Origin of the sequence: Flavobacterium rhamnosiphilum, from assembly GCF_004349195.1 — a bacterium.
Lineage (GTDB): Bacteria > Bacteroidota > Bacteroidia > Flavobacteriales > Flavobacteriaceae > Flavobacterium > Flavobacterium rhamnosiphilum.
In genome coordinates this window covers 173015-260719 of the sequence record NZ_SMLG01000006.1, presented here as the reverse complement: position 1 = coordinate 260719, position 87705 = coordinate 173015, and the positions used below count along the sequence as shown (strand labels likewise).

At 33.8% G+C, this 87705-nt stretch carries 84 protein-coding genes and 1 CRISPR repeat array (1 of these 85 running past the window's edge); of the genes, 55 read left to right on the top strand and 29 right to left on the bottom strand.

Translation table 11 applies throughout. The features are described 5' to 3' along the window. Positions 1-315: 315 nt before the first annotated feature. Both E0I26_RS10260 and E0I26_RS10255 read left to right on the top strand, forming a co-directional pair. Complete coding sequence (locus E0I26_RS10260) at positions 316-612, top strand: type II toxin-antitoxin system RelE/ParE family toxin (protein ID WP_317126123.1); 297 nt, start codon at positions 316-318, stop codon at positions 610-612. A gap of 4 nt (positions 613-616) precedes the next feature. Then, positions 617-943: a helix-turn-helix domain-containing protein gene (locus tag E0I26_RS10255; RefSeq protein ID WP_131916385.1), complete on the top strand. Its 327-nt coding sequence runs from the start codon at positions 617-619 to the stop codon at positions 941-943. Between the two features lie 68 nt (positions 944-1011). Here E0I26_RS10255 and E0I26_RS10250 read toward each other — a convergent pair whose 3' ends face one another. Both E0I26_RS10250 and E0I26_RS10245 read right to left on the bottom strand, forming a co-directional pair. Beyond that, positions 1012-2055, bottom strand: coding sequence for an RluA family pseudouridine synthase (locus E0I26_RS10250; protein ID WP_131916384.1), 1044 nt, complete (start codon positions 2053-2055; stop codon positions 1012-1014). Beyond that, positions 2045-2668 carry a PASTA domain-containing protein gene (locus tag E0I26_RS10245; protein ID WP_131916383.1) on the bottom strand — a complete coding sequence of 208 codons (624 nt, stop codon included), beginning with the start codon at positions 2666-2668 and terminating at the stop codon, positions 2045-2047. Before E0I26_RS10245 ends, E0I26_RS10250 begins: the two co-directional genes overlap by 11 nt. Before the next feature lie 338 nt (positions 2669-3006). Between E0I26_RS10245 and E0I26_RS10240 the strand changes: the two genes are divergently transcribed. The 5 genes from E0I26_RS10240 to E0I26_RS10220 all read left to right on the top strand — a co-directional run bounded on the left by E0I26_RS10240 (position 3007) and on the right by E0I26_RS10220 (position 6040). After that, positions 3007-3981, top strand: a complete 975-nt coding sequence (locus tag E0I26_RS10240) for a D-alanine--D-alanine ligase (RefSeq protein WP_131916382.1) — start codon at positions 3007-3009, stop codon at positions 3979-3981. A 37-nt stretch (positions 3982-4018) separates the two neighbouring features. Continuing rightward, the gene (locus tag E0I26_RS10235) at positions 4019-4243 is read left to right on the top strand and encodes a DUF433 domain-containing protein (RefSeq protein WP_131916381.1); all 225 of its coding nucleotides are present in this window, start codon (positions 4019-4021) and stop codon (positions 4241-4243) included. After that, entirely contained in the window at positions 4240-4581 is a 342-nt protein-coding gene (locus tag E0I26_RS10230; protein WP_131916380.1) for a DUF5615 family PIN-like protein, read from the top strand. Before E0I26_RS10235 ends, E0I26_RS10230 begins: the two co-directional genes overlap by 4 nt. 115 nt (positions 4582-4696) lie before the next feature. Further along, positions 4697-5152: a pantetheine-phosphate adenylyltransferase gene (gene coaD, locus E0I26_RS10225; RefSeq protein ID WP_131916379.1), complete on the top strand. Its 456-nt coding sequence runs from the start codon at positions 4697-4699 to the stop codon at positions 5150-5152. Positions 5153-5461: 309 nt separating this feature from the next. Continuing rightward, positions 5462-6040, top strand: a complete 579-nt coding sequence (locus tag E0I26_RS10220; protein WP_131916378.1) for a PhnA domain-containing protein — start codon at positions 5462-5464, stop codon at positions 6038-6040. Between the two features lie 202 nt (positions 6041-6242). On the opposite strand, the gene E0I26_RS10215 is transcribed toward E0I26_RS10220, so the two are convergent. Beyond that, positions 6243-7589: a DEAD/DEAH box helicase gene (locus tag E0I26_RS10215; RefSeq protein WP_131916377.1), complete on the bottom strand. Its 1347-nt coding sequence runs from the start codon at positions 7587-7589 to the stop codon at positions 6243-6245. Between the two features lie 145 nt (positions 7590-7734). Between E0I26_RS10215 and E0I26_RS10210 the strand changes: the two genes are divergently transcribed. Continuing rightward, on the top strand, positions 7735-9465 hold the full coding sequence (locus E0I26_RS10210) for a M14 family metallopeptidase (RefSeq protein ID WP_131916376.1): 1731 nt from the start codon (positions 7735-7737) through the stop codon (positions 9463-9465). Positions 9466-9475: 10 nt separating this feature from the next. Here E0I26_RS10210 and E0I26_RS10205 read toward each other — a convergent pair whose 3' ends face one another. Beyond that, on the bottom strand, positions 9476-10078 hold the full coding sequence (locus tag E0I26_RS10205) for an NUDIX hydrolase (RefSeq protein WP_131916375.1): 603 nt from the start codon (positions 10076-10078) through the stop codon (positions 9476-9478). 7 nt (positions 10079-10085) lie between these two features. On the opposite strand from E0I26_RS10205, the gene pyrE reads away from it, so the two are divergent. Together pyrE and E0I26_RS10195 are read left to right on the top strand one after the other, a co-directional pair. Then, positions 10086-10733 carry an orotate phosphoribosyltransferase gene (pyrE, locus tag E0I26_RS10200; protein ID WP_131916374.1) on the top strand — a complete coding sequence of 216 codons (648 nt, stop codon included), beginning with the start codon at positions 10086-10088 and terminating at the stop codon, positions 10731-10733. A 27-nt stretch (positions 10734-10760) separates the two neighbouring features. Continuing rightward, the gene (locus E0I26_RS10195; RefSeq protein WP_131916373.1) at positions 10761-11153 is read left to right on the top strand and encodes an SRPBCC family protein; all 393 of its coding nucleotides are present in this window, start codon (positions 10761-10763) and stop codon (positions 11151-11153) included. A 77-nt stretch (positions 11154-11230) separates the two neighbouring features. On the opposite strand, the gene E0I26_RS10190 is transcribed toward E0I26_RS10195, so the two are convergent. Beyond that, complete coding sequence (locus E0I26_RS10190) at positions 11231-11959, bottom strand: biotin--[acetyl-CoA-carboxylase] ligase (protein ID WP_131916372.1); 729 nt, start codon at positions 11957-11959, stop codon at positions 11231-11233. A gap of 97 nt (positions 11960-12056) precedes the next feature. Here E0I26_RS10190 and rsfS point away from each other — a divergent pair, with 97 nt between their 5' ends. The 7 genes from rsfS (at position 12057) to E0I26_RS10155 (ending at position 17681) form a co-directional block, all read left to right on the top strand. Continuing rightward, positions 12057-12428 carry a ribosome silencing factor gene (rsfS, locus tag E0I26_RS10185; RefSeq protein WP_039109645.1) on the top strand — a complete coding sequence of 124 codons (372 nt, stop codon included), beginning with the start codon at positions 12057-12059 and terminating at the stop codon, positions 12426-12428. A 19-nt stretch (positions 12429-12447) separates the two neighbouring features. Continuing rightward, positions 12448-14376, top strand: coding sequence for an ATP-dependent zinc metalloprotease FtsH (gene ftsH / locus E0I26_RS10180; protein WP_131916371.1), 1929 nt, complete (start codon positions 12448-12450; stop codon positions 14374-14376). Between the two features lie 116 nt (positions 14377-14492). Then, entirely contained in the window at positions 14493-15095 is a 603-nt protein-coding gene (locus tag E0I26_RS10175; RefSeq protein WP_131916370.1) for an LUD domain-containing protein, read from the top strand. Between the two features lies 1 nt (position 15096). After that, entirely contained in the window at positions 15097-15987 is an 891-nt protein-coding gene (locus E0I26_RS10170; protein WP_131916369.1) for a phosphatidate cytidylyltransferase, read from the top strand. After that, positions 15977-16627, top strand: coding sequence for a phosphatidylserine decarboxylase family protein (locus E0I26_RS10165; RefSeq protein ID WP_131916368.1), 651 nt, complete (start codon positions 15977-15979; stop codon positions 16625-16627). Before E0I26_RS10170 ends, E0I26_RS10165 begins: the two co-directional genes overlap by 11 nt. Positions 16628-16629: 2 nt before the next feature. Then, entirely contained in the window at positions 16630-16899 is a 270-nt protein-coding gene (locus E0I26_RS10160) for an acyl-CoA-binding protein (protein ID WP_131916367.1), read from the top strand. A gap of 8 nt (positions 16900-16907) precedes the next feature. Next, positions 16908-17681: a superoxide dismutase gene (locus tag E0I26_RS10155; protein ID WP_131916366.1), complete on the top strand. Its 774-nt coding sequence runs from the start codon at positions 16908-16910 to the stop codon at positions 17679-17681. A gap of 90 nt (positions 17682-17771) precedes the next feature. On the opposite strand, the gene E0I26_RS10150 is transcribed toward E0I26_RS10155, so the two are convergent. Then, positions 17772-19637, bottom strand: a complete 1866-nt coding sequence (locus E0I26_RS10150) for an alpha-amylase family glycosyl hydrolase (RefSeq protein ID WP_131916365.1) — start codon at positions 19635-19637, stop codon at positions 17772-17774. Positions 19638-19915: 278 nt separating this feature from the next. Between E0I26_RS10150 and E0I26_RS10145 the strand changes: the two genes are divergently transcribed. The 11 genes from E0I26_RS10145 (at position 19916) to hemN (ending at position 39800) form a co-directional block, all read left to right on the top strand. Then, on the top strand, positions 19916-21547 hold the full coding sequence (locus E0I26_RS10145) for an OstA-like protein (RefSeq protein ID WP_131916364.1): 1632 nt from the start codon (positions 19916-19918) through the stop codon (positions 21545-21547). A gap of 74 nt (positions 21548-21621) precedes the next feature. Beyond that, complete coding sequence (locus E0I26_RS10140; protein ID WP_131916363.1) at positions 21622-22809, top strand: aspartate aminotransferase family protein; 1188 nt, start codon at positions 21622-21624, stop codon at positions 22807-22809. A 209-nt stretch (positions 22810-23018) separates the two neighbouring features. Continuing rightward, entirely contained in the window at positions 23019-24416 is a 1398-nt protein-coding gene (locus E0I26_RS10135; RefSeq protein ID WP_131916362.1) for a tetratricopeptide repeat protein, read from the top strand. Next, complete coding sequence (locus E0I26_RS10130; RefSeq protein ID WP_131916361.1) at positions 24416-25165, top strand: shikimate dehydrogenase family protein; 750 nt, start codon at positions 24416-24418, stop codon at positions 25163-25165. Before E0I26_RS10135 ends, E0I26_RS10130 begins: the two co-directional genes overlap by 1 nt. A gap of 311 nt (positions 25166-25476) precedes the next feature. Next, positions 25477-30078 carry a type II CRISPR RNA-guided endonuclease Cas9 gene (cas9, locus tag E0I26_RS10125; RefSeq protein ID WP_131916360.1) on the top strand — a complete coding sequence of 1534 codons (4602 nt, stop codon included), beginning with the start codon at positions 25477-25479 and terminating at the stop codon, positions 30076-30078. A 284-nt stretch (positions 30079-30362) separates the two neighbouring features. Further along, positions 30363-30794, top strand: a complete 432-nt coding sequence (tnpA, locus tag E0I26_RS10115; protein ID WP_131916359.1) for an IS200/IS605 family transposase — start codon at positions 30363-30365, stop codon at positions 30792-30794. Between the two features lie 201 nt (positions 30795-30995). Continuing rightward, positions 30996-31892, top strand: a complete 897-nt coding sequence (gene cas1, locus E0I26_RS10110; protein WP_131916358.1) for a type II CRISPR-associated endonuclease Cas1 — start codon at positions 30996-30998, stop codon at positions 31890-31892. Next, positions 31885-32232: a CRISPR-associated endonuclease Cas2 gene (gene cas2 / locus E0I26_RS10105; protein ID WP_131916357.1), complete on the top strand. Its 348-nt coding sequence runs from the start codon at positions 31885-31887 to the stop codon at positions 32230-32232. The genes cas1 and cas2 overlap by 8 nt, the downstream gene beginning before the upstream one ends. Before the next feature lie 117 nt (positions 32233-32349). Beyond that, a CRISPR array of direct repeats spans positions 32350-34746; the repeat unit is 46 nt; unit sequence GTTGGGAATTATAAGCTAAAATACAATTTTGAAAGCAATTCACAAC. A gap of 463 nt (positions 34747-35209) precedes the next feature. Further along, positions 35210-37234, top strand: a complete 2025-nt coding sequence (locus E0I26_RS10100; RefSeq protein ID WP_131916356.1) for a DUF349 domain-containing protein — start codon at positions 35210-35212, stop codon at positions 37232-37234. Between the two features lie 591 nt (positions 37235-37825). Next, positions 37826-38302, top strand: coding sequence for a hypothetical protein (locus E0I26_RS10095; RefSeq protein WP_131916355.1), 477 nt, complete (start codon positions 37826-37828; stop codon positions 38300-38302). A gap of 133 nt (positions 38303-38435) precedes the next feature. Further along, positions 38436-39800: an oxygen-independent coproporphyrinogen III oxidase gene (hemN, locus tag E0I26_RS10090; RefSeq protein WP_131916354.1), complete on the top strand. Its 1365-nt coding sequence runs from the start codon at positions 38436-38438 to the stop codon at positions 39798-39800. Positions 39801-39872: 72 nt separating this feature from the next. On the opposite strand, the gene E0I26_RS10085 is transcribed toward hemN, so the two are convergent. From E0I26_RS10085 to E0I26_RS10050, 8 genes are all read right to left on the bottom strand, one after another. After that, positions 39873-40574 carry a sulfite exporter TauE/SafE family protein gene (locus E0I26_RS10085; protein WP_131916353.1) on the bottom strand — a complete coding sequence of 234 codons (702 nt, stop codon included), beginning with the start codon at positions 40572-40574 and terminating at the stop codon, positions 39873-39875. Positions 40575-40647: 73 nt separating this feature from the next. Beyond that, positions 40648-41100, bottom strand: coding sequence for a FixH family protein (locus E0I26_RS10080; protein WP_131916352.1), 453 nt, complete (start codon positions 41098-41100; stop codon positions 40648-40650). 42 nt (positions 41101-41142) lie between these two features. Beyond that, positions 41143-42561, bottom strand: a complete 1419-nt coding sequence (gene ccoG / locus E0I26_RS10075) for a cytochrome c oxidase accessory protein CcoG (RefSeq protein ID WP_131916351.1) — start codon at positions 42559-42561, stop codon at positions 41143-41145. 76 nt (positions 42562-42637) lie between these two features. Further along, the gene (locus E0I26_RS10070) at positions 42638-43537 is read right to left on the bottom strand and encodes a cbb3-type cytochrome c oxidase N-terminal domain-containing protein (RefSeq protein WP_131916350.1); all 900 of its coding nucleotides are present in this window, start codon (positions 43535-43537) and stop codon (positions 42638-42640) included. A gap of 27 nt (positions 43538-43564) precedes the next feature. Continuing rightward, entirely contained in the window at positions 43565-43735 is a 171-nt protein-coding gene (locus E0I26_RS10065; protein ID WP_131916349.1) for a cbb3-type cytochrome oxidase subunit 3, read from the bottom strand. Positions 43736-43740: 5 nt separating this feature from the next. After that, a complete protein-coding gene (gene ccoN, locus E0I26_RS10060; RefSeq protein ID WP_131916348.1) occupies positions 43741-45930 on the bottom strand; it encodes a cytochrome-c oxidase, cbb3-type subunit I in 2190 nt (729 codons plus the stop codon). Positions 45931-45975: 45 nt separating this feature from the next. Further along, entirely contained in the window at positions 45976-46167 is a 192-nt protein-coding gene (gene ccoS, locus E0I26_RS10055; RefSeq protein WP_131916347.1) for a cbb3-type cytochrome oxidase assembly protein CcoS, read from the bottom strand. Between the two features lie 107 nt (positions 46168-46274). Next, positions 46275-48683, bottom strand: coding sequence for a heavy metal translocating P-type ATPase (locus E0I26_RS10050; protein ID WP_131916346.1), 2409 nt, complete (start codon positions 48681-48683; stop codon positions 46275-46277). A 109-nt stretch (positions 48684-48792) separates the two neighbouring features. Here E0I26_RS10050 and E0I26_RS10045 point away from each other — a divergent pair, with 109 nt between their 5' ends. After that, positions 48793-49473 carry a Crp/Fnr family transcriptional regulator gene (locus tag E0I26_RS10045; protein ID WP_131916345.1) on the top strand — a complete coding sequence of 227 codons (681 nt, stop codon included), beginning with the start codon at positions 48793-48795 and terminating at the stop codon, positions 49471-49473. 243 nt (positions 49474-49716) lie between these two features. Here E0I26_RS10045 and mazG read toward each other — a convergent pair whose 3' ends face one another. The 3 genes from mazG to def form a co-directional block, all read right to left on the bottom strand. After that, positions 49717-50499: a nucleoside triphosphate pyrophosphohydrolase gene (mazG, locus tag E0I26_RS10040; RefSeq protein WP_131916344.1), complete on the bottom strand. Its 783-nt coding sequence runs from the start codon at positions 50497-50499 to the stop codon at positions 49717-49719. A gap of 81 nt (positions 50500-50580) precedes the next feature. Continuing rightward, positions 50581-51060 carry a DUF5606 family protein gene (locus tag E0I26_RS10035; RefSeq protein ID WP_131916343.1) on the bottom strand — a complete coding sequence of 160 codons (480 nt, stop codon included), beginning with the start codon at positions 51058-51060 and terminating at the stop codon, positions 50581-50583. A gap of 89 nt (positions 51061-51149) precedes the next feature. Then, on the bottom strand, positions 51150-51737 hold the full coding sequence (gene def, locus E0I26_RS10030; protein WP_131916342.1) for a peptide deformylase: 588 nt from the start codon (positions 51735-51737) through the stop codon (positions 51150-51152). 196 nt (positions 51738-51933) lie between these two features. Here def and E0I26_RS10025 point away from each other — a divergent pair, with 196 nt between their 5' ends. Continuing rightward, the gene (locus E0I26_RS10025) at positions 51934-54147 is read left to right on the top strand and encodes an FUSC family protein (RefSeq protein ID WP_131916341.1); all 2214 of its coding nucleotides are present in this window, start codon (positions 51934-51936) and stop codon (positions 54145-54147) included. Positions 54148-54212: 65 nt separating this feature from the next. Here the strand turns inward: E0I26_RS10025 and E0I26_RS10020 are convergent, their stop codons facing one another. The 3 genes from E0I26_RS10020 to E0I26_RS10010 all read right to left on the bottom strand — a co-directional run bounded on the left by E0I26_RS10020 (position 54213) and on the right by E0I26_RS10010 (position 57003). Further along, positions 54213-55709 (bottom strand): malate:quinone oxidoreductase, encoded by a 1497-nt coding sequence (locus tag E0I26_RS10020; RefSeq protein ID WP_131916340.1) that lies wholly within the window; start codon positions 55707-55709, stop codon positions 54213-54215. A gap of 119 nt (positions 55710-55828) precedes the next feature. Continuing rightward, positions 55829-56245 carry a Holliday junction resolvase RuvX gene (gene ruvX, locus E0I26_RS10015; RefSeq protein WP_131916339.1) on the bottom strand — a complete coding sequence of 139 codons (417 nt, stop codon included), beginning with the start codon at positions 56243-56245 and terminating at the stop codon, positions 55829-55831. Positions 56246-56268: 23 nt separating this feature from the next. Further along, positions 56269-57003, bottom strand: coding sequence for a class I SAM-dependent methyltransferase (locus E0I26_RS10010; protein WP_131916338.1), 735 nt, complete (start codon positions 57001-57003; stop codon positions 56269-56271). A 137-nt stretch (positions 57004-57140) separates the two neighbouring features. On the opposite strand from E0I26_RS10010, the gene E0I26_RS10005 reads away from it, so the two are divergent. Further along, positions 57141-59048: an acyltransferase family protein gene (locus E0I26_RS10005; RefSeq protein ID WP_165929435.1), complete on the top strand. Its 1908-nt coding sequence runs from the start codon at positions 57141-57143 to the stop codon at positions 59046-59048. 17 nt (positions 59049-59065) lie between these two features. Further along, the gene (locus E0I26_RS10000) at positions 59066-59881 is read left to right on the top strand and encodes a 2,3,4,5-tetrahydropyridine-2,6-dicarboxylate N-succinyltransferase (RefSeq protein ID WP_131916336.1); all 816 of its coding nucleotides are present in this window, start codon (positions 59066-59068) and stop codon (positions 59879-59881) included. Between the two features lie 112 nt (positions 59882-59993). On the opposite strand, the gene E0I26_RS09995 is transcribed toward E0I26_RS10000, so the two are convergent. Then, complete coding sequence (locus E0I26_RS09995; RefSeq protein WP_131916335.1) at positions 59994-60752, bottom strand: lipopolysaccharide kinase InaA family protein; 759 nt, start codon at positions 60750-60752, stop codon at positions 59994-59996. 155 nt (positions 60753-60907) lie between these two features. Between E0I26_RS09995 and E0I26_RS09990 the strand changes: the two genes are divergently transcribed. Next, complete coding sequence (locus E0I26_RS09990; RefSeq protein ID WP_131916334.1) at positions 60908-61966, top strand: glycosyltransferase family 9 protein; 1059 nt, start codon at positions 60908-60910, stop codon at positions 61964-61966. Between the two features lie 30 nt (positions 61967-61996). On the opposite strand, the gene E0I26_RS09985 is transcribed toward E0I26_RS09990, so the two are convergent. After that, entirely contained in the window at positions 61997-62815 is an 819-nt protein-coding gene (locus E0I26_RS09985; RefSeq protein ID WP_131916333.1) for a glycosyltransferase family 2 protein, read from the bottom strand. Positions 62816-62869: 54 nt separating this feature from the next. On the opposite strand from E0I26_RS09985, the gene E0I26_RS09980 reads away from it, so the two are divergent. Beyond that, positions 62870-63607 (top strand): glycosyltransferase family 2 protein, encoded by a 738-nt coding sequence (locus tag E0I26_RS09980; RefSeq protein WP_131916332.1) that lies wholly within the window; start codon positions 62870-62872, stop codon positions 63605-63607. Positions 63608-63706: 99 nt separating this feature from the next. On the opposite strand, the gene E0I26_RS09975 is transcribed toward E0I26_RS09980, so the two are convergent. Further along, positions 63707-64417: a polysaccharide deacetylase family protein gene (locus tag E0I26_RS09975; protein ID WP_131916331.1), complete on the bottom strand. Its 711-nt coding sequence runs from the start codon at positions 64415-64417 to the stop codon at positions 63707-63709. Positions 64418-64495: 78 nt separating this feature from the next. Between E0I26_RS09975 and E0I26_RS09970 the strand changes: the two genes are divergently transcribed. The 13 genes from E0I26_RS09970 (at position 64496) to E0I26_RS09910 (ending at position 77192) form a co-directional block, all read left to right on the top strand. Next, complete coding sequence (locus E0I26_RS09970; RefSeq protein WP_131916330.1) at positions 64496-65245, top strand: glycosyltransferase family 2 protein; 750 nt, start codon at positions 64496-64498, stop codon at positions 65243-65245. A 28-nt stretch (positions 65246-65273) separates the two neighbouring features. After that, positions 65274-66200: a glycosyltransferase family 2 protein gene (locus tag E0I26_RS09965; protein WP_131916329.1), complete on the top strand. Its 927-nt coding sequence runs from the start codon at positions 65274-65276 to the stop codon at positions 66198-66200. A gap of 101 nt (positions 66201-66301) precedes the next feature. Continuing rightward, positions 66302-67330: a ferredoxin--NADP reductase gene (locus tag E0I26_RS09960; protein ID WP_131916328.1), complete on the top strand. Its 1029-nt coding sequence runs from the start codon at positions 66302-66304 to the stop codon at positions 67328-67330. A gap of 20 nt (positions 67331-67350) precedes the next feature. Further along, the gene (gene rfbF / locus E0I26_RS09955; protein ID WP_131916327.1) at positions 67351-68121 is read left to right on the top strand and encodes a glucose-1-phosphate cytidylyltransferase; all 771 of its coding nucleotides are present in this window, start codon (positions 67351-67353) and stop codon (positions 68119-68121) included. A 3-nt stretch (positions 68122-68124) separates the two neighbouring features. Continuing rightward, positions 68125-69204, top strand: a complete 1080-nt coding sequence (gene rfbG / locus E0I26_RS09950; RefSeq protein WP_131916326.1) for a CDP-glucose 4,6-dehydratase — start codon at positions 68125-68127, stop codon at positions 69202-69204. After that, the gene (locus E0I26_RS09945) at positions 69197-70093 is read left to right on the top strand and encodes an NAD-dependent epimerase/dehydratase (RefSeq protein WP_131916325.1); all 897 of its coding nucleotides are present in this window, start codon (positions 69197-69199) and stop codon (positions 70091-70093) included. Before rfbG ends, E0I26_RS09945 begins: the two co-directional genes overlap by 8 nt. A gap of 52 nt (positions 70094-70145) precedes the next feature. Next, on the top strand, positions 70146-71450 hold the full coding sequence (gene rfbH, locus E0I26_RS09940; protein WP_131916324.1) for a lipopolysaccharide biosynthesis protein RfbH: 1305 nt from the start codon (positions 70146-70148) through the stop codon (positions 71448-71450). A gap of 98 nt (positions 71451-71548) precedes the next feature. Then, the gene (locus E0I26_RS09935; RefSeq protein WP_131916323.1) at positions 71549-72448 is read left to right on the top strand and encodes a glycosyltransferase family 2 protein; all 900 of its coding nucleotides are present in this window, start codon (positions 71549-71551) and stop codon (positions 72446-72448) included. Between the two features lie 189 nt (positions 72449-72637). Next, complete coding sequence (locus E0I26_RS09930; protein ID WP_131916322.1) at positions 72638-73204, top strand: L-threonylcarbamoyladenylate synthase; 567 nt, start codon at positions 72638-72640, stop codon at positions 73202-73204. Between the two features lie 67 nt (positions 73205-73271). Beyond that, the gene (locus tag E0I26_RS09925; RefSeq protein WP_131916321.1) at positions 73272-74699 is read left to right on the top strand and encodes a CCA tRNA nucleotidyltransferase; all 1428 of its coding nucleotides are present in this window, start codon (positions 73272-73274) and stop codon (positions 74697-74699) included. A 56-nt stretch (positions 74700-74755) separates the two neighbouring features. Next, the gene (locus E0I26_RS09920; protein ID WP_131916320.1) at positions 74756-75052 is read left to right on the top strand and encodes a hypothetical protein; all 297 of its coding nucleotides are present in this window, start codon (positions 74756-74758) and stop codon (positions 75050-75052) included. A 283-nt stretch (positions 75053-75335) separates the two neighbouring features. Beyond that, the gene (locus tag E0I26_RS09915) at positions 75336-76355 is read left to right on the top strand and encodes a COX15/CtaA family protein (RefSeq protein WP_131916319.1); all 1020 of its coding nucleotides are present in this window, start codon (positions 75336-75338) and stop codon (positions 76353-76355) included. Positions 76356-76418: 63 nt separating this feature from the next. Next, the gene (locus tag E0I26_RS09910) at positions 76419-77192 is read left to right on the top strand and encodes a CDP-alcohol phosphatidyltransferase family protein (RefSeq protein ID WP_131916318.1); all 774 of its coding nucleotides are present in this window, start codon (positions 76419-76421) and stop codon (positions 77190-77192) included. A 93-nt stretch (positions 77193-77285) separates the two neighbouring features. Here the strand turns inward: E0I26_RS09910 and E0I26_RS09905 are convergent, their stop codons facing one another. From E0I26_RS09905 to E0I26_RS09880, 6 genes are all read right to left on the bottom strand, one after another. Next, on the bottom strand, positions 77286-78041 hold the full coding sequence (locus tag E0I26_RS09905) for a LytR/AlgR family response regulator transcription factor (RefSeq protein ID WP_131916317.1): 756 nt from the start codon (positions 78039-78041) through the stop codon (positions 77286-77288). A 69-nt stretch (positions 78042-78110) separates the two neighbouring features. After that, positions 78111-78425 (bottom strand): 2TM domain-containing protein, encoded by a 315-nt coding sequence (locus E0I26_RS09900; protein WP_131916316.1) that lies wholly within the window; start codon positions 78423-78425, stop codon positions 78111-78113. Between the two features lie 3 nt (positions 78426-78428). Beyond that, positions 78429-78725, bottom strand: a complete 297-nt coding sequence (locus E0I26_RS09895; RefSeq protein ID WP_131916315.1) for a 2TM domain-containing protein — start codon at positions 78723-78725, stop codon at positions 78429-78431. 31 nt (positions 78726-78756) lie between these two features. After that, on the bottom strand, positions 78757-80094 hold the full coding sequence (locus tag E0I26_RS09890; protein ID WP_131916392.1) for a 2TM domain-containing protein: 1338 nt from the start codon (positions 80092-80094) through the stop codon (positions 78757-78759). A gap of 75 nt (positions 80095-80169) precedes the next feature. After that, positions 80170-80790, bottom strand: coding sequence for a hypothetical protein (locus tag E0I26_RS09885; protein WP_131916314.1), 621 nt, complete (start codon positions 80788-80790; stop codon positions 80170-80172). 196 nt (positions 80791-80986) lie between these two features. Next, positions 80987-83191 carry a TonB-dependent receptor gene (locus E0I26_RS09880; protein WP_131916313.1) on the bottom strand — a complete coding sequence of 735 codons (2205 nt, stop codon included), beginning with the start codon at positions 83189-83191 and terminating at the stop codon, positions 80987-80989. Between the two features lie 178 nt (positions 83192-83369). Here E0I26_RS09880 and E0I26_RS09875 point away from each other — a divergent pair, with 178 nt between their 5' ends. The 8 genes from E0I26_RS09875 to E0I26_RS09840 form a co-directional block, all read left to right on the top strand. Continuing rightward, positions 83370-83828 carry a YciI family protein gene (locus tag E0I26_RS09875; RefSeq protein WP_131916312.1) on the top strand — a complete coding sequence of 153 codons (459 nt, stop codon included), beginning with the start codon at positions 83370-83372 and terminating at the stop codon, positions 83826-83828. Between the two features lie 4 nt (positions 83829-83832). Beyond that, the gene (locus tag E0I26_RS09870) at positions 83833-84183 is read left to right on the top strand and encodes an MmcQ/YjbR family DNA-binding protein (RefSeq protein WP_131916311.1); all 351 of its coding nucleotides are present in this window, start codon (positions 83833-83835) and stop codon (positions 84181-84183) included. A gap of 18 nt (positions 84184-84201) precedes the next feature. After that, on the top strand, positions 84202-84759 hold the full coding sequence (locus tag E0I26_RS09865) for a sugar O-acetyltransferase (RefSeq protein ID WP_131916310.1): 558 nt from the start codon (positions 84202-84204) through the stop codon (positions 84757-84759). Between the two features lie 76 nt (positions 84760-84835). Then, entirely contained in the window at positions 84836-85231 is a 396-nt protein-coding gene (locus E0I26_RS09860) for a hypothetical protein (RefSeq protein ID WP_131916309.1), read from the top strand. A gap of 64 nt (positions 85232-85295) precedes the next feature. Continuing rightward, positions 85296-85556 (top strand): hypothetical protein, encoded by a 261-nt coding sequence (locus E0I26_RS09855; RefSeq protein ID WP_131916308.1) that lies wholly within the window; start codon positions 85296-85298, stop codon positions 85554-85556. A gap of 1 nt (position 85557) precedes the next feature. Further along, a complete protein-coding gene (gene gloA2 / locus E0I26_RS09850; RefSeq protein WP_131916307.1) occupies positions 85558-85947 on the top strand; it encodes an SMU1112c/YaeR family gloxylase I-like metalloprotein in 390 nt (129 codons plus the stop codon). Positions 85948-86075: 128 nt separating this feature from the next. After that, positions 86076-87356: a chloride channel protein gene (locus tag E0I26_RS09845; protein WP_131916306.1), complete on the top strand. Its 1281-nt coding sequence runs from the start codon at positions 86076-86078 to the stop codon at positions 87354-87356. 6 nt (positions 87357-87362) lie between these two features. Next, positions 87363-87705, top strand: the 5' portion of a protein-coding gene (locus E0I26_RS09840; protein WP_131916305.1) for an HPP family protein. The gene runs 266 nt beyond the window's last position; the window shows 343 of its 609 coding nt (coding positions 1-343); its start codon is at positions 87363-87365; its stop codon lies off the right edge, out of view.

Here is an 87705-nt window from a genome sequence, read left to right as displayed (position 1 = left end):
GCTACTACAACGGATTTGGGTAATTGGCTTAATGGAAAGTTGGATTTGTATTTGTGATGATTAGGCAAATCCGAAAATAAATCCCCTGCTCCGCAAAGTATTTCTTTGTATACGCTGCGCAAATGTCTCTGACTTTGCGCCCACAACAGTAATCAAGACAAACTACAATTCACAAAATTACAACTCTTGTATATCAACTTTCAAAAATCAAAAATGCACTAAAAGTTTCTAAATTTAGAAACTTTAATATCTTTATAAAAAATTAAACGTTTGAAATATTTCGAAACAAGATTTTTAGAAGAAGCCTAGAAATTTATAGCAAAACTGGACCAAAAAACGATTTCCAAAGTTTTCTATACCATTGACATTGCAGAACAAACCAACGACCCAAAATTATTCAAAAAATTACAGCATGATATTTGGGAGTTTAGAACAAGATTTGGCGGACTTCAAATTAGATTGTTGGCCTTTTGGGACAAAACAGATGATAAAAATACGCTAGTTTTTGCAACTCATGGATTTGTAAAAAAAGTAGACAAAGTTCCCACAAACGAAATAGAAAGAGCAAGTAAAATAAGAGCAAAATATTTTGAAAATAAACCAAAAAAGTAATACCATGGCAACTACAGAAATGAAATCAACTTCACTTTCAGAAATGAAAGATAAATATATCGGAAACATTGGCACTGAAGAAAGAGAAAAATACGAATATGAACTTCGTATGGATATTTTAGGTCGTATGATAAAAAAAGCCCGACAAGAACGAAATTTAACTCAAGAACAATTGGGAGAACTTGTTGGTGTCAAAAAATCACAGATTTCTAAACTTGAAAGCAGTACAAATAGTGCAACGATTGACACAATATTGAAAGTTTTTAAAGCATTAAAAGCGGATATAAATTTTAATGTGACAATTGAAAAACAGAATTTGCAATTAACTTAGACAGTTGCACTAAGTCTCGACTTTGAGACTAGAAACAAAAAAAGCCCCGATACGGGGCTTTTCATATTTTATTCTTCTACTTCGTCTGTACCATGGGATTTTGAATAGCCTCTCCATTTCTCGATACAATCCTGAAAATCCTGCGGAAGTTCCGTATCAAAACGCATCATCTCGCCGGTTGTAGGATGTACAAAGCCTAATGTTTTGGCGTGTAAAGCCTGTCTTGGCAAAGCTTTGAAACAGTTGTCTATAAATTGTTTGTATTTCGTAAACGTAGTTCCTTTCAAAATCAAATGACCACCATAACGCTCGTCATTAAAAAGCGGATGACCTATGTGTTTCAAGTGTGCCCGAATCTGGTGCGTTCTTCCGGTTTCTAGTTGACACGAAATCAACGTAACGTATCCAAAACGCTCCAACACTTTATAATGCGTCACGGCAGGTTTCCCTATTTCCGGATCAGCAAAAACCGCCATTTGCATGCGATCTTTCAAGTGTCTTGCTAAGTTTCCTTCAATCGTTCCTTTCTCTTCGACTACATTTCCCCAAACCAAAGCCACATACTCTCTTTCGGAAGTTTTAGCTTCAAATTGCTTGGCAAGATGCGTCATCGCTGCTTCGGTTTTGGCAATCACCAATAAACCCGAAGTATCTTTATCAATTCGATGCACTAATCCGGGACGTTCACTGCTGTTCATGGGTAAATTCTCAAAATGAAAAGCCAACGCATTCACTAATGTTCCCGTATAATTCCCGTGACCGGGATGCACCACCAATCCTGGCGGCTTATTAATCAATAAAAGCGTAGCATCTTCATAAACAATATCTAACGGAATATCTTCGGGATCTACCCTATTTTCAAAAGGAGGATGCGATAACATAACACGAACCACATCATTGGCTTTTACCTTGTAATTCGACTTTACCGTAGCGTCGTTTACAAAAATATTTCCTTCGGTAGCAGCGGTTTGTATTTTATTGCGAGTTGCATTTTGAATTAGGCTCATCAAGTATTTATCAATTCGCAAGGACGCTTGGCCTTTGGGAACTTCAAATCTAAAATGTTCAAATAACTCGTCTTCTAAATCTATTGTATCTATATTATTGTTCATCAACTGGTGTTTCTTCTATTGGTGCAACCAGAGTATCCGCAGCACTTTCTTCTTCTTCATAACTCATTTTTCCGTCTCCTAAAACCAAATCAATTTTGGATGATTTCAAGACTCTGTCCCCTACTTTCAGGTTTCTTCCTTTGAAACGCATTTCCAATACCATGTCTTTTCCAAGATTTGGAACATACGTAACCGTTCCTTCCTCAAGCCCCAATGCTTTCAATGTAGGCACCGCTTCACGATATGTTTTTTCAATCAAATCAGGAATTCGCACGGATGAAAATCCCGAAGTATTTATTTTTATGTATATTTTTCTACCTACTTTTACCTTTGTACCCGGCGATGGATCTTGCTCTACCACACTGAATTGCGGAAAATCACTTCTATAATCCACACTATCCAAAAGCACATAATCTAAATCCAACTCATCCAGCTTTTCCTCCACTTGCTCTTCAGTCAATTTACTCAAATTCGGAACGGCAATTTCATGACCATGATCTGTTGTAAAAGTCAACCAATGCATAAACAAATAGCCCAAAGCGGCAATAATGGCAAGAGCAATTAATACTTGCCCAAAAAAGACACGGCTGGTAAGATACTTACGTAAACTCATAAATTTATTTTTATATGTGGCAAAGATAAAGCTATTTCGTTTCAAAAAAAATGATAATTTTGTTTAATGCTTTTTGGAGCTATTTCCCGCTATTCGTTGCAATCTTTTTATCCGCCAAAAAGGCTGATAAAAAGGATTTCCACTACTATCGGGGCTAGGGAATTCGTTTTCAAAAGAAACCTTTCCCATTACAACATCTAAAAAACCACCCCGCCCGATGGGCACCCCTCCAAAAGAGGGGAATGTGAATGCGTACGACTTCCCCTCCTCTGGAGGGGTGCCTGAAAGGCGGGGTGGTTTTTATGGATTAAAATATCACAATAATCAAACAAAAAAATATGAAAAACATTGCCATCATCATGGGCGGATATTCCAGCGAGTATAAAATCTCACTTATCAGCGGAAACGTCGTATATCAATTTCTGGACAAAACGAAATACAACGGATTCCGAATCCATATTTTTAAAGAAAAATGGGTCTATGTTGATGCTAATGACGCCGAATTCCCAATTGATAAAAATGATTTTTCAGTTACTGTTGATGGTAACAAAATAACATTCGACTGTGTTTTCAATGCCATTCATGGAACTCCTGGCGAAGACGGATTGATGCAGGCGTATTTCGAATTATTGCATATTCCGCAAACCTCCTGCGATTATTATCAAGCCGCGCTAACATTCAACAAACGTGATTTATTATCCGTTTTAAAACCATACGGAATAAAAACCGCCACTTCCTATTACCTAAACAAAGGCGATGCTATAAATACTGACGAAATTGTAGCTAAAGTTGGTCTGCCTTGTTTTGTAAAACCCAATAAAGCAGGTTCCAGTTTTGGAATTTCCAAAGTAAAAAGCATCGATGAATTGCCAATAGCCATAGAAGTCGCTTACAAAGAAGACAACGAAATCATCATAGAAAGTTTCCTTGACGGCACCGAAGTTTCTGTAGGAGTCATCAATTACAAAGGAACTGTAACCGTTTTACCCATCACCGAAATTGTTTCTGACAATGATTTCTTCGATTATGAAGCCAAATATTTGGGTAAATCACAAGAAATCACACCTGCCAGAATCTCGGATGAAATGACCCAAAAAGTAAGCGAAATAGCCAAACGCGCTTACGAAGTCCTCAAAATGAGAGGTTTCTCCCGAAGCGAATTTATATTGGTAAACGGAGAACCACACATGTTGGAAATGAACACTATTCCGGGATTAACAACGGAAAGTTTGATTCCGCAACAAGCCAAAGCCGCAGGAATTTCATTGGAGGATTTGTTTAGCAATGCGATTGAGTTGGCTTTGCCTGAATAACGGATTATTCGTTAACTTTGTATAAAACAAAATCATTATGATTGATTACAAACAATATATTGCAATAAATTCAGCAGTTCGTTTTGGTAAACCAACAATAATTGGAACCAGAATTACGGTTTTTGATGTTTTAAATTGGCTCGCCAACGGAATGTCTATAAATGAAATCATTGAAGACTTTCCTGAACTTGACGAAAATCAAATCAAAGCTTGTCTTGCCTACGCTGCCGATAGAGAACATAAAATCCAAATCGCATCGTGAGTTTGTTGTTTGACCAAAATATTTCTTTTAGAATCATCTCTAAGATTGAAGCAAATTTTCCTGAAGCAAAACAAGTCAGACAACTCGGAATTGAAAATTATTCAGATGTTGAAATATGGAAATTTGCAAAAGAAAATAAATTTACTATTGTAACTTTTGATGCTGATTTTTTTGATTTATCCAATTTTAAAGGACATCCGCCAAAAATAATTTGGCTGCGCTTTGGTAATACTAAAACTGATTTTCTGGCAGATATTATAAACTCAAGAAATTCAATCATTAAAGATTTTATCGGTTCCGCTGCTTATTCCGAAATCGCTTGTTTGGAAATCAAATGATTAATAGTTCCAATTTAATTGACACTATTTCAGCATAAAATTCATTTCGACAAAGGAGAAAACCCACATAATGAGATTCCTCCTCTGTCGGAATGACAAAATAGAAAAAAAATAAATGAGAAAAGCCATATTCCCGGGTTCATTTGACCCAATTACATTAGGACATGAAGACATCATCAAAAGAAGTATTTCACTATTTGATGAAATCGTAATTGCCATTGGTATCAATGCCGAAAAAAAATACATGTTTTCACTGGAAGAAAGAAAACGTTTTATCGAAGAAACCTTCAAAAATGAACCTAAAGTTTCGGTGATTACCTATGAAGGTTTGACCATTGATTTGTGCCACAGAATAAAAGCGGATTTTATCCTTCGTGGTTTGCGCAATCCAGCTGATTTCGAATTTGAAAAAGCAATCGCCCACACCAATCGCCGTTTATCAAAAATAGAAACCGTGTTTTTATTGACTGCTGCAAGAACTTCGTATATCAGTTCCAGTATTGTGAGAGATGTAATCCGCAATGGAGGTCAATATGAAATGCTGGTCCCCGATGCCGTTCGAGTGAAATAATTTTAAATAGATTTTGTCAAGTCGAGCGCAATGTTATTAAGTTAAGCTGTTTCAACACGTCACTTCGAGTGATTTTGAACATTAATGCGAAAGCTTTAATGTTTAAAATTGTATCGAGAAGCCTTTAAAAGGTAAGGGTTCTCGATACTTCGCAGAAATTTTCTATCGCAAATTTCTACTCAACTCGAACTGACGAATTCATAACCTTAATGGCATTGCACTCGACTTGACAAATAAACAGTAACCATATAAATTTGTGAAACGAGGCAATAAGCCGTAATTTCACCAAAAAATAAAAGCCATCAAACAATGAGTATAGAAAGAGAATTAAGTAAACGTAGTGGATCGAAATGTGAACTTTGTGGTGCAACCGAAAACCTAAAAGTATATCAAGTATTACCAACCAAAAAAGGTGGACTTGACGAAAGTATCATGGCTTGCAGCACCTGTGTCGACCAAATTGAAAATCCGGATAACGTAGATTTAAATCATTGGAGATGTTTGAATGACAGTATGTGGAGCGAACATACCGCGGTACAAGTTGTCGCGTGGAGAATGTTAAGCCGTTTGCGTGCAGCGGGATGGCCTCAAGAATTATTGGATCAAATGTATTTAGACGAAGATACTTTGGCTTGGGCACAAGCAACTGGCGAAGGTGAAGATGATGAAAACAAAGTGATTCACCGTGATAGTAACGGCGTAATCTTGGAACATGGCGATTCAGTCGTTTTAATCAAAGATTTGAAAGTAAAAGGTTCAAGCATGGTGGCCAAACAAGGAACTGCAGTGCGTAACATTAGACTGGACCACGAAAATGCGGAATACATTGAAGGAAAAGTAGATGGTCAACAGATTGTTATCATTACACAATACGTGAAAAAGATATAGCTCATTTCAGTGAGTAGTGAAAGGTGAATAGTATACAGATAGGTATTTCTAGTTACTGAATATCTCTAAAAAAATATCTTTTATAAATTAAAAATCGTTAGTAGTAAAATTTACTGCTAACGATTTTTTTATTTTTTGATGAATACAAAAAACTGACCCTTGAATACTTAAAAACCATTCACTAATCACATTTAACTACTCACTATTCCTCTTCCTTCTTAATCACTTTTCGAGCGACTTCGATTTTAAATTTCTTGCCTTTCATTTTTTCGTCTTTAATAGCGTGCAATAAATCTTTTACTTTATTGAATTTCACGGCAGCAAACGAAATAAAATCTTTCACTTCGATTAATCCTAAATCGCCTTTTTCTAATTTTCCTTTTTGGGAAAAGAAACCTACGATATCAATTTTATTCAGTTTATTTTTCTTCCCGCCACTGATGTAAATTGTTTGAAATTCAGGTGGTTTTGGTAATGAAGTAGAGTTTTCGATTTTCAAAGCTTCCATACCATAATCGATATAATCCATTTTTTTCTCACTTTCATGAGTAATGACATAAGCAGTTCCGGAAGCTAACATACGTGCTGTACGTCCGTTTCTATGGGTAAATTCGTCTTCTTTGGCCGGTAAATGATAATGAATTACGTGATTCATTTCAGGAATATCAAGTCCACGGGCAGCTAAATCAGTTGTGATTAAATAACTTACACTTCCATTTCTAAACTGGATTAGCGCGCGTTCTCTTTCGTCCTGATCCATTCCGCCATGATAATAGGTGGCATAAATTCCTTTTTCGTTCAACGTGTCGCTTATGCGTTCTGCAGCATCACGATGGTTGCAAAAAACAATAGCCGACTGCGATTTCAACGAACAAATCAAATTAAACAAACTTCCTATTTTGTCTTTTTCCTTTGAAACGACCATTTTCATCGAAAGATTCGTTTCTTCTTCGTTTTCTGGAATGAAATCCAAAATCGTTGGATTCACCACTCGCGTGTATCTAGGAATCTCAATATCGGAAGTTGCCGAAACCAAAACGCGTTTGTTCAGTTTCGTTAATTTTCCAATGATAAATGACATTTGCTCATGGAAACCCAATTGCAATGATTTATCAAATTCATCCAAAATCAACGTTTGAATTTTATCCACTCGGAAAGTTCCTCTGTCGATATGATCTGCAATTCTTCCCGGAGTTCCTATTAAAACTGCTGGAGGATTGCTTAAATTCTTAATTTCAGTATCAATGGAATGTCCGCCGTAGCACACATTTACTTTATAATCAGTTCCCATTTTTTTCCAAACTTGCTCAATCTGTAATCCTAATTCACGTGATGGAACCAGAATTAAACATTGAACCGATTGAATTTCGGGTTGTAACATTTCTAAAATGGGCAACAAAAAAGCCAAAGTTTTTCCGGAACCTGTTGGCGAAAGCAATAAAACATTATTGTCATTCAGGATTGTATCTTGTGCTACTTCCTGCATTTCGTTCAGGCTTTCGATGCCTAAATTCAAAAGTATATTGTTCGAATGGTGTTTCTTATTCATTTTGCAAAGGTAATTTTTAATTCTGAGTTATGAATTTTGAATTATAAATTTTCATTCATTTAAATCAGGAGTTTCCTTTTAGTCGTATCATTTCTATACGTATCGAAAAAAAGCTACATTTGAGATTCAATTTAAAAACCGAAATATGAGATTTTTCACATTCCTTTTTTTACTATTCTCCATCAGTTCATTGGCACAAAAAACGAATAAATACGATACTTTTTTCGAAAAAGGCAATGGAAATCAATCTGCTAGTTATCAAGAAACAATCGCTTACTACAAACTTCTGGCGGATGATTTTCCTACTATCGAAATGCAAAAAATGGGATTGACAGACAGCGGCGAACCATTGCACATGGTTGTTTTTAATCCGGAAAAACAATTTGATTTTGGAACCATCCAAAAAAACAAAGCGGTAATTTTGCTCAATAACGGCATTCACGCAGGCGAACCGGACGGAATTGACGCCAGTATGCAACTGTTTAGAGATTTAGCTTTGGGCAAAATAAAAGCGCCAAAAAACACGGTTATCGTTTGTATTCCGGTGTATAATATTGGAGGCGCTTTAAACAGAAACTCCACTTCAAGAGCCAATCAGGACGGACCGGAAATTTATGGCTTTCGTGGCAATGCCAGAAACTATGATTTGAATCGGGATTTCATCAAGTCCGATACCCGAAACACGAAAAGTTTTGTAGAAATTTTTCATAAAATAAATGCGGATGTTTTTATTGACAATCACGTCAGCAATGGCGCAGATTACCAATACAAACTCACGTACATTATGACCCAACATAATAAATTGGGAACCGTTTTAGGTGATTTTTTAAACACTGAAATGATGCCCGCTTTGGTCAAAGATTTACAAAAAAAGAACATCGAAACTACGCCTTATGTTAATGCTTTTCAGGACACTCCGGACAAAGGTTTCGGACAATTTTTTGAAAGCCCGCGATTTGCAACAGGTTACACTTCATTGTTCAATACCATTGGTTTTGTGGTAGAAACGCACATGCTTAAAAAATATGCCAATCGCGTGAAAGTGACGTATGAATACATGCGCTCTGCGATCGATTTTACGGATATGAATTACCAAAAAATCAAACAACTGCGATTGAAAAATGAAGAGCAGTATAAACCAAAGCAATCCTACACTATAAAATGGGAAATTGACAGTACAAAAACGATTCCTTTTTCGTTTTTAGGCTATGAAGCCAGTTACAAAAAAAGTGACGTAACATCAGGAAATCGCTTGTTTTATGACAAAACAAAACCATTCAAAAAAGACATTCCGTACAGCAAGGAATTCAAATCAGTAAAAGAAATAATCATTCCGGAAGCGTATATAATTCCAAGAGGTTTTTGGCCTGTAATTGAATTATTAAAGAGCAATACTATTTCATATCGTCAACTAAAAAATGATACCATAATTGAAGTCGAAAGTTATAAAATCGCGGACTTTAAAACGACAAATTCCGCGTATGAAGGGCATTATTTACACAGAAATACAACGGTAACTTCTAAAATGGAGAAAGTGGCTTTCGCCAAAGGAGATTACGTTATTCCCACACAACAAAAGGGAATAAAATACCTATTGGAAACACTGGAGCCGGAAGCAATAGATTCTTTTTTCAACTGGAACTTTTTCGATACGATGTTGCAACAAAAAGAAGGCTATTCAGATTATGTTTTTGAAGATTCCGCTACACAGATTTTAAAAGAAAATCCCAAATTAAGCGCCGAATTTGAACATAAAAAACAAAGCGACATCAATTTTATTAATAACCCCGAAGCACAACTGGATTGGATTTATAAACATTCGGTTTATTATGAAAAGGCGCATTTACAATATCCGGTGTATCGCGTCTTAAAATAAAGAAAAGCTCCTATTTCAGGAGCTTTTCTTCTTCAAATAATAATTTTATGTTCTCGTAAGAGTTTTTTAATGCCTCTTTAATTTGTTCCGGATTCATCCAAGCCACCTTTTCGATTCCTTCTTCTAATTGTCCTTGTGGTGTTCCTTCAAAATCAGATTGCATTTCGAACCAATGCGTAATTTTCAACTTGTATTTTCCATTACGCCTAAAAACGTGATAGGTTTTTTGAAGTTTATGGGATATTTTCAAGCCATTTACACCAGTCTCTTCCTCTACTTCACGCATGGCTGTGGCATCAATTTCTTCTCCTTTTTCGATTCCGCCTTTGGGTAAATCCCATTTTCCGTTTCTAAAAATGAATAAAACTTCGCCTTTTTTATTGTAAACTAAACCGCCACCAGCTTTGGTAACAGGTATTTTTGCTTTCAAAGTCTTCATAATCACGCTTTCATCAGGATGATACAAGTATGCTTTTTGAATTTTATTTTGAAATATTTTTACTATAAGTTGCTCTATGTCAATACTTTCTAACAAAAACAATTGAAAATCGGTCTCCTTAGAGATGTGATTTGTCAAAAAAAGTGGTTTGTCGTTAACAAAAACTTTATACATTTGTACTATGATTTTTAATAAAGATACAGCCGAAAAAACAGCCGAATTTCTTTTGCAAATAAATGCAATTAAATTGAATCCAAGAAATCCTTTTACATGGGCTTCTGGATGGAAATCGCCTATTTATTGTGACAACCGATTAATCCTCTCATTTCCAGCCGTAAGGAATTATGTGCGGGATGAATTTTCCAAAAATATTGAGAAACAATTTGGTAAACCAGATGTTATTGCCGGTGTAGCCACTGGTGCAATAGGAATTGGAATGCTGGTAGCGGAAAGTTTGGGATTACCATTTGTGTATGTTCGCCCAGAACCAAAAAAGCACGGAAGACTAAACCAAGTAGAAGGTTTTTTACAAAAAGGACAAAATGTAATTGTTGTAGAAGATTTGATCAGTACGGGAAACAGTAGTTTACTTGCCGTTGAAGCTTTACGTGAAGCTGGAGCGAATGTAAAAGGAATGGCAGCAATCTTTACCTACGGTTTTGATGTTGCTGATGAAAATTTCAAAAATGCGCACCTGGATTTATACACGCTAAGTAATTATCAAAATTTATTGAATTTGGCTGTAGCCAAAAGATATATTACGGAAGAGGAAGAACAGACTTTAAGAGAATGGAATGTGAGTCCATCCACTTGGAATATTGAAGTTTAAAAAAACATAAAATAAAATACCGGAAATATGAACTTAGAAAGTCCAAAAGTTAGTGTCTCAAAATCAGCTCAAGAATTGTTTGATTTATTGAGTGATGTAAAGAACTTCGAAAAATTAATGCCCGAAAACATTGCTAAATTTGAAGTTATTGGTGACGATGCTTTTATTTTTGGATTAAAAGGAATGCCAGAAATTAAGCTGAAAATGAAAGAAAAAGTGGCTCCAAGCAAAATTGTTTTGGGTGCGGCGAGTGATAAACTTCCATTTACATTGATAGCAAACATAGATACTGTTTCTGACAACTCCAGTGCTGTAAAACTTGATTTCGAAGGTGATTTCAATCCTATGATGGCTATGATGATAAAAGGTCCAATTGGAAAATTCATCGAAACTTTAGCCGGAAATATGACTAAATTGTAAAAAATAGCTTAAAATAAATAAGAAACCCTTTTAGTGCAAACTGAAAGGGTTTCTTATTTAATTGCAATAATCAGTAGTTAATACAACATTTGAATTTCTTTAATATCAAATTCAGCAATACTGTCATCTTCCAGAAGAATTTCAAGTTTCCCAACAGCAGAAACCCCTTGAATAATCCCCATAAAATTGCAATTATTTTGATCTGAAAAAGGCATCGGTATTCCTTTCTTATATAATTTATTACTATAACCAGACCATAAAACGGCAGGATTGTGTTTGCACAACTTTACATTTTTTTCTATTGCGTCACAAATAGAAAAAAGGAGTTCCTCTTTATCAAATTTCGCAGCACAAATAACCGCTAAAGAAGAGGCTTTTGGTAGATTTTCAAAATTGGTTTGATTCACATTTAGTCCTAAACCTACAATAGAAACAATAGTTCCGTCACTTTTGATGCTGTTTTCAATCAAAATGCCACCTATTTTTTTGTTGTATGACATTATGTCGTTAGGCCATTTTATACTAAGATCGGGAATCTTAAATGATTCTAAAACTTCCATTACAGCAAGTGAAACCGCTATATTCAGATTGAAAATCTGACAAATATTCGATAAAAAATCCTTAACCAAAACACTCATTATTAAGTTTTTACTCGCCTCAGAAGCCCAAACAGCACCCATTTGACCTTTCCCCTTTGTTTGGTTCTCAGCAGTTACAATAGTAAAGTTTTCAAGCTCTTGTTTATTCGATAACCCTTTAAGGAATTCGTTTGTAGAATCTATGGCATCGAGTTTGATTAGTTTCATATACGTTTTTTTGTGAAACAGAATTTAATATTATGTTAAGGTTCAAAAATAATCACAAAAAATGGTAACTTTACAAACTTATATATAAAAATAATTCATGGCGAAAAAGACTATAAATAATGACGTTCTATTGGCGAACATCATTAAGGGGATAGAAGAGGTAAAAGGAAATGATATTGATATTCTTGATTTAAGAGAAATAGATACCGCGGTATGCGACTATTTCATCATCTGCAATGGTAATTCAAATACACAAGTTAACGCTATAGTCAACTCCATTCAAAAAACAGTTTCTAAAGAATTAAAAGACAAGCCTTGGCATGTTGAAGGAACTGATAATGCCGAATGGGTACTAATGGATTATGTAAATATTGTAGTTCATGTATTTCAAAAACACATCCGTGAATACTACAACATCGAAAGTTTATGGGGCGATGCAAAAATAACTACCATTGAAAACAAATACTAAAGAAACATAACTCCTAGTAATGGCTAAAGATAATAATCCAAATTCGAATAAGTTTAAAATAAGCCCTTGGTTAATTTATACTGCAATATTATTAATTTTCTTGTTTATAAGTTTTATAACTGGCGGTTCTAGTTTAAACGAACCAGGTCAATTAACTTCTTCTAAATTTAACGATTATTTAGAAAAAGGCCAGATCGAAAAAGTTATAGTTTACAATAAAACAGAAGCTGAAGTTTTTCTTAACGCAACAGCATTGAAAGTTGCAGCACACAAGAAAGTTTCTAAAGACGTTTTTGACAGACCCAACAAAGGGCCTCATTATACTTTTGATATTGGTAACGACCAAATATTCCAAAACAAACTGGAAAAAGCAGTTGCTGAAGGCAAATTGAAAGATTTTAATTTCTTACCCAAAAATAATTGGTCGGATATTTTAATCAGTTTATTGCCAATCATTATCATTATAGCTGTTTGGATATTTATCATGAGAAAAATGTCCGGTGGTGGCGCTGGTGGCGGTGGCGGACAGATTTTTAACATAGGGAAATCAAAAGCTAAACTTTTTGATGAAAAAACAGATATCAAAACTACTTTTAAAGATGTGGCCGGTTTAGAAGGAGCAAAAGAAGAGATACAAGAAATTGTTGAATTCCTGAAAAATCCTGAAAAATACACTAATCTGGGTGGAAAAATACCAAAAGGAGCTTTACTGGTTGGACCTCCGGGAACTGGAAAAACCCTATTGGCAAAAGCTGTAGCTGGTGAAGCGCAAGTACCATTCTTCTCTTTATCCGGTTCTGATTTTGTTGAAATGTTTGTGGGTGTGGGTGCATCCCGTGTGCGTGATTTATTCAAACAAGCTAAAGAAAAATCTCCTGCCATTATATTTATTGACGAAATTGACGCTGTAGGTAGAGCCAGAGGAAAAAGCAATATGTCCGGCGGAAATGACGAACGTGAGAATACTTTGAACCAATTACTGACAGAAATGGACGGTTTTGGCACTAATTCTAATGTAATTGTTTTGGCTGCGACAAACAGAGCTGATGTCCTGGACAAAGCATTAATGCGTGCAGGCCGTTTTGACAGACAAATTTTTGTAGACTTACCAGACATTCGGGAACGTGCTGAAATTTTTAAAGTACACCTTGCACCTTTGAAAAAAGTAGAAGGATTAGACACTGACTTTTTAGCCAAACAAACTCCAGGTTTTTCTGGTGCTGATATTGCAAATGTGTGTAATGAAGCTGCTTTGATTGCTGCAAGAAACAACAAAACTGCGGTTGACAAACAAGATTTCCTTGATGCTGTTGACAGAATTGTAGGTGGTCTTGAGAAGAAAAATAAAATTGTAACTCCCGAAGAAAAGAAAGCGATCGCTATTCATGAAGCGGGTCACGCAACAGTTAGTTGGATGCTGGAACATGCAGCTCCATTAATTAAAGTAACCATTGTTCCTAGAGGACAAAGTTTAGGAGCCGCTTGGTATTTGCCAGAAGAACGTTTAATTGTTCGTCCGGATCAGATGCTAGACGAAATGTGTGCGACTATGGGAGGAAGAGCTGCTGAAAAAGTAACTTTCGACAGAATTTCGACTGGTGCATTAAGCGATTTAGAAAAAGTGACCAAACAAGCCCGTGCTATGGTAACGGTTTATGGTTTGAATGAAAAAATTGGTAACGTAACCTATTACGATTCAACCGGACAAAGCGAATACAATTTTTCTAAACCGTATTCAGAAGAAACGGCCAGAGTTATTGACGAAGAAATCTCATTACTAATTGAAGGTCAATACCAAAGAGCGATTCAAATATTAGAAGAAAATAAAGACAAACTGAATCAACTGGCAAATATCTTAATCGAGAAAGAAGTCATATTTAAAGATGATTTAGAAGCTATTTTCGGAAAAAGAACATTTGATAAAAATCTTGAGGAAGTCGTATCTTAGAAAACACATAAATTATTTAATTATTTTTAAAATCTTAATTCAAAAGCTACTTTTGAATTAAGATTTTTTTATCTTTGGACGTTTTCAAATAACAAATTATAGTATTTTACAAAAATATGAGTCTTTTTAGAAAATTTTTTGGTTCTAGCAATGCGGCTTCTGAGGAAGATCAAGAAAGCGAATTTAGTAAATCCCATACTGATAATGCAACCTCTATAGATGAAAAATTTATCTACAATTTTAAAAAAAATGGTGGTAAGTTTTTGTATTGCGAAAATTCTGAAGAAATAAAAGAACAATTTGAAAACATATTGGAAGAAAACGATTGGTTTGAAAGCGAAGTTTTATGCTATGAACCAAACCTTTTTGGAATGCTTGATGACAATAAACTTACCTACAACAAGCCTGTAAATCCTAAGTTTCTTCTTGCAAGTTGTGAAAATTTAATTGCGGAGGAAGGTTCTATTTTATTCTCTTCAAAACAAATTAAACAAAACAAACCTAACGAGTTACCTACCAATATTATTATTATAGCGAATACAAGCCAAATTCTTGCTGCAAAAAGCGACGGACTTAGCGCCATAAAAAAGAAATACGAAAGAGATTACCCTACCAACATTACTACAATAAAATATTTCGAGAAAGCTAAAGAAGAAGATTTTACACAGTACGGAAGTTCAGCAAAAAATCTATATTTATTGCTTTTAGAAGACCTTTAAGATGAATGAAACTCTAAAACGAGCTATATCAGGAGCGATTTATATTATATTATTACTTGCTTCTATTTTATATTCCACTGAAAGCTTTTTTATTCTTTTTGGTATCTTTCTTATTATTGCAGTTTACGAATTTTGCAATTTAATCCAAATACATAAAGTATTTCCAATTCTTTTTGGAACAGTTTTATATACTACAGTAACGCTAGTAAGCCATTACAATAAAATCACTACAGACACTATCAATCAGATATTCAATACTGATTTAGAAATTTCAATCAATATCCAAAAATTAGATGTCGTTTTATTGGTTATTGCATTGGTGGTATCCATAAAGTGTATCCTTTTTTTATTTTATGACAACATTCAAAAAATAAACACTTCATCAAAATACCTCTATTTATTAGGGTATATTATACTGCCATTTGTATTTATCACTAAAATTTCATTTGGAATATATGACTATAATCCTAAAATTATAATTGGATTATTCATCTTAATCTGGACCAATGATACCTTTGCTTATATTGTAGGTAAATCTATGGGCCGAACCAAATTATTTGAAAAAATATCCCCTAAAAAAACAATTGAAGGGTTCTTAGGCGGAATCATTTTTGCGATTTTTGCAGGTTATTTAATATCAAAATACTACATAAAGGCCAATCCTGAATTTAGTGACCGATCAATCCTAATTTGGACTTCTATTGCTGTTATTGTTGGAATTGCAGGTACTATAGGAGACTTAATTGAATCCAAATTCAAGCGTATCGCAGGCGTAAAAGACAGCGGAAACATAATGCCTGGTCATGGAGGCATACTAGATCGATTAGATAGTGTTATATTTGTAGCACCAATTATTTTTTTATTTTATCAAATTTTAAACTATGTTTCATAAAGAAGGAACCCAATCTATTTTATTAGCTACAATTTTCACGGCTATTGTACTTTTACTGACAGATAATTTTATTGACACGAACTGGATTAAAATGACTATTCAATTAGCAACTTTGTTGTTTTTGATAATCATTTTGCAATTTTTCAGAAATCCAAAACGCATTGCTATTCTAAACGAAAATCATATCATTGCTCCTGTTGATGGAAAAGTTGTAGTTATTGAAGAAGTTTTTGAAAGCGAGTATTTCAAAGACAAACGTTTGCAGATTTCCATATTTATGTCGCCCATTAATGTGCATGTCACTCGTTATCCGCTTAGTGGATTAGTGAAATTCAGTAAATACCATCCTGGAAAATTCCTGGTAGCTTGGCATCCAAAAGCGAGCGAAGAAAACGAAAGAACAACCATAGTGGTCGAAAATAAAACATTCGGCGCTGTTTTATACCGTCAAATTGCAGGTGCATTGGCAAAAAGAATCGTAAATTACGCCCAAGAAGGAATGCAGGTAATTCAGGGAACTGATGCCGGTTTTATAAAATTTGGCTCAAGAGTAGATCTCTTTTTACCATTGGGAACACAAGTAAATGTTGTATTGAATCAAAAAGCAATCGGAGGAAAAACTATTATTGCTACAAAATAAGCATGATTGAAAAAGATTTAGATACTCGGTTTTTAGAAGCGGTAGAAATAGCCTCTGAAATGACACAGGCATCTTTACCTCAAGATGTACAATTGCGTCTTTATGCTTTCTATAAACAAGCTACTTTTGGAACTTTAGATTTAAAACAAACTTCTTCATACCATTTGAGAGATGCTTTTAAAACCAATGCCTGGATGCAAATTAGTCATCTTACTCCAGAACAAGCCAAAGAACAATACATAGAAATGATTCATTTACTGATCAAAAAATAATACAAATTATGAAAAAACTGAATTTTTTAATTTCTGTTTTATTTTTATTTATGACTTTACTTTCTTGTAACAATAAGAAATTAACTGAGGTTGTCGAAGTTCCTTTACCCACAACGGAACAAAGTGTTTCCATCATGGGATCTCCGGATGATGTAAAGGCAAATGAAGGCTCATTTCAGCTAGAAAAATTACCTTACGCTTATAATGCGTTGGCGCCCAATATATCAGCCACTACTTTAGAAATGCATTATTCCAAGCATTATCTTACCTATACTAACAATTTGAATAGCGCTGTATTAGGAACGCCTTTAGAAAATCTGACAATTGAAGAAGTGTTGTCAAAATTAGACCCTAATGACGCTGCTCTTCGCAACAATGCCGGTGGATTTTACAATCATTCTTTGTATTGGAAATGTATGGCTCCAAAAGCAGGAGGTGAACCAACAAATACATTAGCGGAAGCAATTACTAAAGATTTTGGTTCATTTGAAAACTTCACCACTTTATTCAAAGGAGAAGCTACAAAACAATTTGGTTCCGGTTGGGCATGGCTTGTGGTTGACAGAACTGGAAAACTTCAGGTAACCAGCACTTCAAATCAGGACAATCCTTTGATGAGTAATGCACTTATTCCTGGAACTCCAATATTAGCTTTAGACGTATGGGAACACGCTTATTATTTGGATTACCAATACCGAAGAAAAAATTATATCGATGCCTTTTTCAATGTAATCAATTGGAAAAAAGTAGAAGAAAATTACGATGCAGCTATAAAAAAATAATGCTCTAGTTTTAAACTATAAAAAAATGCTGATATAAATTTATATCAGCATTTTTTATTACCATTTTGTCAGTACCAAAAAGACTCTTTTTTACAATTGATAAATAAACGATTCGGATGGAGCAATTGTAATTTGTGCTTTTCCTTCTCCATTCAATACCTGCAACTGAACGGAATTTTTATGATACAATTGATCCGTAAGTGTATAATTTCCGTCTTTCAAATTCCATTTCTGGATAACATCTGTAGGGATTTTTAATTCGAAATTGCTAGTGGTAGCACCAGAAAAATTAGTAATGACAATCAGTTTTTGAGTATCGGACCAACGGGTGAAAGCATAAATTCCAGGATCATAATCCTGAGTCGTTTTACGATTTATCGTTTGGATTTCTTGATATTTCCCCATTAATGCCGAACTATTCAAAGAGAAATTCAATATTCTTTTGTAAAAATCACGTAAGTCTTTTTCATCCTGCGTTAATTGACCTCCGTCAAATTTTCCTCCGTTCATCCAACGTTGATGATTGGAAACCCCAATATAATCAAAAATTGACGTTCTGGAATGCGTTCCAAATCCTGCATTTTCATTTCCGGCCTCTCCTACTTCCTGTCCAAAATAAACCATCGTAGGCGAAGTGCTTATGGTAGTGGAAACGACCATCAAAGGTTTTCCTTTCTGTGGCGTTCCCGCAAATTCCGGACTAGCCAAACGTTGCTCATCATGATTGTCTAAAAAATGAAGCATGTGATGCTCAATATCTGCCATTCCGCTTTGTATGTCTGATAATCCGTCCGGCAATGATTTTCCTTGAATTATCTCTTTTAATTTATCATAGGTTTCTACTTTGTCATATAAATAATCCATTTTACCCAAGTGAATGTAATTTCGATATTCTTTAGGATTATACACTTCGGCCAATAGAAAAGCATCTGGATTTTTTGTTTTAATTGCTGAATTCATGTAGCTCCAAAATTCATACGGCACCATTTCGGCCATGTCAAATCGAAAACCATCAACTCCTTTAGCCGCCCAATACAACGCAATATCTTTAAATTTATCCCAAGAATCCGGTACGTCTTTTCCTTTCCAAAAAGCATAATGTTCCTGATGGGATTTGGTGTCAAAACCAGCAGGAAGTTCAGGGAAATCTTTGGAGCCATCCAGGCGAATACCATAATTTACTTTGATGGTTTCATACCAATCATTACGATCTGGTTTTGCCAATCGAGAACCGTTACCCGTCCATTTTGCTGGACTTTCTGCAAATTTACCATCTATTAATGGATTATTCTCTCCATTTAATGGTTTATCTGAATCTGGCACTTCAAAATGCGTATTTGGAATATAATAGAAGTTATTATCTCTTTTATACTCAACAGAAACATCATCATCAGCTCCAAAATCTCTAACGCCAACCGGATTATTCTTTCCTTCGTATTTACGCGCAATATGATTAGGAACAATATCGATTATGACCTTTAATCCTACTTTGTGTGTTCGCGCGATTAAAGCTTCAAATTCTTGCAAACGATTAGCAGGATTTACGGCCAAATCTGGATTTACATTGTAATAATCTTTTACGGCATAAGGAGAACCGGCTCGTCCTTTTACCACTTCGGGGTCATCATTGGAAATACCAATAGCCGAATAATCTCGTATCAAAGCATGATGCGGAACTCCGGTGTACCAAACATAAGTAACTCCCAAATCCTTTATTTCTTGTAATGCGGTATCCGTAAAATCGTTGAACTTCCCTACTCCATTTTCTTCAATAGTTCCCCAAGGTTTATTAGTGGTATTTTTATTTCCGAATAATCGGGTAAAAACCTGATACACTACTTCTTTTTTATTTGAGACTGACTCTTTCTGTTCTGCGTTCATTTTAAACTCTTTCGTTTTACAAGCCGTTGCTAAAAGCACCACGCTAATGCCTGCAACAATAGTTATTTTTTTCATCGTATAAAATTATTTATGTTGATTTCAATCTTTTTTATGTCAAAATGAATATCAATTTTTAAATTTAATATTTTTTAAATAGAAGAAGTCTATATCATTTGAAATTAAATAATTCTGTTTTTAAAAACGGACACTACAACGAAGGAGTTATACCATTTGTTGATAACTTTAAAAGTAATAGTTACTGTTTTTTGGTTCCCTTTTAACTAATTATAAATAAATCCTAATATGGATTAGGATTGTTTCCTTTTTCATAAATTTGACAAAAATTAAATCCATTGAAGAAATCGCTATTTTTCCTTCGTTATTGTTTGATACTGCTTGTTACTAATTTAGTTTTGGCGCAAGCCCCAAAAAAAATTATTGTAGAACATTCCGATTTTTTTGACGTCAATCAAATCGAAACTCCAGATGCTGCTTTGCTTACTGGAAACGTACGTGTCAATCATGATGGTGTGGTATTGACGTGCAATAAAGCCTATTATTTTCAAAAGGAAAACTATATCAAGGCTTTTGGAAATGTACAAATGGTGCAAGGGGACACTTTATTTTTGAACAGTAAATACGCTGAATACAATGGAAATGTAAAAAAAGCACTTGCTTCCGGAGATGCCGTAATGAGTTCTCCAGATGCGACTTTGGTGACAGATATTATTAATTTTGATAGAAACATCCAAGAAGTATTTTACGATACACCAGGGACAATTACCAATAAAGACAATACGCTTAAAAGTAATTCAGGAAGATATTATGTGAAACAAAAGAAATTCCAATTCCTGACTGCGGTTACCATTACAAATCCAACGTATGTAATTAAATCAAATCACTTGGATTATTTCAGTAATTCCGGTCATTCCTATCTTTTTGGACCTTCAACAATTACCAGTAAAGCCAATTATATTTATACTGAAAAAGGATTTTATGATACCAAAAAAAATCTGGCGCATTTCCTGAATAAATCCTATATCAGATACGATGATCGAATCATAAAGGGCGACAGTTTATATTATGACAGAAACAAGGAATTTGCATCGGCAACCCGAAATGTAAAAATAACCGACTCGATCAATCGAGGGATTGTAAAAGGACATTATGCCGAAATTTATAAAAATAAGGATTCCATGTTTGTAACCAAAAGAGCCGTGGCGGTAAACTTTGTCGAAAATGACTCGGTTTACATTCATGGAAAAAAATTAATGGTTACCGGAAAAGAAGGAAACCGAATTATCAGAGCGTTCAACAATGTCCGATTTTTTAAAACAGATATGAGCGGCAAATGCGATTCGATTCATTCGAGTTCCAAAACAGCTTTGACGAAAATGATTGGAAATCCGATACTTTGGAACGCAGAAAACCAAATCACAGGCGATGTAATGCATCTTATAGGCAACAACAACACTCAAAAACTAGATTCACTCAAAGTCCTCAATAATACGTTCATAGTCTCAAAAGACACGATAGGAACCGGCTATAATCAAGTCAAGGGACAAAATCTCTACGGTAAATTTGAGGAAGGAAAACTACATGATGTCGATATTGTAAAAAATGCCGAAGTCATCTATTACATGCGGAACGAAGCCCAAGAACTCATTGGTATCAATAAAAATAAGAGTAGTAAAATCAATCTTATTTTAGAAAAAAATGAGATCGAAACCATCACTTTTTTTCAGCAAGTGGATGGCGATATTTTCCCCGAAAAAGAGCTGCCGGAAAATGCCCGAAAACTGCGAGGATTAGTCTGGCGTGGTGATGAACGAATAAAATCCAAGGACGATATTTTTCCTCCCGAAGAAAATGAAGACAACGATAAAATAGCCAAAGCAACCAAGTCAGCTGAAGCTAAAGAAGATGTTCCCATGAAAATTCGAAAAGAAACGCTGAATTACGATAAGAAGAAAGGGAAAAAATAGTGTTCAGTCGCAGTATTCAGTTTTTCTAAAAACGAATAAACGATTAAACTAATAAACGATTAAACTAATAAATTTTGAATACCGATTTCCTAAAATACCAAGCACAAACCTCACCGTATCCATTGGGTATGGAAGTTTCACATGCTGTAGGTTCTTATATTTACGACACCAATACTAAAAAATACTTGGATTTTGTGGCTGGAGTTTCCGCCTGTACGCTTGGACATCAACACCCAAGAGTCAATCAAGCCATCAAAGATCAGTTAGACAAATATTCACACGTCATGGTGTATGGCGAATATTCACAAAGTCCGGCAGTTCAATACTGCAAATTACTAGCCTCACTCCTGCCCGCTCCTTTAGACAAAACCTATTTGGTCAATTCAGGAACAGAAGCTATTGAAGGCGCCTTAAAACTCGCCAGAAGAACTACCGGAAGAAGCCAATTGATTTCGTGTCATAACGCGTACCACGGTAATACCATGGGTTCTATGAGCGTAATGGGATTTGAAGAACGCAAACAAATCTTTCGCCCGTTGATTCCTGATGTTGATTTTATCACCTTCAACAACGAAGACGATTTACAAAAAATAACCACCAAAACCGCAGGAATTATTCTGGAAACCATTCAAGGTGGCGCCGGATTTATTCAGCCAAACAATGATTTCCTCAAAAAAGTGCGTCAACGCTGTACTGAAGTGGGTGCAATGATGATTCTCGATGAAATCCAACCGGGCTTTGGGAGAACCGGAAAACTTTTCGGATTCCAAAATTACGATGTCGTTCCTGATATCGTGGTTATGGGAAAAGGAATGGGTGGCGGCATGCCCGTAGGCGCTTTTACAGCTTCATCGACAATAATGGATTTATTGAGTCATGATCCAAAACTGGGTCATATCACGACTTTCGGAGGCCACCCTGTCATTGCGTCAGCCTGTTTGGCGACTTTGCAGGAAATTACTGAAACCAATCTCATGGCCGAAGCCATGGAGAAAGAAAAGCTATTCAGATCACTTTTGGTACATCCTTTGATACAAGAAATAAGAGGAAAAGGTTTGATGCTGGCTGCAATGACCAAAAGTGCTGATATAACAAACGAAGTGATTCTCAAATGTCAAGACAAAGGACTCATTTTATTCTGGTTGCTTTTTGAAGGATGCGCCATTAGAATAACACCTCCTCTTACCATTTCTGAAGAAGAAATACGGGAAGGTTGCAGCATCATGCTTGAAGTAATGGATGAAATTTTGAACAAGAATTAATAGTTAAAAATATAGTAATTGGGAGCTATTTCCTGCTATACGTTACAATCCACGCGAAAAGCGTGGGATTTCCACTTCTATCAGGGCTATGGCATCTGTTTAAACCAAAGCTTTTTTGTTAATTAAATTGTTCACAACAATTCTAACTTTCCCTCACAGTACAAGCACGATTACCTAAATTTATTTAGGCCAAATTAAAAACACACAGTATGCAATTAAGCAACGAAGAAGAAGACTATAACTTATCCCTGTCTAAATTTGAGTCCATGTTGAAAACCAACAAAGTGCTCTTTTTTGACTCCGAAGAATTTGAAGAAATTATTCTTCATTATCTCGATATGGGTAAGGCCGCTTTGGCAAAAAAAGCCCTGAAACTAGCATTGGAACAACATCCAAAATCTACCGGACTAAAACTAGTTCAAGTGGAAATGTTAGTATATGATGACAAACTCGAATTAGCCGAAAAGCTATTGAATGAGTTGTATGCCATTGAACCAACCAATGAAGAAATCTACATTCAAAAAGCCAATATCTGCTCCAAAAGAGACCAACACGAAAAGGCAGTTGAATTACTAAGAATAGCTTTAAAATACACCGATGATTATGCTGATGTCTATAATTTAATAGGCATGGAATATCTTTTTATGGACAATCTTGAAATGGCAAAAGAAAGCTTCATCAAATGTTTAGAGGAAGATCTTGAAGACCAGTCGGCCTTGTACAACGTGGTGTATTGTTTTGAATTCTTGGATCAAAATCAAGAAGCCATAGCCTATTTGAATAAATACATTGACAAAAACCCCTACAGTGAAATTGCATGGCATCAATTGGGTCGTTTGCATTATGGCGTAAAAGAGTATGAAAATGCCATTCGTGCATTTGATTATGCAACACTAATCGATGATGAATTCCTTGGTGCCTTTATGGAAAAAGCCAAAGCTTTTGAACGATTGAAAAAATACGAGGAAGCCATTGAAAGCTACGAAAGAACCATCGAATTAGATGATGCTACTTCCTATGCTTTACTTCGAATGGGAAAATGCTATGAAAGATTAGGCAACAAAGCTTTAGCATTAAAATATTTCAATCAAACCGTGCATGAAGATCCACTTTTAGATAAAGGCTGGATTGCCATCACAGACTTTTACGTACGCCAAAAAAATTACCAAAAAGCGTTATTTTATGTCAACAAAGCATTAGCAATTGACAACCAAAATCGTTTGTATTGGAAACGTTTTGCGACAATCAATAAACAAATGAACTTCTTTGAAGAAGCTGAATTTGGTTACCGAAAAGCAGTGGAGTTTGGTGATTATGGTTTAGACACTTGGTTATTCTGGGTGGATATTCTTCAGTTTTTAGGGGAATTCGAAAGTGCTATTCAAACGTTATTACAAGCTTCTGAATATTTTCCGGAAGAGAATGAAGTCGAATACCGTTTGGCCGGATTGTATTTTATGCTAACGGATAACACAAAAGCAAAATTCCATTTGAGCAACGCCTTACGATTGAATTTTGACAATTACATTCTGTTAGAAGATTTATTCCCGGTAGTTTGGGCAAAAAAAATGGTGCAGAATTATATTGCAAAACATAAAAAACAATAATGGTTGACATAGTTAGAAAACGCTTTGGATTATTAGGACGCAACATTAATTATTCTTTTTCTAAAGGATATTTTACCGATAAATTTAATAGCGAAAACTTTGCCGGTTGTACCTATGAAAATTTTGACATTCCTGAAATAACTGCGTTTCCAGAGGTAATTAAAAACACTTCGGATTTAAAAGGAATGAATGTTACCATTCCGTACAAAGAAACGGTAATTCCATTTTTGGATAAACTATCGAAAAAAGCGGCATTAATTGGTGCTGTAAACACCATCAAAATCACCAAAAAAGGAAAGCTGAAAGGCTACAATACGGACTATTATGGTTTCAAAAAATCATTAGAACCGTTATTGCAACCGCACCATAAAAAAGCCTTGATTTTAGGCACAGGCGGCGCTTCTAAAGGAGTGGCGTATGCATTGGAGGAGCTGGATATTCCATACACTTTTGTTTCGAGAGAAGCCAAAGAAAATGCAATCGACTATAATCGAATCAACGCAACAACCTTTGATAATTACCAAATCATAATTAACTCGACTCCAGTAGGAACAAGTCCTAATGTGGATGCATTCCCATTAATCCCGTATGAGTTTTTTACCGAGAATCACATTGCGTTTGACTTGATTTACAATCCCGCCGAAACACAATTCCTTAAAAAAGCCAAACAACAAGGAGCACAAATCAAAAATGGTTTGGATATGCTTATTTTTCAAGCGGAAAAAGCTTGGAAGATTTGGAATAAATAACAGAAAAATACTTTAAGAATATAGTTGTCGTCTTGTTTTAAAATTAGCTTTACTCGTTTTGAGTTATGCTGTTTTAAAACAAGACGATTTTTTTTATATAAAAAAAGCGACAACCGAGAGGATGCCGCTTTGAATGTTTTCACAACGGAATAATCCTTATTGTGAATTGCTTCAAAATTGTACTGCAAGTATACAACAAAAGTTTTACTATTCGATTGAGGTTTCCCGTAAAGCAGTTAATTTTCTTTTGATTAAATTTCGAGATTAATTTACAATCAGGAATAAATCATCAAAAAATACAGCTATAAAAAATGAAAAAAATATTAGGATTGGATTTGGGAACGAATAGTGTTGGGTGGGCACTAACCAATAATGACTTTGATAATAAATTAGGGAACATTGAAGGATTAGGAAGTCGGATAATCCCTATGAGTCAAGATGTTCTTGGCAAATTTGACAGTGGAGTTTCTATTTCTCAAACTGCTGAAAGAACAAAATATCGTGGGACAAGAAGATTAGTTCAGCGCTTTCTATTAAGAAGAGAGCGACTTCACAGAATTCTAAATATCCTTGATTTTCTACCTAAACATTATTCCGAAGCAATCGATTTTGATAAAAAGTTTGGACAATTTAAGCCCGAAAGAGAAGAAATATTATCTTTTTATAAAAATGAAAGCGGTAAAAACCAATTTTTATTTTTGGAAAGTCACCAAGAAATGCTTTCTGAATTCAAATTAACCAATCCTGATTTAAAACAAGTTCCTTATGATTGGACAATTTATTATTTGAGAAAAAAAGCATTAACCCAAAAAATATCCAAAGAAGAACTTGCCTTGATATTACTGAACTTTAATCAAAAAAGAGGTTATTATCAATTGCGTGGTGAAGAACAAGAAGAGAACAAAAACAAATTGGAAGAGTTTCATACCCTCACAGTTGTTAATGTAATTGAAAGAGAAAAAGGAAAATCAGGTATATGGTATAATGTAATTCTTGAAAACGGCTGGATTTATAAACGTGAAAGTAAAATCGCATTATTTGACTGGGTTGGTAAACAAAAGAATTTTATCGTTACTACCGAGTTAAATGATGACGGAACTGTAAAACTCAATAAAGACAATGAAGAAAAAAGAAGTTTTAGATCTCCAAAGGAAGATGATTGGGGATTAAGAAAAATCAGAACAGAACAAACTATTAACCAAAGTGGTAAATCTGTAGGTTCTTTTATTTATGATAATTTACTTAAAAACCCAAACCAAAAAATAAAAGGTGAATTAGTCCGAACAATCGAAAGAAAGTTCTATAAAGATGAAATATCAAAAATTCTTAAAACTCAGATAGAATTTCATGCAGCCATTTTAACAGATAGAAATCTTTATAAAAAATGTATTGATGAATTGTACAGACACAATGATTCTCATAAAAACAACATCAAAGACAGAGGTTTTGAATACTTGTTTTTGGATGATATTATCTTTTATCAACGTCCGTTAAAAAGCAAGATTTCTTTGATTAGTGATTGTAGTTTAGAATACAGACCCATTAAAGATAAAAAAGGTGTTTTAGTAAAAGATGGTAATGGAAAGCAAATTTTAAAACCTTTAAAATGTATTGCAAAATCAAATCCTATTTTTCAAGAATTCCGGTTATTGCAATTTGCAAAAAATCTTAAAATTTACAAAAAAGAAATAGTCGATGACATTGATGTAACGATTGATTATTTAAAAACGGAAGAGGATTTAGTCGAATTATTTAATTGGCTAAATGATAAAGCAGAAATCAGTCAAAAACAATTTTTAGCTTACCCAAAATTCAAATTAAAAGAGGATAAATTCAGATGGAATTTTGTAGAAGACAAAATCTATCCTTGCAACGAAACAAGAAATCAGTTTTTGAATGCAATTGCAAAAATTGATGTAGATAAATCTTTTTTTGATGCCAAAAACACCCAAGATTTATGGCATATTTTATATTCGGTTACTGATAAAATTGAAATTACAAAAGCAATTACAACTTTTGCCAAACGACATAGTTTACCTGATGAATTTATAGCCAATTTTTCAAAAATCAAACCATATAAAAAAGACTATGGTTCTTATTCTGAAAAAGCGATAAAGAAATTATTAACGTTAATGAGAAGAGATGGAACTTGGAATCAAAATGCAATTTCTGATAGAGTTACTGCCAAAATAAGTGCCATTAAAGAAAGATTGGAATACATAAATTATGATGTGTCAATTCTTGAAAAAGTATCTGACAGCGATATTCCAAAACAAGTTTTAAAAAGTTTTATAAATTGTACTGAATTCAATAAAGGTTTAAATACCTATCAAGCATCGTATTTAATATATGACAGACACAGTGAAGCTAGTGATGTTTCCAAATGGAAAACTCCCGCAGATATTGAACACTTTTTAAAGTACGATTTCAAACAACATTCCCTCCGAAATCCAATTGTAGAGCAAGTTATTACAGAAACTTTACGAGTTGTAAAAGATATTTGGCAGCATTATGGAGATGGGAAAGAAAACTTCTTCAATGAAATTCATATTGAATTAGGCAGAGAGATGAAGAATGACAAAGCCACTCGTGAAAGAATGACCAAACAAATCTCTCAAAACGAAAACACAAACTTGCGAATCAAAGCCATTTTAACGGAATTAAAAAATGATGGAATTAATGATGTACGTCCCTATTCGCCAAGTCAGCAAGAGATTTTAAAAATATACGAAGAAGGTATTTATAGTAGTGAAAACAGAAAAGAAAAGTTAGAAGAGGTTGATAAAATTCGGAAAAATGCGAAACCAACTACTTCGGAAATCAACAAATATAAACTTTGGTTAGAGCAAGGTTATGTTTCTCCTTACACAGGGAAGAACATCATGATGAGCGAACTTTTTTCAACTAAATACCAGATTGAACACATCATTCCGCAATCAAGATTATTTGATGATTCACTATCAAATAAAGTCATTTGTGAATCCGAAGTCAATGAACTTAAAAGTAATATGACCGCTTTAGAATTCATCTTAAAAAACGAAGGCAGAATTGTGACCTTAACTGGTGGAAAAACAGTAAAAATATTTACTAAAGACGAATATAACCAACACATAAACAGCTATTACAGCAATAATAAAAACAAGCAAAAACGATTATTGAGTGAAGAAATTCCTGAAAAATTTATTGAAAGACAATTAAATGACACTAAATACATCAGTAAAATTGTAAAAAATATTTTGAGTAAAATAGTTCGTGAAGATGATGAGCAAGAAGTAACCTCTAAACATGTCGTTTCACTGAACGGTTCAATCACTTCAAAAATGAAGCAAGATTGGGGATTAAATGATGTTTGGAATCAAATCATCACACCTCGTTTTGAAAGACTAAATACATTAACAGACAGTAATAAGTTTGGTAATTGGGAAAACAAATTTGGAAAAAACGTTTTTCAAACCACCGTACCTGATGAAATAGCCAAAGGATTTTCTAAAAAAAGAATTGACCATCGTCATCACGCTCTAGATGCATTGGTTATAGCTTGTGTAACAAAAGATCACGTAAATTATTTGAACTCAATAAATTCAGAGAGAAAAAATTATTCCTTGGTTTCAAAATTAAGGGTTCAACAGGAGTTAGTTACAACAAAAGACAATCACGACGGAACACTTTGCGAGGAAAAGAAACTAATTGCTAAAGAATTCCATAAACCTTGGAATAATTTCACAAAAGATGCAAAAGACATTCTAAACCAAACCATCATCAGTTTCAAACAAAACACTAGAGTTATCAATAAAACGGTAAACAAATATCAAGTTTGGAAAGAAGAAGATGGTATGATGAAAAAAATTACGACTAAACAAACAAAAGGAGATAATTGGGCGATTAGAAAACCACTGCACGCAGAAACTGTGAGTGGAAAAGTCATATTAAAAAGAATCAAACAAAGTCATATTACTATTGCAAATGCGATTGAACAAATAGAATTCATCGTAGATGCAGCAGTTAAAAAACAACTAAAAGAAAAAATCAAACTATATCCTAACAATAATGATGGCTTAAAAAAACACCTCAAAGCTTTTCCTGTAATGATAGATGGAAAAGCTATTGACAAAGTTCAGATTTATGAAATGATAGAAGCCACAGCTACTAGAGAACGAAATAATTTAGATATTACGTTTGATGAAAAAAAGATAGAAAAGATAACAGATACAGGAATTCAAAAAATTCTTTTAAACCATCTGAAACAGGAAGTGTATCAAAATGCAATAGACGAAAGTGGAAAAAAGATAGCTCCTCATGAAGTAGCTTTTTCAGAAATAGGTATAGATGAATTAAACAAAAACATTATAGCACTCAATAATGGCAAAAGTCACCAGCCTATAAAAAAAGTTCGTGTTTTCGAAGAAAGTAAACGGTTTCCACTTGGACAGACAGGTAGAAAAAAAGATAAATATGTTGAAACTGCCAAAGGAACAAACTTATTTTTTGCAATTTATCAAGATGAAAAAGGTAAACGAAACTATAAAACCATTCCTTTCAATGAAGTAATTGAAAGACAGAAACAAGGATTAAGTTCCGCTTTAGAAATAGATGAAAACGGAAATCGTCTTTTATTTACTCTTTCTCCAAATGATTTAGTTTATTTACCCACCGAAGAAGAGAAAGAAAATTTAACGTCACTTAATTTTGATCAATTATCAAAAGAGCAAGTGCAAAGGGTATTTAAAACGGTAAGCTTTACTGGAAATCAAGCTTTTTTTGTTTCAAACAATATAGCTACATCAATTGTAGACAAAATGGAATTTTCAGCTTTAAATAAAATGGAAAAATCTATTGAAGGAATGATGATAAAATCTTTGTGTTGGAAACTCGAAGTTGACAGATTAGGGAAAATCAAAAAAATCATCAAATGATAAAACGAACCCTTTTCTTTGGTAATCCTGCTTACTTGAGTACGAAAAATGAGCAAATTGTAATCTCATATCCCGACTCAAAATTCAATAGGATTGGGCTTTAGCCCATTCGACAAAATTAGAAATAAATAAAAAAGGCTTTAGCCAAAAACATTTCAGCTAAAGCCTATTCAAATCAAAATATATTAATCCCCTCCAGCTAAAGCTGGAGGCAATTCAAAAGCTGGAGGCAATTGATAAAAACAGAAAAATTCAAAAATTATAAGCAATTTAAAAAATAAATTATGCCTTATATCAAAACCTATATTCATTTTGTTTGGAGTACAAAAAACAGAATCCCTTTTTTGGACAGCAAAGAATTAAGACAAAAAGTTTGGCATCATATTAAAGAAAATGCCCAAGAGAAAGGGATTTTTGTTGATTATGTTAATGGATATTCAGATCATTGTCATTGTTTGGTTTCTATAGGAGCAGATCAAACCATTCAAAAAATTATGCAACTCATAAAAGGGGAATCTTCGTTTTGGATTAACAAAAATAAATTGTGCTTAGATAAATTTGAATGGCAAGATGAATATTTTGCAGTTTCGGTTTCGGAATCTATGCTTGATAAAGTTCGAAATTACATTAGAAACCAAGAAGAACATCATAGTAAACAAACATTTGAAGAAGAATACAACGAATTTATTACTAAATACAAATTTCAAAAAGAATAGAATTTGGCTAAAGCCATTTACATTATTATCATATCCCCCCTCCAGCTAAAGCTGGAGGCAATTCAAAAGTTATAGGATTCAATAGGATTGGGCTTTAGCCCATTCAACAAAAAAACGAATTTAAAAGGTTTTAGCCTAATGTTTTAGTGAAGTATTTTTATTTATAAACAGCTAATTATAAATTTGCAAATCCAAAAAAGAATGATAAAACGAACCCTTTTCTTTGGCAATCCCGCTTATTTAAGCACCAAAAACGAACAAATAGTTATCTCTTATCCAGACAAGGAACAAGAGACTAAAACTGTGGCTATTGAAGATATTGGAGTTATCGTTTTGGAAAACCAACAAATCACCATTACCAATGGTTTGCTGGAAAAACTGACCCATAACAACGTGGCGTTAATCAATTGCGACCAACAGCATTTGCCTATTGGCTTGTTGATGCCCTTGAACGGGCATACAGAACAATCGGAACGGTTTAGAAATCAAATTAATGCTTCTGCCCCACTCAAAAAGAATTTGTGGCAGCAAACCATCAGTTCCAAAATTATGAACCAAGCAGGATTACTCAAAGAGAAAGGAATCCCGATGCGAAAAATGGAACTTTGGGCAAAAGAGGTCACCTCGGGCGATGCACTCAATCACGAGGCGAGAGCAGCGGTTTATTATTGGCAAAACCTCATCACGGTAGAAGATTTCACCCGAGGACAAAAAGGAATTCCTCCCAATAATTTATTGAATTATGGCTATGCTATTTTGCGAGCCATTACCGCAAGGGCTATTGTCAGTTCCGGAATGCTGCCTACTTTGGGTATCTTCCATCGCAACAAATACAATGCCTATTGCCTTGCCGATGATATTATGGAACCCTATCGCCCGTATGTGGATTTGATTGTATCCCATATTATGGAAACCGAAGATTCGTATGAAGAATTGACTATTGACATCAAAAAACAATTATTGAGTATTACCACCATAGATGTTTTTATTGACGGAAAAAATAGTCCGTTGATGGTGGCGATGAGCCGAACAACACATTCTTTACACGAATGCTTTGAGGGAAAATCCAGAAAAATTTTATACCCCGTTTATGTATGACGAACATTACACCCGTTTAAACCAATATAGAAGTTTGTGGATATTAGTATTTTTTGACCTGCCCACCGAAACCCGAAAGGAACGTAAAATAGCTTCTTCTTTCAGAAAGAAATTATTAGACGATGGATTTTCTATGTTTCAATTCTCCATCTATATGCGATTTTGTGCCAGCAGGGAAAATGCTGAAGTACACACCAAAAGAATAAAGAACAACTTACCCGAACACGGCAAAATTGGCGTCATGCAAATAACCGATAAACAATTTGGGATGATGGAACTTTTTTATGGAAAAAAACTCGTAGAAACAGACAAACCTTCACAACAACTGGAATTATTTTAGTCTCATAGGATGAGAAAAAAGTATAACTCCCTGTACAACAACACGCAAACATCACTTCTTTTCGATTTCAAAATAAACTCATAACTACCAACATATCAATCGATTAAATCGAGGTATGTTGGGAATTATAAGCTAAAATACAATTTTGAAAGCAATTCACAACAATGGATCTTTGCGCAATTCAGGATGTAGTGTTGGGAATTATAAGCTAAAATACAATTTTGAAAGCAATTCACAACATCCCCGCATCAATTAATATTTGAGCGCAAGTTGGGAATTATAAGCTAAAATACAATTTTGAAAGCAATTCACAACATGTCGACAATCATACGCTTATAATGATCCGTTGGGAATTATAAGCTAAAATACAATTTTGAAAGCAATTCACAACTGCCCGCTGCGTTATGATTCGAAATGATTGTTGGGAATTATAAGCTAAAATACAATTTTGAAAGCAATTCACAACAACCATTCCATAAGGAATATTTTTTTTTGTGTTGGGAATTATAAGCTAAAATACAATTTTGAAAGCAATTCACAACAAACTGCTCAATCACCGGTTAACCACTCCGGTTGGGAATTATAAGCTAAAATACAATTTTGAAAGCAATTCACAACAATTGGTTCCGTTGGGTGATGTGGTTCATTGTTGGGAATTATAAGCTAAAATACAATTTTGAAAGCAATTCACAACAGTAACTGGTATTCGGCAAAAGAAATAAAAGTTGGGAATTATAAGCTAAAATACAATTTTGAAAGCAATTCACAACATTGGTTTATGCCTTTAAATATAATAAGAGTTGGGAATTATAAGCTAAAATACAATTTTGAAAGCAATTCACAACAACCATTCCATAAGGAATATTTTTTTTTGTGTTGGGAATTATAAGCTAAAATACAATTTTGAAAGCAATTCACAACAAACTGCTCAATCACCGGTTAACCACTCCGGTTGGGAATTATAAGCTAAAATACAATTTTGAAAGCAATTCACAACAATTGGTTCCGTTGGGTGATGTGGTTCATTGTTGGGAATTATAAGCTAAAATACAATTTTGAAAGCAATTCACAACAGTAACTGGTATTCGGCAAAAGAAATAAAAGTTGGGAATTATAAGCTAAAATACAATTTTGAAAGCAATTCACAACAGTTAAAGTGTTATTGTATATTATTCTTTTGTTGGGAATTATAAGCTAAAATACAATTTTGAAAGCAATTCACAACACTGATTATAAATAGAACATATTTTGTTACGTTGGGAATTATAAGCTAAAATACAATTTTGAAAGCAATTCACAACATGTTGAATGGTAGCATTAATATCAAGTGTGTTGGGAATTATAAGCTAAAATACAATTTTGAAAGCAATTCACAACTATTTGAATGTAGAACCCATCGAGCCAATCGTTGGGAATTATAAGCTAAAATACAATTTTGAAAGCAATTCACAACATGTTGAATGGTAGCATTAATATCAAGTGTGTTGGGAATTATAAGCTAAAATACAATTTTGAAAGCAATTCACAACAGTTGCTGGATTAGCTTTCGTTCTTAGATTGTTGGGAATTATAAGCTAAAATACAATTTTGAAAGCAATTCACAACACTTCCCAGTAGCTTTTTAACCAACTCAAAGTTGGGAATTATAAGCTAAAATACAATTTTGAAAGCAATTCACAACGCTTTGATGGTTCTTGCTCCAGATAATTTGTTGGGAATTATAAGCTAAAATACAATTTTGAAAGCAATTCACAACAATTTTTGCATCGAAAATAGCATTGGTAAGGTTGGGAATTATAAGCTAAAATACAATTTTGAAAGCAATTCACAACAACTTAACGGTACGCTTGCATCGTTTTCCAGTTGGGAATTATAAGCTAAAATACAATTTTGAAAGCAATTCACAACATGTTGTCCATCACTGCAAGAAATGGTGCGGTTGGGAATTATAAGCTAAAATACAATTTTGAAAGCAATTCACAACGCATCTGTAGCTGCTTGTTTGGCTTTTCTTGTTGGGAATTATAAGCTAAAATACAATTTTGAAAGCAATTCACAACCTATTCTTTCCATCGGCTCCAACTGTCCCCGTTGGGAATTATAAGCTAAAATACAATTTTGAAAGCAATTCACAACAGGAAAAGGACAGTCCAAAACATATTTCCGGTTGGGAATTATAAGCTAAAATACAATTTTGAAAGCAATTCACAACGCCAGAATAAGTGATGTTTATTTCGTAAACGTTGGGAATTATAAGCTAAAATACAATTTTGAAAGCAATTCACAACACTTATCGCGTTAGGTGTTACACTGCTGTCGTTGGGAATTATAAGCTAAAATACAATTTTGAAAGCAATTCACAACATAAATCGCCTTTAGCCATACTCAAAATCGTTGGGAATTATAAGCTAAAATACAATTTTGAAAGCAATTCACAACAAATTCACCCAAAAGCTGAAATTATATTGGTTGGGAATTATAAGCTAAAATACAATTTTGAAAGCAATTCACAACTATGTTAGCGATGCGGTTGATGTTAACCGTGTTGGGAATTATAAGCTAAAATACAATTTTGAATTTATGAATATTCAGAACGCTTCTAAAAATTAAAAAACAGTAAGGCAAAGTTATTCATACCAACGTTTGTAGCCTTTTGTTTTTTTTTTAAGCTTGTGTTATTTAGCCTAAAAATGTAATGACTAAAATTCTTTCCTCTTCCATAAATACAAAAAAACATTCTCATCAATAAAAACTCACAATTACATCCCCAAAAACCCTAGCCCTGATGGCAGCTGCATCCTTTTTTGTTCGCCTTTTTGGCGAACAAAAAAGATATAGCTAACAGCAGGAAATTGCTTCAAAAAAAACTGTTACCTAACCTAAAACGACTATAAATAAAGGATTTATTTTGAAATTTCATGCTCCTTTACTATCTTTCGTGTTCGATAAAAAAATAGAAACCTTACACATTGAAAAAATGTTAGAAGAAAAGAATGATAACCTGCTTGAAGCAGATGGAAATTTAGAACACAATTCTGTTGAATCTACTCCATTAGAACCAGAAGTTTTGGAAACGGAAACTGTAGCGGAAACTAGTGACAGCGTTACTACGATTCCTGCAGAAGACAATGTAGCAACTCTTAATGATGAAGAATTGTTAGGCACTGAACCTATTATAGAGACTGAAAACCAGACTGTACTAGATGCTATTGCCGAAACAAATGCTGCCGAAAGCGAGGATGAAACGTTGAAGGAACGTCATGAAATTCCAATGCAGGATTATGATACATTATCACTTGAAGCACTGGTAGACGAACTGAAAAGTTTAGTTTCCAATGAAAAAGTAATGTCATTTAAGGAACATATTGAAGAAATCAAAAAAGCATTTTTGGCTAAATACAACCACCTTATTGAAGAGAAAAAAGAGGAGTTCTTAGCCGAAAATCAAGATCCAAACGAAGATTTTCAATATCATTCTCCACTAAAAACAAATTTTGATAAATATTATTCTCTTTTTAGAGATACCAAAAATACCCATTTCAAGAGCTTACAAACGAATCTAAAAACGAATTTAGAAAACCGTTTGGCTATTGTTGAGGAATTGAAAGAGTTGATTAACCCACAGGAAAACATCAAAGACACTTTAAAACATTTTAATGATTTAAGAGAACGATGGAAAACTGCCGGGCCAATTCCAAAAGACAAGTACAACCACGTTTGGAACAATTTCCATTTTCATGTGGAAAATTTCTATGATTATCTGCATTTAGACCGAGAAGCCAGAGATTTAGATTTCAAACATAATTTAGAGCAAAAACAAAAAATTGTAGCGCGTGTTGAAGAATTGGTGAATGAAGCCGATATTAACAAAGCGTTCAGAGAACTGCAGGATTTACATAGAATTTGGAAAGAAGACATTGGTCCTGTTGCTAGAGAACACCGTGATGCAATTTGGAACAAGTTTAGCGATCTGACCAAACAAATGCATGATAAACGCGAAGTTTTGTTCGAAAATCAAAGAGGAACGGAACTTGAGAATTTAGAAAAGAAAAAAGAAATTATTGCCAAAATTGAAGTTTTGGCTACCGAAAAAGTAAATGCGCATACACAATGGCTCGCTCAAATAGAAAAAGTGGAAGCGTTGCGTACTGCTTTCTTCTCTGCCGGAAAAGTGCCATCGGATGTGAATGAAGAAACTTGGGCTAGTTTTAAAACTGCTGTCAGAAATTTTAATTCTTTCAAAAATTCATTTTACAAAGACATTAAAAAAGATCAAAACGACAATTTAAGCAAAAAAACGGCTCTTGTAGCCAAAGCCAAAGAATTGCAAAAAAGCCTTGATTTTGCTGCTACCACACCGATCATGAAACAAATTCAGGATGAGTGGAAACAGATAGGACATGTGCCAAGAAAATATTCGGATAAAATCTGGAAAGAGTTTAAAGATGCCTGTAACCATTATTTTGACAAGTTAAAAGAGCAAAAGAATGAGGAAAACGGTGAAGAAGTGGAAGCTTTTGATAATAAAAAAGCCTACTTGGAAACGTTGAGAGAATTTCAGTTGACCGGAGATCACAAAACAGATTTGGATGCTATCAAATTGCATATCGAAACCTGGAAAAACTTCGGAAAAGTACCTTTCCCAAGAAGACATATTGAAGGAAAATTTAATAAAATCCTGGATGCTCTTTTTGAAAAATTGAGTTTGAGTAAAAAAGATACTGATATGATGCGTTTTGCTAATAGAATGGATCATTTGTCTGAAAGTAATGACACTCGAAAACTGGATAACGAAAAGATTTTCCTAATGCGTAAAATTGACGAAGTTCAAAATGAAATTTTCCAATTGGAAAATAACATTCAATTCTTTACTAACACCCGAAATGCAAAAAAAGAAAATTCTATCGTATTAGAAGTTCGTAAAAACATTGCTATCCACAAGGAAAGCCTTGATGTTTGGAAAGAAAAATTAAAACAATTGAGAAATTTAAACCAACAGTAAATTTCAGTAATCGTTAAAAATAGAAACCTCGATCTTAAATAGTTCGAGGTTTTTTTATGGAGAAAACCTATCTAACGCTAAACTTTAACTTTCATTTATTAGAAAAAATTATATAAATCGAGTGACTAATTTTAGATTTGCAAAATGAATTGGTTTCGAAAAACACTTGTTTTTATTGGGCTTTTAATAGCTTTTTTATTTGCCTTTAGTGCAAATGAAACTCCTATTCATACCACTCAATCAGAAAAATCCAGTTCTTCGGTTTCTGTTAGCAGCATTTATTCTTCAGATTTTATACAACCGCAAGTAAGTAACACATTTACTTCCTATCATAAAACTCCGGATTACAGCATTGTAAAATATCTAGCAAATTTTCTGATTGCAATTCCGGATTTTAAAATTAGCACATTCTTTATTCGTTTCGCGAAACAAGACATCAATCGATGTGAGATGGTTTCGCTCCTACTCTTTCCTTTCCATTTTTTTTGGTGATTTGAAGCACTGATTTCGAAACTTATCTTCCCTTTTGAATTGATTCCTTTGGTTTCGGTTCAAATTATCATGCTTTACAAATAACTAAAAAATAAAAAAATGGATACATCCGTAACAATAATTGGCCTTATACTAACTTTAATAATCGCTATTCCTCTTTTTTATGTGATTCGATCAAATTCGATTAACAAAACAAAAATCAAAATCATAAAAACAAAGTTTAGTCAAAACAATCGCTTTAATTTTGAATTAACCGAAACACAAAATAAAAAAGTCTTGGCATTAGACGAAAAAAACAAAGGTTTTCTTTTGATAGATTTTAATGCAAAGGAAGAAGTTGTTTCTTTTGTAGACTTAAATACGGTTCAATCCTGCAAACTGGTTCCAACAACAGAGAATAATAGTGATACAATTCTAAAAATTGAATTCGAATTTCAATACAAAGAAGGTAAAAAAGCAGTATTTATTCCATTTTACAAAATTGAGAATGACCAAATTGGTCAAGTTTGTTTGTATGAGGATCATCAACTAGCCAAAAAATGGGCAAAAATGATTCAGGATTGCATCACCGTTTAAGTAATTGATATGTTCTGTAAAAGAGGCTTTTGGAGCCTCTTTTTTTTTGTGAAAGGTTTTTTTCAATATGATAATTATCATTTTAATATTTAAGCAGTCGTTCTACTTTTGATTAATATTAAATGACTCCGTTATGAAAAATTCTTTAATTCAAAAATACAATGTTCCAGGCCCCAGATACACCAGTTATCCAACGGTTCCCTATTGGGATGAAACTGATTTTTCAGATGAGATTTGGGCCGAAACACTAAAGAAATCATTTATAGAAAGTAATTCTTCAGAAGGTATCAGTTTATATATCCATTTGCCTTTTTGCGAAAGCTTATGCACTTTTTGTGGCTGTAACAAGCGTATTACCAAAAATCATGGCGTTGAAAATCCGTATATAGAGGCCGTTTTAAAAGAATGGACATTATATTGTAAAATTCTTGGAGAAAAACCAACTATAAAAGAGATTCATTTGGGTGGTGGAACTCCCACATTTTTTTCTACTAAAAATTTAGAGGATTTAATAAATGGTATTTTTGTTCATGCCAATAAAGCCAAAGATCATGAGTTTAGTTTTGAAGGTCATCCGAATAACACTTCGCACGAACATTTGCAAAAGCTTTACGATTTAGGTTTTAGAAGAGTGAGTTTTGGTGTTCAGGATTATTCAGAGAAAGTACAAAAAGCAATTCACCGTTTGCAGCCTTTTCATAATGTGGCAAAAGTTACGTTCTGGGCCAGAGAAATTGGATATACTTCAATTGGACATGATATTATTTTTGGATTACCGTTTCAGGAAATAGAGGATATTATCGACACGATTGAGAAAACAAAATCATTACAGCCCGACCGATTGGCATTTTATAGTTACGCACACGTTCCTTGGATTAAGGGAAATGGACAACGCGGTTTTAATGACGAAGACATTCCAAAAGATGATAAAAAGAGAATGCTGTATGAAACCGGTAAAAAATTATTGTACGAAAACGGGTATCATGAAATAGGAATGGATCATTTTGCGTTGAAAACAGACAGTCTGCATGAGGCTTTTCAAAACGGTAAACTACACCGTAATTTCATGGGTTACAGCTCTTCAAAAACACAATTGATGATTGGATTGGGAGTTTCTTCCATCAGTGACAGTTGGTATAGTTTTGCACAGAATGTAAAAAATCTGGAAGATTATTATCAAGTATTAGAATGGAATAAATTACCAGTTTTCAGAGGGCATTTACTGACTACTGAAGACCTTATCATCAGAAAACACATTCTGAATTTAATGTGTCAATTTGAAACTTCCTGGGAAAACAAAGAGGGTTATTTCAATGAAATTCCAGACGTTATACTTCAATTGAAAGAAATGGAAAATGATGGATTAGTACTCATTAAAGACAATAGCATTGAGGTTACAGAAAAAGGAAAACCTTATGTTCGTAATATTTGCATGGCATTCGATTTACGTTTGAAAAGAAAAGCACCGGAAACCGAATTATTTTCAATGACAATCTAATGTTTCTCAATCTTACAAAAATAAAAAAGCACGCTGAATGGCGTGCTTTTTTTATACTAAACTATTAGAAAATTAATGACAATTAGGATCGGCTTGAATAAACAAACTCATATTAGTTGGAGAAATGTAAGGAATTCCCAATCCCAATCCTCTTAAAATAAATAAACAACCAATGCATACCGCCACATAAGGAATCGCTTTTTGGATTCTGTTTCGAATAGGCACCGTTAAAAACGAATTGATATACACGACGCTGCTCATCATAGGAACGGTTCCTAATCCGAATAAAATCATATACAAAACCCCAAGACTTTCACTTTGCATCGCGATAGCACCAAACAAGGCAACATAAACCATTCCGCAAGGCAAAAAGCCATTCAACAAACCAATAGTGAACAGGGATTTATAACTCTTGTTTCTAAACTGACTTCCTAAAGCCGTTTTGATTTTAGAAATTAATTTAAAAACAGGTTTTGAAAAATTGTATTTAGCAAAAATTTTCTCCGGAGTCAAAACTACAACAATCATGGCTACACCAATGAATATGGATAAATTCTGTTGTAAACCAGCCATAAAAAACCCTTTTCCAAGCAGTCCAAAAACAAAACCAATAGTCGCGTAAGCCGTTAATCTTCCTAAATGATAGGTAATGATTTGAGTTGCTTTTTTGGCCTGATTCGTTCTGTCTACGGGCAACATCATAGCAATAGGACCGCACATACCAATGCAGTGAAAACTACTTATTAAACCGAAAATGAAGGCAGTGTAAAGCATTTTTTTAGTCTAATGTCATAAAGTCAAAAGTCTTAAAGCCAATTGATGGACTTTCTGACTTTTGACTTTAAGACTAATTCATATATATTGTTTCTTTAGACAAATACGATTTTCCATCATATTGCCATTCCATATTAATGTCCCATCGACCGCCTGCCAAACTTTTTTTAGGTATGAGCAAAGTAGTAGCATCAGATAGTGAAATGGGAATTTCAAAATCTAATTTTTTGTTAGACGGTCTGTAAAAGGACACTTTACCTTTGATGTTTTTTGGAACAAATACTTTTGGGAATGCTATTTCAACTCCATTTGAAACAATATTTATTGTTGGCTTTTGAGCCAAATCTTCTACATTTTGAATTCGTGCCATTTCATCTCCAAAATGCGCATCATGTTTGTAATATTCTTCTACAACTAACTCATTGTCATATTTTGAATCGGATTGTACCGTAAAAACAAAATACAAAATGAAGGTTATAAACAAACCAAAAGCGATTACGATTCCTGTTCCCCAGCTAATTTTCATGATCTATTTTTTTATAAATTCTAATCCTAGGTTAAAAGGATATTAATCAAAACTTCGCGGACTCAAAAAGTTAGTGCTGCTGGTTTCAATTTTTTCATCTCCATTATAAACCTCAATTTTCAATTTTGTTTTATCGCTGTCCAATAAATTTTGGTTGATTTCCACAAATAACGTTCCTCCATTCATACCTTGTTTTGGTACTTTTAAATCTTTCTTCCCAACCACTTTTAAAGTTCCTTTTATGCCCACCAATTTGAAATGAATATCATTAAAATCAGTGTTGGTTTTATTGATAATTTTAAAAGTATAAATGTTACTGATATTTTCGCCTTTGTGTTCGAACAACTGACCCGGAAGCCTCAATATACTGGCTTCAACATCAGAACGTAAAAACAACAATCCAATCAAAATACCTGTCAAAATGAATAATACGGCTGAATAGCCTTTCATTCTAGGCGTGAACTTGAACTTTACTTTTTTCTCGATTTCCTCTTCCGAAGCATAACGAATCAGTCCTTTAGGCAATCCTATACCGTCCATAATCGTGTCACATTCATCAATACAAGCGGTACAATTGATACATTCCATTTGTGTCCCGTTTCTGATATCAATTCCGGTTGGACAAACATTTACGCATTGCTTACAATCAATACAATCGCCTTTTCCGGTAGCTGCTCTATCCTCTTGTTTGTTGAATTTAGCCCTGCCCACTTCTTTTTCGCCACGAACAAAATCGTACGCTACATTTATCGATTTATCGTCTAATAAAACGCCTTGCAATCTTCCGTAAGGACAGGCTATAATACAAACTTGTTCTCTAAACCATGCAAAAATAAAATAGAAAACTCCTGTAAAAATCAATAACGAAACCAAAGTACTCAGATGATTTTCAGGTCCTTCTTCAATCATTAAAAGTAACTTGTCACTGCTGATAAGATACGCCAGAAAAACATTGGCAATAAAAAAAGAAATGATTAAAAACAGAGTCCATTTAAAGGCTTTTTTTCTGATTTTCTCTGCATTCCATTCCTGCTTTTCCAAACGAATCTGAGCACCACGATCGCCTTCAATCCAGTATTCTATTCTGCGGAAAACCATTTCTAAAAAGATGGTCTGCGGACAAATCCATCCGCAAAATATTCGTCCATAAATCACCGTAAAAAGAATGACGAAAACGACACCAATAATCATAAAAAGAACGAACAGATAAATATCCTGTGGCCAAAATGGAAATCCGAAAATATTAAATCTCCTTTCCAATATATTGAACATCATGAACTGATTGCCATTTATCTTTATAAAAGGATTCGCAACAAGTACAATCAGTAAAAAATAACTAATCCATTTTCTGTAATCATAAAACTTTCCAGAAGGCTTTTTGGGGAAAATAAATTTTCTGTTTCCTTCTTCATCAATCGTCCCGATGGTATCTCTAAAAGCTTCGTCTGGTAATTTTGACATTTTTTTTTATTTAAAACACAAGTTCAAAATAATTATTAAAATTCTTAAGCTAAATAAAAACGTGTGTTTCTAATTGTTATTTAACTGCAACTGTAACATTTTCTTCTACCCAAACTTCCCCTTCCGAAGCTTTAGCAGCTGGTGGATTGCTTCCTTTTAAGGATAAAATATAGCTGGCAACTTTTTGCATTTCTTTAGGTTTCAATGTTCCTTTCCAGGAAATCATTCCTTTTCCGTCACGTCCTCCATTGACCAGCGTATGAAACACATTTTTTATTCCACCACCTAAAATCCATTGGTCATCCGTTAAATTTGGTCCTATCTGACCTCCAGCATCAGCTCTGTGACAAGCGGCGCAATTAGTAGTGAAAATCTCTTTTCCAGCTGCTAAATCAGCAGGATCTGTCAACAAAGTCACCGTTTTTTCATCCATCATGTCCGGAGCAGTTTTCATATATTCCGCAATATCAATTTTGGCTTGAGCAACTTCTTTTTTAAGTTCCATTTCCTGATTATCAGCCCCTAATACTTCATATTGCACCATATAAACAACCCCAAAAACGATACAAGCATAAAATAAATACACCCACCATGTCGGTAAATTATTATCTAATTCTTTTATTCCGTCGTAATCGTGTTCTAATAATAACTGATCTTCATTGGCTAATGACTCTGTTTTAGTCAATTTCTCCATCAATTTTTTGTACCACTCACTATCCTTGAAGCTCAAATCATTTGCTTCATTTAATTTGGCTTTTTGTTCCTCAGTCAATAAATGATAGGTAATAGTATCAACTGCTTTCATCGTGATTTCTATTGCAATCAAAAGGAAAAGAAACACGAATAAGAATACAGAAACCATTGGAAATTTTATAAAAGCAGGTCGATCTCCTGAGTCTATGAAATATTCCATTGCCATCATTACAGCAAAGAAAATAACAGGTACTCTAACGTATACTGGAATTAATTTTTTCATTTTCTAAATTTTAAAAAATTATACTATTTAATTGTCTCTCAATGGAATTTGACTCAATTCATTTATCGTTTCTTTCTTATAGGAGAACACCCATAGACCCAAGCCCACGAAAAAGACGAAAAAAATTAATAATGATAAGATGGGATATATTGCCACACCTTCAATCGTTTCCATATTGTGTTTTATTTGTTCGAACATAACTTTTATTTTTTAGCGATATCTTTTACTTTAATATCCGTTCCAAGTCTTTGCATATAAGCAATCAAGGCAACGATCTCCCTTTCGTTCATTGGAACAAATTTCTCTCCTCTGGCTTCGGCTTTTTTCTTGCTTTCGTCATAACTTTTCACGAAGTCAGGATCATTTTTCAAGCTTTCTTCAATTGCAATCGCTTGTTTTCTTAAATCATCTAAACCACTTGCAATCTGAGCTTCTGAGTAAGGAACACCAAGTGTTACCATAACCTGCATTTTCTTTTGAGTCAAAGAAACATCCATTGGTTTATTGTCAAACAGCCACTTGTAACCTGGCATAATTGAACCTGCAGAGGTGCTTTGCGGATTCCAAAAGTGGTTAAAATGCCAATTGTCATTGTATTTTGCTCCTACTCTTAATAAATCCGGACCTGTACGTTTTGATCCCCAAAGGAATGGATGATCGTAAACAAATTCTCCTGCTTTAGATTGCGGTCCATAACGTTCTACCTCACTACGGAAAGGACGAACTGACTGCGAGTGACAACCTACACAACCTTCACGAATGTATAAATCACGTCCTTCTAATTCTAATGGAGAATACGGTTTTACACTTGCAATGGTTGGAATATTGGATTTAACCATAATCGTTGGTACAATTTGGATAACACCACCAATTAAAATTGCAACTGTTGCCAAAATAGTTAACTGAATCGGTTTTCTTTCTAACCAAGGGTGAAATTTTTCCCCTTTTACTCTTCCTGCACTAATTTTCAATAATTCAGGAGCTTCAGCTAATTCATCTTCAATTTTAGAACCTGCTCTTACGGTTTGAATAATGTTGTACACCAAAGTGAACATTCCAATTAAATAAAGGGTTCCACCAATAGCTCTCATCCAATACATTGGCATGATTTGAGTTACTGTTTCAAGGAAGTTCCCGTAGGTTAAAGTTCCGTCCGGATTGAATTGTTTCCACATAGATGCTTGTAAAAAACCAGCAACATACATTGGAATCGTATATAATATAATACCTAAAGTACCTATCCAAAAGTGAAAATTAGCTAACTTAAGAGAGTACAAATTGCTTTTGGTCATTCTGGGAACCAACCAATAAATCATACCAAAAGCCATAAATCCATTCCAAGCCAATGCGCCAACGTGAACGTGAGCAATAATCCAATCCGTATAATGCGCGATAGCATTTACATTTTTAAGCGATAACATCGGACCTTCAAAAGTCGCCATTCCGTAACCGGTAATCGCTACTACGAAAAATTTCAAAACGGGTTCCACACGTACTTTATCCCAAACACCTCTCAACGTTAAAAGTCCGTTTATCATTCCACCCCAAGATGGCGCAATCAACATAATAGAGAAAGCAACTCCTAAATTTTGTGCCCAGTTAGGCAAAGCAGAATATAATAAATGGTGCGGTCCAGCCCAGATGTAGATAAAAATCAACGACCAAAAGTGAACAATTGACAGTCTATAAGAATATACCGGACGATTCGCCGCTTTTGGAACAAAATAATACATTAATCCCAAGAAAGGTGTGGTCAAGAAAAACGCTACCGCATTATGACCGTACCACCACTGTACTAAAGCATCTTGAACTCCTGCATAAACAGAATAACTTTTCATTCCAGAAACCGGCAATGATAAACTATTGAAAATATGTAAAACTGCCACGGTAACGAATGTTGCCAAGTAAAACCAAATCGCAACATATAAATGGCGCTCTCTACGTTTTAAAATGGTTCCAATCATATTGATCCCAAAAACAACCCAAATCAATGCAATCGCAATATCTATTGGCCATTCTAATTCGGCATATTCTTTTGAAGAGCTATATCCTAACGGTAATGATATGGCTGCAGCGACAATAATTAATTGCCAACCCCAGAAATTAAGATTACTCAAAAAATCACTGAACATTCTGGCTTTTAACAATCGCTGTAATGAATAATAAATACCGGCAAACATTGCGTTCCCTACGAAGGCAAAAATAACGGCATTGGTATGTAAAGGTCTTAATCGACCGTAACTCAACCACGAAATACCATCAGTAATATTTGGAAAAAGGAACATAAAGGCCAATGTAAGCCCCACCAACATTCCTACCACTCCAAAGACAATGGTCGCGTAAATGAATTTTTTTACAATTTTGTTGTCATAATAAAACTGCTGCATTTCCATAATTAAATTTGTTTTTATTTTAATTTTAGTATTTAAAGTTGAATATTATAAAGTCGTTGAACTTTCGGCTTTCGGTTTTTTAACTTTCGACTGAATTAGCTCATCGTCAAATAACATTCTGACTGATGGCGTATAATCGTCGTCGTATTGACCTGTTTTTACTGCTCGTATAAAAGCAATAAAGAAACCAATGGCGACTATTATACTGATGGAGATTAATAAATAAATGACACTCATACCTTAATTTGTGTTAACAAAGTTACTTTGACGTTTTCGAGTAAAATATGACATTTGTCATACTTATTGACATATGTTAAATTTATGTGAAAGCGCAACTCAAAAACTTATATAATTCTATTTGCATAATAACTACTCATCACCGTTACAAAACTTACAATGGTTATTGTACTCAAAGGCATGATAATAGCTGCTACCAAAGGCAATAAATTACCTGTAATAGCAAACGATAATCCCACCACATTGTATAATAAGGATAGTGCAAAACTCATTTTGATGGTCGTTATGGAATTCTTGGATAATTTCAAGAAATAGTTCAATTTTTGAAACTCATTGGCATCCAAAATTGCATCACAGGCCGGTGAAAAAACATTCACATTTTCAGAAATTGAAATCCCAACATTACTTTGTGCCAAAGCTCCTGCATCATTCAGCCCATCACCTACCATCATTACATTTTTGCCTTTTTCCTGTAAGTTTTTAATAAATTCTAATTTTTGTTCTGGTTTCTGATTGAAAATTAATTCCGTGCCTTTCGGCAAAAGTTGTTCAAGAGTGTCACGTTCGCCCTCATTGTCACCAGATAAAACCTTGATTTGATATTTACTGCTTAAGTTCTTGAAAAGCTGTTCAAGTCCTTCTCTGTATTGATTGTTAAAAATGAATTTTCCGTAATAAACATCATTTATCTTTATGTGAACCGACGTTTGCTGAATGTTATTTTCTTCTATTTTATCTACAAAAGCGGCAGAACCTATTTGAATTTGGTGGCCAAAAATCTGGGCTTGAATCCCTTTTCCGGTAATTTCTTCAAAATGATCCACTTTCAACTTTTTGGTGTCATTTGCTGATTTATTTTGCAAAATTGGAATAGGCAAATAATCATACAACATTCTGCTCAAGGGATGATTTGAAGCCCGAAGCACATTTTTTATCAGCAACAAATTTTCATCGGAAAGAACGGTTCCTTCATAGGAAATATTCGATTTTTTATTGGTGGTAATCGTTCCCGTTTTATCAAAAACAATCGTATCTACTTTCGCTAATTGTTCAATAACCAAAGCATTTTTGAGATAGAATTTCTGCTTTCCTAAAATTCGTAATATGTTCCCAAAAGTGAATGGAGCTGTCAATGCCAAAGCACAGGGACATGCAACAATAAGCACTGCTGTAAACACATTGAAAGCGGTATTGGCATCAATAAAAATCCAATATCCAAATCCTGCAAAAGCAATCAGTAATAAAATAGGCGTAAAATAACGACTAATGCTATCCGTTATAGTTTTGTGTTTTTGTTCTACATTTTTCTGGAACACATCATTACTCCATAATTGTGTCAAGTAACTTTGGGAAACAGAATGTAAGACTTCCATTTCGATAACTTTCCCTATTTGTTTTCCGCCTGCAAATACTTTATCACCGGATTGTTTCGTAATAGGAATCGCTTCTCCGGTAACAAAACTATAATCGATTTCTGCTTTTTCAGAAATTAAAATCCCATCAACCGGAATGAGTTCCTGGTTTCTGATGAGTAGTCTGTCGCCTTTTTCAACTTCGTAAATCGCCACACTTTCTTCGGAGGCATCTGCATTAATTTTGGTAATTGCTATTGGAAAATACGATTTAAAATCCCTTTCGAAACTCAAAAAACTATAGGTTTTGATTTGGAACATTTTACCCAAAAGCATGAAGAATATCAATCCGGTTAAGCTGTCGAAAAAACCGGAACCGTAATCCATGACAATATCAAACGTACTTCTCACAAACATCACAACAATTCCTAAAGCAATAGGAATATCAATGTTGAGCATTTTGGTTTTGATACTTTTATAAGCCGAAACATAATAGCCACTTGCCGAATAAAAGAAGCTCGGCAACGCTAAAGCAAAAATCAACCATCTGAAAAAGCCACGGTATTGGTCTAACCAATATTCTTTCACTTCAAAATATTCCGGAAACGAAAGCAACATGATATTTCCAAAACAAAAGAAAGCAACGCCTAATTTATACGTTAAACTTCTATCTACATTATTAGTCCCCGTTTCATAGTTTTCTAAACTGATGTAGGGTTCGTAACCAATAGAACTCAACAAATAAACAATCGTTTTGATAGAAACAACTTCAGGATTAAAAGTAATTCGGACTCTTTTTTCAGGAAAATTAACCTGAGAAGTGCTTATTCCTTTTTGAAGACGCTGTAGATTTTCCAAAATCCAAATACACGAGCTACAATGAATATGAGGAATATTAAGTGAAATAATTGCGGTTGAATTTTCTTGAAATTCCAAAAGTTTAGATACAATACTTTCATTGTCTAAAAAATCATATTTACCATTAATGTCTTGAGGGGTTGCTCCAGGGGATTTTTCAAAATCATAATAACAAGTCAAATCATTGAGACTAAAAATTTCGTACACCGTTTTACAACCATTGCAACAAAAATTTCTCGCGTCAAAAATAATTTCTTCTTCTTTTATAATATCTAAACCACAATGGAAACAGTTTTGTGTGTCCATAGCTTTGCTCATTTTACCTGGAACAAAGGTCATCAATTGAATAAGTTAAAAATATGATATTTGTCATATTAAAGAGTTAGTTTTGTAATGCAAATAAATCACACACAATATGAGCAAATGCGAACAATGTATCGTCAGAGAATTTAGCTCTTTAAAAGCACTTACTAAAGAAGAATTAATAAAACTTTCCGACTGTAAAACATCCCATATTATAAAAAAAGGGGAGGTTATATTTGAAGAAGGAGAAAATGTGAATGGTATTTATTGTATAAAAGATGGCATTTGTAAACTGACTAAACTCAGTGCAAATGGTAAAGATCACATTGTAAAATTGGTTACAAAAGGAGAATTACTGGGGCAACGTTCCATGATTAGTGATGAACCGGTAAATCTAAGTGCTGTAGCTCTTGAAGACATGCAGGTTTGTTTTATTCCGAAGTCAGAAGTGATGGGATACTTTGACAAGAACAATCAGTTTTCGATGAACGTGATGAAAACTATTTGCGGTGATCTAAAAGAAGCCGATGATCACATGGTCAATTTAGCCCAAAAAACAGTCAAAGAAAGATTAGCCGAAACGCTTCTATATTTGCATGACACCTTTGGGGAAAACAAGGATAATTCTTTAAAAATACAACTTTCCAGAGATGAACTAGCCAGTATGATTGGTACTGCCACTGAAAGTTGCATCCGTTTATTATCTGATTTTAATAAATTAGGTTTAATTGAATTGAATGGCAAAAAAATTGTTTTGAAAGACATTAATGCCCTAAAAAAAATTGCCGAGTAATTTTAATCATTTAGGACTGTTCACTAAAAAAATGAACACTGAACATTATAATTTCTTCGCTTCTTCCCAAAATTAAGTTATTTGGAAATCATAGATTTCCAATTCCTATTTATTAGGAAGCCGCTTCGCTTCTTCCCAAAATTAAGGTATTTGGAAATCATAGATTTCCAATTCCTATTTATTGGGAAGACGCTTCGCTTCTTCCCAAAATTAAGTTATTTGGAAATCATAGATTTCCAATTCCTATTTATTGGGAAGACGCTTCGCTTCTTCCCAAAAAACATCCATTTCAGCTAAAGTCATATCCATTAAGGGTTTTCCTAATTCTCCTGCTTTGCTTTCCAAATATTGAAAACGCTTAATGAATTTTTTATTGGTGCGTTCCAAAGCATCCTCAGGATTTACATTGAGAAATCGGGCATAGTTAATCATCGAAAATAAAACATCGCCAAATTCGGCTTCAATTTTATCCTGATCGCCTGCTTCAACCTCAACTTGTAATTCTTCCAATTCCTCTTGAACCTTATCCCAAACCTGATGCGATTCTTCCCAATCAAATCCAACTCCTTTTACTTTATCCTGAATTCGGCTTGCTTTTACCAATGCGGGTAAACTTTTTGGAACGCCTTCCAGAACGGACTTTTTACCTTCTTTCAGTTTTAGTTTTTCCCAGTTTTGTTTCACTTCTTCCTCGTCTTTCACTACCACATCACTATAAATATGCGGATGACGGTGAATTAACTTTTCACAAATTTCATTACATACATCAGCCATGTCAAAATCATTCGTCTCGCTTCCTATTTTGGCATAAAAAACAATATGCAATAACAAATCCCCTAATTCTTTTTTGACTTCGTTTACATCGTTGTCTAAAATAGCATCGCCTAATTCGTAGGTTTCTTCAATAGTAAGATGACGCAACGTTTGCATGGTTTGCTTTTTGTCCCAAGGACATTTTTCTCGCAAATCATCCATAATGTCTAATAATCTTTCGAAAGCTTGCAGTTGGTTTTGTCTTGAATTCATCAGAAATGGTTTTTGGTAAAAATAAAAAAATCCTGTCCAGAAAAATAGCTGAACAGGATTAAATAGTATTTTAAAGTAAAATTACTCTTTTTTAGCTTTTGCTTTTTTTGCAGGAGTTTTCACTTCGGCAGCAGGAGTTTCTTCAACAACAGCAGCAACTTCTTCAGCAACTGGAGCTTCATCTACAACTAATCCTTTTGCTTGAAGCATATTATACCAGTTTAAAACTTTTTTGATATCAGAAGGATACACTCTTTCTTCATCATAGTCCGGTAAAATTTCTTTGAAATAAGCCGTCAATGTAGCATTATCTTCTTTATGTGAAATTGCTTGACCTTTGTTTTCTTTATCAGCAATTTTTTGCATGATTTCAGCTAATGGTTTTTCGCCTTCATACGTATAAATTGAAATTTCCGACAATAAACTCACATTGCTTTTTAAGTTTACTGTGATTTTTTTTCCATCTAATAATGATTCTGCAACAAACCCAGTACGTGTTTGTACTCTTAATACATATAAACCTGGTTTCCCAGAAATGGCTAATATTTTTTCTAAATTCATGTTTTGTGTAATTATTATTAAGAATTTGACTTATTTATTTTTTCATTTAGAACCAAAAATCATACCAAGATAAAGCTGTAAAGACTGTTTTATCTTCCTTTTTTACCAAAAAATTTCATTCGGTACTCTTGGAATGTTTTTCCTTCCAGAATGTTTTTCAGTTTCTTTTGAATCAATCGTTTTTTTAATGACGAAATTTTATCCGTGAATAAAATTCCTTCTATATGATCGTATTCATGTTGGATTACTCTGGCAATCAATCCGTCAAAAATTTCGGTTTTCATTACAAAATCCTCTTCGCAATATTCGATTGTTATGGTTGGATTTCTATATACATCCTCTCTAACATCCGGAATACTCAAGCAACCTTCATTAAAACTCCACTCTTCACCTTCTTCTTTTATCATTTTTGCATTGATAAAAGTTCTTTTGAATCCTTTTAATTCTTTTTGTTCAGCATCTTCTAATTCATCATCATCACTAAAAGGAGTTGTATCGATTACGAATAAACGAAGTGCCAATCCTACTTGAGGTGCGGCAAGTCCAACACCATAGGCATTATACATCGTTTCGTACATGTTAGCAATCGTTTCATTCAAATTAGGATGTTCTGGTGAAAGAACGGCTCCTACTTTTCTTAAAACGGGATCGCCATATCCTATAATTGGTAAAATCATTATTGTTATATTAAGTATTATCTACTATAAATCGGAATAAGTTTCCTTTTAATTCAGTCTGCAAAAATAGTAAAAAAATAGACAATGAATAATCCTGTATTGATAATTAGTATTTTTTTACCATTTAGTCAAAAACAAGGCAAATTATTCTTTGAATGAGTCACTCAATTCTTACCTTTGTTTGCAATCCAATTGTATGATTTACAAAATCCGAAAATTTACCGACAGCACGTATTTCACCAATGCCTTAAAAGTAACAATAGCTGCAGTTATTCCAGTTGTACTGTTTTCTTTTTTGGGCAAATTCGAAATAGGTTTTACAATAGCTTTAGGAGCCTTTTTTACCTATCCAAGCGATATTCCAAGCAATCTGAAACATAAAATAAACGGTATTCTGGTTACGGCTTTACTTGTTGCGGGTGTTAATTTGTTAGTGAATATTATGCATCCTTATTCCTGGATTTTCTATCCTTTTTTGGCGGTATTAATTTTTCTGATAGCGATGATTTCAGTCTATGGACAACGCGCTACGATGGTCTCTTTCTCCGCTCTAATTGCAGTTTCATTAGCATTTGCAAGCATCAATACCGGTTGGGCAATGGTGCAACATTCCGTCTTAATAGTATCTGGAGGGTTATTTTATTTGATAATTTCTCTTGTTTTCTATTACGTAAGACCACATCGCTATATTGAATTACAAATTGCTGAATGCATTAAGCTTACTGCTAAATATTTAAAACTAAGGGGTGATTTATGGACCATTAATGCTGATAAAAAATCCATTATTGAAAAACAATTGCACCTTCAGGTTGAACTGAACACCATTCACCAAAATATAAGAGAGGTATTGATCAGCAGTCATACTACTACCGGTTCTTCGAATCAAAACCGCAAAATGCTTCTGGTTTTTATTTCATTGGTAGAAATTCTTGAACTGGCATTATCTACTGCATTCGACCATGATAAATTGCATCAAAAATTTGACGGCCATCCAAAGGTGTTGCTAACGTATCAAAGTTTAGCCTATAATCTTGCCGCAAGTTTAAAGCAATTGTCCAAAAGTGTAAAAAAACGAGCTAAATACATTTCCAAACATACTTTACTCAATGATCTGAATGCCTTACAGCTTGCCATTGCAGATTATGAAAATGATTTAGGAAAAGTTCCCGCTTCCGAAGGTGTTTTTATGCTCACCACCATGCTCCAGTATGCGGAAAAACAGGTCGAAAAAATAAAAATTGTCGAACGGGCTTTTTCACTTGCTTTTAATTCTCAAGATTTTAAAGGAATAGATAAGGATTTAGAAAAATTCCTGACGCCTCAATATTATCCTTTGAGCACTTTGATTGAAAACCTGAGTTTTTCCTCTACTATTTTCAGACATTCATTGCGACTAACCATAACATTGATGGTTGGCTTTATTATTGGAAATTTTTTGCCGTTTCAAAACGTATATTGGATTTTACTCACCATAATTGTAATCATGCGACCTGGTTATGGTTTGACAAAAGAGCGTTCTTTTCACCGAATATTTGGTACTGTTTTAGGCGGATTGATTGCCTTTGGAATTCTTTCCTTTGTAAAGGACAACATTATCATCAGTATTCTTTCCATTCTTTGCATGTTATTAGGATTCTCCTTTACGCAAATAAATTATAAGGTGAGCGCCACGTTTGTCACCATGTATGTCGTTTTTATTTATGGAATTGTAACCCCTAATATTGTTGATGTAGTTCAGTATCGAATACTCGATACCGTTGTGGGGGCTGTTTTGGCTTTTCTTGCCAATCACTTTTTATGGCCTTCCTGGGAGTTTTTAAATATTCCAATGCATTTGGAGAAATCTATTAAAGCAAATCAAAATTACCTAAAGGAAATTTCCGTTTTTTACAATAAAAAAGGAACTATTTCTACTTCGTATCGTTTATCCCGAAAAAATGCTTTTATCGAAATAGGTAATTTAATGGCTTCTTTCCAAAGAATGGTCCAAGAACCAAAATCGAAACAAAAGCAATTACCACAGGTATATAAACTAGCGATACTTAATCATTCATTGCTATCTTCATCAGCTTCGTTGGGAACTTACATCCAATCGCACAAAACTACATCAGCTTCTGAGGCATTTAATGTTGTAGTCGATACTGTCATTAGAAATCTGGATAATGCCATTGCACTTTTGAAAGAAAATGATTTATATCTAAAAGAAAATCTCCCAAAAGAAGATTTAGCCATGCGATTTACGGAATTAAAAAATATTCGAGCCAAAGAATTAAAAGAAGGAATTCCTATTGATGAAGAAGCGTTTCAATTGAAAATGCAGGAAGCACAATTGGTTATAGAGCAATTAATCTGGTTGACTAATCTTTCTGAAAATATTTTAAAAACTACAAAAGCATTAATGGAGTCTTAAAGAAAAAAGCGCTGGAATTAGATAATATCTAAAATCCAGCGCCTTTTATTTTATTTCTAACTTTTCTAATTATTCAGTTTTAAAACAGAGGCAGTATCTTTCCTGATTTGATCCAATAAAGCTGGATTATCATTCAAAGTCTGGCCATGAGATGGAATCATAATTTTTAATTTTTCCTGCCATTCCGGAGTTGCCATTTCTTCTTTGAAACATCTTCCTATTAAATCTACCATAATAGAAACAGCAGTTGAAGCTCCAGGAGAAGCTCCAAGTAAAACAGCTAATGATCCATCAGCAGTTGTGATTACTTCAGTACCAAACTCTAGTATTCCTCCTTCTTTTTCGTCTTTTTTTATCACTTGCACGCGTTGTCCTGCACGTTCTAATTTCCAGTCTTTAGATCTGGCACCAGGAACATATTCTCTCAATGCATTAATCCTGTCTTTAGGAGACTGACGCACTTGCTCAATCAAATATTTTGTAAGTGGTATATTTTTAATACCAGCAGCAACCATGGGAATGATATTATCCGGTTTTATGGATAAAGGCAAATCCGAATACGAGCCATTTTTTAAAAATCGGGTTGAGAAACCAGCAAAAGGTCCAAAAAGCAATTGCTTTTCACCATTTATCATTCTGGAATCAATATGTGGCACTGACATTGGCGGCGCACCCACGCTCGCTTTACCATAGACTTTGGCCTGATGTTTTGCGATAACTTCCGGATTGGTACATTTTAACCATTGTCCACTCACAGGAAAACCTCCATACCCTTTTCCTTCCGGAACATCCGCTTTTTCCAATAATGGCAAGGAACCACCTCCGGCACCGATAAAAACAAATTTAGTATATACTTTTCTCTTTTGGCCAGTAGCCAAATCAGTAATTTTTATCCTCCAAGTTTTATCCTCGCGCTGTTTCAATTTTTTAACTTCATGATGAAAATGCATGGTAACTCCATCCAATTGCGTTAAATAATTGAATATGTTTCTGGTCAATTCTCCAAAATTCACATCCGTTCCAATATCCATAGAAGTTGCCGCAACTTTATCGGTCACCTTTCTACCTTCCATAACTAAAGGCATCCATTCTTTTAGCTGAGCCAAATCAGTACTGAACACCATCTCCTTAAAAAGAGGATTCGAATGCAAAGCCTCAAATCTTTTCTTAAGATATTCAACATTCTTATCCCCCCAAACAAAACTCATATGAGGAATACTTTTTATAAATTTTTCGGGAGATGAGATCTTTTTTTGTTGGACTAAATAAGCCCAAAACTGGCGCGAAACTTCAAAAGATTCTGCAATACTGATTGCTTTTTTCGGGTTGATGCTTCCATCTTCACTTTCTGGAGTATAATTAAGCTCGCAAAAAGCAGAATGTCCAGTTCCGGCATTATTCCATGCATCAGAACTTTCGGCAGCAGCCATATCTAATCTTTCGTAAATTTCAATCTTTATATCGGGCTGTAACTCTTTTAGGATTAAGCCAAGAGTGGCGCTCATTATTCCAGCTCCTATAAGAACTACTTCACTTTGCGAACGAATGGTTGTATCGGGCATAACAAAATTTTAAAGTGCAAAGATACTTTATATATGCAAAAAAAATGTAACAAATTATTGTTAAAAAGTAAGGAATTACAAATCTATTTTAGTCAATTGACTGGCTTTGAGTTGGATTTTTAAAACATCTTTCGAGTCAAATAATCCTGAAGCATTATCGTTGCCGAAATTTCATCGATAAGTGCTTTATTTTGACGCTGTTTCTTGCTAAGACCGCTGTCAATCATCGTTTGAAAAGCCATTTTTGAAGTAAACCGTTCATCTACCCGAATGACTTTCATATCCGGAAAATGATTGGTAAAATGCGTTACAAAACCTTTAATGATGGAAGCACTTTCTGAAGGTTCACCATTCATTTGTTTAGGCTCACCAATAAGAACAGCCTCTACTTTCTCTTTGGAAAAATAGTCCTTCAAAAAAGCAATTGCAGTCGCGGATGGAATGGTTGTCAGTCCAGAAGCTATGATTTGCATTTCATCGGTAACGGCTATTCCGGTACGTTTTTGTCCGTAATCTATGGCGAGAATTCTTGGCATTTTTTTATTTTTTTCAAAGGTAACTATTTTAATTTTCCAATTCTTAGCAACAACGGAAAAGTAACTTTCTTATCGCTTTTTTGCCAAGAGGCTTTCAAATCATTATAAATCAAATCTAAAGGTTTTTGATTGTTTTTCGAAATATAATGCTGCGTAGCTGACCATGTTTCCAAATATCCAATGAGCTCTTCAAAAGTCCATGTTAGATTATTTTCGAAATGTTCCGCAACAATTTCATCAAATGGAAATGGTATCGTACTATAATTTTCGTCTAAATATTTTCGCTCTGCATCCCAATACTGACCTACTATATTATAATAAAAATTTCGCAATATCTTATCCGAATCCGCATTGGTAGAAAACAAACCGTAACCAAGAACAGCAAAAATCCCTTCGGGTTTTAAGATTCGGTAAATTTCTTTATAAAACGAATCAAAATCAAACCAATGAACTGCTTGCGCTACGGTAATTAAATCAAATTCTTGATTTTTGAAAAAAGTATTTTCAGCAGCAGCAATTTTATAAATGATATTCTCCCCAGAGATGGCATTGTCAAGTTGGTTCTGGCTAATATCAATTCCATACACCGTTTCAAAAAATCTCGAAAGTTTGTGTGCGATTTGCCCATTTCCGGTTGCAATATCAAGCGCAACCCCTTTATTTTTGACAAATGAAACCAAATAATTAGTCATTTCATCTGGATATTGTGGTCGGAACTTAGAATACTCAGAAGCTTGTTTGGAGAAATTATCTTTCATTATTTCTGCATTTCCATTGATTTTTCAAATTTACAACATTTAGAAACTAAATTTTAAACTAAAACAACAAATATGTTAGTATTACAAAAACAAAGTTGTTTTCAAAAAAATCCTATTACATTTGCAAAAAAATAATTTTGAATTCAAATTTTTCTTATCGTCCAGATATAGATGGAATACGAGCTATAGCTGTTGTACTTGTTATATTATTTCATGCAGGTTTTTCTTTTGTCCCTGGAGGATACATAGGAGTCGATGTTTTTTTTGTTCTTTCTGGTTTTTTGATTACTTTGACTATTGACAAAGAAATGAGTAACAACTCTTTCTCTTTCAAACAGTTTTATTTAAGACGCATTAGACGGATAATACCAGTCCTTATTTTTGTAATGCTTATGGTAACTATTCCTGCTTGTTTGTTTTTATTTGCTAATAATTTAGAATCATATGGAAGAACATTAATTCATACGTTACTATCTACTAATAATTTCCATTTATGGATGAATAGCGGAGATTATTTTGCTGAAAATTCCGATTCAATTCCTTTTTTACATACATGGTCCTTATCAGTTGAGGAGCAATATTACATATTATGGCCTTTATTACTATTATTTTTACACAAAAAATTTAGTTTAGAAAAAAGGCTTGCTTTTATTTTTATTTTTCTAATTTCTGGAATTTTTCTTTCTATTTATTTAACAAATACTAATCCAAAAATGGCTTACTTTTTGTTACCAGCACGCATATTTGAACTTACAATTGGTGCGTGTTTAGCAATGTTCTGGAAAAAAGCCCCTGTTTTTTCTAAATCCCAAAATAGTCTAATCTCGATAGTTGGTTTAGCTTTAATTTTAACACCTGCGGTATTATTAACTAAATCAAGTGTGTTTCCTGGATTAAACGCATTTTGGCCATGTCTTGGGACAGCCTTGCTTATTTTCACAGGAAAAGAAATCGAAAACCAAGGCATTGTTAACAAATTATTACAGAATAAAGTCTTAATTTTAATCGGTTTACTATCTTATTCAATGTATTTATGGCATTGGCCCTTATTTGTTTTTATCAAATATTTAGGAATCAATTTAGAGGGATTGGTTAGAATTATTTCATTGCTATCAATTTTCATCCTGTCTTATTTTTCATGGCGCTTTATTGAGCAACCCTTCAGGATTAAATACAAGTACAACTTAAAAAAAACAATCCTGTTTTTAGTAGTCCCACCTATAATAACAATTGTTTTAATATATGCAGTTTTAGATGCAAAAGATGGATTCCCAGAGCGATTTCCAGAATTATCAGAATTTACCCCAAAAACTAATTACCCAAATAAGGTTAGAAAAGAATGTTTCAACAAATATAAAATAGGAAATTGTGACGAATGTTTTTTAGGAATAAAAAAGGACAGTTTAGACGGTATGCTAATAGGTGATTCATTTGCAAATCATACCGTAGCCTTTTTAGATGTCCTTGCTAAAGATGCTGGATTGTACATTCACGATAGTGCAGCTTCAGGATACCCTCTTTTAAATAATTTAAATAACGACGGTACTCCAGAATTCCCCTCAGAATATGCTACTAAAAGACTAAAATATGCCACAAAATTTAAAAATATTTTTATTGCTGCAAATTGGAATAAACAAACAGACCCTAATAGCAAAAATTATAAATCTATCATAAATACAGTTGGAGATTTGGTAAAATCTGGAAAAAAAATAATTATTTTTGATTGCCTAAGAGAAACCTCTGAAACGGATTTACATAAATTAAAATTATTAAAATCCGGATTGCCCATTTTCTTTTCTCAAAGAGATTTTTCTATTTCATTAACACCAAGACCATACAATTACATAGTATATGAAATGAAAAGAAAGTTTCCTTCAATACTTATAATAGACTTAAATGATGTTATATGTAAAAGTGGTAAATGTGAAGTAGAAATAGACAATACCATACTATACAGAGATCCTACTCATTTAAACACTAGTGGGGGTAGATTAATTGGAGAAAAATACTTAAAACTAAAAGGAAATCCATTAAAAAATTTATAACCATAATACTTTAACTTATGAATGCATTACAAACGATTATAGAACAAGCTTGGGAAAACCGTGCCTTACTACAAGAAGAAACAACAACCAATGCCATTAGGGAAGTTATAGAATTATTAGACACTGGAAAATTGCGTGTTGCCGAGCCAGTTGGCGAAGGATGGCAGGTAAACGAATGGGTCAAAAAAGCGGTGGTTATGTATTTCCCGATTCAAAAAATGGAAACATGGGAATCCGGTATCTTCGAATACCATGACAAAATGTTGCTAAAAAGAGGCTATGCCGAAAAAGGAATCCGCGTGGTCCCAAATGCCGTGGCGCGTTACGGAGCTTACATCTCTAGTGGGGTCATTTTGATGCCTAGCTATGTAAATATCGGGGCTTATGTAGATGAAGGAACCATGGTCGACACTTGGGCAACCGTAGGAAGTTGCGCCCAAATCGGAAAAAACGTGCATTTGAGTGGCGGTGTAGGAATCGGAGGGGTACTTGAACCTTTGCAAGCCGCACCGGTAATCATTGAAGACGGCGCATTCATCGGTTCTCGTTGTATTGTTGTTGAAGGTGTTCACGTTGGGAAAGAGGCCGTTCTTGGCGCCAATGTGTGTTTGACCGCTTCTACCAAAATCATTGACGTTACAAGCGAAACACCTGTAGAGATGAAAGGATTTGTTCCTGCCCGTTCCGTAGTCATTCCAGGAAGCTACACCAAAAAGTTTGCTGCTGGCGAATTCCAAGTGCCTTGTGCCCTAATCATCGGAACACGCAAACCATCGACCGATTTGAAAACCTCATTGAACAACGCATTACGCGAATACGACGTGGCGGTATAGATTTTAAATTCCAATATTTAAATACTAAATTCCAATATTTAAAAATCCAAATTCCAAATCGATACGATAATTGGAATTTGGAATTTTTTTATTAGAATTTCTCCCATTGGAATTATTTTTTTCCAATTTTTCTCTTCAGGTATTTCTTTTTGGTAATTTTTCTTTTGAATTGGGTTGTTTTTTCTAAAAGAATGGCATGCAATTTTTCCTCGGGTTGATTGCTTAGTTTCGCGTAGACCTTTGCCACCACTTTTACCATCGCTTTGGACAGCCACATTTTCTTGAAATTATCCATTCTTGCTTCTATGGATAAATCTTCAAACTTCATTCTATTTAAGTCTATCAGATAGAAATCATATTTCCCAGCATCTTTTTTTACAACCAAGGTATTTCCAGGTGAATGATCCAAAAAATTGACCTTGCCTTCATGCATCTTATAAGTAAAGGCCGTAAACTGCTCCAAAATCACATTGCGTTCTGGAAATAATGGATTATGTATCAATTCACGAATGGTAAAATCGTAGTCAATTTGCTGACAAATGTAATAGCTGTCGGCCAAAAGTCCGAAACGGTTGCGATTCTCGATATAGGCAATAGGAAAAGGCGTTGAAATGTTATGAGCCAACAAATAATTGGCATAATCAAAAGAACGCTTTGCCTTGGTGCTTCGAAAAAAAGAATAAATAATAGATTTTAACAGTCCTGGTTTTTCAAAATATTTGATATTTACTTTTTCATCACCCAAAATATTAGACTTTATTGTATTCCGCGAGCCTTTAACAATCAAGTCTCCTTGAACAAAAAAATCTGCAACCAATTGAAGAATAGAATTTTCCTGATGTATATATTTCGGATGAATGATAATTTGCACGATGTTGTTGTATTATTTTGGTTTAAAAGTATAAAAAATAGTACTTTGCACCAAGAAATAGTTTTATGAAGAAATGAGTCATACCCTTTTGCGTCAATTCTAAAGGTTCAATATGGCAAATTACATGCAACTAATCAGTAACAATAAATAACTGCATGAAAGTTTTAATCATCCAAAACAAGCGCATTGGTGACGTTTTAATCAGCTCGGTAATCGCTAATAATTTTAAAGCAAAATACCCAAAAAGCGAGGTTCATTTTATGGCATACGATTTTACGCATGGCGTTATCATGAACAATCCGAATATTGACAAAATCATTTCCATAAATGACAAGGAATTAAAAAAACTTCCTGTTTTATTTAAACTGATTCGCCAGATCAGAAAAGAAAAATACGATATCATTTTCGATCCTTATTCGAAGACACAAAGTAAATTAATCTGTAAATTCTCCGGAGCAAAACAAACCATCGGACATAAAAGCCGTAAGAAACTGGGAAACTGGGGATATTACACCCATCCCGTTACCATATCGAAAGAGAAAACAAAAATTTGCGGAAAAGCCATCGAAGATCGAATACACCTACTGAGTCAGGCAGGCAATTTCGAACCTATCGATTATGAGCCTAAAATCTTTCTTTCGGAAGAAGAAAAAAAAGAAGATTGGCTAGGAAGACATAAAGGAAAGAAAGTCGTTGTTCTTGGTGTTCTGGGCAGCACTCCCCAAAAATCGATGCCTTATGCATATGTTGCCGAAATGGTTGATTTTATAGCTTCAAACTATGATGTGAACATCCTTTTTAATTATGCACCACACCAAAAAGAGGAGGCGCAAAAAATTTATGAAATGTGCAAAAACAAATCGAGCATCATTTTAGACATTTACGCCAAAAGCATTCGTGATTTCATCAAATTGATGAATCAATGTGATGCCTTAGTTTCAAATGAAGGAGGAACTGTACATATCGCCAAAGCCTTGAATAAGCCAACTTTTACCATTTTCTCACCCTATGTAAACAAAGACCATTGGGCTAGTTTTGAAGATGGAAAATTCCATCACTCAGTACATTTACTGGAAATGAAACCAAATCTATTTGACAGTTTTACTTTTGAAGAAAGAAAGAAAATTGAAAAAAATCCTGACGAACTATACAAACAATTGACACCGGAGATGATTCTACCTGAACTGAATACCTTCTTGAAGAATAACTTATAAAATAAAAGCATCCGCCAGTGGCGGATGCTTTTATTTTTTCAAAATACCAAAATCAGTCCAGTTCCTCTTTTGTTCCTTGGTTTCTTTTCGGATATTCCTATTCTTGTTGATTGATTCCGGAGTCGCATAGCCACGCGGATGGTCTAAATGCAGACAAACTGTACTGTATCGAATTTGCTTGGGCTTAATGCCATAATTTACCAATCGCTCCCCTAACTCCCTATCCTGTCCACCATATTGCATTCTTTCGTCAAAACCATTGATGGCAAGGATATCCTTTTTCCATCCAGATGCATTATGACCATTCCAACTTGGAGTTGTTGGTGTTAAAAAGTTTAAAATCGAACTCTTCAAACCAGTGGCATCAATTTTATTGTTTTTGAAAGACGCCTTCATTCCGTTTTTCTTTAACCAAGAAACATCAAAACACAAATCAGAATAAATATCTTCTTTTGTTATGTTCTTTGACAATTCCATTGGCAATTTGTGATATCCTCCAGAAAGGAAATACCCCTCTTCCCTGAATTTGATATGCTGCTCAACGAAATCCGCACGCGGAATGCAATCTCCGTCAGACATCATAATATAGTCTGTCGTACAGGCCAATATGGCTTTGTTCAAAATTTGGGACTTTTGAAACCCATTGTCTTCATGCCAAACATGTATAATAGGAAAGAAGACTTCTTTTTTCATCTCTTCGATTAGATCAAAAGTGTCCTGACGGGAACCATCATCGGCAATAACCATTTCGAAATTGCGATAGGTTTGCGTGTTATATCCCCAAATCACTTTTTTAAGCCATTCGGGAGAATTATAGGTACTGATAACAACTGAAATATTCTTCTGCATAATGCCGCAAAGGTAACCTAAATTTGTTAATTTTGTTTTTCCTAAAAAGAAATAATGAACACCCTCGCCGTAATAATTCCTACATATAACGAGATTGACTACATCGAAGACGCCATTAAATCGGTGGAGTTTGCCGATGAAATCATCGTAATTGACTCCTATAGCACCGACGGCACCAAAGAGAAAGCACTTAGTTTAGGCTGTACGGTTTTAGAACGGAAGTTCGACAACTTTTCCAACCAAAAAAACCACGCTATCTCATCTGCAACCGGTGATTGGGTTCTGTTTTTGGATGGGGACGAACGTGTGACCCAAAAACTGAAGCTTGAAATCCTTTCGGTTATTAAAAACGGGAAACATTCGGGTTACAAAATCAGTTTTCCTCATTTTTACATGAATCGTTTTTTATACCACAAGGTGGATCGAGTTGTTCGATTGGTAAAAAATAAAAACATCAAATTCACGGGAGACGTCCATGAAAAACTCCATGTTGACGGAAGTATCGGCTCACTGAAAAATTTCATGATCCATTATACCTACAAAGGACTCTTTCATTTATTACAGAAAAAAGATTCCTATGCTTGGTTTCAGGCCAATACCTCCTATAAAAAAGGAAAAAAGGCCACCTATTTTCATTTGATTTTCAAACCTTTTTATCGCTTCTTTTCTTCTTATATTTTAAAGAGAGGCTTTATGGATGGAGTTCCAGGCTTGGCATTGGCCAGCGTAAACGCCTACGGGGTTTTTTCGAGGTACGCAAAAATTATTTTAATACAAAAAGGACTAAAATAATTTCAATTTACCGAAACGCAGTTTCAACTTGAATTTTAATAAACTATCATTTCCTTTAACATCTAGAGGTACGCAAAAATTATTTTAATACAAAAAGGACTAAAATAATTTCAATTTACCGAAACGCAGTTTCAACTTGAATTTTAATAAACTATCATTTCCTTTAACATCTATCCGCATAATTTCATACGGGTCTTTAAAAGGAAAGCTATTGATTTTATTCCCTATCCGCAATCCCATTTTTACATTATTGTGTTGCAAAACCCTTTTGAATTGACTTTTTTTAGGTTCTTTTTTGGGATAATTGCCATACGGATAAGCAAGGGCCTTGTAGACTTTCAATCCATTTTGCTCGACGATTCGGAAACATTTGTCAAAATCTTCATTCATTTCTGACTCAGACAAAGCCGCGTATTTTTTATGGGCGTAAGAATGCAAACCCAATTCTACCCTATTATCTAAACCTTGCAATTCTAGCATCGACATCATTTTCTCTTTTCCTTCATTCCACAAATCGGCTTTGCCAATATAGCCAAAAGGGATAAAAAAAGTGGCTTTCAGATTGTATTTCTCAAGCAAAGGAACGGCATAAAGCAATTGATTTTCAGTCACATCATCAAAAGTCAGAACAACACTTTTTTGAGGAATTTCCGTTAAAAATTCCAATTCAGAAAGATGAAAAGAGTTAAAATCATTTTCAGTCAAATACCGAAATTGTTCCTCCAATCTTTGAGTAGAAATCGTTAGTCCATCACTATCAGACTCTTTATCTGATACATTATGATACATCAATATAGGTAATCGTGCCATTTGCTTTTTTTGAAAAATACAAGTTGTAAATTTATTACATTTGTCCCTATTAAGTCTAATTAGAAACAAAATAATTTGATGCCAAAGATTACTGCTTTAGCAATTACTCTAAACGAAGAAGAAAACGTAAAACGCTATGTCCAAAGTTTGTCTTTTGCCGATGAAATTATTTTCATTGATTCGAACAGCACCGATGCCACCGTGGCCATCGCAAAAGAATTAGGCGTAACCGTTATTCAACGAAATTTTGATGATTTCTCAAGCCAACGAAGTTTTGCTATCCAACAAGCAAAAAACGATTGGATTCTCTTTTTTGACTTAGACGAAACGATTAGTCCGGAGCTCGGAAAGGAAATCGTTTCCATGATTTCCCAAAATGACTTTACCTCGTTTTATATTAAAAATGATTTCTTTTTCATGGGAAAACAAATAAAACATGGTGGCTGGCAATCAAAAAAATCGATCAAGGTTTTCAACAAAAACTTCTGCAAATACAATGGGGATTTGGTTCATGAAAACATTGAAACAAATGGAAAAATAGGTGTTTTAAAAGGACGCATGGCTCATCATGGTTATAAGAACTTTGACCATTATAACAATAAACTCAATTTATATAGCAAACTCGAGGCAAAAACGCTTTACCAAAAAAACATACGCCCAAATTTCTATCATTTTTTCATCCGTCCGATGTCCTTTTTCATGGGTCGTTATCTTGGTCGCTTTGGTTTTTTAGATGGAAAAGAAGGATTTATTTTATCCTATGTTCATACATTTGCGGTATTCAAACGCTATTTGCTGCTTTGGCTGATGTATAGAAAAATTGAGTAATTGAATACTAAATTAATAAACAAATAAAATGTTTGAAATTGCTGCAATAATAATTAACTACAATTCCAGTAGATTAACCCAAGAATGTATAGAAAGCATTTTAAAAAAAACGGCCACTACCGTTAATTTTCAAATTATTGTTGTTGACAATTGTTCTGAAAAAGATGATTTTTTAAAATTGAAACAATTCTGCGACAAAGTTACTTTCTCTAATTTACAACTCGTAAGAAGCAAAATAAATACCGGATTTGGTGCCGGAAATATGCTGGGTGTACATTACGCTTCAGCAAAACACATCGCTTTTATAAATAATGATACTGTTTTCTTAAATGATTGTTTGACCATTTTAATGAACGCATTACAAAATGACAGTTCAATAGGAATGGTTGGCGGGCAATCCTATAAAGAAGATGGGACAAGAATGCAAGCCTTTGATCATTTTGCCTCTATCACAAAAGAATTGCTTGGAAGAGATTTTCTTGAAAAAGCAAACCCAAAAAGATACCCTAAAAGAAAAGCCGAGTATAAGACTCCTACCAAAGTAAACTATGTACAAGGTAGCTTTATGATGGTTCGAAATGAGGATTTTAATTTTGTCGGGGGATTTGATACCAATATTTTTCTGTACTACGAGGAAACCGATTTATGCAAGAGGTTGGAAAAAACAAATAAAAGTTGTTACCTAATTCCTGACGCACATTACATTCATTATCATGGTGCCAGTACGCCTAGTTCCATATACATAAAGATTGAACTTAAAATTTCATTATTATATATAATTAGAAAGCATTCCGGTTATTTGGGGTATAAATTTTTATTAAGTTATCTTCAAATTCAATATTTTTTCAAGAGTTTTTTCAAACCAAAATACTGGTCATTATTTAAAGTTCTATTAGTTGGTGCCCCATTATCAAAATCATTAAAAATTAAACAGAAACTGCAAAATATTAATTAGTCTGAGAATTTCTGTAGTTTCATATACCTTATAATGAACCTAAAGAAGAAGATTAAATTTTAAAGCAAACCAATTAAAAAAGATTACTTTTTATAATAGAAATGAAAAAATACACCTTAAAAGTAGAAGCAATAAAAAAAGAAACTGCTGATAGCCTAACACTTTGCTTTAAGCAGCCAGGTTTGCGTAAGATAAAATACGTATCCGGTCAGTATCTAACATTGTCATTTAGAATAAATGGAAGGAAATATGTAAGGCCTTATTCTTTTTCCAGCGCTCCTGGTGTGGATTCCTTTTTAGAAGTTACCATAAAGAGAGTGCCAGAAGGTATTGTTTCTAATTATATTCACAACCAAGTACAAGTTGCTGATTTGATTGAAGTAATGGAGCCTCTAGGTAATTTTGTTTATATACCAAATGAAGAAGATAGTGAAATTTGTTTTTGGGGAGTGGGTAGTGGAATAACCCCTTTACTATCGATTATAAAGGATATATTAGTTACTTATCCCACATTAAAAGTACATTTGATTTATGGTAACAAAAATCCAGAATCTACTATATTTTTAGAAACACTAAATCAATTGACTGCATTGCATTCATCCGTTTTTAAAATAACTCATTTCTTTACTCAATCACAAATAGAGAATAATTCACCTAACGTTTTTCAAGGTAGAATTAACAAACATTTCATTTTAGGCTTACTAAAAAACAGCTCTTTTAATACGAAACATTACATTTGTGGGCCAGACGGTCTAAAACAAACAATTAGAGAAACCCTAGAAGATTTAAATATTTCTTTAAATACTATATTTTCTGAAGATTTTGAATTAATAAAAGATCCAAAAGATTTTGAAGACATTACTTCTCAAGAAGTAAAAATAAATTTTCAAGAAAACGATACTTTTGTAGTTGTAGAAAAAGGAAAAAGTATTTTAGAAGCAGCATTAGATGCTGGAATTGATTTATCTTATTCTTGCCAGACAGGTAATTGCAACACTTGCAAAGGGAAATTAAAAACTGGAGAATTGAAAATGATTGGCTTAGCTAAAGAAAGAGACGATTTAGAAAAAGACGACTATTTATTGTGTTGTAGTTATCCTACAACAGACAATATATACATAAAGATTTAATATTCATTAACGATACAAAAATGAAGGTAGTTATATTAGCAGGTGGTTTAGGAACGAGATTATCCGAAGAAACAGTCTTAAGACCCAAACCGATGGTAGAAATAGGTGGAATGCCAATACTTTGGCACATTATGAAGATTTATTCTTCTTATGGGTACAATGATTTTGTAATCTGTTTAGGCTACAAAGGTTATGTAATAAAAGAATATTTCGCTAATTATTTTATGCATAAATCGGATGTTACAATAGATTTAAAAAATAATTCCGTTAAAATACATGAATCTGAAGCCGAACCTTGGACGATTACTTTGGTAGACACGGGATTAAACTCGATGACAGGAGGACGTATCAAACGCATTCAAAAACATATTGGAAACGAACCATTCCTACTTACCTATGGTGATGGAGTTTCAAATGTAAACATCAAAGATTTAGTTACAACACATAAAAGAAATGGAAAGTTTTGTACGGTAACTTCAGTACAGCCCTCTGGGCGTTTTGGCGCTTTAAATTTAGGCGCTGAAAATCAAGTAGACTCTTTCCTAGAAAAGCCTAAAGGAGATGGAGCATGGATTAATGGTGGTTTTTTTGTATGTCAACCTGAAGTTTTTAATTATATAGAGGGAGATAACACCATTTTTGAAAAAGCACCTATGGAAGATTTAGCTGCTGATGGACAAATGGGAGCGCATCTACACGAAGGATTTTGGAAACCAATGGACACCCTTAGGGATAAGGTAGAACTAGACGAAAGTTGGGAGTCAAATAAAGCGGCATGGAAAACTTGGTAAATTATGCTACAAAAACTACAAGAAACATATAAAGGAAAAAAAATATTTTTAACGGGGCACACTGGTTTTAAAGGCGCTTGGATGTTAAAAACTTTGTCGCTTTTGGGAGCTGAGGTAAAAGGCTATGCATTAGATCCGCTAACTCCAAACGATTTATTTCATTTAATCGATGGAGAAAGAATCAGCAATTCTATAATTGCCGATTTAAGAGATAAGAAAAGCTTAGAAGAAGCAATAATCTCTTTTCAGCCCGATTTTGTATTTCATTTAGCAGCACAACCTTTGGTACGTTTGTCTTATGAAATTCCTGCCGAAACCTTTGAAGTTAATGTGATTGGCACTGCCAATGTTCTGGATGGAGTTCGCCTTTTAGAGAAACCCTGTGCGGTTGTTTTAATCACTACCGACAAAGTATATCACAATAACGAGTGGATTTATCCGTACAGAGAAAATGATAGATTAGGAGGATATGACCCCTATAGTGCCAGTAAAGCCTGTGCCGAATTACTAATTGATTCCTATAGAAATTCATTTTTCAACCTAAAAAAATACCATGCACATCAAAAAGCGATTGCGGTTGCTAGAGCCGGAAATGTGATAGGTGGTGGCGATTGGTCTAAAGACCGTCTGATTCCGGATATCGCCAAAGCATTTGCCGTTGAAAAACCAGTTGTGATACGAAATCCAAATTCGGTGAGACCTTGGCAACATGTATTAGAGCCAGTTGTTGGGTATTTGCTGTTGGGTATGAATTTACATTCGGAACCTATAAAATTTAGTCAAGCCTATAATTTTGGACCACAGCTTTCAGATGCGCTTTCTGTTGAGGAGATGCTAAAGTTAGCTATTCAAAGTTGGGGAAGAGGAGAATTTATAGTTGAAAATGAAAAAGAACAACCTCATGAAGCTGGTTTACTAAAATTAGATATCAGTAAAGTAATCTCAGAATTAAATTGGAAGCCAAAAATGAATGCCCAACAAGCTGTTAGTTTGACAATGGATTGGTATAGAGAGTTTAACTCTAATAAAGAAAATATATCTGAATTTACGGCTCATCAGATAAATACATTTTTGTATGATTAAGACAATTTTATTAACTGGCGGAACGGGCTTTCTTGGTAGTCATATTTTAAAAAGCTTATTAGATTTCGATTATAATGTTATTGCATTAGTTCGTAAGAGTTCTGATTTATTTCGAATTGATAATTCAATAAAAAAAATTGAATTATTTTATTTAGATGAAAATTATGAAAATCTAGCTGATTTGTTTTCTAGTAATAAAATAGATGCAGTAATTCATACTGCTACTGAATACGGTAGAAGTTGTTCAATGTCTTCGATTTTACAAACCAATTTAATTTTACCAATTAAATTAATTGAAGAAGGAGTTAAAAACAATTTGAAATTATTTATGAATTCGGATACTTTTTTTGGGAAACCGATTTACAATGATTCTTCTTATTTAAATGAATATACTACTTCAAAAAAATATTTTTTAAATTTTTTATTTGACTCTAGAGACAAACTAAAAATAATAAGTATGCGTTTAGAACATATTTTTGGAGAAAAGGATTCTAATTCTAAATTTGTAACAAATATTTTAAATCAATTGATTCAAAATAAAGAGGAGATTTTATTGACGGAAGGATTACAGAAAAGAGATTTTATTTATATAGAGGACGTGGTAACAGCCTATCTAAAAGTGTTAATAAATAACGACCAATTAACTAATTTTAGTGAATTTGAAGTAGGAAGAGGAGAATCAATAGAAGTTCGAGAATTTGTTGAAATTCTATCCGAAATAACTCAGTCGGAATCCAAATTGAAATTTGGCGCGATAATAACTACAAAAGGAGAAATTCAAGACTCAAAAGCAAATCTATCAGAATTAAAAAAAATTGGATGGGAATCAAAATACGATTTGAGAACAGCAGTTATTAAAATGATTAGAATTGAAACTGAATTAAAATAGTTTTCCCTACGAAAATAAGAAAATAAAAATACCAATAAATACAATATTTTATATGTTACAAAACTTAACAGACATTACTCTACTCAATAGTTTGAGAGAAATTGCAAAAAAGAAATCAACACAAGTTATCATTGCTGGAGAAAATTATATACCTGTTACTGGAAAAGTTTTAGACGAAGAGGATATTTTAATGGGAGTTGATGCCGCATTAGACGGTTGGTTAACTGCTGGGCGTTTTGCCAATAAATTTGAATCTGATTTTTCTCAATATTTTGGGGCACATAGAGCCTTATTAGTTAACTCAGGATCTTCTGCGAATTTAGTAGCCTTTTATGCTTTAACTTCTCCTAAATTAGGAGAGCGTGCCATCAAACCAGGCGATGAAGTAATTACAGTTGCAGCTGGTTTTCCTACTACGATAAACCCGATTATTCAATTTGGAGCAATTCCCGTTTTCATTGATGTTGATATTGCAACACATAACGTAAAAGCAAATATGTTGGAAGCAGCTGTGAGTCCTAAGACGAAAGCGATCATGATTGCCCACTCATTAGGAAATCCTTTTGATTTGGATGAAGTGATGCGTGTGGCTAAAAAATACAATCTTTGGGTAGTAGAAGATGATTGCGATTCGCTTGGAGCTACTTATAAAGGCAAGAAGACAGGTACATTTGGAGATATTTCTACTTTTTCTTTTTATCCTGCACACCACATCACCATGGGTGAAGGTGGAGCAGTATTGATTAACAATCCTGAATTATCAAAATTAGCAGAGAGTTTCCGTGATTGGGGTCGTGATTGCTATTGCGAACCTGGGAAAGACAATACCTGTGGCTGTCGTTTTGGGCAACAACTAGGAACATTACCTTATGGGTATGATCATAAATATACCTATTCTCATATTGGTTTCAACCTTAAAGTTACCGATATGCAAGCAGCATTTGGGGTATCTCAAATCAAGAAAATAGATCAATTTGTACAAAGACGTAAAGAAAATTATGCTGCTTTGTATGAGCGTATGAAAGAATTTGAAGAGGTCTTTATACTTCCAGAACCAACTCCTAATTCAGAACCATCTTGGTTTGGTTTTTTACTGACCTTAAGAGAGGGAAATGCAGCAGACCGTCACATGTTAGTGCAACACCTAGAAGAGAAAAAGATTGGGACTCGTTTGTTATTTGGAGGCAATTTATTAAGGCAACCCGCTTATGCCACTATCGAACACCGTGTAGTTGGCGATTTGACGAATACTGACACTATCATGAATCAATCGTTTTGGTTGGGGGTTTGGCCAGGATTGAATGAAACGCATTATGATTATATAGCAAATGTAATTAGAGAGTATTTGGATTCATAATTTTTTGATAAACTAAAAAAAGTACAGTTATAAACAATACAAATGATTTCTGAAATTTCAACAATATATTTTGGTGAAAATAATTTATAAAAAAAATAATGAATACTATACTTTTATCAATTTGTATCCCTACCTTCAATCGAAGTGAAGTCTTAGACAATACCTTAAACAGTCTATTTTCAAATTCTGAATTCAATCCAAATCAAATTGAAGTTATAGTTTCTGATAATTGTTCTACAGATAATACTGCACAAGTAGTTACTAAATATCCCTTAGTAAAATATTACAGAAATAAAGAGAATGTTAAAGATCTCAATTTCTCTATTGCATTAGAATATGCCACTGGAAAGTATATTAGATTGTTTAACGACACTCTTTCTTTTAAGCCAGGTGCTATAACGAAAATGCTAAATCAAATTGAGAAAAATTTAGGTAACGGTAAAAACATTTTTTTTTATCAAAATATGTTCCTTAATAAAAATTGTGAAAAAGAAATAAACAGTGCAATTACATACCTCAAGGAAGTAAGTTTTCAAAGTACTTGGATTGCTAATTTTGGGCTATGGAAAGACGATTTTGATAAAATTGTTGATAAAAATAGGTATACTGAATTACAATTCCCACAAGTAGATTGGAATTATAAAATAGTACGAAATGAAAAAACTACAATAATTTATTTTCACGATTATTTTGATGTTTTCACTCCCAATAAAAAAGGAGGATATAATTTCTTTAATACTTTTATTAATAATTATTTATATATAATTAAAAAGGAAAATTTCTCATTAATAAACTATGAAATAGAAAAATTCAGATTATGTAACAGATTTGTTTTTAAGTGGTTAAATATATTTTTCATAAAAGATAACGCAACATACAATTTTGACACAAAAAACACATTCAAAATAATTTTCAAGAGTTATTGGTATGAACCGTATCTTTATTTTCTATTATTATGGTTTGGATTAAAAAAAATTATAAAACAGAAAAGAAGATAGTGTTATAATTAATAAAAATGTCATAAATATAGCTTTTTTCTTGGCATTAATTGTATCTATGTTTACCCTATAATAGAAAACAAGCTTAATTTTTCCAATTTTGTATGTTTTGTAAAACAATACAAGTCAATATGAAATTAACCTGACAGATTTTAATTTTTATCTGACATCAATTTAAAAACACAGTTTATGAATATCAACCAAGAAATACACAACGCCTTCGAAGTCATAAAAGAAGGCGGCATCATTCTCTATCCCACTGATACCGTCTGGGGAATTGGCTGTGATGCGACAAACCCTGATGCAGTTGCCAAAATATACAAACTCAAGCAAAGAGCCGAAACCCAAAGTATGATTGTTTTGATGAATGGCGAAAAAATGATGTACAACGTATTTAAGGACATTCCTGAAGTGGCGTGGCAGATTATGGATTTATCCGAAAATCCAACCACTTTGATATTGGACAAACCCAGAAATGTAGCACCCAATATAATCTCTTCAGATAATTCACTGGGAATCCGTATTGTGAAAGAACCTTTTTGTTTTAAATTAATGGAAAAGATGAAAAAACCATTGGTTTCGACATCTGCAAATATCTCAGGCCAGCCTACTCCTATTGCCTTCAAAGATATTAGTCCAGAAATTATAAAAGGTGTAGACTATGTTGTAAATTTGCATCGCGAAAAAATTGGCGGAAAACCGTCAACAATAATAAAATTGACGAATGATTCTCAGGTGAAAGTGATTCGAAAATAGTTTGCAGTATTCAGTTTTCAGTTTTCAGTTTAACAACTTTGGGCTTTAGACTTTAAACATTTTTAAAATGAGCATTAAAACTTCATATAAAGAAGCCTTAAATAATACAATTTTTCAAGTCATTTCTCAAGCTTCCCAAGAACTTAACATCGAAAGTTATGTCATTGGCGGTTTCGTGAGAGATTTACTTTTGAATAGAGACTTTAAAAAAGACATAGATATTGTTGCTGTTGGCAGCGGAATCGAATTAGCTTTAAAAGTGTCGCAATTACTTCCAAAGAAACCAAAAGTTCAAGTTTTCAAAACATACGGAACCGCCATGTTGCGTTTTGAAGACACTGAAATTGAATTTGTAGGCGCCAGAAAGGAATCGTATCATTTTGAAAGCCGTAATCCGGTTGTAGAAAACGGAACGCTTGAGGATGATCAAAATCGTCGTGACTTTACCATAAATGCGCTGGCTTTATCCTTAAACGCTGCTAATTTCGGAGAACTTTCAGACCCTTTTAACGGACTCGAAGATTTAAAAAACAAAATAGTCAAAACACCTCTGGATCCAGATATTACTTTTTCTGATGATCCGTTGCGTATGTTGAGAGGGATTCGTTTTGCAAACCAATTGGGATTTGAAATCGAAGAAAATTCGTTGAATTCCATTGCAAAAAATGCAGACCGAATCAAAATCATTTCTGGAGAACGTATTGTTGATGAATTGAATAAAATACTTTCGACAGACAAACCTTCCATAGGATTCTTGCTGTTGTTCAAAACGGGACTTTTAGATATTATTCTTCCGGAATTGACCGCCTTGAATCAGGTAGAAGAAATAGAAGGTCACACGCATAAAAACAATTTTTATCACACTTTAGAGGTTGTTGATAATATTTGCCCACACACTGATGATGTTTGGCTCCGTTGGTCAGCATTATTGCACGATATTGGAAAAGCACCAACGAAACGCTTTAATAAAAAACAAGGCTGGACCTTTCATGGACATGAATTTCTTGGTGGAAAAATGGCAAAGAAAATATTCGAACGCTTACACATGCCGTTGAATCATAAAATGAAATTTGTACAGAAAATGGTCATGATGAGTTCGCGTCCGATTGTTTTATCCCAAGACACGGTTACGGATTCAGCGGTGCGCCGTTTGGTTTTTGACGCAGGTGAAGATGTCGAGAATCTAATGACGCTGTGTGAAGCAGATATCACCACCAAGAACCCAAATAGGTTCAAGAAATACCACAATAATTTTATAATTGTTCGCAAAAAAATTGTGGAAGTCGAAGAGCGCGATCATGTACGTAATTTTCAACCACCAATATCAGGTGAAGAAATTATGGAAATCTTCGATTTGAAGCCTTCAAAAGAGATTGGAATGCTTAAAGAAGCCGTAAAAGAAGCTATTTTAGAGGGCGAAATCCCGAATGAATATCAAGCAGCTTATGATTTTATATTAAAGCGTGGAGAGAAATTAGACTTGAAGAAAGTTTAAGCATTGTTTTCTCTTCGCAATTTAAAAAATTTCTTAATTTTATAAAAATTTAGATTATGAATACAGCCGAAATAAAATTAGAATTGATCGCACAAATTATCGCAACTAATGATCGTATTCTTTTGGATAGAATTAAAGAAATCATAAACTCTTATGAATCTAATTTGTCCGTTTCAGTTAATGAACCAACTTCAACGTATGAAAAAGTAGCTTCTGAAAAAATTTATATTTTTAATGAATGGCAACAAAAGAGAATTGATGTTGCTTTAAAACAAGTTGAAAATGGGGAATATATTTCTGATGAAGAAGCTCAAATTGAAATCGAAAAATGGTTCGAAGAACAAGAAAAATAGTTTGGACAAGCTTTGCAAGAGAATCAAGAACTTTCATTTTTTTGTATTGGAATAAGAGAAATAAATCTAATAATTACAGCAAAAAACTTAATATATTATTTCAAGAATCATTGCAACAACTTTCGGTTTTTCCTGAAAGTTCTATAAAATCTAACAATCAAAATATTAGACTAAAAATCGCTAGTCATTTCGAAATTATCTACTCTGTTTCAGATACTCAAATTTTTGTTTTAGACATCTGGGACAGCAGACAAAATCCCCAAAACTTTCCAATAAAATAAAAATGAAGAATAACAAATCCGTAATCATCTGGCTCCTATCAGGCTGCTTTTTATTATTTATGATGGTTGTAGTTGGAGGAATTACCCGATTGACCAATTCCGGCTTATCCATGACGGACTGGCATTTAGTAACCGATACTTTTCCGCCTTTAACAGAAGAAAAATGGTCACAAGCTTTTGAAGAATATAAAAAATTTCCGGAGTACCAAAAAATAAACATCCACAATGATTTCACACTTAGTGATTATAAATTCATCTATTTTTGGGAATGGTTTCACCGTTTTATAGGAAGAATAATAGGTCTGGCGTTTATCGTTCCATTTGTCTATTTCTTGTTCAAGAAACGTCTTTCGACTGAAACCATAAAAAAATGCATTATTCTACTATTCATGGGCGGTTTTCAAGGATTCTTGGGCTGGTTCATGGTGCGAAGTGGATTAATTGACAATCCGGATGTAAGTCATTTTAGATTGGCATTACACCTTACATTTGCTTTCATCACGTTTGCTTATACGCTTTGGGTAGCTTTGGACTTAATCTATCCAAATAAAGTGACAGTCATAATTCCATTACGAAAACTAGCACGCGTTGCATTAGTATTTTTGTTGTTACAAATTATCTATGGCGGGTTTGTTGCCGGTTTAAATGCGGGTTTAATTCACAATCACTGGCCTTTAATGAGTGACGGGCAATTCATTCACGACAGTGTTTTCATAGAAAAAAGCACCTTATTTTTGAATCTTATTGAAGGAAAAAGCGGCGTTCAGTTTGTACACCGAACCATGGCATATGTTGTAGTAGGACTAATACTTGCACTTTATTTCACAAGCAGAAAACACATCCTTTCCTCATTACAGAAAAAAGGAATCAATGTCTTGGTATTAATCGTATTTTTACAATTTACACTAGGTGTCTTTACTTTGCTTTACAGTGTTCCACTTTGGTTGGGATTATTACATCAAATAATGGCTTTCTTTTTACTGACGGCAATGACATTCACTTTACACCGATTATCGAAATAACATTACAGCATACATAAAATTACACCTGACTATATTGTCGCATTTCTTTGTTCATAAACATAAATGTCTAAACTTGCAGCTCAAGATAAATTTTTAGATTTATCAGATTATGGAAGACCATTTGGAAAATTTCTCGCCAATAAATTAAAAAATACCCGCTTCACGCCTATTCATGTCACCCAACTTTTTGGTGTTTCAGGTTTGATTGCTATTTACTGTATTTTGCAAGGACATTACTTTTTAGCCGGTTTTTTCATCATTCTAAAATCAATGATTGATGCTGCCGATGGCGAACTGGCACGATTAAAAAACACGCCTTCTTATACCGGAAGATACTTGGACAGCGTCTTTGATATCATCTTAAATTTTCTGTTTTTAATGGCTATTTGTTACGTTTCAAAAACATCATTTTGGCTAACTCTAATTGCTTTTTTTTGCATTCAGTTACAGGGAACTTTATACAATTATTACTATGTGATTTTAAGAAATAAATCAGTTGGCGGGGATACAACCAGTAAAATTTTCGAATACAAATCTCCCAAAGCTTTGCCTAGAGAAAGTCAAAAATCAGTTGATATTTTGTTCCAAATTTACACCATTGTCTATGGCACTTTTGACAAAATAATTCACACTCTCGATAAAGAGGCGTACAAGATAAAAACGTTTCCAAACTGGTTTATGACCTCACTTTCCATTTACGGATTGGGCTTTCAATTGTTGATAATTGCGGTAATGTTACCTATGGATTTAATAGAATATATCATTCCATTTTTCATCCTTTACACGTTGTTTCTTTTTGTTCTAATTGGAATCAGAAAAACATTTTTAAAGGTATAAAACCACCATAGACACAATCTATACTAAATATTCAAATAAATAAAAACGAGTAACTTAACGTTATTTATCTGATTTATAAGTTTAAGATATAAATCACCCGATCCAATTCTTAAAATCAGAAACTTTTTCCCTGCTTACGATCACCTCATCTGCTGCATAAGAGGGCAAAATCACCTTTAATCGGGAGTTACTGTAGACTATAATTTCTTTAATCGCTTTTAAGGGAACTATGAATTTTCGGCTTACTCTATAAAAATCTTTTGGATCTAATTCCTGTTCCAAAAGTTCCAAAGTCGTTTCAATTAAATAATTTCTGTTGTCAAAAGTATGAAGATACGTCCCTTTGTTTTCGCTAAAAAAACACTCAATTTCATCGGTAGAAATCACTTTTAAATGTTGCCCTATTTTTACCGTAAAACGTTTTTTATGATTCTTCTCAAACGGATTAGACAGCATTTTTTTAATCTGCTCAAAATCTAATTGCAAGGTTTCTTGTTTTGGCAAACGCGCTTTAAATTTAGCTACGGCAATTTCTAAATCATCCTCATCTATGGGTTTCAAAAGATAATCGATACTATTCAATTTGAAAGCCCGCAAAGCATATTCATCATAAGCTGTTGTGAAAATTATGGCACTTTTGATTTCAACTTTTTCAAAAATTTCAAACGACAGTCCATCCGATAATTGAATGTCAAGAAAAATCAATTCCGGATGTTGATTATTAGAAAACCAATTAATTGCTTCTTCAACGGAATGCAATAGCACTCCCACTTCAATATTTATTTTTTCCAGTTTTCGTTGCAACAATCGTGCAGCTGGTTTTTCGTCTTCGATTATTATTGTTGTCATTTAATGTTGAATCGTTTATTTGGTTATTTGTTTAACTGAAAACTGCTCCCGAAGCTTCGGGATGAATACTCATTCCCATTTCTCGCTTTTCTCCTTTTCCATAAACTCTTTGATCTTTTTATCTTCCCAGTTTCTTCCAAAAATCCAATTGGGCAAAAATGTAGAAAGCGCATGCGATATCAGTCCAATTCCCCAAAAGAATAGAGTGGTAAAATTCCTCCACTGAAAATAGCTTTCACCTTTGTCTAAATCTTGAATATTTAAAATCACAATCATTAAATTTACGACCACATAAACTACTAAATGGGTATAAAATCCCTTTATTTTCTTTACACGCACCAAAGCTTTTTGATACTGTAATTCTTCAATTGCGTCTGTTTCCATGTTTTATTGATTTTGATTTTTTTCATTTTCCATCAATTCATTAATCTTTTTTTCTTCCCAATTTGCACCTAAAAAAGGCATATAATTAAAGACTTTCATTCCATGGAAAACCAGTCCGATTCCCCACCAAAACAATGGCCAGAAAAACCATAAATATTCTGGAGATGTACTCAAATTTATGATGGCCAAAGAAATAATTACAATACAATAAACCGTTAAATGTCTATAAAAATCTTTTATTTTCCCTACTTGTTTTTTTGCTTGAAAATATTTTTCTGAGTTGTTCGTATTTGTTTCCATATTTTTATTTTTTTATTAAGTTTTTGGAATCTCAATTCCATTTATTATTCTGATTATCTTCTTTATTCAAAATCTCATTAATCTTACGCTCTTCCCATGATTTTCCATACCCGAAAACTTCCAAACCATGAAAGGTAAGTCCCATGCCCCAACCTAACAATGGAAACCAAAACCATTGAAATTTTGACCCATAACTCAAATTAATAAAAATTAAAAAAGGAATCACACAACAATAGGAAATTAAGTTTCCATAAAACCCTTTGAGCTCTTCCACTCTCTTTTTGGCTCTATAATAGGCATTATTTTCATTATAATTTGTAGTCGTTTCCATAACGGTTATTTGTTTGGTTAAAATGGGTATTTTTACAGTAAATGTTTTTTCGTTTTGAGCAATCAAGACTTTCCTGTTGGTTATGATTCCGTACCGATTGACGATATTTTGCAAACCAACACCTTGACGATCCTGCAACACTTCTTTCTTTTGATAATCGTTTTGAACAGCCAGATAATCGCCCTCAACATAAATCCTGATATGTAATGGCTTTTGCTCACTGACCACATTATGTTTTACCGTATTTTCGAGCAAAAGCTGTAAAGAAAGCGGCACTACTTTGGCTTCTGGATTTATGGCGGTTGTTGGCAATTCATAAAACAAACTGTTTTCAAAACGCATTTTAAGTAAATTCATATAGGTTTTGGCGAAAGCCAATTCTTCCTCAACAGAAACTAATTCTTTATCTTTTTGCTCTAATACATAGCGATAAATCTTTGATAATGATATCGTAAACCGTTGTGCATTATCCGGATTTTCTTCAATCAAGGAACTTAATACATTCAAACTATTAAAAAGAAAATGGGGATCTATTTGATTTTTTAAACTTTCAAACTTCGCCGAAGCGGTTCCTGCAATGATTTTTTGTTCTTTGACTTTGTTTTCATTGTACGCTTTGTAGAAATGTAAAGCATGAACTCCTAACAATACGATGAAAGTAATAATTGACGATTCAATATAATTTGAAGGAGTTTCATTTGCTAAAAAATCTGTCACTGCTATTTTTTCTACGATAACTTTCAAAAAGATACGAAGTAAAAAAATTGCAAATAAGGAAATGAAAAAAGAGCCGACAAACCCAATAATTATTCGTTTTACAGCATAAATATTATCTTTAAAAACTTTGTCCAAAAATACAAACAACGCTGCATTAACAAGATACAATGTAACACTGTAAAGCATACAATATAAAAAGTGAACGTATAATCTAAGGCTAAAAACCTCATTCCCAACGGTAATAAATTCAATTAGAAAGGACACCAAAAAAATTACAACCCCGATAAATAACGCTTTAAGTAAATGTGGTTTTATATACATCATTCTCTTTTTTTCAATAGTTACTATTCTCTATTTTGTTTCTTAAAAACGAATAATTAGAAACAATCAACAGCCTTATTTACAGTTTTTCAATGCAGCCGTTGCTCTCTCTAATCCCCATTTTGGAGAGAAAGGAGTTTCCGGTTTAAAAGTAGCAAAAAGTCCGATAGCTTTTTCAATTTGCGCACACATTGGTTTAGTGTCCGTTCCCCAAAATTTGGCACCACCAATTTCAAACTCGGCTTTACCAAAAACAACTCTTGGATTTTCCGGAGCAATTGCCTGCGCTTTCCCATACAATTCCATTACAGTTCCGGATAATTTTTGTCCGTTTGTCATGGGGTCAAAAGCAATCCAAGCGGTGTGAATCATAGCCTGTATAACTAATAATTCAGCGTTATTGGGGTTTTTTCCCATTTCTGCATCCAAAGAATTTTGAGCTTTTGTAAGCAACAAATTCATTTGTTCCTTGTCTTTTGTTCTAAAAGCAGTCGTTGTATTCACTAATGCAACATAATAATTTGGCAACCAACTTGTTTTTTCAGCACCGGCAATTCTTTCGAATAAATCAGAAGCTTCCGTGTTTTTACCTTCTCCCCAAAGTTGAAATGCTTTTCCCATTCCTTGCTCAAATTGCCCTTGAGCTGATACTAGACTACAAATAAAAAATACGATTGTTGTGATAATTTTGGTCATGATTTCTTGTTTTTAAATGATTATTATTTTGATGATTGAAACGTTATATAATTTATACTTCAAAAGTATCTCGGTTTTTATTGATTTAAAATTTATACTTACTGAACCGTCAATTTTGAAGGATGAATTGTTATTGGAATTAAATTTCGAATAGTGTCATTGCTATTCTTATTGTCATTGCTATTGAAATTGTTATTTATAAATTCTTCAATTGATTGTCTTTTTTATCGTTGCTGATCGTCCAAAAGAAGCCTACAAAGAAAAAACGATCAGCCGTCGGAACGATTTCTTTTCTGTTGTAAAACCCCGCATTATCTGGATTATTAGCATATTCATATCCAAAAACATTCTGAGAACCTAAAACATTGGAAACCGAGAAGTATAAAATCTTTTGCTGCGACACTAAATACGCCCAATTGAAACTCAAACTGTTGTACGATTTCGTTTTTCCATTCATGAATTTCGCTTCATTTGGATTGTTGTATGGTCGTCCCGAACTATACGAATTCGTGAAACCTATTTGTGATTTCCAATCCTTTATCCAATATTTAGTAACGATTGACAAACTGTGATCCGCAACAAAACTAGGCGTAACTTGGGAACTGAAATTTTTATAATCCCTTTCGGTGTCGATGTACGAATAGGAAACCCAATATTCTAAGTTTTTGATTGATTTTCCGTCTCTCCAAAATAAATCCAAGCCTTTCGCATAACCAGAACCCGTATTATCATAAATCGAATTATAAACGGCTCTTTCTGTGTCGAATTTTACTAAATTGCTGTAGTCTTTAAAATAGGTTTCCGCACGAAACGTTTTCCCGTTTTTATTGTATTGAAAATTCAAAATATAATGAGACGCTTTTTCGCTTTCAAACTGATGGTTGTTGGAATATTTAATGTATTCCGCATTTGGAGTTTGGGTAAAATCGCCATAAGCAAATGAAAACTGACTGTTTTTAGCCATTTTATACGCAAATGAAATTCGGGGTGAAATAGCAGTTTCGTTTAGCAAATCGTTATTCGAAGCCCTTACTCCTATTTTTGCAGCCCATTTTTTAGAGAAGAAAATATCAGCTTCCGTATAAACAGCTGCAATGTTAGCATCATATCCATTGGTAAAAACCGAACCTGAATTTTCCTTAAAATCTTCATTGAATTGGGTAACAAAATAATCGGCTCCAAAGGATAGTTTCAATCGGTCAGAAAAACTTTTTTTCAATTTTAATTTCAAATGAGCCGCATTTTCATCATTGGCCACTTTATCTGAATCCAGATTTATTTTATTGTTGCTATAGCCATAACTCAACCCAGAAGTAATTTGCCAGTTATTCCCAAAAACGCCTTTGTAAGACGAATTCAAATAGAAATTATTATTGTTTAAATCGACTCTGATTTTCTCCGGCGAATTGATATTTTCCTGATTAATATCAAATTTAGAGCTGTCAAAAGCAGCGTATACTTTCAAAATTCCATTATTGAAATTATAACGGTAAACGGTTTCTCCTGACAAGGATTGAAAAGGACTGTTCCAATCCACATTTTGAGGAATAACCGCTTGATACGGGGCTAAATTGATATAATTCGCATTTACACTCAATGAACTTTTCTTCCATTTTTGGGTATTTCCAATCCCTAAACCTACGGTCATCAAAGCGATTTCGGTTTTATTTTGATCTGGATCATCTTGTGTATTCAATAACAAAACACTGGATAACGCTTCGCCATATTCCGCTGAATATCCACCTGTAGAAAATGATATTCCACTGAATAAAAAGGGTGAAAACCTGCCTCGCGTAGGTAAATTATTCGTGGTTGCGCCATAGGGTTGCGCCACCCGAATCCCGTCTACAAAAGTTTGTGTTTCATTGGCCTCGCCACCACGAACAAACAATCGCCCGTCCTCGCCTACCGTTTGTGTTCCTGGCAACGTTTGCAAAGCCGCAATAATATTTCCCGCTGAACCTGCTGTAGTTACAATATCTAAGGGTTTCAAAACCGAAACTCTTGCTTTGTCGCCCGCTTCTAATGTTCCGGCCGTAATCACAACTGCATCAAGCGAAGTAACACTTTCTCGTAGTTTGATGGTTTTATTTTGGAAATTAGCGACATCAATTACTGTTTTTGAAGTTTCATAAATCAGGAAACTCACTACCAAAGTTTGATTCCCGGTTGTTGTAGTCGTAAAACTAAAATTCCCCGTTTCTGTACTGGAAGCACCGTCATAAGTTCCTTCGATAAAAACATTAGCTCCGGAAACTGGTTTTCCTTTCTCATCCACCACTTTCCCTGAAATTGTATTTTGTGAAAAAATAGTCAAGCTGAATAATAAAATGGCAAGAGTAAAAATCGATTTAAGGGTTCTGTTCGAATGATTTGATTGTTCAATAATTATTGGTTTCATGATATTTGATTTTGATACCGCAAATATCTATTGGAAAAATCAGAACTGGAAAAAGTTATTACTGAACTGTTGAAATTACAGGATGAGTTGTTTTAGTAAATAAATTTCGGATTTGAAATCACGTATTTTTTATTTTATGATGAAAACCTTAAATTTGTGTACAATCAAATTCTGAAAAATGAAAAAATTACTCTTTTTACTTTTACTGTTCTCTTTCAGCACTGCAGTATTTGCTCAAGAAACTCCCCCAACATATGACGAAAAACTGGCAAAATCTTTAAATGCCGACGAATATGGCATGAAGAAATATGTTTTTTGCTTGTTAAAAACGGGAAGCAACACGACAGCCACAAAAGAACAAACTCAAAAATTATTTGAAGGCCATATGGCTAATATTAATCGATTAGCGCTAGAAGGAAAACTGGTTGTGGCGGGTCCTTTCATGAAAAACGAAAGAAATTATAGAGGCATTTATATTTTTAATGGCGCCAGTATTGAAGAAGCTAAAGCCTTTGTAGCAACAGATCCTGCGGTACAATCGAATCTGCTTGAAGCTGAACTGACGCTTTGGTACGGAAGTGCGGGATTGCAGGAAACACTAAAAATTCATGATAAAATAGCCAAAACTAAAATCTAATTTCATGAATATTGAAGAATTACAGGTTATTTGTAAATCAAATGCAGCTGTAACCGAAAATATTAAATGGGGAAATGATTTGTGTTTTTGCATAGGCGAAAAAATGTTTTTGGTTATTGGTTTAGACCAATCTCCTACTTCAGCGGCTTTTAAAGTTTTGGATGAAGAGTTTGAAGAAATCAGCAGTCGAGAAGGTTTTAAGCCCGCACCTTACACAGCTCGTTACAAATGGGTTATGATTAACGACATTAATCAAATGACAAAAAAAGAATGGCAGTTTTACATTGAACAATCCTATTCTTTAGTTAGAGACAAACTTTCTGTCAAAATAAAAAAGCAACTTGACTTTATCTAAAAGTCAAAAAATCAAACTATGAAAACCGAAAAAGAAAAAATGATAGCTGGAGAATATTATTTGGCAGGCGATTCTGTTTTAGTAAAAGACAGACGAAAATCTAAAAATTTGCTCCACCGATTAAATGTTGTTGAATATAGAATAACCAAGAAAGCGCGAGAAATACTAAAAGAATTAATCCCTAATGCCGGAGCAAATCTTTATATTGAACCTCCATTTTTTTGCGATTACGGATACAATATCAGTTGTGGAGAAAATGTTTATTTTAATGTAAACTGTGTTGTTTTGGACTGTGCCAAAGTAACTATTGGCTCTAATGTGTTTTTTGCTCCGGGAGTTCAATTGTACACCGCCACACATCCGCTGGATGCTGAGCTTAGAAAAACGCTGGAAAGTGCACTTCCAATAACCATCGGTGATGATTGCTGGATTGGGGGAAACTCAGTTATTTGCCCGGGTATTACCATAGGAAATGGTTGTGTAATTGGTGCTGGTTCAGTAGTTACAAAAGACATTCCCGACAATTCTTTGGCAGTTGGAAATCCGGCAAAAGTGATTCGGAAATTGAATGTTTAATGAATATCCGAATTATAACTCCTCAAAACTAAAATTTCCTATATTTGTTAGAACCTTTAAAAACAAATAAATAATTATGAAACATCTTAAAGCATTTCTAGTTTTGGTACTAATTGTTGTTGCAAACTCCGTTTCGGCTCAATCCACTTTTGATAAATGGCCAGCCATAAAAGAATTTCACGAAGTAATGTCCCAAACATTTCATCCGGCTGAAGAAGGAAATTTTGCACCAATAAAAGCGCGTTCAGAAGAAATGATGAAAAAAGCAGCAATGCTATTAAAGTCTGATATTCCTGCAGAATTTAAAACAAATGCAATATTAGCATCGGCAGAACGATTACAGTTAAAAAGCAAAGCGCTACATAAATTAGTCACTTCAAATGGATCTGATGCCGCAATTTTGAAATCAATCACTGATTTACACGACACTTTCCATGAGATTGTAGGACTTTGTTCCGACGCAAAAAAATAAAAAACTAAAGCCTAATCAATCGATTAGGCTTTGTTCATTTTACACCTTATTAATTCAAAAAATAATGCCACATCTATTAGCAAAACTTAAGAATGTTCCTATTGCAATCATTAGGGAAATTTTAGAAAAAGACAAAGCCTTTCATGCCGAAAACAATATGTTTCTGGAGCATCTTTGGCAAAATGCCGATGATGAAAATGAAGTGCTGTTTCTTTTCCGAATAAATGATATTGATGAAACCAAAGCGTTGATCCATAAACTTCATTCAGATGCTTTGATTCAAGATGCCAATGCAAATCTTCCTGGAATGACTTATTTAAAATAACATGCTACAACTCAATAAAATCCACCATATCGCCATTATTTGTTCTGATTATCAGAAATCGAAAACGTTCTACACAACCGTTTTAGGGCTAACAATTATTCAGGAAATTTACCGCGAAGAAAGGCAATCGTATAAACTTGATTTAGCCTTAAATGGAAATTACGTAGTCGAACTTTTTTCATTTCCAAATCCTCCGCAACGTCCTTCAAGACCAGAAGCGGCAGGATTACGCCATTTAGCTTTTGAAGTGGATGACATTCAAAAAACGCGAGATTTTTTAGTCCGTCAAAATATCAATTCAGAAGAAATCCGTGTGGATGAATACACTAAAAAACGGTTTTTCTTTATTGCTGATCCAGATGACCTACCGATAGAGTTTTATGAAAAATAAGCAGTTTTCACTTGTAAAAAAGTAAAAATACTACCGAAATCATAAAAGAAAACAGTCCAATTCATATTTCAATTCTAGTTTGATTTTGTTTATTTAAATTTGTAGTATTCAGACAATTAATTTTTCAAATGAACAATACCACACAAATTAAAAAAAACTATCACTTCATTAAACTCCAAAAACTAGTTATTGTATCCATTCTAATTGGTTTTCTTTCTGCTTTTTTAGGTGTTATTTTAAAAAACGCAACGGAATATTATGAAGAAATCTTTTTTCACCAAACGATTGTAAATCCAATATTCTTTGTTGTTTTTCCAGTTTTTGGATTGTCAATTATTTTTTTTCTTCGGGAATATGTATTCAAGAAAAAAGAAAACAAAGGGATAAAAGAAATCTTTGAAAGTACCAATTCAAATTCAAAAAATCTACCCAGTTACAAGATTTCTTCACACTTCATTAACGGCTTATTGACCGTAGTTTTTGGTGGTTCTACTGGAATAGAAGTTTCGACAGTTGTCGCTTCGGCAACTATTGGTTCTGTTGCGCAAAGGAAACAAAATGTTTTTAGACAATACAAAACAGAATTAATCTGTGCAGGAGTTGCAGCAGGAATTACGGCATTATTCAGCAGTCCAATTGCCGGAATTTTATTTTCACTCGAAGTAATCTCAAAAAAAGTAACCCGGGCGTTTGTACTAACAAACCTTATAGCCGTTTCGATCGCTTTTGGACTCCTTTATTTATTGGATGAAAAACCTTTGTTTGCAGTAAATAGTACGACTTGGCATTTAAGAGCTATTCCCTACTTTATACTTTTAGGGATTATAGCAGGAATACATTCCGTTTATTTAACCCGTTGTGTATTATTTTTTAAAGAACAATTTTCAAAAATAAAAGTCCCTTATTTCAAAATCATCATCGGATCTTTGATTCTGAGTATTTCTCTTTTTGTTTTCCCACAACTTTATGGCGAAGGATATCATGCCATCAAAACTATTTTCATTAATCCAAATGAAATGGTACTTTCACTTTCGTTAGCACTAACCTTTATTGGAATTTTACTTTTGAAACCCATTGTTGCTTCGGCCACTCTTGCTTCTGGTGGAGATGGTGGTGTTTTTGCACCAAGCCTTTTTATCGGTGCTTTTTTAGGATTACTCCTTGCTTTACTCTTAAACACATACCTTAATGCTGATGTAATCCCAATAAATTTCATGATAATAGGAATGGCTGCCGTTTTGAGTGCCAGTATCCATGCGCCTTTTACTGCCATATTCTTAGTTTGTGGTTTAACCAATGATTATACTTTATTTCTTCCAATTCTGGTTGTTTGCCTGATTTCAAAATATACGGCGAAAATGATTTATCCTTTCACTGTTTACTCCTATTCACCAAGTTTAATAAAGTAACTGCCTATGCCTGTTCAAAAAATAAAAAGAAATTATCGCAAAACTAAATACATTCTGTACAAAGAAACTTTAATCGATTTTAAAGAACATTTTTGGGCTTTTTTGGGTTCATTCATTGGCATTGGCATAATTGCCTATTTACAATCTCAAACATTACCACATTCGGATGTGGTTTACTTAATTGGTTCATTCGGTGCATCAAGTGTCTTGGTCTATGGCGTAATTCAAAGTCCATTAGCACAACCGAGAAACCTTATTGGAGGGCACTTGATTTCTGCAATTATTGGTGTTACGGTATATAAATTCGTTCCAGATATACTTTGGATAACCGCTCCGCTTGCTGTTTCTT

Coding starts and splice junctions, on each gene's coding strand:
- E0I26_RS10255 (WP_131916385.1), top strand. CDS start 617: ATGGCAACTACAGAAATGAAATCAACTTCACTTTCAGAAATGAAAGAT.
- E0I26_RS10250 (WP_131916384.1), bottom strand. CDS start 2,055: ATGAACAATAATATAGATACAATAGATTTAGAAGACGAGTTATTTGAA.
- E0I26_RS10245 (WP_131916383.1), bottom strand. CDS start 2,668: ATGAGTTTACGTAAGTATCTTACCAGCCGTGTCTTTTTTGGGCAAGTA.
- E0I26_RS10240 (WP_131916382.1), top strand. CDS start 3,007: ATGAAAAACATTGCCATCATCATGGGCGGATATTCCAGCGAGTATAAA.
- E0I26_RS10235 (WP_131916381.1), top strand. CDS start 4,019: ATGATTGATTACAAACAATATATTGCAATAAATTCAGCAGTTCGTTTT.
- coaD (WP_131916379.1), top strand. CDS start 4,697: ATGAGAAAAGCCATATTCCCGGGTTCATTTGACCCAATTACATTAGGA.
- E0I26_RS10220 (WP_131916378.1), top strand. CDS start 5,462: ATGAGTATAGAAAGAGAATTAAGTAAACGTAGTGGATCGAAATGTGAA.
- E0I26_RS10215 (WP_131916377.1), bottom strand. CDS start 7,589: ATGAATAAGAAACACCATTCGAACAATATACTTTTGAATTTAGGCATC.
- E0I26_RS10210 (WP_131916376.1), top strand. CDS start 7,735: ATGAGATTTTTCACATTCCTTTTTTTACTATTCTCCATCAGTTCATTG.
- E0I26_RS10205 (WP_131916375.1), bottom strand. CDS start 10,078: ATGTATAAAGTTTTTGTTAACGACAAACCACTTTTTTTGACAAATCAC.
- pyrE (WP_131916374.1), top strand. CDS start 10,086: ATGATTTTTAATAAAGATACAGCCGAAAAAACAGCCGAATTTCTTTTG.
- E0I26_RS10195 (WP_131916373.1), top strand. CDS start 10,761: ATGAACTTAGAAAGTCCAAAAGTTAGTGTCTCAAAATCAGCTCAAGAA.
- E0I26_RS10190 (WP_131916372.1), bottom strand. CDS start 11,959: ATGAAACTAATCAAACTCGATGCCATAGATTCTACAAACGAATTCCTT.
- rsfS (WP_039109645.1), top strand. CDS start 12,057: ATGGCGAAAAAGACTATAAATAATGACGTTCTATTGGCGAACATCATT.
- ftsH (WP_131916371.1), top strand. CDS start 12,448: ATGGCTAAAGATAATAATCCAAATTCGAATAAGTTTAAAATAAGCCCT.
- E0I26_RS10175 (WP_131916370.1), top strand. CDS start 14,493: ATGAGTCTTTTTAGAAAATTTTTTGGTTCTAGCAATGCGGCTTCTGAG.
- E0I26_RS10170 (WP_131916369.1), top strand. CDS start 15,097: ATGAATGAAACTCTAAAACGAGCTATATCAGGAGCGATTTATATTATA.
- E0I26_RS10165 (WP_131916368.1), top strand. CDS start 15,977: ATGTTTCATAAAGAAGGAACCCAATCTATTTTATTAGCTACAATTTTC.
- E0I26_RS10160 (WP_131916367.1), top strand. CDS start 16,630: ATGATTGAAAAAGATTTAGATACTCGGTTTTTAGAAGCGGTAGAAATA.
- E0I26_RS10155 (WP_131916366.1), top strand. CDS start 16,908: ATGAAAAAACTGAATTTTTTAATTTCTGTTTTATTTTTATTTATGACT.
- E0I26_RS10150 (WP_131916365.1), bottom strand. CDS start 19,637: ATGAAAAAAATAACTATTGTTGCAGGCATTAGCGTGGTGCTTTTAGCA.
- E0I26_RS10135 (WP_131916362.1), top strand. CDS start 23,019: ATGCAATTAAGCAACGAAGAAGAAGACTATAACTTATCCCTGTCTAAA.
- E0I26_RS10130 (WP_131916361.1), top strand. CDS start 24,416: ATGGTTGACATAGTTAGAAAACGCTTTGGATTATTAGGACGCAACATT.
- cas9 (WP_131916360.1), top strand. CDS start 25,477: ATGAAAAAAATATTAGGATTGGATTTGGGAACGAATAGTGTTGGGTGG.
- tnpA (WP_131916359.1), top strand. CDS start 30,363: ATGCCTTATATCAAAACCTATATTCATTTTGTTTGGAGTACAAAAAAC.
- cas1 (WP_131916358.1), top strand. CDS start 30,996: ATGATAAAACGAACCCTTTTCTTTGGCAATCCCGCTTATTTAAGCACC.
- cas2 (WP_131916357.1), top strand. CDS start 31,885: ATGTATGACGAACATTACACCCGTTTAAACCAATATAGAAGTTTGTGG.
- E0I26_RS10100 (WP_131916356.1), top strand. CDS start 35,210: ATGTTAGAAGAAAAGAATGATAACCTGCTTGAAGCAGATGGAAATTTA.
- E0I26_RS10095 (WP_131916355.1), top strand. CDS start 37,826: ATGGATACATCCGTAACAATAATTGGCCTTATACTAACTTTAATAATC.
- hemN (WP_131916354.1), top strand. CDS start 38,436: ATGAAAAATTCTTTAATTCAAAAATACAATGTTCCAGGCCCCAGATAC.
- E0I26_RS10085 (WP_131916353.1), bottom strand. CDS start 40,574: ATGCTTTACACTGCCTTCATTTTCGGTTTAATAAGTAGTTTTCACTGC.
- E0I26_RS10080 (WP_131916352.1), bottom strand. CDS start 41,100: ATGAAAATTAGCTGGGGAACAGGAATCGTAATCGCTTTTGGTTTGTTT.
- ccoG (WP_131916351.1), bottom strand. CDS start 42,561: ATGTCAAAATTACCAGACGAAGCTTTTAGAGATACCATCGGGACGATT.
- E0I26_RS10070 (WP_131916350.1), bottom strand. CDS start 43,537: ATGAAAAAATTAATTCCAGTATACGTTAGAGTACCTGTTATTTTCTTT.
- E0I26_RS10065 (WP_131916349.1), bottom strand. CDS start 43,735: ATGTTCGAACAAATAAAACACAATATGGAAACGATTGAAGGTGTGGCA.
- ccoN (WP_131916348.1), bottom strand. CDS start 45,930: ATGGAAATGCAGCAGTTTTATTATGACAACAAAATTGTAAAAAAATTC.
- ccoS (WP_131916347.1), bottom strand. CDS start 46,167: ATGAGTGTCATTTATTTATTAATCTCCATCAGTATAATAGTCGCCATT.
- E0I26_RS10050 (WP_131916346.1), bottom strand. CDS start 48,683: ATGGACACACAAAACTGTTTCCATTGTGGTTTAGATATTATAAAAGAA.
- E0I26_RS10045 (WP_131916345.1), top strand. CDS start 48,793: ATGAGCAAATGCGAACAATGTATCGTCAGAGAATTTAGCTCTTTAAAA.
- mazG (WP_131916344.1), bottom strand. CDS start 50,499: ATGAATTCAAGACAAAACCAACTGCAAGCTTTCGAAAGATTATTAGAC.
- E0I26_RS10035 (WP_131916343.1), bottom strand. CDS start 51,060: ATGAATTTAGAAAAAATATTAGCCATTTCTGGGAAACCAGGTTTATAT.
- def (WP_131916342.1), bottom strand. CDS start 51,737: ATGATTTTACCAATTATAGGATATGGCGATCCCGTTTTAAGAAAAGTA.
- E0I26_RS10025 (WP_131916341.1), top strand. CDS start 51,934: ATGATTTACAAAATCCGAAAATTTACCGACAGCACGTATTTCACCAAT.
- E0I26_RS10020 (WP_131916340.1), bottom strand. CDS start 55,709: ATGCCCGATACAACCATTCGTTCGCAAAGTGAAGTAGTTCTTATAGGA.
- ruvX (WP_131916339.1), bottom strand. CDS start 56,245: ATGCCAAGAATTCTCGCCATAGATTACGGACAAAAACGTACCGGAATA.
- E0I26_RS10010 (WP_131916338.1), bottom strand. CDS start 57,003: ATGAAAGATAATTTCTCCAAACAAGCTTCTGAGTATTCTAAGTTCCGA.
- E0I26_RS10000 (WP_131916336.1), top strand. CDS start 59,066: ATGAATGCATTACAAACGATTATAGAACAAGCTTGGGAAAACCGTGCC.
- E0I26_RS09990 (WP_131916334.1), top strand. CDS start 60,908: ATGAAAGTTTTAATCATCCAAAACAAGCGCATTGGTGACGTTTTAATC.
- E0I26_RS09985 (WP_131916333.1), bottom strand. CDS start 62,815: ATGCAGAAGAATATTTCAGTTGTTATCAGTACCTATAATTCTCCCGAA.
- E0I26_RS09980 (WP_131916332.1), top strand. CDS start 62,870: ATGAACACCCTCGCCGTAATAATTCCTACATATAACGAGATTGACTAC.
- E0I26_RS09975 (WP_131916331.1), bottom strand. CDS start 64,417: ATGGCACGATTACCTATATTGATGTATCATAATGTATCAGATAAAGAG.
- E0I26_RS09970 (WP_131916330.1), top strand. CDS start 64,496: ATGCCAAAGATTACTGCTTTAGCAATTACTCTAAACGAAGAAGAAAAC.
- E0I26_RS09965 (WP_131916329.1), top strand. CDS start 65,274: ATGTTTGAAATTGCTGCAATAATAATTAACTACAATTCCAGTAGATTA.
- E0I26_RS09960 (WP_131916328.1), top strand. CDS start 66,302: ATGAAAAAATACACCTTAAAAGTAGAAGCAATAAAAAAAGAAACTGCT.
- rfbF (WP_131916327.1), top strand. CDS start 67,351: ATGAAGGTAGTTATATTAGCAGGTGGTTTAGGAACGAGATTATCCGAA.
- rfbG (WP_131916326.1), top strand. CDS start 68,125: ATGCTACAAAAACTACAAGAAACATATAAAGGAAAAAAAATATTTTTA.
- E0I26_RS09945 (WP_131916325.1), top strand. CDS start 69,197: ATGATTAAGACAATTTTATTAACTGGCGGAACGGGCTTTCTTGGTAGT.
- rfbH (WP_131916324.1), top strand. CDS start 70,146: ATGTTACAAAACTTAACAGACATTACTCTACTCAATAGTTTGAGAGAA.
- E0I26_RS09935 (WP_131916323.1), top strand. CDS start 71,549: ATGAATACTATACTTTTATCAATTTGTATCCCTACCTTCAATCGAAGT.
- E0I26_RS09930 (WP_131916322.1), top strand. CDS start 72,638: ATGAATATCAACCAAGAAATACACAACGCCTTCGAAGTCATAAAAGAA.
- E0I26_RS09925 (WP_131916321.1), top strand. CDS start 73,272: ATGAGCATTAAAACTTCATATAAAGAAGCCTTAAATAATACAATTTTT.
- E0I26_RS09920 (WP_131916320.1), top strand. CDS start 74,756: ATGAATACAGCCGAAATAAAATTAGAATTGATCGCACAAATTATCGCA.
- E0I26_RS09915 (WP_131916319.1), top strand. CDS start 75,336: ATGAAGAATAACAAATCCGTAATCATCTGGCTCCTATCAGGCTGCTTT.
- E0I26_RS09910 (WP_131916318.1), top strand. CDS start 76,419: ATGTCTAAACTTGCAGCTCAAGATAAATTTTTAGATTTATCAGATTAT.
- E0I26_RS09905 (WP_131916317.1), bottom strand. CDS start 78,041: ATGACAACAATAATAATCGAAGACGAAAAACCAGCTGCACGATTGTTG.
- E0I26_RS09900 (WP_131916316.1), bottom strand. CDS start 78,425: ATGGAAACAGACGCAATTGAAGAATTACAGTATCAAAAAGCTTTGGTG.
- E0I26_RS09895 (WP_131916315.1), bottom strand. CDS start 78,725: ATGGAAACAAATACGAACAACTCAGAAAAATATTTTCAAGCAAAAAAA.
- E0I26_RS09890 (WP_131916392.1), bottom strand. CDS start 80,094: ATGTATATAAAACCACATTTACTTAAAGCGTTATTTATCGGGGTTGTA.
- E0I26_RS09885 (WP_131916314.1), bottom strand. CDS start 80,790: ATGACCAAAATTATCACAACAATCGTATTTTTTATTTGTAGTCTAGTA.
- E0I26_RS09880 (WP_131916313.1), bottom strand. CDS start 83,191: ATGAAACCAATAATTATTGAACAATCAAATCATTCGAACAGAACCCTT.
- E0I26_RS09875 (WP_131916312.1), top strand. CDS start 83,370: ATGAAAAAATTACTCTTTTTACTTTTACTGTTCTCTTTCAGCACTGCA.
- E0I26_RS09870 (WP_131916311.1), top strand. CDS start 83,833: ATGAATATTGAAGAATTACAGGTTATTTGTAAATCAAATGCAGCTGTA.
- E0I26_RS09865 (WP_131916310.1), top strand. CDS start 84,202: ATGAAAACCGAAAAAGAAAAAATGATAGCTGGAGAATATTATTTGGCA.
- E0I26_RS09860 (WP_131916309.1), top strand. CDS start 84,836: ATGAAACATCTTAAAGCATTTCTAGTTTTGGTACTAATTGTTGTTGCA.
- E0I26_RS09855 (WP_131916308.1), top strand. CDS start 85,296: ATGCCACATCTATTAGCAAAACTTAAGAATGTTCCTATTGCAATCATT.
- gloA2 (WP_131916307.1), top strand. CDS start 85,558: ATGCTACAACTCAATAAAATCCACCATATCGCCATTATTTGTTCTGAT.
- E0I26_RS09845 (WP_131916306.1), top strand. CDS start 86,076: ATGAACAATACCACACAAATTAAAAAAAACTATCACTTCATTAAACTC.